We start from the raw sequence: 111,520 nt of genomic DNA, 5'->3' as shown, positions 1-111,520 counted from the left end.
ACGCCGTGACCCTGGGGCCCCGCATCCTGCGCGCCGAAACCGCCCCGGTGGCGCTGCTGGGCGCCATTGCGGCGCTGGGGCAGTAGGGGCCAGCAAAGGGCACTGGGCCTTTCCTGAACCCCGGCTGCCCTACGCGCTCAGGGCAGTCGGCACCAGCTGGCGCCAGGAATGCACGCTGCCCACCTGGGCGGTCACAAAGCGTTCCAGGGCGCGCCAGAGGGCCGGGCGCTGCTCGGCGCTCAGGGGGTGGGCCATACTCTCGCGCACGGTGCGCCGGACCACGCCCTGCAGGAAATCCAGGGCCTCGGGGGGGTAGGCGGGAAGGGCGGCGCAGCGTGCACACAGCAGCTGCCCGCCCAGGGGGTCGGGGTGGGCCGGTTCGGGGGCGCCGCAGCGGGCACAGCGGCCGGTCTGCGGCACAAAACCTGCCAGGGCCAGCAATTTGTAGCTCATGACCAGCGCCACCCACTCGGGGTCAGGCTGGTGGGCCACGCCGCGCAGGGCGCCGGCAAACAGCTCAAAGGCCTGCTCGCTGAATTCGCCTTCCTGAAACAGGGCGTCGGCAAATTCGGCCATCAGGTGGGCAAAGGCGTAGCGCCCCGGCTGGGCCAGGGTGGGCAGCGCGCCTTCCAGCACCGCCTGCTGCACCGTGGCCAGATCGTTGCCGGGCGTCTGGTAAATCTGCACGCCCACATGGTGAAAAAGGTTCAGGCGGCTGGACAGCGGCCCGCGCACCCCGCCGCGCGCAATGGCCTTGAGTTTGCCCTGCGGGGTCAGCAGGGTCACGATGATGTCGCCCGCCGGGGTCACCCGGCGCCGAATCACGATTCCACTGCGGTTGGCGCTGCGCGACCTCACGCCGGGCAGTCTAGCGCCGCGCCTGGGGCTGGGGCTGTGCCTCTGTCCACCTTCGGCCCGGGGAGCGGCCCCTACACTGCGGGGCAATGAGCGACTCCCCGCGCCGGAAATCCGAAGACCACAGCGTGCAGGACTTGCTGCGCGAACTGTTTCCAGACACCCACCGCGAACTGTTTGGCGCGGCCCCGGGCCAGCACCAGCCCCCCACCCTGGGCCTGTACGAGGTGGCCGACGGCCGCCTGGCCCTGGTGCACGGCGATCAGCTGGCGGAATTCACGCCGCTGGACCCCAAGGGCGCGCGGGCGCTGCACTGCGACCTGTGCCACTACACCCGCAGCCGCAGCGAGGCCGCCCTGTACCGCGTGCATGTGGCGGCGCGGCGCACGCGCTACGTCACGCTGTGCCTGGGGTCGGCCGCCTGCGTGACGCGGGCCGGCGAGCGCGGCCTGCTGAAACTGGCCGAGCGGATTTTTCCCATCGAGCCCATTGGCCCAGACGAGCGGTAAAGCTCCTGGGGGCGCAGTCGCCTGCCCCAACCAAAGTCAGAGGCACCCCCACGCGGGAGGTGCCTCTGCAGAAGACTGGGGCTTACCAGCGGTCGTTGCGGCGGTTGCCGCCGCCGGCGCCACCGTACTCGCTCACGGGGGCAGCCTTGGTCACGACAATGTTCTTGGCCTGGGGGCCCTTGCCGCGCTGACCTTCTTCGATTTCAAACTCGACTTCGTCGCCTTCGTTCAGCTTCTTGAAGCCGCTGGCCTGGATGGCGCTGAAGTGCGCGAAGACGTCGGGGCTGCCTTCAGTCTGAATGAAGCCGTAACCCTTTTCCGCGTTGAACCACTTTACTTTGCCTACTGCCATAATGCACTCCTTAGCTTTCAAGGGCGATCCGGGACGCTCAGAATCTGCCTGCGCGCCCCTTCTCTATGTGCGTACCCAGGAAAACTATGAGAGCAGTTTAGGGGGGGACCGCCCAGGCCAAACGTGCCCCGAATTACTTTTGACCGCCTGCGGGGAAACGTTAAGGCCACTCACCTTGTCCTGGGACGCGCCTGCCCCTAGCGTCAGGACATGGACGCCCTCTGGCGCGAGAGTCTGGAACAACTCGGATTACTGACCGGGTTGCTGGTGGCGGCGGTGCTGAGCGGCCTGATCGGCTGGGAACGGGAGGCCCACCGCGCAGGGGCGGGGCTGCGCACCCACATGCTGGTAGGCGTCAGCGCGGCGCTGTTCGTGGTGCTGGCCGAGGCCCTGATCCGGCAGTTCGGCAACGACAATACGGCGGTGCGCTTTGACCTGGTGGGCGTGCTGGCCGCCGTGGTCAGCGGCGTGAGCTTTCTGGGCGCGGGCACCATTTTTTCATCCGGCAAGGGCGAGCGCACCCGGGGCCTGACCACCGCCGCCAGCCTACTGGCGACCGCCGGGGTGGGTGTGGCCTGCGGCCTGCATCTGTACGTGTTTGCCCTGGGCGCCACGCTGCTGTTCCTGTTCATCCTGCGCCCACTGCATCGCCTGGCCGAAGGAGCGAACCGCTGAGCAGAGGTGTCTGTTTCATCTTGAGGACCAGAGGCAGCGGCCCAACTCTGCGTGCGCCACCGTTCTCCTCACTTCTAACCGAGCCCACGAACGTTTTTCCGTCCCCAACCCCAGAGCCACCCATGAAGGGCAGGTGCGCCACTCCCCATCTTTTGCTCCTGAATATTGTATACAATATCCACAATGACCTCGTTTGAACGACCCACCCTGGTGCGCGACGGTGTGTATGACCACCTGCGCCGCGCCGTGCTGGACGGCGATATCGCCCCCGGCGAGCGGCTGGGCGAGGTGGAACTGGGCCAGCAACTGGGCGTGTCCCGCACCCCCATCCGCGAGGCCCTGATGCGGCTGACCCAGGACGGCCTGCTGGTGGCCGAGGCCAACAAGGGCGTGCGGGTGCGCCTGCTCAGCGCCGCCGAGGCCCGCGATACCTATGTGGTGCGCGAGGAACTCGACGGCCTTGCGGCGGCCCTGGCGGCCGGGCACCATACCCCCGCCGACGCCGTGGCCCTGCGCGCCGCCCTGGCCGAACTGCACGCCGCCCCCGCCGACGACTACCGCGCCCAGACCCGGCTGGACCTCGCCTTTCACCGGGCCATCACGCACGCCGCGCACAACGCGGCCCTGACCCCTCTGGCCCGCGATCTGGAACAGCGCGTGGCCCTGATCAAGCACCAGACCCGCACCTACAACGCCCACCCGCAGACCGATGCCCAGCACGCCGCGCTGCTGGACGCCATTCTGGCGCGCGACGGCCACGCGGCGCGGGCAGCGGCCCGGCTGCATGTGCGCACCTTCGCCGCCCTCGTCCTGAGTGACCTAGGAGAGAACCCATGATTGACCAGATTTACCGCAAGGCCGTCCTGACAGTGGCCGGCCAGAAGACCGTTGAAGACCTTGTGCGCGCCCGGGGCTGGGGCATGGCGCAGCGCTTCGTGGCGGGCGAAACGCCCCAGACCGCCATCTCGGCCGTGCAGGAACTGCACAAGGACGGCATTTTGGCCAACCTTGACCTGCTGGGCGAGTTCATCGAATCGCCCGAGCAGTGCACCGCCTTTGCCGACAACGTGCTCACCATGATCGAGGCGGCGTATGCGGCCGGCATCACGCCGTACGTGAGCATCAAGCTGTCCAGCGTGGGCCAGGGCAAAACCGTGGGCGGCGAGGACCTGGGCCTGAGCAACGCGCGGCGCATCATCGGGCGGGCGGGGGGCTACGGCGGCTTCGTGTGCCTGGACATGGAAGACCACCCCCGCGTGGACCAGACGCTGGCCCAGTTCCGGCAGCTGGTGGGCGAATTTGGGCACGGGCATGTGGGCACCGTGCTGCAGAGCTACCTCTACCGCAGCGAACAGGACCGTGACGGCCTGGACGACCTGCGCCCCAACCTGCGCATCGTGAAGGGCGCCTATCTGGAACCCGAGACGGTGGCCTACCCCGACAAGGCCGATGTGGACGCCGCCTACCGCCGCCTGGTGTACGCGCACATGAAGGCCGGCAACTACGTGAACGTGGCCACCCACGACGAACAGCTGATTGATGACGTCAAGATGTTCGCGCTGGCGCACGGCATTGCGAGGGACGCCTTTGAGTTCCAGATGCTGTACGGCATCCGCCGCGACCTGCAAAAAGCCCTGGTGCAGGAGGGCTACCGCGTGCGCGCCTACATCCCCTATGGCCGCGACTGGTACCCCTACTTCAGCCGCCGCATTGCCGAGACGCCGCGCAACGCGATGTTCGTCATTCGCGGCATGCTCAAGGGCTAGGGCGCGCTTGAATACGGCCATGTCCCTGCCCGCTGTTCATCCCCGCGCCATCAGTGGCCTGCGCAACTTCTTTCACGACTACTTTCAGGCCGTTCGGGAACTGGAGCTGGACCAGACGCCCGAACAGCGCCGGCACCTGCCTGAATTCTTCCTGACCTTCAGCGGGCACAGCATGCCGCCGCTGACGCTGCATGTCTACCCGGACGGCGCGCTGACCAAGCCCGGCGAGGAAGAGGCCGGCGCCGCCCTGGACGACCTGGAGGACAAGATCCGGCCGCTGTTCTCCTACCGGCTGGACCCCCATGTGCGCGGCACCATGCACGAGATCAGCGAGCGCGAGGGCATGTATCAGGCGTTTCAGCGGGGTGGGCAGACGGTGTACCTGCACCCGGCGGCGCTGCGGCAGCTGGCGCAGTTGCCGGTGGCGCGGGACGCTTACGGCGTCCTTCATCTGACGCTGCTGTGGCTGCACCTTGGGGGGTTTGCCTTGCTGGCGCTGGGCCTCCTGACCCTTGCTGAAGGCGGATTCCTTGAAAACCTGCTGATTACTGGCTTTTACGGGATGTTCTTCCTGATTTCGTATGTTGTGCTCACGCTGCCACTGCGGCTGCCCGCCGTGCAGAAAGCCCTGACCGGCGGACGCCAGCGCGCCTTCGCGGCCATTGTGGCCGATTGCCAGCCGGTGGGACGGCGCGCCCTGGACGAGCACCTGGCCGCCGAGGTGCCCGCCGGGGTGCTGACCCGCCTCAATGCCCTGCCCGAACGCCGCCCCGAGCCGCTGGACGTGCTGATCCGCGACGAGTGGCGTCTGGGCGAACTGTGGGACCTGGCCCACCAGGCCGCGCACGACCTCGCCAAAGTGCCCGAAAGCAGCCCCGAGTTCCCCCGCCTGACCGCCCAGACCGAGGCCCTGCTGGACGACGTGGTGCAGGCCTTTGCCGCAGCCCAGCTGCCCGAGCCCGAACAGGCCACGCGCCTGAACGCCCTGCGCGAGCAGATCACCCGCCATGCCCAGGCGCTGGGGGTGGGCCGCCAGCCCCGCCTGGCTGAGCCTGCCCCGGCCAGCCCCAGGCGCTGAGCCCTGACCCAAGGAGAGCCCATGACGGACCCCCGACCCACCCCCCATCCCCCACCGGACCTGATCGGCGTGACCGGCGCGCCCGGCAACGTGGGCACGCCGCTGGTGCGGGAACTCTTGCGCCGGGGCGCGCGGGTGCGGGTGCTGGCCCGCCGCCCGGAGGTGGCGCGGCAGGCCCTGGCCGATGTGGCGGCCCAGGTGGAGTTTGCCCCGCTGACCTTCGGGGAGCGCCCCACCTATGCCCGCGCCCTGCAGGGCCTGGACCGGCTGTTTGTGCTGCGCCCGCCGCAGCTGAGCCGCGTGACGCGCGATCTGGTGCCCGCGCTGGACGTGGCCCTGGGAGCCGGGGTGAGGCACTTTGCCCTGCTGTCGCTGCAGGGCGCCGACCGCCTGACCGTCACGCCACACGCGCAGCTCGAAGCGTACCTGCGCGGCACCGGCGCCGACTGGACCTTTCTGCGGCCCGGCTTCTTTCTGCAGAACCTGAGCACCACCCACCTGCCCGAACTGCGCCGGGGCGAGCTGGCCGTGCCCGCCGGCCAGGGCCGCACCTCGTTTGTGGACGTGCGCGATGTGGCGGAAGCGGCGGCCGTGGTCCTCACCGAGGCCGGGCATGCGGGCCGGGCCTATGAACTGACGGGCCCCCAGGCGCTGACCTACGGCGAATTAGCTGAGGTCTTCTCGGGGGCGCTGGGCCGCCCTGTGCGCTACACCAACCCCTCGCCCCTGGCCTTTTTCCGGCTGCTGCGGGCGCGCGGCGTGCCGCCTGCACAGATTCTGGTGATGGAAGCCATCTACGCCACCGCCCGCTTTGGCCTCGCTGCCCACGTCTCGCAGGACCTGCCCCAGCTGCTGGGCCGCCCGGCACGCACGGCGCAGGACTTCGCCCACGACCTTCCCGCCCTGCTTCAAGGAGACACCCCATGATCAAAGTTCAGGACTACCGCCCGCAGAGCTTCATTGACTTTACCCAGCCCGAAAACGTGGCCGCGTATCAGACCGCGCTGAAGAAGGTGCGCGCCGAACTGGTGGGCAAGCACTACCCCCTGGTCATTGACGGCGAGCGGGTGGACACCGCCGAGAAGCTGCAAAGCCTCAACCCCTGCGACACCAGCGAGGTGGTGGGCACCACCGCCAAGGCCACCATCGAGGACGCCGAGCGGGCCCTGCAGGGCGCCTGGAAGGCCTTTGAGGGCTGGAAGAAGTGGGATATGGACGCGCGGGCCCGCATTCTGCTGAAAGCCGCCGCCATCCTCAAGCGCCGCCGCCTGGAAGCCTGCGCCCTGATGAGCATTGAGGTGGGCAAGAACTACGCCGAGGCCGATGTCGAAGTGGCCGAGGCCATTGACTTTCTGGAGTATTACGCCCGCTCGGCCATGAAGTACGCGGGCTTTGGCAGCAGCGAAACCACATGGTTTGAAGGCGAGGAAAACGGCCTGATGTCCATTCCGCTGGGCGTGGGGGTCAGCATCAGCCCCTGGAACTTCCCCTGCGCGATCTTTATTGGCATGGCGGCGGCGCCCATCGTGGCGGGCAACTGCGTGCTGGTCAAGCCCGCCGAGGACGCCGGGCTGATTGCCGGCTTCATGGTGGACATCATGCTCGAAGCCGGGCTGCCCGCCGGGGTGCTGCAGTTCCTGCCCGGTGTGGGCAAGGAAATCGGCGAGTACCTCACCACCCACGCGGGGACCCGCTTCATCACGTTTACCGGCAGCCGCGCGGTGGGCCTGCACATCAACGAGGTGGCGGCCAAGGTGCAGCCTGGGCAGAAGTGGATCAAGCGCGTGGTCATGGAACTGGGCGGCAAAGACGCCATGATCGTGGATGAAACCGCCGATCTGGACGTGGCGGTCACGGCCGCCGTGCAGGGCGCCTTTGGCTTCAACGGCCAGAAGTGCAGCGCCATGAGCCGCCTGATCGTGGTGGACGAGGTGTACGACGCGGTGGTGAATGCCTTCGTGGAGCGCGCCCGCGCCCTGAAGGTGGGCACCGGCGAGGAGAACGCCAACGTCACGGCCGTGGTGAACCAGATGAGCTTTGACAAGATCAGCAGCTATCTAGAGTTGGCCCCCAGTGAGGGCACGGTGCTGCTGGGCGGGCAGGCCCCAGGCGAGTGCGGCGGCAAGAAGGGGTACTACATCCAGCCGACCATTGTGGGCGACGTGGAGCGCGGCGCCCGACTGGCGCAGGAAGAAATCTTCGGGCCAGTGGTGTCGGTGCTGCGCGCCAAGGACTGGCAGGACGCGCTGGCTATTGCGAACTCGACCGAGTACGGCCTGACCGGCGGGGTGTGCAGCAACTCGCGCGAGCGGCTGGAACAGGCCCGTGCCGAGTTCGAGGTGGGCAACCTGTACTTCAACCGCAAGATCACGGGCGCCATCGTGGGGGTGCAGCCGTTTGGCGGCTACAACATGAGCGGCACGGATTCCAAGGCGGGCGGCCCGGATTACCTGGCGAACTTCATGCAGCTCAAGACCGTCACCGAGCGCTGGTAAACTACCCTTCCTGCCGATGCTGGGCGGCCTTCCGGGCCCCCAGCGTTTTTTTGGTGACAGCATAGCCACCTCTCCCGGCCGACGGAAAAGCCAGCCACAAGGGGCTAGAGCATCACGTTCTGCTCCCAAATGATCGGGGCCGACGTATCTCTTCACAGGAGTAACCTGAGCCCCCAGCCCACCTTTTTCCTCGAAAGATTCATCGTACGCCGCCGGACGCGGGGGCGTTGCCACAATTCAACGCCCAGTCAGCCTGTGATCAGGTTCGGAAGCGCACCCATACCTCTGTTTTGGCTTGTTTTACACCCAGGCCAGAGCAGACTAGACATGCTGCTGGCGGGGCGTGAACAGCACTCTAGTATCCGCTCCAACATTTCCGTTCTGCTTTGAGTTGGTGTCTGCCCCGCTGCCGCTTCCCAGGCCGCGCGGCGCGGTTCATGTCCCTGACCTGTGCCGCGCCGCGTTCGCCCGGGAGCACCGCCCTATTTTTTCCCTATTTTCTGGAGCCTTCATGACCCACGCACGTTTCCTGCTGGCCGCCACCCTCGCCCTGACCCTCGCCGCCTGCGGGCAGCAGACCACGCCTGTGGCCGCCGCCCCGGGGGCAGGCGCACCCGCCGCCGAGGCGATTGCCGGGGCCTACCTCGTGGGGTTCAAGCAGGAGGCCGTGAGCGCCCAGGGTCTGAGTGCCCAGGCCCTGGAAGCCCAGGCGGCGCTGCAGGCGCAGGCCATTGCGGCGGCGGGCGGCACCCTGACCAGCCAGTGGGCCGAAATCAGCGCGGCGGCCGTGAAGCTGGACAGCGCCGCCCTGGCCCGCCTGAAGGCCAACCCCCTGGTGGAGTACGTGGAGCCCGATCTGGTGCGCCGCGCCATGGGCTTTAAAAGCGGCGTGACGGACAGCAAGGTCTCGGCGGGCCTGAGCGCCCAGGCCGTGACCGGGCAGGCCCTGAACGCCCAGGCCCTGTACAGCGCCAGCGGCGAGTACACCTGGGGCGACAACGCCCTGCGCGTGCAGAACCTGCGCGCCAGCAACTACACCGGGGCCGGCGTGGCGGTGTGCGTGGGCGACACCGGCATTGACGGCAACCACCCCGAGTTTGCCCGCAAGCTCAAGGGCTTCAAGAACTTCGTGACCACCGAAACGGGCCGCAACGACCCCTACCAGCTGAACGACGTGTCGCACCACGGCACCCACGTCTCTGGCACGGTCTTTGCGCAGCTGGGCGCGGGCACCGGCGCTGCTGGCCTGCAGAGCGGCATGGACAGCAACGGCGTGGTGGGCGTGGCGACGGGCGTGAACCTGTACATGGCCCGCGTGCTGGGCAACGACGGCTCGGGGTCGTCAAGCGGCATCATCAACGGCGTGAACTGGTGCGCGGGCCTGCTGAAAAGCCAGGGCGGCACCGAGAACAAGGTGGTCATCAGCCTGTCGCTGGGCGGTGGCCGCGCCAGCCAGACCGAGCAGCGCGCCTACACCAGCGTGTACAACAAGGGCGCCCTGACCATCGCCGCCACCGGCAACGACGGCGCGGCCGTGTCCTACCCCGCTGCCTACACCAACGTGGTGGGCGTGGGCGCCGTGGACAGCAACCTGCTCAAGGCCGACTTCAGCAACTTCGGCACCCAGGTGGATCTGGTGGGCCCCGGCGTGGACGTGATCAGCTCGGTGCCGCTGGGCCAGGGCACTCGCGCCAGCGCCTCGGGCGGCGGCGTGACCTTTAGCGACGTGAAGTCGGCGGACCTGAGCGCCAAGGCCACCTTCAGCGGCAACGTGGTGGCGGCGGGCGGCACCAACAACGAATTCTGCGGCGTGGGCGTGCGCAACGCGGCCCTGAGCGGCAACATCGCCCTGATTTCGCGCGGCACCTGCTCCTTTGAAGAGAAGGTCGCCAACGCGGCGGGCAGCGGCGCCAAGGCCGTCATGATCTACAACAACGCGGCGGGCGCGCTGGGCCTGAGCCTGACCAACAGCTACACCATTCCGGTCGTGGGCATCCTGCAGGCCGACGGACAGGCGCTGCTGGGTAAGCTGCCCACCACGGGCACGGTCGCCGTGACGGGCGCCGATTACGAGTCGTACAACGGCACCAGCATGGCCACGCCCCATGTGTCGGCCGCCGCCGCCGTGGTCTGGGCCGCCAAGCCCACGCTGACCAACGCGGGCCTGCTGAACCTGCTGACCAGCACCGCCAGGGACCTGGGCACCGCTGGCAAGGACAACAACTTCGGCTTCGGTCTGGTGGACCCCCTGAAGGCCATAACCGGCCAGTAAAGCGCCCACAACCCTCCCCGCCGCTGGCCCCTGACCGGGCCGGGGCGGGGTTCTGGTTGTTGGGGAGGCAGACAGAGGGCGCAGCCCCCGACCCCCCGTCCTGGCTCGTGAGATTGACAGAAAAGGGCGGTGGCGCCTTGAAGGATTCAGCGATGTGTGGGCGGCGTCAAAGCTCGTCGTGAGGAACGGAGAATGGCTAAACGCCCTGCCTCCGAGTGAAGCCCCCTGAGTCAGTTCCTCTCCTTCTGCTGGGCAAGCGGCCCAAGTCGCCTCTCGCCGTTGCCCCTGCCCCTCCCGACCTCTGCTTAGGGCTCTCCCCTGTTGCCCGCTGGCACTCGCGGCACCACGCCCTGCGCAATGGTCCACCAGTCCAGGCGGTTGCCGTCCTGCACCAACAGGCGGCCATCCGGGTCAAAGGTGGTCTGGGGCAGGGGCACGCCAAAGCCGCAGCCGCCCCGGCGGGCATACCCACTGGCCAGCCCCGGGGGCGTGGGCAGGCGCTGGGCCGTGAACAGGTCGGCCAAGGCGAAGCCGTACAGGCCCCAGCCGCAGCCGTCACCCGTGCTTTCTTGCAGCAGCGCGCGGCGGCCGTCGCCCCGCAGGGCCGCCAGGGTCCAGCCGCTGTTGGGGTCGCGGGTGGTGGGCGCCATGTTCAAAGTGGGCCCCGCCTGCCCGCTATGCAGCGCCACCCGCCAGAACTGTGTGATGACTGGGTCGCTCTGGCTATTTGGGTGCTGGCTCCAGAGCGCCGCCGAGCGGCCGTCAGCCGCCGGCCACGCTGAGAGGCTGCCCCGGCGCCAGGGGGTTTGCCACAGCACCGGGCCGCCGGGCTGCTGGGCACTCAGGCGTTCGCGGTGGGTGGCCTGGGGGCCGCCCTGGTCCGCTGTGCGGGTAAGAAGGACGCTAGACAGCGGAAACACGGTGCCAGCCGGCAGAGGCAGCGGCGTGCCGTTCAGGCGCCACGCCCGCACCTCGCCGCGCGCCTCACTCTGGGTCCAGGCGCTCAGGGCCTGGCCATCCGGCGTGAAGGCGAGGGCCACCACAGGCGCTGAGGCCTTCCAGCGCCGCAGCACCTCGCCCCGGGGGCCGTGCAGGCGCACGTCCGGGCCCTGGGCAGCGGCAAATCGCCCCCCATCCGGGTGGGCGGCCAGGGCCGTTGCTCCCAGAGGGCTAAGGGTGCGCAGGCTTCCCTGCTGCAGCCGCGCCACCCGGCCGGCGCCGCCGCCCCCCTGCAGCGCCAGCAGCGCGCGCTGCCCAGCCAAGGGCACAGCCGCCGCCACCGCCTCACCCAGCCCAAGCACCAGGGTGCCGTCCACCGTGCGCCGCACCTCGGGCACGCTGCCGCCCCGGATGGTCACAAAGCGCTGCCCATCCGGCGAGGGCCAGAGGCCGCGCAGGCCCAGGTCCGGGGACAGCTGCCAGCGGCGTTCGCCGTCCGGGCGGTGCAGGCTCAGCCACTCGCCGGGCTGCACGCCGCCGGTCTGGTCGTCATGCAGCGGGGCGGCCAGCAGCCAGCCGGCCGGGGTCCAGTTCAGGCGCGCGGGGGTGCCCGACAGCACGGGGCCCAGGCTCAGGCGCCGCAGGCTATCCCCTGCCCACAGCAGCAGGGCGGCGCGGCCGTGGAGGCCCCAATCAGTCTGGGGTTCCACGACCAGCACGGCCGCCTGCGTGCCCCCAGCGTTCAGGGCCAGCGCGAGGACCCGCCCGGGTGCCGGCAGGGTGCGCGTCCGGGTGACGCCGCCGGCCGTCCAGGTGAGGGTGCGGCCCTCGGCGCGCAATGTTGCGGCCCCGGCGCACACCTGGAGCACCCGGCGGCTGGAGGGACAGGGCGGTGGCGGTGCACTGGCCCCACCCTGCAGCTTCAGGGTGTAGGACAGCGCGGCGGGCTGGCCCTGGCGAAAGCTCCGCGCTTCCAGTTGCAGCGCCCCACCCTGGGTCCCGTTCAGGCGCAGCGCGGTGGTCGGCCACGGGCCCGCGTCCGGCAAGGCGGCGGGGGGCGCGAGGCGGCGGGTGCCCAGCAGGGCGCCGTCCCCCACGCGCCAGTGGTTCAGGACCCGGGTGGTGTCCAGGGTGTACACCTGCGCGCCGTCAGCGGACCACGCGGCCCCGCCGCCCAGCTCTTCGGTGGCCGATTCAGGCTGCCCGAAGCTGCCCAGGGCATGCCCCGGCACGGTAAAAGAGGAGGACAGGGACGCGGCAGCGGCGGGCGCGGACAGCAGGAGGACGGTGAGCAGCGTGCGCATGCGGGGAGGCTACCCGCTTCAGGCTGATCCTGCCTGAAGCCTTGCGCGCAGCAGCGTGTCCACGATCAGCACGCCGCCCAGCACGGCCGGGAGTCCGCCACCCGGATGCACCCCGGTACCCACCTGCCACAGCCCCGGCGCGGCGCGGTACGGCTGCGGGTGCAGCGGCCCCCCGCGCCAGGGCGGCAGCGCGGCGCCGTACAGCGCCCCCCCTGGGTGCCCGCCCGCCGCGTAGTGGGCCGGGGGCAGCGCGGCCACCGCGCGGGCCGAGCGCCACAGGCCCGGCACCCCCAGCGCCGCCTCCACCTGCCGCAGCTGCGCCTGCACCCAGGGGTGCTCGGTCCCCAGGGCCGCCCCGGTGGCCGGCGCGGCCAGCAGCACGCTCAGGCGCGGGCCCTCGGCGTGGACCAGGGCCAGGGTGCTGGGCGGCAGGGCACCGGCACGCGTGAAGCGCCGGAACACCGCAAAGTCGTGGGGCGGCAGCACGCTGGTGGCGGGCAGGGGCGCCGGCTGGGGCAGTTCGGCGTAGAGGGCCACGCCGCTCACGGTGCGCCGGGCGGGCGGTGAGCGCACCAGCTGCCCCCGCAGCGCCGCCAGCCGCGCCGGGTCCAGAGCGCTGATCAGCAGGTCGTGGCGGGCCTCCTCGCCCCCAGCCAGGGTCAGCACCGCGCCGCGCACGGCCCTCACCTCTGCCCCTTCCCGCAGAAGGGCGCCGCGCGCCGCCGCAAAGCGGCACAGGGTATCCAACAGGGTGCCCATACCCTGTGCCGGGCGGTACACCTCGGTAACCACCAGGGCGGGAATCAGGGCGTACAGGGCCGGGGCGTCCTGGGGCGAGAGCCCGGCGTTCAGGGCGTGGGTGGCCACCGCGTGCGTCAGGGCCGGCGGCAACCCCTGGGCCCGCAGCCAGCCCTGCGCGGTGAGGTGGCCCCGGGTGGTCCGCAGCAGCGCCGCGCTGGCCTGCACGAACGCGGGATCAGTCAGGCGCGGCGGGGTGGTGAGCAGTGTGGACAGGTGGGGTACCAGCGGCGCCGCTGCCCCCACGTACCGCTGCCAGTGCGGCCACAGCGGGTGGCTGGGCGGCACCGGCAGCGGCACCGGGCCATGCGGGGTGTGGTGCACCCCCAGCCCGCCGGGCAGCGGGCGCAGGTCCAGGGGGTCCACCTCGCCCAGCCGCGTCAGATATGCGCGCCACACCGCCGGAAACGTGAACAGGCTGGGCCCGGTGTCGAAGGTGGCTCCGCCCACCGGCAGGCGGCGCAGCTTGCCGCCCAGCTCGTCGCGCTCGTACACGGTGACGCGGTGACCCTGCCCCCCCAGCAGCGCGGCCAGGGCGAGGCCTGCCACCCCGCCGCCCAGAAGGCCCACCGAGCGGCCCGCAGGCCCCCCGCTCATGGCCACAGCCCCCGCGCCAGCAGATACACCAGTTGCACCCCCGCCACCGCGCCCACGATCCAGGGGGTCACGATGCTCAGGGGATACAGCCGCGCCGCCTGCGCCGGGCCAGGCCGTAGGGCCAGCGCCAGGCTCATCCCGCCGCAGGTGAGCAGCAGCGCCCCGGCCGTCAGCCGGGACACCGGCCACAGCAGCGCGGCGGCCAGCACAAACCACGCCAGGGCGTAGCGCGCGGTGCCGCCCGCGCCCAGCCGGGTGGCCACAGTGTGGGTGCCCGCCTGCTGGTCGGCAGGAATGTCCTGGGCGGCGTCAAAGGCGTGCTTGCCCACCGAATACGCCATCAGGGCCAGCAGGGGCAGCGTGGGCACCGCCTCGCCCAGCACCAGCGCGGGCAGCGCCAGCGGCAGGGCGTAGGCCACGTTGCTCAGGCCGTCCAGAAAGGGGCGGGCCTTCAGGCGCAGGGGCGGCAGGCTGTAGGCCACGAACAGCGCCGCCGACAGCAGCAGCACCCCTGTGGCGGCCGGGGGCAGCAGCAGCGCCAGCGCCGCCAGGGCCGGCAGATTGAGCCACGCGGTTACGCGCAGCAGGGGCGCGGCCTCGTGCGGGGCCAGCCGGGCGCCCTGCCAGCCTCCCTTGCGGCTGCTGCGGGCGTCTTCCTCGCGGTCAGAAAGGTCGTTCAGGCCGTAGATCAGCAGGTTAAAGGGCAGCGTGAGGTACGCCAGCAGCGCCAGCAGCCCCGGGTGCAGGCTGTACAGGTGCCCGCTGAGCCATGTGCCAGTAATCAGGGTGCCCACGGTGTTCACCCACAGCGCCGGGCGCGACACGACCAGCACCCGCCGCAGGGGCAGCGTGGGGGGTTGGGCAGGCCGGGCAGGCACGGCTGCTTATGGTACGCGCCCCGGGCAGGCAGATGCCCCGCGCGCCTCCCCCAGCCGCCGCCGCTTGCGGGCCCGCTTACGGTCTGCACGCCCAGCACCACGCACAATGAGCACGATGAGCACACCGGCCGGGTGGTCACAGACCGCCATGTTCACCGCCTCGGAGGTCGAGGCGCAAACCGGCGTGCCGGCCACCACGCTGCGGCAGTGGGAACGGCGCTACGGCTTTCCCCACCCTGAACGCAACGCCAGCGGCTACCGGCTGTATTCGCCGCAAGACGTGGCGGCCATTCAGCGCATGCAGGCGCACCTGAATGCGGGTGTGCCCGCCAGCCGCGCCGCCGAGCTGACCTGCGCCGAACTGACCCCCGAGCCCGCTCCGCCCCCCGACGGGCGCCTGGGCCGCACCCCTGCAGAGTGGAGCGCGCTGCTCACCCAGGCGCTGCTGGCCTCGGACATGGACGAGGCGGCGGCCCTGCTGGGGCAGATTCACGCGCAACTGCCGGTGGAAGACGTGCTGACCGGCGTGATCTCGCCCACCCTGGTGGAAATCGGGCAGCGCTGGGAGCGCGGCGAGATCACCGTGGCCCACGAGCATCAGGCCAGCGCCTTTGTGCGCGCCCGGTTGTCGCACCTGATGGACCTTGCCGGGGTGCAGGAGGGCTTTGGGCCGCTGGCGGTGGCGGCCTGCGCGCCGGGCGAATCCCACGAACTGGGCCTGATGATGCTGACCCTGGCCCTGCGGCGCCGGGGCGTGCGCGTGGCGTACCTGGGCGCCAACGTGCCGCTGGGCGATCTGGCGGTGTTTGCCCGCCAGCGCCGGGCCAGGGCGGTGCTGCTGGCCCTGAACGGCCCCTGGGCGCTGGAGGCCACCCGCGCGCACCTGCACGACCTCGACGGCCTGGGGGCGCCGCTGTTTCTGGGCGGGGCGCTGCTCAATGCCCGCCCCGAACTGGCGGCCGAACTGGGCGGCCTGTACGCCGGCCCGGACGCCCCGCACGCCGCCCAGGCCATCGCGGCGCACCTGCACCGAACGGCGCTGGGCAGCGGCGCCCCGCAAGGAGAGACATGAACATACTCGTCACAGGGGCCAGCGGCTTTGTGGGTCAGGCGGTGGTGCGCGAACTCGTCGCGCGTGGGCATACGGTCTGGGCGGGTTCACGCCGGGGCGAAGCGGTGGCCGGCGCCCAGGGCCTGACGCTGGACGTGACCGACCCGGGCAGTGTGGAGCGGGCGGTGGGCGCCAGCGACCCGGCGGCGGTGGTGCATCTGGTGGGCATCATTGCCGAAACGGGCACGCAGACCTTTGAGCGGGTGCATGTGGCGGGCACGCGGCATGTGCTGGCGGCCACGCCACGCCACGCGCGCTACGTGCACATGAGCGCCCTGGGCGCCCGCGAAGACAGCGCCAGCGGCTATTCCAGTTCCAAGGGCCGCGCCGAGGCCCTGGTGCGCGCCAGCGGCCTGCGCTGGACCATCTTTCAGCCCAGCCTGATCTTTGGGCCGGGCGACGACTTTTTTGGGCGGGTGCTGCGCGAACTGGTGAGCACGGCGCCCGTGGTGCCGCAGATTGGCGACGGCTCGTTTCCTTTCCGGCCCGTGGGCGTGGCCGATGTGGCGCGCGCCTTTGCCACCGCCGCCGAGAGCGAGGTGGGCCTGGGCGACACCTTTGCGCTCACCGGCCCCGAGGAATTCACCTTCCGGCAACTGCTGGAACTGGAACTGCAGGCGCTGGGCAAGCGCAAGCCCCTCGTGCCGGTGCCGCTGCCCCTGATGAATCTGGCTGTGCCGCTGATGCAGGTGCTGCCCAGGCCCCCCATCACCCGCGACCAGTACGCGATGCTGAAAGAAGGCAACACGGCGCCCAACGAGCCGGCGAAAAGCGTGTTTGGTCTGTCCATGCAGCGGCTGCAGGACGTGCTGCCGCAGATCGTGGCGCCGGAGGCCAGTCGCCGTCCGGCGGCCAGCGCGCGCTAAGCACAGGGGCCGTCTGGCCCCTTTTACAGAAACTGAACACGCCCCTTCTAGCCTGGGGCCATGAACCACAGGCTCCTGGCCCTGACCACCCTGGCCCTGCTGCTCTCGCCCCTGCCCGCCCTGGCCCAGACCGACCACCGCATGCACGGCGGCGCGGCCATGACGGGCAGCATGCCCAGCCCCGCCGCGCTGTCTTCCCTGAGCGGGCGCGCCTTTGACCGCGCTTACCTGTCCATGATGATCGCCCACCACCAGGGCGCCGTGGACATGGCCCGCGCGGTGCAGGGCCGGGTGAAAGACGCGCAGGTGAAAGCCTGGGTGGCCGCCGTGATTCGCGACCAGAGCAAGGAAATCGCTGCCATGACCGGTTGGCTTGGCCCACTGGGCGGCCTGGACACCGCGCGGCGCGACCAGATGGCCGGGCACATGAAGAGCATGGTCACGCCCCTGAAAACGGCCGCCAACCCGGACCCCGCCTTCGTGCAGGGCATGCGTCCCCACCACGCCTCGGCGCTGGAGATGGCCAGCCTCGCCCTGCAAAAAAGCGGGGACAGCCGCATCCTGAAACTCTCGCGCGACATCGTCACGGCGCAGGCCGCCGAGCTGTACGCCTTTCAGGTGTGGCTGCTGCGCCAGAAGTAAAACGAGCTCCGGCCAGACGCCCGCTGCGGCGGCCAGGATGGTGGGCACGTGGCCCCCACCTGCGCCGCCTTTTCGCCTGGGGGAGCACCCCCGGTCTTACTCTGGGGACACACGCATGGCCCGCATCCTGATTGTTGACGACGACCCCGCGATTCTGGACATCCTGGGGGCCTACCTGCGCGCCGACGGCCACACGGTGCTCGAAGCCCGCGACGGTCTGCACGCCCAGCGCGAACTGCCGGGCGCGGATCTGGCGATTGTGGACTGGATGCTGCCGGGCCAGAGCGGGCTGGAACTGGCGCGGCAGCAGCGGCGCGCGCAGCCGGACTTTCCGCTGCTGCTGCTGACCGCCCGGGGCGAGGAAGAAGACCGCCTGCGCGGCCTGGACGCCGGCGCCGACGACTACGTGACCAAGCCCTTTTCGCCGCGCGAGGTGGTGGCCCGGGTGCGCGCCCTGCTGCGCCGCGCCCGCCTGGGCCCCAGCGTGGCGGTGGCCGGGCTTTCGCTGGACGAGGGGCGGCGCGGCGCCCAGCTGGACGGCCAGGACCTGCCCCTGTCCCGGCTGGAATTCGACCTGCTGCTGACCCTGGCGCGCCACCCCGGCTTCGTGTGGTCGCGCGCCCGCCTGCTGGAACGGGTGTGGGGCCCGGATTTTCCGGGCGTGGAGCGCGTGGTGGACGTGCAGATGGCCGCCCTGCGCCGCAAACTGGGCGAGCAGCCCGACCAGCCGCGCTTTATCGAGACCGTGCGCGGGGTGGGCTACCGCTTCCGGGAGGACGGATGAGCGCGGCGGGGAGGGCGCCGGTGGGGCCGCTCACCCGGCGGACGCCCGCATGAACCTCTTTGCCCGCCTGTTTCTGGGGCACCTGCTGGTGACGGTGGTGGCGCTGGGTGCCCTGCTGGCCCTGGCCGAACTGACCGCGCCGGCCTTTTACCGCCACCATGTCGAGCAGATGGTGGCGTTGCTGGGCCCGGAAGGGCGGGCGCTGCAACCGGATCTGGAACGCGGGATGCGCGGCACCCTCACCAGCGCCCTGCTGGCGGCCCTGCCGTTTGCCGCGCTGGTGGCGGCCATCACGGCCCTGCTGACCTCGCAGCGCATTGTGCGCTCGGTGCGGCTGCTCTCGGCGGGCAGTCAGGCGCTGGCGGCCGGCCACTATGCCCGGCGCCTGCCGGAAGGGGGCCGCGACGAACTGGCGCAACTGGCCCACCACTTCAACGTGCTGGCCGGTTCGCTGGACCGGGTGGAGCAGGACCGGGTGGCCCTGATTGGCAATGTAGGCCACGAACTGCGCGCGCCACTGGCGGCCCTGCGCGGCTACGCCGAGGCCCTGAGCGACGGCGTGCTGCCCTCCGAACAGGCCGCGCCCGCCATGACCCGCGAACTGCGCGCCCTGGAACGCCTCGCCGCCGACCTGAGTCTGGTGTCGCGGGTGGAGGCAGGGCAGGTGACCCTGCAGCCCGGCACCTTCAGCGCCGCCGAGCTGTTGCAGGCGGCGGCCGAGCGCTTTGCCGACGCCTACGAGGCCCGGGGCGTGGCCCTGGAGGTGGCACCCCTGCCACCCAGCCCACTGCCCCTGCACGCCGATTTCGAGCGCACCCTGCAGATTCTGTCCAACCTGCTGGCCAATGCCCTGCGCGCCACGCCGGGCGGATGCCGCGTGACCCTCAGCGCGCACGCCCACCCCGCCCAGGTGGCCCTGCAAGTGACGGATACCGGCAGCGGCATTCCCCCCGAGCACCTGGAGCGCATTTTCGAGCGCTTTTACCGCGTGGACCCCGCCCGCACCCGGGGCGACGGCAGCGGCGTGGGCCTCACGATTGCCCGGGGGCTGGCCCATCAGATGGGCGGGGACCTGCAGGTGACCTCTGGCCCAGGCGGCAGCACCTTTACCCTGACCCTGCCAGCGGCCGAGGGGGCCTGACAGGCAGGGCCCTGGGAACAGCCGTCTGTTCCACCCTGGTGCCAGGAAGCCGCCGCTCAACGCCACTCCAGCCCCTCTCTATTCCTGCCAGAGCCGCCCTGGCTTCTCTGCAAGGCGACTCTGGGCTGAACTCTGACCGTGACTGGCCGTTCTACTCTGGGGCTCAAAGCGGCCTCTCAACGCCGCACATGCCGCTGTTGTTCGCAGACGCTCTCGTGGCTCTCCCCGGAGCCGCCCTGGGTTCAGCCCTGAGGCGCCAGGACGTCCCACAGGCGCCGCAGCAGTTCCTCGGCGCGCTCGTAGCCGGGGCGCACAAACACCGCGCCCATGTTGCTCCAGTCCTGCACGGCCGCCACCTCCTGCCCGGCGTCGTGCAGTTTCAGGTGGGGGTAGGCGCCGTATTCCACGAAGCAGTCAAACTCGGCCGCCACGCTTTCCAGGGCCAGGGTGTTCTCTTCGTCCCAGCGAATCAGGTACGGCAGCAAAAAAGCGGGCTTGCCACACGAGCCGCCCAGGCCCACCAGCGGCTGGCCCCCGCCACGCTGGGCACCTCGTCGCGCAGCTGGGCGCGCGCCAGGAAGGCGTGACGGTCGCGCACCTGCGCCGGACCTGTTCTGAGCGAAGCGATAGAGGGACCAACGGTGAGTTTGAACCTGCAGGGGGTCTCCAGGAAAAAGAGGCGTGAAGGGGGACGGAGTGGACTGTCTGACTGAACGGGCCAAACTGCGACGGGGTGAGGGCCCACTCGCCCCCACCCGCGTCGCTGGCCAGCTTACGCCGGGCTGGGCGTGCCTGTGGGCACCGGGACCGGGGGCGGAGGCCCAGGACGCACCGGGGGCCGGAACCCCCGCAGGCGCAGGGCGTTACTCAGAACGAACACGCTGGAAAAGCCCATCGCCGCCGCCGCCAGCACCGGGCTGAGCAGCCAGCCCAGCGCCGGGTACAGCGCGCCCGCCGCCACCGGAATCAGCACGATGTTGTACGCAAAGGCCCAGAACAGGTTCAGGCGGATGTTGCGCAGGGTCGCGCGGCTCAGGGCAAGGGCGCCCGGCACGCCGCGCAGGTCCCCGCTCATCAGGATCACGTCGGCGGTTTCCACCGCCACGTCGGTGCCAGTGCCGATAGCCAGCCCCACATCGGCCTGGGCCAGGGCAGGCGCGTCGTTGATGCCGTCGCCCACAAAGGCCACCCGCTGCCCCTGCGCCTGCAGTGCCTTGACAGCGTCACTTTTGCCGCTGGGCAGCACCTCGGCCAGCACGGTGTCAATGCCCAGTTGCCGGGCAATGGCCTGCGCGGTGCGCGCGTTGTCCCCGGTGATCATGGCGACCTTCAGGCCCAGGCGGTGCAGGGCCTGCACCGCTTCGGGGCTGCCTTCCTTGATGGGGTCGGCCACCGCCAGCACCGCCGCCAACTGGCCGTCCAGCGCCGCGTACAGCGGGCTCTTGCCGGCGTCGCCCAGGGCCTGGGCCTGCGCCGCAAAGGGGGTGACGTCCAGCCCCAGCCTCGCCATGTAGCGGTCGGCGCCCACCTGCACGCGGCGGCCCTCTATCACGGCGCTCAGGCCGAAGCCGGGTACGGCCTCGACCGTTTCGGGGCGAGGCACGCCCAGGCCTTCGCGGGCGGCGGCCTCCACCAACGCGCGGGCAATGGGGTGCTCACTCTGGCTCTCGGCGGCGGCCACAAGGCGCAGCACGGTTCCCCGCTCCATGCCGGGGGCGGGCAACAGGTCGGTCAGTTCGGGGCGGCCCCGGGTGAGGGTGCCGGTCTTGTCCAGGGCCACCACGTCCACGGCCTGCAGCCCTTCCAGCGCGCCGCCACTCTTGAACAGCACGCCCAGTTCGGCGGCCTTGCCGGTGCCCACCATGACACTGGTGGGGGTCGCCAGCCCCATGGCGCAGGGGCAGGCGATGATCAGCACCGCCACCGTGGTCACCAGCGCGAAGCTCAGGGCAGACGGCCCCCCCAGCAGCAGCCACAGCCCAAAGGTCAGCGCGGCAATGCCCAGCACCACCGGCACGAACACAGCCACCACCCGGTCGGCCAGGCCCTGAATGGGCGGCTTGCTGCCCTGGGCGGTTTCCACCAGCCGGATGATCTGGGCCAGCGCCGTATCGGCGCCCACGCGAGTGGCGCGGAAGGTCAGGGCGCCGTGGCCGTTGATGGTGCCGCCCACCACGCCCGCGCCGGGCTGCTTGCTCACGGGCACCGGCTCGCCCGTGATCATGCTTTCGTCCACGTAACTGGCGCCCTGCACCACCTCGCCGTCCACGGGAATCTTCTCGCCGGGGCGCACCACGATCAGGTCGCCCACGCGCACCTCGTCGGTGGGCACGTCCTGTTCCTGGTCGCCGCGCCGCACCCGGGCGGTGCGGGCCTGCAGGCCCAGCAGGGTCTTCATGGCCTCGCTGGAGCGGCCCTTGGCCAGCGCCTCAAAGTATTTGCCCAGCAGCACCAGCGTGATGACCACGCCCGCCGCCTCGTAGTACACATGGGCGGTGCCTTTGGGGAACAGGCCCGGGGCCACGGTGGCCACCACGCTGTAGGCAAAGGCCGCCGTGGTGCCGATCATGACCAGGGCGTTCATGTCCGGCGAGCGGCCCCGCAGGCTTTTCCAGCCCAGGCGATAAAACCGCCGCCCAGGCCCGAACTGAATGGGCAGCGCCAGCGCCTGCATCACCCAGTTCAGGGTGGTCATCACGCCGTGCCCAAAGGTGCCCATCAGCCAGTCGTTCAGCGCGGGAATCAGCATGGGACCCATCGCCAGCAGCAGCAGCGGCACGGCGAACACGGCGCTGAAGGTCACCTGCCGGCGCAGCTCGGCCACCTCGCGCTCGCGGGCAGCGCGTTCCTGGTCCTCGCGGGCCTGCCCGGCCTGGGCGTCGAGCACCTCATACCCCGCCCCTCGGATGGCCGCCTTCAGCTCGCCCGGGGCCACGCTCTGGGGCAGGTAGGTGACGGTCGCGCGCTCGGTGGCCAGATTTACGCTGGCGGCCAGCACCCCATCCACCTTCTTCAGCGCCCGTTCCACGCGGCCCACGCAGTTGGCGCAGGTCATGCCCTGAACTCCAAACTCGGCCTGGGCCGTGACCGGCTCGTAGCCCACGGCCTGCACGCGGTCCAGCAGCGCCTGCGGGCTGGTGAGGGCAGGGTCGTAGGTGACGGTGGCGCGCTCGGTGGCCAGATTCACCGTGGCCTCCTGCACCCCCTCCACCTTTTTCAATCCGCGCTCCACCCGCCCCACACAACTGGCACAGGTCATGCCCTGCACACCCAGTTCGATGGTTTTCTGCATCGCGTCTCTCCTTCCGGGCCTTTGCCTAATCCCCCCTAGGGGGATACTAAGTCGCCTCAGCATAGGCGGTTGGGCAGGGATTCGCAAGACCAGAAAGGCCAAACACGCACACTGACGCAAAAGGCGATTCCGACCGTTGACACCCCCAGGGGGAGGGTATACGCTGGACAGGAGGAAACCCTATGACCAAGATTGAACTGGATGTGACGGGTATGACCTGCGGCCACTGCCAGACCGCCGTGACCAACACCCTGAAGAGTGTGCCCGGCGTGGACGACGTGCAGGTGAATCTGCAGACCGGAAAAGCCGTGGTACAGGGCGCCGCCCAGCCCGAGCAGCTGATCGCCGCCGTGCAGGAAGAGGGCTACGGCGCCCGCCTGTCCACCCCCTGATGACCGACCATCCGGCCGCCCACTGCCCGCCCCCGACCCCCGAGGAGGGGGTGGAGGTCCACACCCACGCGGGTCACCTGTGCATGCCGGAAGAGAGCCGCAAACGCGCCGCGCGGCGGCTGGCGATTGCCCGCGGCCACCTGGAAAGTATTCGCCGCTCACTGGACGACCCCCACGTGTACTGCGTGGACGTGCTGCGCCAGATCAAGGCGGTGCAGGGCGCCCTGGACGGCGCCGCCAGCGTGGTGCTGCGCGGGCACCTGGAAGCGCATGTGGCCACCGCCGCCACCCGGGGCGACGAGCAGGAACTGGTGGACGAACTGATGGACGTGCTGAAGTACCTGTAAGACGGAACTCAGGTGAGCTGAAGGGGTGAGCGGACTCGCAGCGCGCACACGAGAACACACGGGACAACGGCGATAAAAGAGCAGAGCGGTGTTCTTCCCACTCTGCTTTGGAATCAGAGTCGTGCCGTATGACGTTCAGAGGGACTCAGCGCCGCCTGCACAGCTGATACGGATTCCGGATAATCCGTTACAGCCCCTCCGCGTCGCTTCGGTGCTTCCACTCCTATCCGTCACCGTTTTTCCCTCTCCCTCCGGTCGGGTTGATCAGTTATGGACTAACTGATCAACCGGAATCCTTATGAGAAGCGCACAACAAAGGGCAAGCCCGATCAAGGCTTGCCCTTCGTCGTCTGAATCCAGCCCTTACGCGCCGAAGAAGCGCAGCAGGGGGCGCCACCAGGGAATCGCCAGCAGCACGGTCAGCAGGGACAGGCCACTCCACAGCGCCGCCGCACCAAACTTCGCCTGATCGGTGGTCGCCTTGCGGGCGCGGACGCTGGCCAGGGTGGCAAACACCGCCGCCAGCGCGCCCAGGCCCAGGTGCTCCCACTGAAAGCTCTGGCGCGGGGCCCCGGCGAACACGGGAATGTTCTGCATGCCCATGAACGCGAACAGCAGCAGGCCCAGCACCACCTGCAGGTGCAGGCTGCCCATAAAGGCCACCACCGGACGGCGGTCGGCCGCCGTGTACGCCCGCCCCGCCGAGCGGCCCAGCACACTGGCGGCCAGCGCCCAGATGCCCGTGAGCAGAATCACCCAGCGGTTGAGGTTGTGAAGGGTCAGCAGCACCAGATACAGGCTTTCCATGCCCCCAGCCTATCCCTTACCGAGCGGTCAGCTCAAGGACAGAGCGGCATGGACAGGGGGCTTGGGTTTCTGCTCGTTGGCACCCAAGACTTCGCTCTAAAGTGTTGAGATGAAGGAAGCAACGCGCCAGATGTTGCTGCGCGCTGATCATGCGACCGAGTGGGAATGCCCTCCAGACTTTGACTCTCACACGGCACTCCGAGAGGTCCGGGCCTTCGCGCAGAACGCGGCGCAGACGCTTGACCTGAACTTCGCCGTTGATGATCAGGTACAAGACTCGTCTTTTTTCGCTGACCTTTTCGACGTTGAGTTCGCTCTCGGGGTCCGGTTCTCCGCCTTTGGGCGACTGGCGTTGGCGTTCACTGTCAACGTTCGAGACTGGACGAGTGAGGCGTTGCCGGTTGAGGTGGTCCACCTTTTGCAACATCGCGGGTACACCGTGGTTCGACCTGAGGACGTCAGCGGCACGTATGACGGGTTGAAGAAGGAGCTGCGTGGAAAAGCCACATGGTTTGGGCGCTTCTTCGACTACCTCTGAGGGCCAATCCGCGATGACTTCTGGTGCTGCTAACGGCCAAAGATTTGGCCTCTAGACCCCAGAGCCATTCATGCTCCTGCCTGTCCTGAGCCCCCCAGCTCAGAACACCACAGTCTTGTTGCCGTGCACCAGCACGCGGTCTTCCACATGGGCCTTGACCGCGCGGGCCAGCACCTGCCGCTCCACATCGCGGCCCAGGCGCATCAGGGTCTCCGGGGTTTCGCGGTGGGTCACCGGCACCACGTCCTGGGCGATGATCGGCCCGGCGTCCAGTTCTTCGGTGACGTAGTGGCTGGTGGCGCCAATCAGTTTCACGCCGCGCTGAAAGGCCGCGCGGTACGGGTTGGCGCCCACAAAGGCGGGCAGGAACGAGTGGTGAATGTTGATGACCGGCTTGCCAAACGCATTCAGGAAATCACCGGAAAGAATCTGCATGTAGCGGGCCAGCACGGCGAACTCGGCGCCCGCTTCCTGCAGCAGCCGCACCTGCTGGGCCTCGGCTTCGGCCTTGTTGTCCTTGGTCACGGGGACCACATGAAAGGGAATGCCGAACATCTCGGCGTCGCGGCGCAGGTCCTCGTGGTTGCTGATCACCAGAGGGATCTCCACATTCAGTTCGCCCCGGCGTTTGCGCCACAGCAGGTCCAGAAAGCAGTGGTCGTACTTGCTGACCAGCACCGCCATGCGCCGGGGCTCGGTGGTGTAGGTCACGCGCCACGTCATGCCAAACGGGGCGGCCACCACGGTGGCAAAGGCCCGTTCAAAGGGCTCGCGGGCGAGGTCCAGGCCCGAGAGGTGAAACTCCATGCGCATGAAAAACGTGCCGCCCTGGGGGTCGGTGCTGTGCTGGTCGCTGTGCAGGATGTTGGCGCCGTGGTTGTGCAGAAACTGCGACACGGCGGCCACGATGCCGCCCCGGTCCGGGCAGGTGATGGTCAGAACAGCGGTGTTGTGGGGGTCAAGCGCGGGAGCAGCGGAAGCCGGAACCGTCATATCCGGCGAGCATATCCCAGGCCCGGCAGTGGTAGCCTCGCGGACGTGCAGACGAACCTCCTCCCCTACGACCCGGAGCTTCACGCGGCGCTGCTGGCCGACTACTGCCTGATGGCGAATGCCGGCGAGCGGCTGCTGGTGGCGGGCGGGCAGGAGGCCACGCCCCTGGTCCGCGCCCTGACCCGCGCCCTGCTGACCCGGGGCGCGCGCCCGGTGCCCCGCGTGGACTACCCCGGCCAGGACGACGACTTTGCCGAGCTGGCCACGGACGCCGTGCTGGACGCCGCACATCCCGCCGATCTGGCCGACGTACAGGCCCTGGACGGCAGCCTGCGGGTGCTCACCCCGACCCCGGGGCAGCCGGTGGACGCCGCCCGGCGCGCCCGCCTGCTGGCCGCCCGCGCCCCCATTGCCGCCGAGCGCGCCCGCAAGAAGTGGAGCCTGACCCTGTACCCCACCGCGCACGCCGCCGCGCAGGCCAGCATGACGCCGGAACAGTTCGGGGATTTCGTGATGCGCGCCATGTTCCTGGACCGCCCCGATCCGGTGGGCGCCTGGGGCGAGGTGCGCGCCATGCAGGCCCGGATCATCGAGCGGCTGACCCGCGCGGACGTGGTGCGGATTGAGGCGCCCGGCACTGACCTGACCCTGCGCGTGGGCGGGAGGGCGTGGGCGAACAGCGACGGGCGGCGCAACATGCCCAGCGGCGAGGTCTTTACCGGACCCCTGGAGGACAGCGCCGAGGGCGTGGTGACCTTTACCGTGCCCGCCGAGTACCAGGGGCAGGTGGTGCGCGGGGCGCGGCTGGAATTCCGGGGCGGCTTGGTGGTGAACGCGACCGCCGAGGAAGGCGAGGCCGTGCTGCACGCTGCGCTGGACACCGACCCTGGGGCCCGGCGCCTGGGCGAACTGGGCATTGGCACCAACAGCGGCATTCAGGTGCCCACCGGCAACATCCTGTTCGACGAGAAGATTGGCGGCACCGTGCATCTGGCCATTGGCAAGAGCTACCCGGAAACGGGCGGCGTGAATGCCAGCGCCGTGCACTGGGACCTGATCACCGACCTGCGCGCGGGCGGGCGCCTGAGCCTGGACGGCGAGGTGGTGCAGGAGAACGGCCAGTTCTTGATTTAATGCCGAGATACCGGCCCCGCCTCCGAAAGCCCCACCCGGGCAGCCTGTCGGTGCATGTCTGGGTGGACGACCTGCCCGCTGGGTACCGGCTGCCGCCTGGAACAGAAGTGCGTGTCGCTGGGGGCCGCCCGGAGCTGTGGCCGGAGCGCCGCGCGGCGGTCAGTCTGGACTTCGTCTCTGGCTTTCCACGTTTTGGGCTGCTGGGCGGGAGCTTCACGCCCATCTCTGAGGGAGACTTCGTGGTGGTGCTGCCGGCGCCGGTACCGCTGAACGTGGTGCCTTACGGCGACGCACCAGATCGCCGCGCTGGGCTCCCGGGCGAATTTCACGCCGCCGTGCTGCGAGGGCTGACCGAACCCGCAGCATCAGAGCCGTTTGCCCTCTCCGCTGGCACCCTGAGGCTGGAGGTGCCCACCACATCGTGCCCGGCCACCTCCAGCCTCAGGGTGCTGCGGGTGGCCCAGGCCCTGCGCCGCCTGCTGGCCCAGCCCAGCGTTACGGAAGCCCTGCTGACCGATCCCGCCCTGTACGAGCTGTCCCCGGCAGCTGAGCCCCCGCCTCCCCCGTCCAATCGTTAGCATGGCCGGCATGACAGGGACCATCTGGGTGTTCAGCGGCAGTCCGGGCGCGGGCAAAACGAGCGTTTCGCGCGCGCTGCTGTCGCGTTTTCCGCTGGGGCTGCACCTGCCCATTGACGACCTGCGTGAACTGGTGGTCTCGGGCCTTGCCCACCCCAGCCTGGACCACCCACCCGAGGCCGTACGGCAGTTTGCCCTGGCCCGCACGGCCGCCGCCCACCACGCCCGCCTGTACGCCGAAGCGGGCTTTGCCGTGGCGATTGACGACGTGCTGTGGCCCGCCGACGTGGCGCCTATGGCGGCGCAGTGGACGGGGCTGGACGTGCGCCCGGTGCGCCTGTTCACCACCCTGGAGGTGGCCCACCACCGCAACCGGACCCGCACGAACAAGACCTACGACACGCAGAGTCTGGTGCCCCTCATTGACGGCCTCTATGGGCAGATGCCGCCCGAGGCCTACCGGGCCGCCGGCTGGGCCGTGGTGGACAGCAGTCAGCTGACCCTGGACGAAACAGTGGAAGCAGTCCTGGGGCTGACGTGGCCCCTGTGAGTGACCGGGCTGTACTCTCTGGCACGTGGTTCGTGGTGCGCACGAGTTTGCCGCTGTGGCGCACGCGCGACAATCCCAGCGTGACCTACGCCCCGCTGCCGGACGGCCGGGTGGTGGACACGGTGCGCTTCACGCGGCGCGGTCGGCTCGGCCTGATCGTGGGGCTGGACCGGCCCCTGCCGGGCGGCGGCTGGGAATGGCGCGGCCTGAGCCTCCTGACCCGCTGGACCCCCAGCCGCTGGCAGGTGCTGCACGCCGAGGAGGACTGGGCGGTGACGGTCTTTGCCCGCACCCCGTTTACCCCAGCTGGCCTGGATGTCTACGCCCGCACCCGGACCCTGAGCCCCGGGCAGGAGATCCGGGTGCACGAAATGCTGCGGGGCCTCTCCGGGGCGCGGCCGTTTCTGGCTGGCCTGTTCTCCCCGGTTCACGATGAGGACTAGACCGCCGACGGGCCGGGCCGCCCTTGCTCGCCGGCCCGGCCCGTCGCGCCGCCCGGTTACACGTCCCGTTCGCCAGGGATCGGCGCCTTCACGCCTGTAATCGCCTGCGCGGCCTGGATGCCGGCCATCACGGCGGCTTCCACGCAGCCGGCGTTCAGGCCCGTTTTCAGCCAGTCGCCGGTCAGCACGAGGTTGCGGTAGCCGGATTCATCGGCGCGCAGGCGGTACTGGCTGCTGCCCACCACGCTCATCACGTAGCGTTCTGAAGGGTCCATGTTCGCGCGCCAGTACTGGGCGTCAAAGCGGGCCTCGCCCTGGGTGTCGTCGGGGGCGCTCAGCAGGTTCCAGTTGAAGTCGCCAGCCGGGCCCACGGCGGGCAGCAGGGCGGTCAGTTGCTGGCGCACCTGATGCAGCGCGCCGGCCTTGGCCTGCTCGGCGCAGTGGACAGGAAAGGCGGTGTCGCTGGGCGGCGGCAGGCCCTCGTCGGGAAACACCGAGCAGAAGTACGAGACGTTTTTGGGTGCCCCGGGCGTGTCCGGCCAGTCCTCGCGGCACAGCAGCTGGTCCATGGGGGCCCAGGTGTCGTAGGGCTCGGTAAAGCCGCTCAGCACCGGCTGCTGGCCGTCTGGCTGGCTGGTCCAGCCCAGCTCGGAGAGGGTCTGGTTAAACCACAGCTGGTAGGCCTGGGTGGGAATGGTCTTCACCTGCTCGGTGGTGGCTTTCAGCGCCTCGCTGCCCGCCACTAGCTCCGGGGCCACCAGCGGCACCGAGGCCACCGACACGCCCAGAATCACCCGGTCAAAGTCCACGCCTTTGCGCAACGTGACTTCGGGCAGCGGTTTGCCGAACGTCTGCTCGTACACCTGCGGCCACGTGCTCCAGTGCGATTCCAGGTTGGCGCCGCTGCCCCGCAGCGCCTGGGCTTCGGCGGGCAGCAACTGGTCCAGATTCGGGGCGCTGGGCCAGCAGGCCAGGCCTTTCACGTACACGAAGGGATCGTAGTGGGCGTCGCCGCTGGCCACGGTGGCCTGCCGGGTCAGGCGGATGGTGCCCACCTCGTCGCCGTCGCGGGTGAGTTCCTCGACCTTGTGGAAGAACTTGAACTTCACCCCGCGCGCCCTGAGCGCCTGATACGCCGGCGAGAAGATGGTGTCGCCCATGCCAGCCTGCATCTTGTACATGATGCTGCCCTTGTAGCTCAGGCCAATTTTCATCATGGCACGCAGCAGGGTGCCGGCCTCGGCGTTGGGGCGGTCGTAGTCGCCGCCGTCGTAGGCGAAGACCAGATCGTAGAAGCCGCGAATCACCGCGCTGTTCACGCTGTAGCGCTCGTTGGCGCCGTGCTTGATCAGCCAGTCGCGCAGATCAATGTCGTTGATGACGTCAAAGCCGCCCTTCAGTACGCCGTCGCGCAGGAAGCCCAGCAGGGTGGTCACGCCCAGGTCCAGGCAGATGTAGGCGCGGCGGATCTCGTCGTCGCGGTCTAATAGCGCGCACAGCAGATGGTCAATCCAGCCCTTGATGCCCTGCAGGGTGTGGGCCAGCACGCCGTGGGCGTCCTCGGCACCGTGCAGGCGCTTAGGCAGCGCCGCCGCCAGCTGACAGGCCCCCTCCACCGAATGCACCACGCTCATGGCCAAGTGCTCCACATCGGCCTGCAGCGCCTTGGCGAGGTGGTGCAGCCAGGAATCGTGCTCGCCTGCTTTCTGCTGCGGGGCGGCCACGGGTTCAGGGAGGTGCAGGTGGCAGATGTCCGCCAGCCACTTCTTGATGTGGGCCAGCAGCGCCTGGGCGGCCTCCCACAGCATGGGGTGCTCATCGCCGTCGCCGGGGGTGCCGGGGCGGTGGGGGAACATCAGCGGCCAGGGGCGCCATGTGTCCTCAATGTGCTCGCTGAGCACGATGTAATCGTGCGGCTTGAAGGCGTCCTGCCATGTCGCCAGCGGCGCGCCGTCTGGGCGCCCCAGTTCGCCGTAGATGCCCTGAATCATGCGAAAGGCGTTTTCGTAAAAGCCGAACCAGATGTGCAGGCCGTGCTCCTCAATGCGCTGACCCGAAGCCGCGTTGCGCCCACTGGCCCCCTTGCCGCCCAGGCGCCAGCCCATCTGGTACAGGGTGATGTCGTACTTCTCCTGCCAGTCCTTTTCCTGCGTCAGGTGGTACGCCGCGCTGATGGCGCCCACGCCGCCGCCCAGAATGGCGATCTTCTCGGGCGCGGTGCGGGCCGGGGGCGTGACCTCCGTGGCCTCGGTGACGGTGAAGTCAAAGCGCACCTCAAAGGGCAGGTGGGCGGGCTGCTCGCCCAGGGCGATGCCCAGCGTCTCCTGCAGGGGAAACGAGGCGACCTCGTGCAGCGTGCAGCTGTACTCCTGCCCGAAGAGCTGCCCCCCATGCACCGCGTTGACCACGGCGGGCGCGGCCACCACGGCTTGATACACCGCCTTGCCCCCCGTGCCGTCCGGGAACTGCTTCAGGAACAGCTGATCGGTGCGCGGTTCGGCCAGCAGCGACAGCAGGTCTTCCCACCCCGCCAGATCGGGAATCAGGAAGTCGGGCAGGTGCATCAACCCTTCAAAGGCCCCCTTGACCAGATCGGCAAAGGAGCGGATGGGGTGGGCGCGGTCCTTCAGGCCGCCCAGCAGGCCGCCGCGCGCGTGGGGCGTGAGCTCCAGCAGCGGGTGCCACGCAATCTTGGTGTCGGGCGAGAACGGCTCGAAGCCCTTCACGCGCAGCCGGAAATCCCCGGCCTCGCCGGCATCGGGCATGTCGTACTGGCAGTCGTACTTGGGGTAGCCGTACAGTTCGCGCCCGTTGATCAGGGCCATGGTGTCGTCCACCCAGATATGCGCCGGGTAGAAATACAGGTGCTGCAGTCGGCCCCGGTCGTCTATCTGGCCCACCGGAATCCAGGTGATGATGTCGGTTTCGGTGATCCAGCCCTTGGCGGCGTCGCTGGGGTGCGCCGAGTGCGCGTGGCCCACCCGGGTAAAGGTGAGCATGACGTATGACGAGAGCACCTTGAAGGTGGCGTGGCCCTGCGCGGCGCGGTTCAGGCCCGCGTCCACGGTGGCCTGCAGTTTCTCGGGGTCCCCTTTCAGGAAAAAGCCGCGCATGTCGGCCCCTTGCAGGGCCAGCGGCGCGTGCATCAGAACAGAGCCCGGGAGGAAAAGGTAATCAGGTCTGGGCATGGGTTCACGTAGTCTTCATGAAAAAGCATGAGGACACAATGGGGGGGCTGACCCACCCACTGCACAAAGCCTGCGCGGCTGGGTTCGGGTCATGATGGGGCCAGTCCATCTGCTGCCCATAGGCCCCCTATGCCCCGGCCCCGTTTTCGTCCTTACCATGTGCGTTTTTCTTGACCAGCGCTGCCCACCACGCCTTCATGTTCTGGCTGGTTCTGAGCCAAATTGACCCACACTGTTTTCCACCTGACAGACCCTGGCGTGAGGTTCCTCACTTTATACTGAGGTCACTCTCTGGGAGGAACGTGTTCGTGAATGTAGATCGCTGGCCCCGCCTTGTTCTGACGGTTCTTGCCCTGCTGCTGGCGTTGCTGGCCGGGCAAGGGCGCGCCGCGCCGGGCACTTCGCTGGTCGTGAAGTCCACCCTGTACCAGGGGACAGCGGCGGGCGCCTTTCCAGGCAGCGGGGCCGCTGTGCCGGCCTGGACGGGCACCCTTAGCCCCGTTCCGCGCGTACGCCTAACCGGCGATGATTCCTGGCTGGTCATGGAACTGCGTAACCCCACCCAGAACACCGAGTGGGTGTTTGCGCCGCAGGGCTCGCTAATTGAGCGGGTGAGTGCCCGGCTGTACCGCGAGGGCCGCCCGGCCCAGAAGATCGAAACTGGCTACCGCAGCGAGCACGCCTACATGCTGCACTACGGGGTGGATATCACCCTGGCCCCCGGCGAACGGGCGTGGCTGGTGGCGCGCTTTAGTAGCCCCTTTTACGCCTCGCAACCCGAATTCGTGGTGGCCAACCGCGCCGACTACCGCCGCACGGTCTCGCGCGAGAATTTCCTGATTCTGGCGGCGCTGGGCGCGCTGATTACCCTATCGGTGTACAACCTGTTCGTGTACGCGGGCACGCGCAACCGCTCGTTTCTGTACTACGCTGCCTACATGCTCACCTACTGCGCCGGGTGGGCCTTTACCTTCCACATTCCGGCCGACGTGTTCGGCCTGCGCGACCTGCGGCTGCACTACGTCTGGTTTTTCCTGCTGCCGGTGTGGAACACGCTGTTTTACCTGCATTTCCTGCAGCTGGACAGCCGCCTGCCGCGCCTGGCCCGCCTGAGCCGGGGCGTGATTGGGCTGTCGCTGGCGCTGCTGCCCACCTCGTTCCTGCTGCTGCCCTACGCCCATGTGCTGGCCACGGGCGTGATCGCGCTGTGGCTGGTGCTGGCGCTGATCTGCGGGGTGCTCAGCTGGCGCCAGGGCTTCGAGCCGGCGCGCTTTTTCGTGCTGGGGCTGCTGGCGCTGTTTGTGCCGGCGGTGATTATCCTGCCCGGGAACGTGGGCCTCACGCCGGACGTGCCCTTTAATTCCGAACTGTTTACCCTGCTGGGCGGCACCCTGGACGGCCTGCTGCTGGCCTTCGCGCTGGCCGACCTGATCCGGCTGCTCAGCCGCCAGAATCAGGCGTCGATTGTGCAGCTGCAGCGCGCCCTGACGCTGGCCCGCACCGACACCCTGACCGGGCTGCACAACCGCTACGCCTTCGAGCAGGCCTTTAACGAACCCGGCGACCGCCTGCTGATCGTGATGGACCTCGACGGCCTGAAGGGGATCAACGACAAGCAGGGCCACCTGAAGGGCGACGAACTGCTGCGCACCTTTGCCCGCCACCTGCAGAGCCTGGAAGACGAGGAAGGCGTGACCACCTACCGCCTGGGCGGCGACGAATACGCCGTGCTGGCCCCGCCCCACCTGGAAAAGCCGCTGGTGATGCGCCTGCGCGAGATTGAGCAGGACATGCAGGCCGAGTACCCCACCTCCGGCGTGAGCTTTGGCGTGGCCCACACCGGGAACGCCCCCAAGATCAGCACCTTCGAGGAGGCGGACCAGCGCATGTACCGGCAGAAGATGTCAAAAAAGGGATCAGCGCGTCCGTCCTTGCTGACCTGAGACGGACGCGCTTCTAGAAACAAGCGCTGGAATGAACATGAACCCGCCACATGCTTCTGCCAGGGTCACAGCCGTTTTTCAGGTGACGGGGCGTGGCGTGGCGCTTGAGCTGGCTGACCTCCAGGGAACCGTCAGGACCGGTGACTGGCTTTCGGGATTTCCGGCACCGCACCGCCACCGCCACAGAGAGGTCGTAGCCGTGGAGTGGGTGGACCGGAACCTGAGCTCAGGAACACCGGAGGCTGCTGTGGCCGTGGTGGTCGCCCACCTCAAAGCCGACCTGCTCGACCGCCTCTGCGGCGTTGAAGTGTTCTTCTCAGCCGACCCCGGCGCTGGGCCCGGCTTGTAATACCCAGAGATCAGGGCGGGCGAGAACTTCCCTCTGCCATCCGATGACCGGCTGTCCTTGGTCTTCCCTACCCCACCACTTTCCGGACGGTGGCCGAGAGCTTCGGTGGGTACATCAGAGCGAACTGGCCGCGCTGGTCGGCCCACACCCGCGCCATATCGCTGTAGCGCATGGCCACGTAGCCCAGCAGCGGATCCATGATGTACACCTGCCCGGAGGCGTCGTTGTAGCCCACCAGCACGCGCCAGTGCGGAATCACCTGCCCGGCCGCCGTGATATGCGACTGCAGCGCAATCACCGGAATACCGCTGCGAATCGCCGCTTTCACGGTGTTCAGGCTGCCACCTGTGTACAGCCGCGCTTCCAGGCCCACCGTGGGCGCAAACTTCACGATGGCCTGCGCGCTCATGTACGAGCGCTCTGAAGGGCGGGTCTGGCGGCTCACCTCGGCCATGTCCATCTTCAGGCCGTAGTAGGCCAGCACCTGGGTCAGGCTGGCCGGGCCGCAGGCGTTGTAGGTCTGGCGCACCAGCGGCATGCCCTGCAACACGTAGCCGGGCGGCGGGGCCGCCTGCGCCGAAGCCAGAACCATTCCACCGAACACCACTGCAAAAGCCGCGCGCATCCGGGCAAAGATCGCACGCGGCCCATCACGGGAACCTTTCAGGGGGGTGTGGGGGGTGGGTTGCAGGGGGTAGAAACAGCTGTTCCCACACCCGGCAGCCCACACCCCTCTTTACACCCTCGTCAGGTCCTTCGGCAGGGGCAGGAACTCGATCTCTGGGTGCTGCTCGGCGGTGTATTCCAGGTCGTAGCGGCTGCGGAACAGCATCACCGGGCGGCCCTGGTCGTCTTCCACATGGCGGGCAAAGCGGGCCACGTTGCTGGGGTCGCCAGCCAGCCAGCGCACCAGCTGGTAACCGGTCACATTCAGTTCCACGTCCACGCTGTATTCCTCCTGCAGACGGGCCTGAAAGACCTCGAACTGCAGCGGGCCCACGGCGCCCAGGTAGGGGTCACGCGCGCCGTCGGTGGGGTAAAAGACCTGCACCACGCCTTCTTCGGCCAGCTGGGTCAGGCCCTTCATAAAGGCCTTGCGCTTGCCCACATCGCGCAGGCTGATCGTGGCAAAGGTTTCGGGGGTAAAGCGGGGAAAGCCGGGCAGGGTCACTTTGCCGTCCACGCTCACCACGTCGCCAATCTGGAACACGCCCGGGTTCACGAGGCCCACGATGTCGCCGGGGTACGCCTCTTCCACCTTCTCGCGGTCCTGGGCGAACAGGGTGTGGGCCTGCGAGAGCCGCAGCTTGCGCCCGGTGCGGGTGTGGGTCACGTCCATACCGCGCTCGAAATGGCCGCTCATGACGCGCATGTAGGCCGTGCGGTCGCGGTGCTGCTTGCTCATGTTGGCCTGCAGCTTGAAGATGAAGCCCGCGAAACCAGCGTCGGGCTGGCGCTCGCCCAGATTGGTTTCCACAGGGCCAGGGGGCGGGGCAAGGTCCACAAAGTTCTGCAGGAAGTGCTCCACGCCGAAGTTGTTCATGGCGCTGCCAAAGAACACCGGGGTCAGCTCGCCGTTCAGGAAGCCGGCCGGGTCGAATTCTGGCATGGCGCCCTGAATGAGTTCCACGTCCTCGCGCAGCTTGGCGGCGAGGTCGGCGCCCACCAGCTCGTCCAGCTGGGGGTCATGCAGACCGGCTGTCTGCACGGGCGCGCGGTGCTTGCCGCCCGAGGTACGCTCGAAGGCCAGCACCTGCGCGGTCTGCAGGTCGTACACGCCCTTGAAGTCCGGGCCGTCGCCAATGGGCCACGTCAGGGGCACGGCGGTGATTTTCAGGGTGCCTTCCACCTGGGCAATCAGCTCAAAGGGGTCCTGGGCGGGGCGGTCCATCTTGTTCACGAAGGTCAGGATGGGAATGCCCCGGTTGCGGCACACGGCGAACAGCTTCTCGGTCTGCGCCTGCACGCCACGCGCGGCGTCCAGCACCATCAGCGCGGAGTCGGCGGCGGTCAGGGTGCGGTAGGTGTCCTCGCTGAAATCCTGGTGGCCCGGGGTGTCCAGCAGGTTGATGTGCCGGCCCCCGTATTCAAAGGTCAGCGCCGAGCTGGAAATCGAGATACCGCGCTGCTGCTCAATGCTCATCCAGTCGGATTTGGTGTGGCTGCGGCCTTCCTTGGCGGTCACGCTGCCCGCTTCCTGAATGGCGCCGCCGTACAGCAGCAGTTTTTCGGTGATGGTGGTTTTCCCGGCGTCCGGGTGCGAGATGATGGCAAAGGTGCGGCGGCGGGCGATTTCGCTGGCAAGCGCCGCCGTGGGCTGTTCGGGCATGGTCATGGGTGCTCCTGCGGGGGCCTGAAGAGGCGCGGCCCGGCTGCGGGTGGGGTGAAAAAAGCGCGGCCTCGACTCGCGCTAGGGGGGCGTGAGGAGTGCCGTCATGCCGCCCATGATAGCGGCCCGGGGCCTGGGGCGCCACGCGGGCGCGGGCCGCAGGGCTGACCGGCCGCACAGTTCCCTTCCCCAATCCCGTACGCTGAAGGGCATGACCCCTGCTTCCCGCGCTGGCCTGAGCGCCGTGCTGGCCACAGCCATTGCCTCCGCTGCCTTTCTGGCCACCGGTTTCGTGGTGGTGCGCGGGCTGGCGGACCTGAAAAACGCCAGCGACGTGATCAACGTGACTGGCAGCGCGCGGCGCTCCATTACCTCGGATCTGGCGGTGTGGACCTTTACCGTGCGCAGTGCCAGCGACAGCAGCCTGCAGAGCGCCTACGCCCAGTTCCGGGCCGCACAGCCCGCGCTGGACGCTTACGTGAAGGCACAGGGCTTTGCCCCCGGCGAACTGCGGCGCGAACCCGTGAGTGCCGGGCCCGAAACCTACAGCGTGATTGAAACCATCGGCGGCGAGAACGAGGAAGTGCAGCGCACGCGCTACGTGGTCAGTCAAGCCTACCGGGTGCAGTCCGGCGAGATTGAGCGGGTGCAGTCGGCGGTGGGTGCGGCGACCTCGGCCTTTGTAGAGGCCAGCACGGGCGGCGTGACGGTGGCCAGCGGCGAGGTCAATTACCTGTACACCAAACTGGCCGACGTGCGCCTCGCCCTGCTGAAAGAAGCCAGCCAGGACGCCCAGCGCCGCGCCCAGGCCATTGCCCAGAGTGCCGGCAACGAGGTGGGCGCCGTGAAAACGGCCCGCATGGGCGTCTTTCAGATCACGCCGCGCTTTGAAACCAGCGTGGAGGACAGTGGCAGCTACGACACCAGCAGCCTGGAAAAGGACGTGACGGCCGTGGTGGAGATTGATTTCGTGGTGCAGTAAGGGTGAGGGGGACCACCTCTTGAGGCCGGAACGCTGAGCCAGAAGGGGCCCGGTGGCCGCCAGCGGCGGTGCTGGGCCTGACACGGTTTCCGAACCATTCCGATAACCACTTAGCACGACAGCCCGCCGCGTGCTAAGTGGTGACCTGTATTATACGGTGAAGTATACAAATACTGTGGTTACTAGAGGTGGAAAGTGACTTTTCTAAATATGGAAGTTAGATCATCAGTTTTTTTGAAAAACGTAAAAGTATTTTACATTTTACTGTGCATATCGATTGGAGTTACTAGCTGCGGCAACAGCAGCAAATACCAAAGTCAGATACGGCCTCTGTTTGCGACCGATCTCTCGAATATTACTTGCAAGAATATGTATAGGGGAGCATTATGCAAAATTACTGGCAGAGGCGAGATTGTATTGGACAGAGAATTCATGAAATCCAAGGGACTTGTAACTATTGTCTACACCTATACTGAAAAGAGTTATTCCCTCTTAAATTTCTGTGAAGTCGAGAGTGATTCTGAAAATATTAAGGTATATGAAATTGATTCTCTTAGGAGAAGGCCCTCAGCTATAAAAATTTTCGTGCATGCCGATCGCGGCTGCTTTTTCGCCAATTCATTTGAAGGCATCTTGTATTAGTCTCATGCTATATGTCCGCATTCAAGTGAGCCTTTATGTTGTGGAATCACCTTCCTTCTCTGGCATAAAAGATTATTGAGTTAGCACCGATAACACAGTTTTAGATAAGACATAAACACTAGATGGCGTTTTGCCATATTTAAATTATGTAATAGATTAAGTTTGGCACCCTGACTACAACTCAACTTCATTCACATCAGAACACCTATGTTTCTGTGTGTGTTGAGTTTCTGCATAAGGAAATGGATCCATGACCACATGAATTATCTACTGACCCACAGGTTATTCAAGCATAACTGCTCAGCACGGGAGCGACCTGCCGTGCTGAGCAATTACCAATTCCGTAACGTGTTCCGGGAGAGTTCCGGCTGGAGGGACTCGCAGAGCGGCGCGGCAGCGAGGGAAAACAGACAGATGTCCGGGCATTGAACGCGGGCGGCTTTCCAGGAGAGGGCCATCGAGCTCTTCGCTGGCTGTGACGGAGATGGACGCCAGCCCGTATGAGGGGCTCCGGCCACAAGGCGGAACAGGACGCCGCTGTGCATGCGCCGCTGAACCTGCGCTGACAGCCCGTGCCTGCCTCAGCCCGGCAGCTGACATGCGGCTGAAAGCCGGCTGCTGTGATGGTGGCGGGACGAAGCCCCCCCGCCCCACAGGAGACCTGACGATGATCCGACAGACCCTTGCCCTGTTGCTGCTTTGTTCCCCGGCCCTGGCCGCCACCCCCGCCTATCTGGATGTGGCGACCAGCCCCAAGGGCAGCACCGCTGCCGACATGTTCCGCGATCTGGGGCAGGTGTGCACGGGCACGTCGTTCCTGCGCCAGCGCCAGACCTCGGGCAGTGTGGAAAACCTGGAACTGCTGCTGAACAATCAGGTGTCGCTGGCCTTTGTGCAGCTGGACGTGCTCAAGGCGCGCGACCAGATTGACCAGGACCCACGCGTGCGCGCCCTGAAAACGCTGCTGCCCCTGAACTTCGACGAGGTGCACCTCATTGCGCGCCCGGCCGTCACCACCACCAACCTGCTGGGCCGGACCAGCGTGCGCGGCATTCAGGCCTTCAGCGACCTGCAGGGGCGCAAACTGGGTGCCTGGGGCGGCAGCGTGATTACCGCCCGGGTGCTGAGTGCCAAGGCCGGCGTGCCCATGACCATTCAGGAGTACCGGGGCCGTGACGAGGCGATGGCCGCCCTGAACGCGGGCCAGGTGGACGCCGTGCTGGCCGTGGCCGGGCAGCCGGCGGACTGGATTAAGGCCCTGAACCCCGCCGCCTACCGCTTGGTGCCGCTGAACATTGCCCCGGCGCGCGTGAACGGCTTTTACCGCCCCGCCACCCTGCGCTACCCCGGCCTGGGCGAGGGCGTGACCACCTACGCCGTGCAGCGCCTGCTGGTCACGCGTGATTTCAAGACGCCAGAGCGGCGCGCCGCTCTGCTGAACTACCAGAAGTGCGCCCTGTCCAAACTGACGCAACTGCAGGAAACGCAGGGCTTTCACCCCAAATGGAGCGACGTCACCTTCAAGGAACAGAACTGGCCCTGGTTTAAGTGAGGCCAGGGGATGGGCCGTGGCGCCGCTGGGCGGTCAGCTGCCCAGCGCCCTACCTGACTGAGGCGGCTTGCCGTTCATTCCCGGAGATTTGTCGTTTTCCCTCTCTGCTGCGCCGCTCTGCAGGTCGCTCCGGTCGGAAGCCGTGTGATACGGGACTCAAGTGATGCCACACACGTCCGAGCCACGCGGTGGCCCCCTCACCCTTCCGTCGCTCCGCTCCTCCTTCCCTCTCCCACCAGGGGAGAGGGCAACACGGCAAGCGATCAGAGGGGAAGCCAGTCCTGTTCAGGCCGTATGAACCTGGCAGAGGCCGCGAACCTCGGTGGCCTGCAGGACACGGGGGCGGCCTGAGGCTGCGCCCCTTTTCGCTTCAGGAAGAGGGGGCCGCAAACGACGCCAGCCCCTCATCCAGGGTGTTCAGCCGCGCCTGAATTAAGGTGGCGGGGTCGCGGTGGTAGCCGCCTGCCATCACCGTGACCAGGGGGGTCTGCGTGCGGGCGGCCCAGCGAAAGACGCGGCGGTCCCGCGCCCGCACCCCCGCGAGGCTCAGGGCAAGGCGGCCCAGCTGATCGCCAGCCAGCACGTCGGCCCCGGCCAGATAGAAGGCAAAATCCGGGTCAAAGGCAGCCACCACGGGCGCCACCTGCTGGTCCAGGGCGGCCAGATACTCGGCGTCCCCGGTGCCGTCGGGCAGGGCCACATCCAGCCCACTGCGCTCCTTGCGAAAAGGGTAATTGTGCTCGGCGTGCACGCTGACCGTCAGTACGCGCGGTTCATTGGCAAAGAGGGCGGCGGTGCCGTTGCCCTGGTGCACGTCCAGGTCCAGCACCAGCACCCGCGCGGCCTGGGCAGTGTCCAGCAGCCAGCGGGCGCTGATCGCCACGTCGTTCAAAAAGGAAAAGCCCTCGGCGTGGTCGGCGTAGGCGTGATGGGTGCCGCCGCCCAGGTTCAGCCCCCACCCCAGGGCCAGGGCGTCGCGCGTGGCGGCCAGGGTGGCGCCGCTGCTGCCCAGGCCACGCGCGGTCACGGCCGGCGTCCAGGGAAAACCCAGGGCGCGCTCCTCGGCGCGGGTCACCTGCCCCTCGCGCCAGCGGCGCAGGTAGGCCGGGTCGTGCACCCGCTCGGCCAGGGCCCAGTCGAGGTCCGGGGCGTCGTGCAGGGGCAGGCGGGCGGCGGCCTGTTCCAGCAGGGTCACCAGAAACTCGCGCGGCAGAAACTGGCGGCGCGGCGCGCTCTGCCCCGCGTAGGCCGCGCGCCGGAACGCGGTGTGGGCCCGGAAGGGGTGCGGCGGGTTCACGCCCCGCAGGGTACAGGGCGGCCGGCTTCTGTCGGCGGGCCCAGCCCCCGGACCCGCAGTGGCTGGCCCACGCCTTGACTGAGGACCCGCTTTTTTCCCGCTGTCCTGGGGCGTCAAAGGGCACGCAGAGTCGTGTCGGCCTGCGCGCGGCCGGTCCCAGAGGGCGTGGGGTCAGCAGCTGGATGACCCCTCTGCAGAGCCTCCGCCTCCCGAGCCAACCCGTGACTGGCCCAGGCGATTCAAGCCAACTGGAGGAGAGAAAGGGCCTTCAACCTGGAGCTGGCAGGCCGCGTCTCTTCCTGCCTGTGGGCGTCACCCAGATCACCCCGGGCGCACTTCGTGACCAGCGGCGCGCAGGGCGGCCTCGGCGCGGGGCAGGTCCGCCGCTGCGACCAGCACGTAATCGGTGTTGTAGGTAGAGAGGGCGAAAATCCCCACGTCCGCGTCGCGCAGGGGGTTCAGCACACTGGCCAGAATGCCGGTCAGGGTGAACTCGAAGGGGCCCACCAGTTTCAGCACCCGCCAGCCGCGCTGGGTGCGGACGCCGTCCGGCACCTGGGCAGCGGCGCACACCACCGACAGTTCATCGGGGGCCGACATCACGCACCAGACCTCGCCCGTGGTGGCCCAGGTGGGCACCGCCGCGCCAGGGAGCAGTTGCGAAACGGCGTATTCGCCGGGCAGGGTCAGCAGGGTCTGAGACACACGGGCAGCATAGGGGGAGCACAGTGCAGGGGGCCCGTGCCCCCCTCCATTCGGCCCCCCCATTCGGCCAGGGGACCGGGCTGGCCGCTCGGAGGGCGCTTTCTCGCGGCGCGCGGCGCACCATAGCAACATGACCTTACTGACTGATCTTTCCAGTGCCCTGGCCGACGCTGTTCAGGCCGCCGCCCCCAGTCTGGTGACCGTGCTGGCCGCCCGCCCCGTCAGTGGAACCGTGGTGGCCTCCGGGCAGGTGCTGACCGTGGCCCACCTGCTGCACACCGACGACGTGACCATACTTGGCGCCGACGGCCAGAGCCGGAGCGCGGTGGTGGCGGGCCGCGACCCCTCCACCGACCTCGCGCTGCTGCGGGTGGAGGGCCTGGACGCCCCGGCCCTGGCCCCAGGCGCCGAGGTGCGGGTGGGCGAATTGTTGCTGGCCGTGGGCCGCCCCAGCAGCGGCCTGCAGGCCACCCTGGGCTTCATGGAACGCCTGCCCCAGCCCGGGGGAGGCTGGCTGCCCACGGGCGCCGCGCCCTTCCGGGGCGTTAGTGGTGGGGCGCTGTTGGGGGCGGGCGGGGGGCTGGCAGGCGTGCTGAACGCGGGCGTCTCGCGCGGCGAACTGCTGGCGGTGCCGGCCCAGCGCGCGCTGGAGGTGGCCGCGCTGCTGGCCAGCACCGGCCGCGTGCCGCGCGGTTACCTGGGGCTGGCCACCCAGCCGGTGCATTTTCCGGGGCCCGAGGAGGCGCCGCGTGAGGGTGCCCCCCCCGCCAGCGGCCCGCAGCGGGGCGGGCGTGGGGGGCCCCGGGGACCCTGGGGCCGGGGCCCGTGGGAGCGCGGCCCGTGGGAACGCGGTTGGGCGCGCCGCGCCGGGCGCCTGGGCCTGACGGTGGTGCAGGTGGAAGCGGGCAGCCCCGGTGAGGCGGCGGGCCTGCGGGTGGGCGACGTGCTGCTGGCCCTGGACGGCGAGGCCATGCGCCACCCGCGCGAACTGCTGGGCCGGGTACGGGGCCGCGCGGGCCAGCCGGTCACCCTGAGGGTGCTGCGCGCCGGCGAGGAACAGGACGTGACCGTGACGGTGGGAGAACGCTGATCAAAGCGCCGCGTGACCTGAGGGGGGCCGCCCCTGTCCCCCCCAGGTCGCCCCAGCCACCTGCGCGCCAGGCGGGCGGGCTACCATCGGGCATGACACCGCTCGGGGTGCTCGGCCTGCCCACCGTGGGGGTGGCCCTGGAATCGGCCGTGCTGGCGGCGGGCGTGCAGGCCATTCTGGCGGGCGCCGGCCTGCACCCGCCGGCTGGCGACGAAGGCCCCGACGTGCTGATCGTGGATGACCGCTGGCTGCCCGACGCCGCTGCGCTGGCCGGGCAGGCGGTGGTGGCGCTGGGCTCGCGCGCGTGGGCGGGCACGCTGCACGAGGTGCTGAGCGGCGGCTGGGCGGCCCTGCCCCTGGACGCCACGCCGGGCGAACTGGTGGCGGGCGTGCTGGGCGCGGCGGCGGGGCTGGTGGTGGCGCCGCCCGGCACCCTGCACCCGGAAGCGGCAGACGACGACCCCCTGCCCGCCGACGTCACCCTGACCCCGCGCGAACACGACGTGCTGGCCCTGCTGGCCGAGGGCTACAGCAACAAGCGCGCCGCCCGCGAACTGGGGGTCAGCGAGAGCACCGTGAAGTTCCATGTGCAGGCAGTTTTTGGCAAGCTGGGCGTGCAAAGCCGCGCCGGGGCGGTGGCCCGGGGCGTGGCGCTGGGGCTGCTCAGCGTGTAGGGGGCGCCGGGTGAAACAAAGCGTGCAGGTCCAGGGCGTCCGGCGGCGTGGGGCGGGCGATCAGATACCCCTGGATCAGGTCACAGCCCCAGGCTTGCAGTTCGTGCAGCTGCTCGGCGGTTTCGACCCCCTCGGCCACCACTTTCAGGCCCGCTTCGTGGGCAAAGGTGATCAGCGCGCGCACGATGGGCCGTGAAGAGCGCCCCCCCGGTGTTTCACCCTGGTCCTGAATCAGCGAGCGGTCCATCTTGAGCCACTGCGCGGGCAGGCGGTGCAGCCGGCTGATGCTGGAATAGCCGGTGCCAAAATCGTCCAGCGCGAGGTTCAGCCCGGTGCCACTCATGGCCGCCTCGTGGGGGGTGCCGGCCTCGTCCATCACAGCGCCTTCCGTGACTTCCAGAATCAGGGCCTCCTGGCTCAGGCCATATTCGGCCAGCAGGGCGCACACGCCAGCGGCAAAGCCCGGCTGGGCAAACTGGCGCGGGGCCACGTTCACGCTCAGGCACAACTCCGGCCACGCCGCGCGCCACTCGCGCAGCTGGCGGCAGGCCTCGCGCAGCACCCACTCGCCTAGGCGCACGATCAGGTCGCTGGCCTCGGCCACCGGAATGAAGCGCCCCGGCGGCAGCAACCCCAGAGCCGGGTGCTGCCAGCGCACCAGGGCTTCGAGCGCCACCAGCCGCAGCGACCCCGCCTCCACGATGGGCTGGTAGTGCAGCCGCAGTTCATCCCGGTCAATGCCCACGCGCAGGGCCTGTTCCAGTTCCAGCCGCTCCAGAGCCGCCGCACCCAGATCCGCCTGAAAGCGGCGCACCGCGTGGCGCTCGCGCTTGGCGAGGTACATGGCGAGGTCGGCGTTTTTCTGCAGGGTGGTCACGTCGGTGCCGTCTTCGGGCGACAGGGCCACCCCAATGGACGCCGTGACCGTCAGTTCGCGCCCAGCCAGCACCATGGGCTGACTGAGGGCCGCCAGAATGCGCCCGGCGGCCGACTCGGCTTCCTCGTGGGCCCGCACCCGGCGCAGCAGCACGGTGAATTCGTCGCCGCCCTGCCGCGCCACCAGATCGCCCTCGCGCACGGAGCGCCGCAGCCGCTCGGCCACCTGAATGAGCAGCTGGTCGCCCACCGCGTGCCCCAGGGTGTCGTTCACCTGCTTGAAGTGGTCCAGGTCAATGAACAGCACGCCCAGCGGCTGACCGCCCTGCACCGCTTCCTGCAGGTGACTTTCAAAGGCCGCGCGGTTCAGCAGCCCGGTCAGCGCGTCGTGCTGGGCCTGGTAGGCCAGCCGCTCCTGGGCCTGCTGCAGCGCGGCATTGGCGCTGGACAGTTCCTGGTTGCGCAGTTGTTCCTGTGCGGCGCGGTGTTCCAGGCGCTCCACCTTCAGCTGCGTGGCCAGCACCTGGGTGCGGCGGCTGAGCACATCGGCCATCAGGGCCTGCTCGGCAGTGGCGGCGCGGCGGGCGTGGTGCAGGGCCTCGCGGTACAGGCCCTGGGCTTCAAGGACCCCAGACAGGTGCAGGTTGGCCTCGGCCTGCCGTAGGGTCAGCCGCAACTCGTCGGCCAGGGCCAGGGCCCGTTCCAGCACCGCCCGCGCGCTGTCCAGTTCGCCCCGGCGCGCCAGCACGCGGCCCTGGGTGACCAGCACGTCACACAGATTCTCGCGGTCCCCCAGTTCATCAGAGCCCCGCGTGGCGGCCTCGGCGTGGGTCATGGCCTCGTCCAGGCGGCCCAGGGCCAGCAGATTGGCGGCCATGTTGGCCAGCAGCAGAAACTCGTGCTGCCGGTACCCCGCCTCGCGGGCGCGGGCCAGGGTGGCTTCGTTGAGGGCCAGGGCCTCCTCAAAGCGCCCCAGTTCGTGGTAATCCAGCGCCGCGTTGATAGAGGCGCTAGAGATCAGGATGGGGTGGTCAATCTGCCGGGCCAAGTGCAGGGCCTCAAGGTGGTAGGGCAGCGCCGTGGCGTAATCGCGCAGGTCCAGGTACAGGTTGCCAATGTTGTTCAGCGTGCGCCCCTGCCCCACCCGGTCGCCAATGCCCTGCACCATCTGCAGGCAGCGCAGGTGGTATTCCAGGGCCTCGCCCAGTTGCCCGGTTTTCACCAGGGTGATCGCCAGCCCGTTGAGGTTGCGCGCCTCAATGGCGGTCAGGCCCAGCCGGGCCGCCAGCGCCGCACTCTCCTGAAAGGCCGCGCAGGCTTCGGCGTAGTTGGCGAGGTAAAAGTGGCCGTAGCCAATCAGCATGCGCGCGCGGGCCACGCCGGCTTCATAGCCGCTGCGCTCGGCCAGGGTCAGGGCCTGGGCCGCCAGGTCCTGGGCCCGCTGCATGGAGAGCATCAGCACAGCGTCGGCCTCATCGTTCAGGCGGTCCACCTCCAGGCACGCCGCAGGCCCAGGGCGGAAAGAAGACGTCTGCAGCGACATTGACCTTCACCTCCGGAGGAGACCCTTCTGCACACCGCGTATGGATGGGTCTGAGAGGCTGAAGATAGGGGGCACCCTCTCACAGAGTTCTGAATCTAAGGGGATGAATGGCCTGCGCGCGCCCGTTTAGAGCAGCGGCTCGGCGGCTGTGTCCAGCAGCAGCCTGGGCACGAATTTCAGGCCGTCGGCGGCCACCAGATGCGCGGGAATGCCGCCCACATGGCGCATGACCCGTTCGGGGGGCACGCCGTGCAGGTGGCCGTACACGATCAGTTCGGGCTGCGCCGCCTCAATCACCCGGGTCAGCGGGTTGGGCAGGTAGGGCGGCGTGGCGGGCGGGTAGTGCAGCATCAGCAGCAGGTGGTCGCCGGGCTGGCGCAGGGCCTGGGCGGCCTTCACACTCAGGGTCAGGCGCTCGGCCTCGCGCTCCAGCAGCCGCACGTCATCGGCGGGCAAGGGCTCGTGGCCGGGGGTCAGCCAGCCGCGCGTGCCGCACACCACCACGTTGCCCACGCGCACGGCGTCGTTCACCACGGCCAGCATGCCCGGGGGCAGGGCGGCGCGCAGCTTGCTGGCCGTGGGCCACCAGTAATCGTGGTTGCCGCGCAGCAGCACCTTGGTGCCCGGCAGCGCCGCCACGGGCGCGAGGTCCTGCATCGCTTCGGGCAGCCGCATGGCCCACGACAGGTCGCCCGGCAGCAGCACCAGATCCTGTGGGCGCACCACCTCGCGCCAGTGGTCAAAAATCGCCTGCGGATGCCCGGCCCACTGCGGCCCAAACACCGTCATGGGTTTGGGTGTCACAAAGGCCAGGTGCAGGTCGGCAATGGCGTATACGCGCATACAGGGGCTCCGGTACAGAAAAACCCTCCCGCGCTGGGGAGGGCCGTGGTCCTAAGCTGGTCGGGGCGAGAGGATTCGAACCTCCGACCCCTTCGTCCCGAACGAAGTGCGCTACCAGGCTGCGCTACGCCCCGAAAGTCCGACCAACACCCGCGCCGCAGGCGGCAGGGCAGGGGGTAGTCTACGCGCGCCCTGGGGGGGTGTCAAGCAAAGGGTGGAGGGCGGGGAGCAGATGGCAGATGGCTCAGAGGCAGGATGCAGGGGGCTTACCGCCGATGCAGGACGACGCTGATCTCAAAGCGGTTTGGGGAGAGCGCGCGGGTGCTTTTTCATCGCCGTCGCCCCACCTTTCCTCTTGTTCGCGCTGTGTTGCAGCTTCTGCGAGGCCGCTCACCCCTTGCCTTCGCTCACCTAGTGCATGACCACAGGCATGAGGGGCGTTAACATGAGGAATGGGACGCATCAAGCAGTGGGTCGTGCAGCTGAGCGAGGACGAGCGGCAACAGTTGACCGACATGACCCGAAAAGGCGTGCACAGTGCGCGGGTTATGACCCGCGCACGATTGCTCTTGCTGAGCGATCAGGGGTTCCTAGATCGTGAAGTCGCTCAGCGACAGGGCGTCAGGCCTGCCACCGTCGCGTCCATCCGCAAGAAATACGTTGAAGGCGGCCTCCAGGCCGCCCTGTACGAGAAAGCAAGACCCAAACAACCCCCGAAACTGGACGCCCAGCAGACGGCCATCCTGATCGCCGAGGTGTGCTCAAAACCGGAGGGACGCGAGACGTGGACCATGCAGCTTCTCGCCGACCGCCTCGTGACACTGGGCGTCGTAGACCGCATCAGTGACGAAACCGTGCGGCGCACGCTGAAAAAAACGCGCTCAAACCGTGGCAGGTTCAGAGTGGGTGTGTCGCCCAGGTAGGCGCCGACTTTGTCTGGCGCATGGAAGCTGTCCTGGATACTTATGCTCAGCCATATGACGCTGATCGGCCGGTGATCTGCTTCGACGAAAAGTCCTACCAGCTGCTCGACCATGTGCGCGATCCATTGCCACCCGTGCCGGGGACCCCGGCACGGGTTGATCATGAATACAAGCGCTGTGGCACGGTGAATTTCTTCGTGGCGTTCGAACCGCTGACAGGTCAACGTACGGTGACGGTCACTGACCGCAGGGGGAACGCCGACTTCGCGGCGCAGCTCCAGGCACTGGAGCTGCGCTATCCAAACGCTGCACAGATCCGTCTGGTGCTCGATCAACTCTCGACCCATACGCCGGCGGCGCTGTATCAGCACCTGCCAGCGGAAGAAGCGCGCCGCCTGACCCGACGATTCGAGTGGATCTACACGCCCAAACACGCCAGTTGGCTCAACATGGCCGAACTCGAGTGGTCGGCGCTGCAGCGACAGTGTCTGGGCCAACGCCTGCCCAGCAAAGAAGCCGTGGCGCGTGAACTGCACGCGTGGGAAACCGACCGCAACGCCCGGTCGATCAAGGTCGACTGGCAGTTCTCGACGACTTCAGCGCGACAAAAGCTCCGGCGGCATTACCCCACTCAAGAATAGCTATTCTCATGCTTGTGGTCATGCACTAGAGCGATTGACCAAAGAACCCCCTCACCCCTCGCTGCGCGAGGCCCTCTCTGCGGCGCAGCTCTGCGAGTCCCACGAGGGGCGAGGGTCGAGAACCAACATCATCTTCATGTCAACTGCTCTAAGTTCCGTACGACATTGGGAAAATCCTGTTTTGGCGGTCCTGTTGAGTGAAGGTCCGGGCACTTGAGGCGGCCGGCGGGAGACCATGCTCAGAGCGATGCCCTTTTTCTGGCAGGTCTGCGCCGCGACCGAAGAGGACTCAGGGAGCGACGCAGGAAAGACATGGGCAGCGCATTCCAGCAAGCTTTACTCTCCTGCCAATGCCCACCACCGCGCCGTGCCCGGACGGCTGGCCGACTTCCCTCTTCCAGATCTTCAGCCCTCGTCCTCTTCCCCGTTCCACTCGGGCTCCTCGCCCTGATTGGCCACGAAGGCGCGGATAGCGGGCCAGATCACGCTGCCGGGATACCCGCGCCGGGCCAGAAAGGCAAAGGCGCTGGCCTGGGGGTCGCGCTTCCGGGCAAACGAGGACCAGCGGCGCTCCAGCAGGGCCGCCACTTCCTCGGCTTCACGCGCAGAGTCGCGGGTCTGCAGGGTGTCCTGAATCAGGTCGTCGTCCAGGCCCCGGCGCTTGAGGGTCTGGCGCACCCGCATGGCGCCCACGCCCCGGCGGGTGTTCTCGGCGCGGGCCACCTGGGTGTCGTCCTGGTAGCCCAGTTCCTGCACCCGGGCCAGCACCAGGGCGACCAGTTCGGGGTCGTCGCTGCGTTTCTCCAGGCGGGCGCGCAGTTCCTGGGCGCTCAGGGCGCGCTGGCCCAGGGCGCGAAAGGCGTAGGCCAGCAGGGCGTCGCGCTGCTCTTCGGGGGTGGAGGGGCGGCGGGGGGCGCGCGGCGCGGCGTCGTCGCCCTCTGTGCCGGGTGCCGGCGCCCGGCGCCCCTGTGCCCTGCGGTATCGGCCCGTCATGTGCTGCAGTATGCCGCTTGCCCCTCCAGCCAAAGGCAGGTATAGTCACGAGGTTGCCCACTGCCTGCTTGGGGTGGGTGGCCCGGCCAGCAGCCCCGCTGCCCCGGCGCGCCGAAGCCGCCCCTGCTTTACGGGGCCCCTCGGACGCTCGCGTTCCCGCCTGCGGGCAGGAACCGCCCCGCACCGCCAGACCGGCGGCGGGAGAACAAGGAGAATCCACATGGCCCTGCGTCACAAGTCCGCCCAGAAACGTCACCGCCAGAGCCTCAAGCGCCGCCTGCTGAACCGCAGCCGCAAGAGCACCATCAAGACCTTCACCAAAAAGGCCGTGGCCGCCGCCCAGACCGGCGCCGAGGACCTGGCCACGCTGCAGAGCCGCGCCGAGAGCCTGATTGACAAGGCCGCCAAGGGCAGCACCCTGCACAAGAACGCCGCCGCCCGCAAGAAGAGCCGTCTGGCCAAGGCGATCAACCGCGCCAAGGCCGCGCAGCAGGGCTAAGGAAAGCAGGAAGGAGCGCGCGCTGGGGTCTAGGCCCCAGCGCGCGCTTTTAACAGCGGACAGGTGCAGCATTCTGCAGAGGACAGCCCGACAAACACGCTGTTTTCCCGCCCCTTGTGGGGAACTCGCAGAGCTGCGGGGCAGCGGTCGGAGCTTGAAAAGCGGCGCAGTAGATGGGCGTAAGCGTCCCAGACGACGTTTCTCCCGTGGGCTCCTCGATGGTTGAACACTGTCCGCACTGCTGGTTCAAGGGCGTGGCGAACCTTTCTCGCTGGCCGGCAAAGCCTGCCCACACCACCACTTCCAGAAAACAGCGCCCCCGCCGAACCCGGCTGGGGGCGCTTCACCACTGGGCTCGCGCTTACTTCACCACCGCGCGGATGGCGCAGCGGCCCTCGCTGCCAGCCTTCACCACGGGCAGCTGCCAGCGCACATTGGTGTACTCGCTGGGCTTGACCTCCACCTGACGCTGCACCTGCCGGCCGTTTTCGGTCACGGTCACGGTCTTTTTCAGCGGGGCCAGGCCGAAGGTCTTGCCGCCGTCGGCGCTGAACAGGGTGGTCACGCCGCTCACGGTGCACGCGGCGCTGCGGAAGGTGGTGGCGGGGTCCACCTTCATGTCCAGCTTCATGTTGCGCAGGTCGCTTTTGCTCACGCTCTGCCACGTGTGGGCCATGTCCAGCAGGGTGCCGGGGACCACGGCCACCTTGCTGGCATCGGTCAGGGTTTCCACCGTCTTGCCGTTTTGCGTGGTCTGCGTCACCACCGAGGTGGTCGAGGTGAGTTTCACGGGCGAGGGCACACCCTGGGCCACGGCCAGCGACAGGCCGCTGAGCAGCGCCACCGCAGAAAGGACGTTCTGTTTCATGATGCAACCTCCAAAGGCAGGAACTGGGCCCATTGCACACCCCACGCTTGACCCCAGTCTGATGGGGAGTGGGGAGCGCGCCGGGCGCACTGCCGCTGTTTTACCCCAGCGCGCCATGAGGGGCGTGGGAATGCCCCCAGCGGGGGACACTCAGGCCTGGGCGCCGCGCGACTGCACCACACCGGCCAGCACGCGCGCAATCTCGTGAATCTCGGTGGCGTCCTGGCCCTCGACCATCACGCGGATCAGGTTCTCGGTGCCGCTGGGGCGCAGGTTCACCCGGCCCTTGCCGCGCAGCTGTTCCTCGGCGCGGGCCACGGCCGCCATGACCTCGCCGTCGGCGGCAATGGCCTTCTTGTCGGCCACGCGCACGTTCACCAGGGTCTGCGGGTACATCACCAGATCGTCAAACAGGGCGTCCAGGGTGGTGCCCAGGGCCTTCATGCTTTTCAGGGTCAGCAGGGCGCTCAGCACGCCGTCGCCGGTGGGCGAGATATCCAGAAACAGGACGTGCCCGCTCTGTTCGCCGCCCAGGTTCAGGTGCCGCTCGTGCAGGCGCTCGTGCACGTAGCGGTCGCCCACCGCTGTGCGCTCCAGGGGAATGCCGGCTTCCTGCAGCTTCACCTCCAGGGCCATGTTCGCCATGATGGTGGTCACCACGCCCTGCTCGCCGCGCGCGCGGGCGTTGAGCAGCAGCATGTGGTCGCCGTGCACCACGTTGCCCCGGCTGTCCACGAACAGCGCGCGGTCGGCGTCGCCGTCAAAGGCCACGCCGAGGTCGTAGTTGCCCTCGCGCACAATGCGCTGCAGGTGGTCAAGGTGGGTGCTGCCGCAGTCGCGGTTGATGTTGCGGCCGTCCGGGGTGGTGTACACCGCAAACACGTCGGCGCCCGCCGCCTGAAAGACCTTGGGCCCCACGCGGTAGGCGGCCCCGTTGGCACAGTCCATGGCGATGCGCAGCCCGCTCAGGTCCGGGGCGTGGCCGCGCAGGTAGCCCACGTACAGCCGCTCGGCCTCGGAGTAGTTGGTTACGCCGCCCAGGTTGACCCCGGTGACGGGCGGCAGGTCCGCCAGGGCGTCCAGCGCCGCCTCGATCTGGTGCTCGGTGGCGTCGCTGAGCTTCTGGCCATCGGCGCCGAAGAACTTGATGCCGTTGTCCTGGTAGGGGTTGTGCGAGGCGCTGATGACCACGCCGGCATCGGCGCCCAGGTAGCGGGTGAGGTAGCTGACGCCCGGGGTGGGCAGCACCCCCACATGAATGACATTCACGCCCCGGCTGGTCAGGCCCGCCGCCAGCGCCGCTTCCAGCATGTCGCCGCTCTGGCGGGTGTCCTTGCCGATAACCACGCTGGCGTGGTCGCGCCCCGCCTTGAGAATCTCCCCGGCCGCCGCGCCCAGGTCCATGACCCAAGCAGCCGTGAGGGGATGGGCGCCCGCGACCGCGCGCACGCCGTCCGTTCCGAAATACTTCCGTTCGCTCATGATCTGCCGCATGATACGCCTGCGAGTGCGTCACTCCTGATGCCCAACATTGAACCGGGTTAAAGAAGCGCAACCCTGGGGCGCGCGATTGCGTACCGTAGGGCATGAGCGGATTTTCGGCAGGGTCCTTTTCGTTCAGTCGCAGCGGCCACAAGGGCGGCTTTCTGGGGCACGGCAGCCACAGCAGCCACAAGCGCCACGGCTACGGCCACAGCGGCCACTACCGCACGGTGAAGCGGTCCTCGGGGTGCCTGGGGGCCTTCGTGTTTGCGGCGCTGGCCGCCGGGGGGTCGGTGGCGGGCCTCGTCTCGCTGCTGACCTGAGCGGAGCGCCCGCCGCCCTGAGCCGCCCATTTGTGCCGCGCCGCCTGGGAGACTGGGCGGCCACTTTACGCGGCCACGCCCCCGCCAGTGGGCCCTGGGTGTGGCCCCCAGCGCTGCGCGCCGCCTTCCCGGGGGCGCGTGTGGTGGAAACCTGGACCGGCGAGGGGGCCGCCTTTGCGCGCTACCGCAGCCCCGCCGGCCCGCTGTTCCTGAAATACCTGCCCGCTGGCTGGCGTGACCCCCGCGCGGCCGAGCGCCTGCACCGCGAAAGCACCTACCTGCGCGACCTGGCGCCGCACGCCCCGGTGCCCCACGCCCGCTATCTGCACAGCGCCGCGCAGCAAGGCCCGCCCCTGGCCCACCTGCTAACCGTGGACCGGACCGAGGCCACCTGGGGCTGGGGCGCCTTTGCCACCGACCCCCAGCGCGAGGCGGCCCTGCTGGACGTGGTGCGCCTGCTGGCCGGGCTGCACGCTTTCTGGGCGGGGCCGGGCCAGCCCCTGTTGCGGGGGCGCTGGCGCTGGCAGCCCGGCGAGGTGCTGGCCCGTGCGGCGGCGGTGGCCCCTGCCGCGCCGCCGGATGTGCCGAGCGCGGCCGAAGCCCTGTTGGCTGCCGCACAGGCGTTGCCGGCCCTGCTGGCCCACGCGCCCGTGTGGACGCTGGTGCACGGTGACATTCACGCCGGGCAGGTGCTGTGGCCCAGAGACGGCGGGCCCCCCGAACTCATTGACTACGGGCAGGTGCATCCCAGTGTGCCCGGCGAGGACCTGGCGCACCTGCTGGCGCTGCGGCTGAACGCTGCCGAGCGGGCCCGCCTGGGGCCTGCCCTGCGCGCGGCCTATCAGGCGGCCCTGGCCGAGCAGGGCCTGTCCCTGTCAGCGGCGGAACTGGCCGCCCAGGAGCGCGCGGGGCTGGCCCTGAACCTGCTGTCCACGGCCCGGCAGGCGCAGCGCCGCGAAAGCAGCGGGGTTCAGCAGGCCCTGGCCGCTGCTGTGGAGGCGTGGTGGGAGTGAAGCCCCCGGCCTAGGGTTCAGCCACCTGCACCTCAGCCGGGCCCAGAAAGGCTCGGTAGCGGTCCAGTTCTACGTTCAGGCTGCGGTTAAAGGCGGCAGTGCGGCGGACGCCCGGCACCAGCCCCACCCGGGCCTCCAGCACAGAGCCCTGCAGCTGCAGGTTGGCCCAGCCCACCGCCCGCTCGGCCTGAAAGACGGGCAGCGCGTAATAGCCCAACTGGCGTTTGGCGGCCGGGGTGTAGGCCTCGAAACGGTAGGTCCAGCCGTGCAGGTGGGCGAAGCGGCGCCGGTCCCACACCAGCGGATCAAAGGGGCCCACCACCCGCACGCCACGGGGCGCGTCGGCCTCTGGGGAGCAGCCAGCGGGCCACACGTAGCGCACGCCGTCCACCACCGCGCCTGCCAGTTCTTCCCGCACGGCCGTGCGAAAAGCGGCGCGCAGCGCCCCGTGCAGGTGCGGAAAGCCGTAGTGAGACAGCCCCACCAGATACCCCAGGCTGGCTTCGGGCAGAGGGCCATACAGCCCGGCCAGCAGGTGAACCGCGCCGCGCAGCCGTTCGGCTTCGGGCAAAGGCGCGGCGCGCAGCGCGGCCAGATGGGGCGCCGGGCCGTACACGCGCACGCCCCGCTCCCGGCGCACCACCCGCGCCTCGCCCCGGCGGTGCAGGGCGTCCAGCACGCGGGTGGTGGCGCTGGATTGTCCGCCCCAGGCGTTGACCACTCCGCCGCGCCCCAGCTGGCCCGCCGCCTGCCGGGGGTGCAGCTCACCGGCCTCGTGCAGCAGGGCGCGCACCGCGCTGACCAGCTCCGGGTGGGTCTGCAACACCCCCGGCTCGACCTCGCGGGGGTGCAGCAGGGCCTGCACGCGCCGGGGCACGAACCCGTAGTTGGGCAGCATGTCTTCCTCGGCGTCCAGGGTGGGGTAGGCCGCTTCCAGATCGCCGGCGCGGTAGCCCGCAAGACGGGCCATCAGGGTGAGGTCCTGGGCGCGGGCGGGCGCGCGGATGGGATCGGCCTGCACGAAGCCCAGCGTGTCCAGCGCGGCCTGAAGGCTGGACTGCGGCGCCAGCGTGCGAAACGCGGCGGCCCGCACCGCCGAGGGCGTGATGGTCATGGGGCGCAGGCTAGCAGAGGGCGGAGGCGCGGCCGGGCGCGGGCTCAGCATGAAGGCGTGGCCAGCAACCCGGGGCAGGCCGGGTCTCCCCCACCCGCCCCGGACCGTGCGGAACAGAGATGGAACGGTTGCCTCCCTCCGCTGCGCTCTTTCACGGATGCCATCTGTTTCGCTGACCAACCCGGACAGAGCCGGTTGGTCGGTTCCACGCCTGAAAGCCCGCTTGTTCTCTTTGGATTGAGTAGCTTCTGCAAGCGCCCCAGAGCGGTCACCACATGAGCTGAAGGTAAACCCCACAGGTCATGTGGGGCGAGCAGATCAAGTGACCGCGACAGACAGCGGTTGGCGTGGCGTTGAGGGGGGCCTTTCCTACCCTCAACGGAACGGCATACCGCTGTTCATCGGCGTCGGTGTTACTTGATCGTGCCGTTCAGGCCGTTGGGGTAGAAGCCGCCCTTCGCCGCACCGGGGGCCAGATACACGATATTCAGCACCTCGCGCGTGGTGCGCGGGTAGGCCACGCCGTTGCTGTCGGCGGGGGCAAAAACCGCCATGCCCCGGCTGTCGGTGAGGCCCATGTCTTTCATGCCGCCCACCTTGCCGCGCAGGGTGCTGATGGCCTGCACCACCTGTCCCACGTACAGCCCGGCCGCCGCCGTGACCTGCCGCTGCTGGTAGAGCATGGTGCGGATGGCGCCGCCGTGATAGGCCTCCACGGCCAGAATGCCCGCCGCCGCCTGCAGGTAGGCCGGATTGGTGATCAGGGTGGCGGCCCCGTTGTAGGCGGTCACGCCCACGTCCTCGAAAATAAAGGCGCCGTGCAGGAAAAACAGATCATTCAGGTACGGGTTGAAGCCGGTGATCTTGCCGCCAGATGCCGCCTGCCCCGCCGCGCGAAACGCGCCGTTCAGGTCCAGCACGGGCCGGGGAGCCGCCGCCTTGCCCAGCGCGCCGTACAGGAACTTCACATGCTGCAGTTCATCCTCAGCGATGTCGCGGGCCAGGGCCTGCACGGCGCTGTCCTTGAAGGTCATGCCCCGGCTCTGGTCCAGGCCAGCGGGCAGGCGGATCTCGGCGCCACCGCCAATGCGGCGCAATTCGTCCACGCGGCCCACCGCTGCGAGGTAGAAGGCCGCTTCCAGGTATTCGAGATTCAGGGCGAAATTCAGCACGTCGGCGTCAATGTTCTTGGCGGGCGCGGCACGGGCGACGCCGCTGAGGCCAAAGGCGGCGGCGCCCAGGCCCACCTTGCCCAGCAACCCCAGGGCAGCGCGGCGGTTCAGGGCAGGGTCGGACGTGACAACGGCAGGCAAATTGGAATCGGACATGAGGGGGCCTCCTTGGGCCAGAGGGCACCGCTGAACGCCGCACGCAGGCGGGTTCAAACTGGTGACAGAAAGAAGGGGGATGCGCGGCCAGGCCGAAGCAGGCACGCGCGCTGGACATCTGGCTGTATGCCAGAGTCCGGCAAGTGGATGACTGCCCCGCGCAAGTTCAAGATTGGCTTAAGGCGGGCCCTCCTCCGGCCGCCGCGCCCGCTACAGTGGGCGCATGGCCGAACGCACCCTGTTTGAGCGCATCATTGCGCGCGAGCTGCCCAGCGAGATCGTGTACGAGGACGAGCGATTTATTGCCATCCGCGACATTGCCCCGAAAGCGCCCATTCACCTGCTGGTCATTCCCAAAAAGGTGACGGCGCGCGTGGACGAGATTACGGGCGCCGCCGAGATGGGCGAGCTGTGGCTGACGGCCGTGAAGGTGGCCCGCCAGCACGCCCAGGATTACCGGCTGGTGGTGAACTGCGGCGCCGGGGGCGGGCAGGTGGTGTTCCACACCCACATTCATGTGCTGGCCGGCTGGGAGAACGGGCCAGACAGCGACACCTGATGCCCACGTCCTTTGCCGCCGTGCTGTTCGACCTTGACGGCGTGCTGGTGGACACCGAGGCCCTGATCACCGGGCTGTGGGCCGAGATTTTCCGGGGCCAGGGCCTGGACCTCAGCGCGGCCGAGATCACCCGCCTGACGGCCGGGCAGCGCTTTGAAGGCGTGGTGCGCGCCCTGGAAGAGGGCCGGGGCTGGCGGGCCCCCGAAGACTTTCTGCCACTGCTGAACACCCGCTTTAACGCGGCTTTTGACCATGTGCCCCCTGTAACTGGGGCCGCCGACACCCTGCGCGCGCTGGACGCGGCGGGCGTTCCCTTTGCGGTGGCGAGCAACAGTGAGCGCCACCGCCTGGGCCTGAAACTGCGTGGGGCCGGGCTGGACACCCTGCTGGCCGGGCGGGCTTTTGACCCGGCCTGCGTGGGCGGCGTGGGCAAGCCGGACCCGGCGCTGTACCGCTACGCCGCCGCCGCACTGGGCGCCGAGCCGGGGCGCTGCCTGGTCGTGGAAGACAGTGCGCCGGGGGCCCAGGCCGGGCTGGCAGCGGGCATGACCGTGTGGGCGCTGCTGGCGGGCAGTCACATCCTGCCCGACGACGAGGCGCGGCTGCGCGAACTGGGCGTGGCCCGGGTGCTGCACGCACATGCCGAGTTACAGGCGGCTCTGGGGCTGCTGGTTCCCTCGCCGTAGCACGGCGCTGGCACTGCGAGGGGGGCTGCTTTGGCCCCTCTTCTTTCTGCTCTCCCCTCTCCCCGACAAACCGCTTGACTTCAAAGTCTACATATGTTGTTAATGGGACATGCCTCCATTGCCCAACAGCAGTCCTCCCACCCGCGCCGTGCTGGCGGCCCTGCAGAGCGCGTACCCGGCGCACACCTACGGCTACGACCTGAGTAAGGGCACCTGCCTGAAAAGTGGCACGCTGTACCCCATCCTGCAGCGCCTGCACGACCAGGGGTATCTGGACGCGCAGTGGGAAGACTCACCACATCCCGGCAAGCCCCCCCGGCACATCTACCGCCTGACGCAGACAGGGCTGGAACTGGCCCGGCAGCGTCAGGCCGAAGACCCAGCCCCCCGCACCCGCACCAAAGGCGCCCTGACATGAGCCCCGACGAATGGAAGGCCGGCATCGAGAATGAAGCACACACCGCCCCAGACGCCGCGTGGGCCAGGGAGACGCGCGCCCACCTGCGCCGCGCGGCTCTGGGCCGTCAGGCGTTGCAGGGCGGCGTGGGCCTGAGCCTCGGTGTGGCGACCAGTGCCGCTGTCACCCTGGGGACCCAGTGGCCGGTGATGGTGCGCGAAGCGGCCCGCAACGGTGTGGATACCCTGACCTTTCTGAAGTGGAACATCCTGGGCAACCCGCAGTCGGTGCAGACGATCACCAGCAGCGGCGACTCTCAACTGCCCGTGGCGGGGTTGCTGCTGGCCCTGCTGGTGCTGGCCAATGTGGCCGCCCGTCTGCGGGTGCCGCACTGGGTTATCCTGCTGGGCACGGGGGCTGCGGTGCTGACCACCACGACCCTGGGCAATCTGGTCCTGCCTGACTTCATGGGCTTTCCGGCCTATCCCCTGGCGGTGGCCCTGGGCGTCGCGGCGCTGGGGATTGTGCTGGGGCTGCCCTTTTCGGGGCGCCGGGCCCGCGCATGACCCCCGAAGAGTGGCGACAGGGGATGGAGAATGAGGCGAGCAGCGTGCAGGACGCAGCGTGGAGCCGGGCAACGCGCAGGGCTGCCTTGCAACCGGTGGCCTGGAGCCTGCAGGTGGGAATCTATGGCCTGCTGCTGGCCGGACTGGGCTATGCCCTGACCATTCTGACCGACCATGCCATCCGCTTCTCGGTATTGCGCGACTTCAACCCTGTGGGCGAATGGGTCATGACCCACCTGGGCTATACCCGGTTGTTTGAACTGGGCCAACTGTTTATTCCTGCCCTGCTGGCCGGGATGATGGCGCTGTTGCGTTTTACGCCTGGCCTCCTGGCTGTACTGGGCGGTTTAGCCTTTCTCCCTATGGGCGTCGGTGCGTGGCTTTACACGTCTACACACGAGGTTCTCTCTTACCCCACGTTGAGCGGCACCCAAACGGTGAATCTGGCGGGCTATGCCGGCGGCTTTTCCCCAGAGCGGCTAGTCATGGGCACCCTGCTCATCGGATTTTGTGCCCTCGTTGGGCACCGCCTCCGCCGCGCACTGCATCGGAGCCGCGCATGACCCCCGAAGAGTGGAGGCAAGGCATGGAAAACGAAGCGGCATCGGTTCAAGATTCGCGCTGGGCAATAGAAACGAGGCTGGCAGCCAACCGCTTTGGCTGGCGACAGGCCCTCAGCGCCGCCGTGGTGTTTGCCCTGCTGGGGGCCGCCCAGGAACTCCTTCTTTCCCTGGTGTTTCGCGCCCAAGGCGACAGCCTGCCGGATCAGCTGTGGCCCGGCGTGCTGGGGGTGGCCTTTGCGCTGGGCTTCGGCCTGGGCCGCTGGCGCTTTGGCCCCCTGGAGGCCGGGGCCGGCGCGCTGGCTTTTCTGCCGGGCGCTTGGCTGTTCGTGGTGGGCTTGCAGGCCTTCTCCAATGGACCACTGGGCGCGCCCAACTCGCCCGCCTTTGACAACAACGACGTCTTTGCCCTGGCGGTGCTGGCGGCCCTGGGGGCGGGGCTGACGCAGACGTGGGCCCAGCGCCGGCAGGCTGCGGCCCGGTAAGCCCCCCGCGAGAGGAGCGCCCGGACCTGCTTCGTCCGGGCGCCGCTTTTTGCCTGCCACTTACGCCAGCGGCAGTTCGATCATGCCGCCGGGGCCCTCTTTGTCTCGGCCCTCCATGCGGGCCGTCACCGCCAGACCGGTAGGCGTCTGGGCCAGGCCACCGTCGGCCGTTTCGCGCAGGGCGGCCGGCATCATCCGGCCCACCGAGGCCATCGCGCCCAGCACCTCGTCGGGGGGAATAAAGGATTCCAGCTGAGCCAGCGCCAGTTGTGCGGCGCTCACGGCGTGCACAGCGTAGAAGGCGTTGCGGCTCACGCAGGGCACCTCCACATAGCCGCCCACCGGGTCGCACACCAGCCCAATGGTGTTCATCAGGGCGAGACTGGCCGCGTGGACCGCCGCGCGGGAGGTGCCGCCCAGCAGTTCCACCACCGCCGCCGCCGCCATTGCTGCGCTGGAGCCGATTTCCGCCTGACAGCCCCCCGCCGCCCCGGAAATAAACATGCGCTTGCTGATCGCCTTGCCAATGCCGGCCGCCAGAATCATGGGGGCCACCAGCCGCTCGTCTTCCAGGCCCAGGTGGTCGGCCACGCCGATCAGGGCGCCGGGAATGGTGCCCGCGCTGCCCGCCGTGGGCGCCGCGACAATGCGGCCCATGCGGGCGTTTTCCTCGTTCACCGCCATGGCGTAGGCCTGCACCCGCCTCAGCAGCGGCGCGCCCAGCACGTCCGGGGCGTCCCACAGGCCCTTGGCATTCCAGCCCACCATGCCGGTAATACTTTTGGCATCGCTCTGCAGCCCACGCTCAATGCTGGCGCGCATTTCGCGGATGCGGCGCAGCATCTCGGCACGGATGTCGTCGGGGTTCAGGCCGGTTTCCTGGCAGTCCTGGGCCAGAATCCAGGCCGAAGCCGGGGCGGGGGCATTCAGAATGTCGTCAAGCGTCGTCATGGCGTCCTTGTGGGCAAAACAGGGCGGGCGGGGAAACAGAGCGGGAAAATGGGCTCTTATGGTACGCCGCGCCCTGTCTAGCTGAATTCGGGTTGGGTGAAGACGTCCAGAGCGTGTGGACGGCCAGGCAGGGGGCGCAGTCATATGCGGCGGGCCGACTGGGGCAGGCCGCGCTAGGTTGACCCATGAGGCTGCTGCTCATCCGCCACGGCCAGTCCGAGAACAACCTCGCTGAACACGGGTCCGGCTACGCCCAGCGGCGCCTGCCCGACCCACCGCTGACCCCGCTGGGGCTACAGCAGGCACGGCACACAGCGGCGCACCTGGCGGCCCAGGCCCACGGCGTCACCCACCTGTACACCAGTCTGATGACCCGCGCGGTGCAGACGGCTGCCCCCTTCGCGCAGATCCTGGGCTTGCCGGCCCACGGGCTGGCCGCCGCCTACGAATACGGAGGGCTGACCACTGGCCCAGCAGGCCACTTCGCGCCCGTCCTGGGGCGCGACCACGCCGCGCTGCAGGGCGACTGTCCGGCACTGGTGTGGCCGCAGGAGCTGACCGGCCAGCCCTGGGACGGCGGCGCGGAGGCCTGGGAGGAGGCGGTGTTTGAACGCCGGGCCCAGGGGGTGCTGACCGGACTGCGCGCGGCGCATGGGGACAGCGACAGCCTGGCGCTGATCACCCACCACGACTTCGCGGGGGCGCTGATTCGCGCGGCCCTGGGGTGGGCTGGCACCGGAACGCCGCCCATCTTCCGGCTGGCGCACCTCTCCACCACCCTGCTGGAGGTTCCAGAGGGTGGCCGACCCAGCGCCCTGCACTGGCTCAACCGGGTGGACCACCTGCCCGCCGAATGGGTACGGCACTGAACGGTGCCCGCCGGCCCAGGCCGGCCTTTACGCCTCCCGCGCCACGCGCAGCAGTTCGCCGCTGCGGACCATCGCCACGATCTTCAACAAGTCGGGGCGGTAGTAGCGGTCGCTGGTCATGTTGGGAATCTGCGCGCGGATGTGTTCCCAGGCGGCCTGGGCCCCGCGCCCGGCGCGCAGCTGCTGGAAATCCAGCGCCTGGGCCGCGCACATCAGTTCAATGGCGACGACGTTCTGCACGTTTTCCAGGATGGCCCGCAGCTGCCGCGCGCCGTGGGCACCCATGCTCACGTGGTCTTCCTGGTTGGCGCTGGTGGGAATGGTGTCCACGCTGGCGGGGTGGGCCAGCACCTTGTTCTCGCTGACCAGGGCGGCCGCCGTGTACTGCGCGATCATGAAGCCGCTGTTCAGCCCACCCTGCGGCGTGAGAAAACCGGGGAGGCCCGAGAGCGAGGGATTGAGCAACTGCTCGCAGCGCCGTTCACTGATGCTGCCCAGTTCCGCCACCGCCACTTTCAGCGCGTCGATGGTGACGGCCAGCGGCTGCCCATGAAAGTTCCCGCCAGACACCACCTCGCCGGTCTCCGGGAAAATCAGCGGGTTGTCAGTGACCGAGGCGAATTCCACGGCCAGCACCCGCGCGGCGTGGTCCAGGGCGTCCAGGCTGGCGCCGTGCACCTGGGGAACGGCGCGCAGCGAGTAGGCGTCCTGCACCTTGCCGTCGCCCACCAAGTGCGACGGCGCAATCTCGGACTCGCGCAGGAAGGTGCGCACCTCCCCGGCCACCGCCACGGCGCCGGGGTGCGGGCGCAGGCCCACCACGTCGGCCTGAAAGGGGCGGTGCGAGCCGTACATGGCCTCCACCGTCAGGGCCGCCGCCAGATTCGCCGTGCCCAGCAGCGTGCGGGTGTCCGCCACCGCCAGCGCCAGCAGGCTGCCCATCAGCTGCGTGCCGTTGATCAGGGCCAGACCTTCTTTGGCCTGCAACTGCACGGGGCGCAGGTTCAGTTCGGCCAGCACGTCCGCGCTGGGCCGCACGGCGCCGCCGTACTCCACCTCGCCCAGGCCAATCAGCGCCAGCGCCAGGTGCGCCAGTGGGGCCAGATCGCCCGAGGCGCCCACGCTGCCCTGCGCGGGGATCACCGGGTGCACGCCCATGTTCAGGAAGGCCAGCAGCAGCTCCACGACCTCCACCCGCACGCCGGAATGGCCCAGTGCCAGCGACTGTGCCCGCAGCAGCAGCATGCCCCGCACGACTTCGGTGGGCAGGGCCTCGCCCACCCCAATGGCGTGCGAGATGATGAGGTTGTGCTGAAGCTGTTCCAGGCCGCTGCGGGCCACCTGCACATTGGCAAACTTGCCGAAGCCGGTGTTCACGCCGTACACGGGGGCGTCGCCATCCACAATGCGCTCAATGACCGCGCGGGCGCGGGCAATGCGCTCACGGGCGGCCGGGGCGAGTTCTACCTGTTCGCCGCCCCGAACTACAGAGAGAAACTGATCAAGATTGAGGTGCTGGTCAAGAATCATGGCTGCTCCTAATTCCCACACTCACGCGACATTCGATCAATGAGTGCTTCAAAAGACTGTTGCGGCGTGTCGCCCAACCAATGCATGTCTTTGCCAACAAATTCCAACAGGCGACCACTTTCCGAAATAAAAAGTGGGGACCAACCGTTGTATTCGCCTACAGGAAAAATTCTTTCGCTCACATCTGGCCGAACAAACTGATAGAACTCAGAAAATGGCCAGTTTGTCCCTGCATCTTCAAGATCAAAAATGTACCCTGCCCAAGTCCCAAGACCATCAAACACACTGACGAAGGCCTCGGCCACCGGGAAAAGGTGCCAACCCACTGCCTGAACTTTCTTTACAACATGGTCTAGGTCAACTCTGCGATCATCAGACCAGCCAAGAGCCAACAGCTTCAAACGTAGGTCATCTGTCAACTCATACGGCAACTCAGGCACACACACCTCCCACCCACACGTCGCGCACGGGGCTGGTGCCCAGGGTGTAGGGCAGATCGCGCCAGTCCCTGCTGTGCAAAGCCAGGAAATCGGCACGTTGCCCCACGGCCAGCGCACCCCGGTCAGGCAGGCCGAGGGCGGCGGCGGCGTTCACAGTGGCGGCGGTCAGGGCTTCGGCGGGGGTCAGGCGGCACAGGCGCACGGCCAGGGCCAGGGCCAGCCCCGTGCTGAACACGGGGGATGAGCCTGGATTCAGATCGGTGCCCACCGCCACCGCCGCGCCCGCGTCAATCAGGGCGCGGCCCGGCGCAGCCGGCAGGCCCAGGTGCAGGGTCACGCCCGGGAGAATCGTCGCCACCGTTTCAGAGCCCGCCAGCGCGGCAATCTGCGCCGGGCCACTGGCTTCCAGATGGTCCACGCTGAGCGCCCCCAGCCCGCACGCCAGTTCGGTGCCGCCGATGGCATGGAACTGGTCGGCGTGCAGTTTCAGTTGAAGGCCATAGGCCCGGGCCGCCTGCAAGATCGCGCGGGTTTCCTCGACCGTGAACGCTTCCTTCTCGCAGAACACGTCCACGGCGGCAGCGAGCCCCGCCTGGGCCACCTCGGGAATCAAATCCTCGCAGACGGCTTGCACGTACTCGGCGCGGCCCTCGGTGGGCGGGACATGGATGAGCAGCGTGGGCACCAGGGGAAATTCAGCCTGCAGAATCCGAATGGCTTCCAACATGCGCCGCTCGGCGGCGAAGTCCAGGCCGTAGCCGCTCTTGACCTCGATGGTCGTCGCGCCGGAAGCCTGCAGGGCCTGCAGGCGGGGCCGGGCCAGGCGCACCAGTTCCTCGACGCTGACCGCGCCGGTGGCCCGCATGGAACTGCGAATACCGCCGCCCCGCGCCAGGATGTCCTCGTACGGCACGCCCTGCACCCGCGCTTCAAAGTCGGCCAGGCGGTCCCCGGCCCAGACCGCGTGGGTGTGGGGGTCCACCAGGCCCGGCACCACTGCGGCGCCGCCCAGATCGTGTTCGCGTGCCGCCGACGGCGCCTGGGCCCTCTCCCCCACCCAGCGGATCACGCCGCCGGACACCAGCAGGGCCGCGTCGGGAATCACGGTCAGCTCGCGCATGGCCGCGCCGCGCTGCAGACCAGCCCCTGGGGTGACGAGCTGGGCCATGTTGGTAAACAGCACCTCGCTCACGAGAACACCTCGCACAGCGTTTCCATGATTAGGCGGGCCATCAGGAGTTCGCTGCGGCCTGTGGGGTCCAGGTTCGGGGCCAGTTCTACGAGGTCCAGGCCCACCACCGTGTTGTGCCGTGCGGCAGCGGCCAGCACGGCCATCCCCTGCGCGTAGGTGAAGCCGTCGGGCTCCGGGCTGCTGGTCCCGGGCACCACGCTGGGGTCAAAGCCGTCCACATCCACGCTCAAGTACACGTTCTGGCCGTGCGGCAGCCGTTCCAGCACCGCATTCAGGTCGACCTGCACGTCGGTCATGGGCACCAGAGCGTGGCCCCGGGCCCGGGCCGCCGCCACCGCTTCAGGGTCGAAGCGCAGGCCGCGCAGGCCCACGGTGGTGATATGCACGAGGTTGGGGAGCGCTTCGGCGGCCCGGCGAAAAGGGCTGGAGTTGCTGTAGCGCGTGTCATTGCGGGTGTCGGTGAAGTCCAGGTGGGCGTCCAGCTGCACCACATGGAGGGCCGGCACATCATCAAACGCGCTCAGCAGCGGGAAGCTTACGCTGTGGTCGCCGCCCAGGAAGACGGGCACGCGGCAGCGCCCCCGAAGGAGCCGCGCCGCCTGCGTGATGCGCTCGCGGGCCAGTTCGGGTTCCAGACTGGGCAACACCACGTCGCCCGCGTCGGCAAAGGTGACCCCGGCCAGCCGGGTCACGCCGTCCAGGCCGGTAAAGGGCGGCACGCTGCGCAGGCTGGCTTCCCGCAGCGCGCGCGGGGCAAAGCGGGCGCCGGGCCGGAAGCCCAGGGCAATATCAAAGGGAATACCTAGGGCCGCCACATCGGCGTGCCAGTCGCCGCCGGGTTCCACCAAGGGCGCGCGCGCAAAGGTGGCAATGCCGCCGTAGGGCAGGTGGGTGGGGGCACTCATGCGGCCCGCCCCCAGGCGCGTACCATAAACCCATGACCGACCCCGCGTTTCAATCCATGAGCGTGGAGGAGTACCTGCGCTCGGAAGAACTCAGTCCTTACAAGAGGGAATACGTGGCTGGCTTCGTCTACCCCTTGCACGCCCAGGCAGGGGTCAGTCAGCGGCACTCGCTGATTGCGGGCAACATTTTCGGCACCCTCTTTCCCCACGCGCGGCGTCAGGGCTGCCGGCTGCACATGGCCGACATGCGCCTGCAGGTGGGCGCGGCCCTGTTCTACCCCGACGTGATGCTGGTCTGCGGCGCCGACGCCCCCCACGCCCTGTACGAAACCGCGCCCTGCCTGCTGGTGGAAGTCCTGTCGCCCAGCACCGCCGCCAACGACCGCGTGGGCAAATATGCCATGTACACCGGCATTCCCACCCTGCAGACCTACCTGATCGTGGAACAGAGTGAGCGCCGGGTTTACGCCTACGGGCGTCAGGGCGAGGAGTGGACCCTCAGCGAGTTCACCGGCCCGCAGCCCATCCCCGTGCCGTGCCTGGGCCTGGCGTTGACCCTGGACGACCTCTACGCCGGCGTGATCGAGCCCTGAGCTTTGAGCTATGGGCCATGAGCCATGAGCCATGAGCCATAAGCCTGTGGCCATCCGCCATCTGCCATCCGCCATCCGCTTACTTCCTGTCCTCAATGCCCAGGCTGGGCAGATCCAGCCCCCGCTCGCGCGCCACGTCCAGCGCGAGGTCATAGCCCGCGTCGGCGTGGCGGATAACGCCCATGCCGGGGTCGTTGGTCAGGCAGCGCGAGAGGCGCTGGGCGGCGTCCTCGGTGCCGTCGGCCAGGGCCACCAGCCCGCTGTGCTGCGAGAAGCCCAGGCCCACGCCGCCGCCGTGGTGAAAGCTCATCCAGGCCGCGCCGGAGGCGATCCCCACACCAAAGTTCAGCAGCGGCCAGTCGGAAATGGCGTCGCTGCCGTCTTTCATCGCTTCAGTTTCGCGGTAGGGGCTGGCCACGCTGCCCGCGTCCAGGTGGTCGCGGCCAATGATGATCGGGGCCTTCAGGCGGCCGTCGGCCACCATCTGGTTAAACAGCAGCGCGGCCTGGTCACGTTCCTTGTACCCCAGCCAGCAGATGCGCGCGGGCAGGCCCTGGAAGGCGATCTGGTCGGCGGCGTAGGTCAGCCAGGATTGCAGGCGCTCGTCGTCCGGGAACAGCTCCAGCAGCGCGCGGTCGGTGGCGTAAATGTCCTCGGGGTCGCCGGACAGGGCCACCCAGCGGAAGGGCCCCCGGCCCTCGCAGAAGGAATCGCGGATGAACGCGGGCACGAAGCCGGGGTAATCGAAGGCGTTGTCCACCCCGGCCTCAAAGGCGCGCTGGCGCAGGTTGTTGCCGTAGTCAAAGGCAATGGCGCCGCGCCGCTGAAGCTCCAGAATGGCGCGGACATGCGCGGCCATCGCGGCGTAAGCGCGCTGGCGGTATTCCTCAGGCTGTTCGCTGCGCAGTTTGCCCGCGTCCTCGTCGGCGCTCACGGGAGGAATGTAGCCCCACATGGGGTCGTGGGCGCTGGTCTGGTCGGTGATCAGGTCCGGGGTCCAGTTCATCGCCACCAGTTGCGGCACCAGTTCGGCAGCGTTGCCGCGCACGCCGATGGAGCGGGCCACCCCCTGCGCCTTGTACCCTTCGGCGCGGCGAATGGCGTCGTCCAGGTTGTCGGCCACCTCGTCCAGGTAACGGGTGTCCAGGCGTTTCTGCATGCGGGTGGGGTCAATCTCGATGTTGATGCTCACGCCGCCCGCCAGCTTCACCGCCAGCGGCTGCGCGCCGCCCATGCCGCCCAGGCCGGCGGTCACGGTGATGGTGCCCTTCAGGCTGCCGCCAAAGTGCTTGCGGGCCGCCGCCGCAAAGGTTTCGTAGGTGCCCTGCAGGATGCCCTGGGTGCCAATGTAAATCCAGCTGCCCGCCGTCATCTGGCCGTACATGGTCAGGCCAGCCTGATCCAGCTGGTCGAACGTTTCCCAGTTCGCCCAGTGCGGCACAAGGTTGGAGTTCGCCAGCAGCACGCGCGGCGCCCACTCGTGGGTTTTCAGCACCGCCACGGGTTTGCCGGACTGAATCAGCAGCGTTTCGTCGTTCTCCAGGCGGTCCAGCGTCTCCACGATCTTGTGAAAGGCCGGCCAGTTGCGCGCCGCCTTGCCGCGCCCGCCGTAGACCACCAGCGTGTCGGGGTGCTCGGCCACTTCGGGGTCCAGGTTGTTCATCAGCATGCGCTTGGCGGCTTCCTGAATCCAGCCTTTGGCGGTTTTCTGGGGCCCACGGGGCGCGCGAATGACGGGGGCAGGCTCGGCGGTCTGGGTCATGGCTTCTCCTAAGAACAGCAGTTGAGGTCTGCGCGTATCGTCCCCCCCAATGGCACGGCCGGCAAGAGTGCTTTCCGCATAACGCGGAAAAGGCTCGGCTTGACGCTTCATGTTTCGACCTCCACAATGAATGAATGAGCACTCACTCAGAAGAGGAGAGGAGGGAGCGCCGACCCACCCGCGCGGCGCCCCGGCCCCCGGCCGACCCCGAGCGGCGCGCGGCGATTCTGGCAGCGGCCCGGGAAGCCTTCGCCCAGAAGGGGTTTCACCGCACCACCATGCGCGATGTGGCGCGGGCGGCCGGGCTGGCCGAAGGCACCCTCTACAACCATTTTCAGAGCAAGGACGCGCTGCTGCTGGGCCTCTTTGACGCGCTGGGCGAGCAGACCCGCGCGGCACTGGACCCCCAGGCCCTGGCCGGCGCCGACCTGCGCACCTTCCTGCGCACGCTGCTGGCCGCGCCGTTGGGGGCCCTGGCGAGCGAGAACTTTGCGCTGTTCCGCGTCATCGTCTCCGAAGCCCTGGTGCGGCCGGAGCTGGGGCGGCAATTTGCGGCGGGGCTGGCCCAGACCGCGCAGCTGGGCGCCCAGGCCCTCGCAGCGCGCACGGGGGCGGACACCCCGCTGCTGCACACCGGCCTGACCCTGGTCCTGGGCCGCGTGCTGGAACAGGCCCTGAGCCACGAGCCCCCCGGCGACGCCTGGGCCCACCTGCCCGACGAGCTGACCGACACCCTGCTGCGCACCCTGGGACCTGACCATGCGTAACTCCGCGCGCCGCACCGGGGCGCTGGCCGCTGGCACCGCCGCCCTGACGCTGCTGGGCGTGGTGCTGGCCGTGACCCGCCCCCCCTGGCTGACCGGCCCACTTCAGGCCGCCGTGACCGACAGCGGCGCCCTGGCCCCGGCGCTGTACCTGCTGCTGTGCGTGGTGGGGGCGCCGCTGCACCTGAACGGCCTGCTGGGCGCGCTGTCCACGGTGTCGTTCCCGTTGCCTCTGGCCTGGGCGCTCACCTGGGCCGGCACCACGCTGGGCAGCGTGCTGACGGGGGCCGCCCTGTTTCGCCTGGGCCACGCCAGCCGCCAGGACGGACCGGCGTGGCTGCAGCGGCTGGCGGCCGGGGTCGCGCGCCGCCCGGTGCTGAGCGGCCTGCTGGCCCGGCTGGCCCTGGGCAGCGGCGCGGCGCTGGAAGCCTTTTTCGTGCTGGGCGGCTACCGCTGGGGCCAGTACCTCCTGATCACGGTGGTGGGCAGCGCCCTGTGGAGCGCCCAGACCCTGTTTGGCGTGACGCTGCTGCGGCAACTGGCCCAGGGCTCTCCCCTGCTGGCCGGGGTGCTGGCACTCTTTCCCCTGGTGCTGGTGGGTGCTGTGGCCCGCTGGCGGCGCACCCCGCGCGCCGGGGGGACCGCATGAAGATCACTCTGTTTGCCCTGGGCTCGCAGGGGGACGTGCAGCCGTATCTGGCGCTGGGGGCCGGCCTGAAGCAGGCGGGGCACACGGTGGCCATTGCCAGCCACGAGAATTTCGAGGCGGCGGCGCGCGGCGCGGGGCTGGCGTTCTGGCCCATGCACGGCAACACGCAGGCCCTGATGGCGGGGACCGAGATGCAGGCCCTGCTGCGCCGGGGCAACTTTCTGGCCCTGCAGCGCTACACTGCCGCCGCTGCGCAGGAGGCGGCCGGCCACTGGGCGGCGCAGGGCCTTGCCGCAGCCCAGGGCGCCGACCTGATCGTGACTGGCCTGGGGGGTCAGAGCGCCGCGCAGGCCGCCGCCGAGAAGCTGCGCCTGCCGCTGGTGGAGGCGCCCGTGGTCCCGCTGACCCCCACCCGCGCCTTTCCCGCGCCCCTGCTGCCCGCTGGCGTGGCCCGCCTGGGCGGCGCGGCGAATCTGGCCTCTTATGCGCTGGCCCGGCAGGCGCTGGCCCTGGGGATGCGCGGGGGCACCCAGACGCTGCGCCGGGCCCTGGCCCTGCCCGATCAGCCTCGCCCCACCCCGGGCCTGCCCCCCGCGCCGCTGCTGTACGGCGTGAGCCCCTCGGTGGTGCCGCGCCCCAGCGACTGGCCCGCCCACGCGCACCTGACCGGCGCGTGGTTTCTGCCGCAGGGCCCCTGGACCCCACCGGCCGACCTGGAGGCCTTTCTGGCGGCGGGGCCTGCGCCCGTGTCCATCGGCTTCGGCAGCATGGGCCTGCGCGACCCGGCCGACACCACCGCGCTGGTGCTGGACGCCCTGGCCCAGACCGGGCAGCGCGCCGTGCTGCTGAGCGGCTGGGGTGGCCTGGCCGCTGGCGACCTGCCCGACCATGTGTTCGCCGCCTCACCCCTGCCGCACAGCTGGCTGTTTCCCCGGGTCTCGGCCGTGGTCCACCACGGCGGCGCGGGTACCACCGCCGCTGGCCTGCGCGCGGGGGTTCCCAGCGTGATCACACCCTTTTTTGGCGATCAACCCTTCTGGGGCGAGCGCGTGCGCGCCCTGGGCGCAGGCCCCGCCCCCATCCCCCAGCGCCGCCTGACCGCCCGCCGCCTGGCCGACGCCCTGCGCCAGACCCAGACCCCCGCCCTGCGCGAGCGCGCCGCCGACCTGGGCCGGCGTATCCGCACCGAAGACGGCGTGGCCGAAGCCATCCGCCTGATCGAAGGCTATGCCCAGACCCTGGGCCACCGCTGACGGCCAGGAAGCACAGAGAGATGGGGCAATCAAAGAGGCGAGGCAGCCATACATAGCGTCCTTGACTGCACACCTTGTACTACGGCCGCCATAGAGAAGGCCGGGCGAGCCAGAGCCTTGATGGGGTCTGCTTTCGAGTGTATGGGAGAGGTGGTGACGGAAAGATTGTGTGGGACGCTGGGCCCGTTTGCCCCCCTCCCGACCTCCCCCACAAGGGGGGAGGAGAAAAGCGCCGTGTTCATTGAAGTCTCTCTGGCTGAGCCGTTGAAACGGTCCGCCACCTACCCTCAGCGCGGTGGTTTTTAAAAGTAGAACCTTCTGGGCCGCACCAAGCCTTCCTGCCCCCATACCGCCCAGGTCCAGACGAAGCCGTCGTGCGCGAAGCGCGCGGGCGTCCGACGATGGGCGGAGCAAGGCGACGGCGTACAACGCGGGGCGAAGCCGGGCCACCCCACACCGTCAGTCAACGTTTGCCAGCGCAGCGCCGCTCCCCCCTGCCCCTCTGGGGTAGGGGGGCTGGGGGGGTGGGGCAAGCCGGCAGAAACCTCCACCAAACCTCGCTACCATACCCCCCGTGCCCCGAACCCTCTCCACCGTGGAAAGCGCCGTCCACCTCCTGGAACGGTTCGACGCCGACCACACGGAATGGACCCTCTCCGCCCTGGCCCGCCACCTGAACCAGCCCACCTCCACCGTCCACGAAGCCCTGTCCACCCTGGCGGCCGTGGGCCTGCTGCAGCGCGTGGGCCGGGGCCGCTACCGCCTGGGCTGGCGGCTGCTGAAGCTCTCCAGCGCCCTGTACGGCAGCCTGCCCTGGTACGCCCCGGCGCACGACGCGATGGAGCGCGTGGCGCGGCGCACCCACTGCCTGGCCTTTCTGTGCGTGCGCGAAGGCGAGCGGGTGCTGTGCGTGGCCCGCAGCGTGCAGGGCCGGGGCGGCCCCCCTGTAGCGGGAGAACTGGACTTTGAACTCCCTGCCCACGCCACCGCCAGCGGTAAATTGCTGCTGGCCCTGGCGGGGCGCCCCCTGCCGCCCCAGGCCGCCGCCTTTACCCCGCAGACCGTGACCGCCCCAGACGCCTGGACCCGGGAGGCCGCCGACATTCGCGCTGCCGCCTTTGCCCAGACGCAGGACGAGTGGGCGCCCGGCACCGGCAGCCTCGCCGTGCCCATCCGGGGCGAGGGGGGCGCGGTGCTGGCAGCACTGGGCGTCAGCCTGCCCAGCGCACGATTGCGCGAACGCGACACCCTGCTGCGCGCCCTGCGCGACGCCGCCGATGAGGTCAGTTGGGCGCTGGGGTTCCGGGGCCAGGCGCCGGGGCCTCGCCGGGCAGCAGGGCCTGGGCCTGTGCTTCCGGAAGGGGGCGCGCCAGCAGAAAGCCCTGCACATGGTCACACCCCAGACCCGTGAGCAGGCGGCGCTGCGTGTCGTCCTCCACGCCCTCAACCGTCACCGTCATGTCCAGGCTGTGGGCCAGCTGAATGATGGCGCTCAGCAGGGCCGTCACCCGCTGGCTGGCCGAGGTCGTGAGGTGGCTGGTAAAGGAGCGGTCAATTTTCAGCTGGTCAAAGGGCAGCGCCTGCAGCACGCTGAGGCTGGAGTAGCCGGTGCCAAAGTCGTCAATGGCCACCTGCACCCCCAGGGCGCGCAGCTCCTCAATGTGCCGCTGCGCCAGGGCGAGGTCGCGCATCACCAGGCTCTCGGTGAGTTCCAGCACCAGTTGCCGCGCCGGAAGCCCGGTGGCGCGCAGGGTGGACTGCACATCGGCCACAAAGGTGGGCTGCTCAAACTGCATGGGCGAGACATTCACCGACATACACAGGCCGCGCTCAGCAAAACGCCAGCGCACCGCCTGGGCGCAGGCCTCGCGCAGCACCCAGGCGCCAATGGTCAGAATGGCGCGCGATTCCTCGGCCATCGGGATAAAGACGGCCGGCGAGATCAGGCCGCGTGTGGGATGCTGCCAGCGGATCAGGGCCTCAAAGCCCACCAGCCGGGGGCCGCCCAGCGCAAAGCGGCCCTGGTAGTGCAGGCGCAGTTCGCCGCGTTCGTGGGCGCCGCGCAGGTCGCGTTCCAGGGCGCGGCGCTCGGCGGGTTCGCCCATATCAGCCTCAAAGTGCAGCACCTGATTGCCGCCCGCGTGCTTCACGCGGTACATGGCGGTGTCGGCGTGGCGCTGCAGGGCCTCGGCGTCCTGGCCGTCGGTGGGGGCCACCGCGCAGCCCACCGAGGCCGTGATCTGCACCGTCTGGCCCTCAATCCGGAAGGGCTCGGCCAGCACGCTCAGCAGCTTGGCCGCCACGGCGCGCGCGTCCTGCACCGCCGACACGCGGCGCAGCAGCACCGTGAACTCGTCGCCGCCAATGCGCCCCACGAGGTCAGAGGCGCGCACCACGCCCTTCAGGCGCCGGGCCACCTCCTGCAGCAACTGGTCGCCCGCGTGGTGGCCCAGGGTGTCATTCACCTGTTTGAACTTGTCCAGGTCAATAAAGATCAGGCCCAGGTACTCGCCGCCCTGCAGCGAATCGAGCGCCTGCTGGGTGCTGTGCCCAAAGTGGGCGCGGTTGGCCACGCCGGTGAGGGGGTCGTGGGTGGCGCGGTGCAGCAGCACCTGCTGGGTCTGCTGCAGCTTCGAGTTGGCCTGCGCCAGCTCCACGTTGCGCAGGCGCTCGATTTCGGCCTCGCGCTGCAGCAGTTCCAGGCGAATCTGGGCGGTCAGCAGCTGCGAGCGGCTTTCGACCTCGCTGGCATGAATCTGGCGTTCCAGCTCAAAGTGCGCGCGGGTGTAGCCCAGGGCGGCGTGGTGGTCGCCCTCCTGCTCGCAGAGGGTCGCCATCAGGGCCAGGGCTTCCGTTTCCAGGGGACGGCTGCCCATGTCGCGGCTCAGGACCAGGGCCTCGTCCAGCAGGGGGCGGGCCTCGCCCAGACGGCCCAGGGCCAGCAGGGCGCTCACCACACCCAGCGTCAGCTGCCCAATGTTTTCCTGGTCCTGGCGGCGGTGCGCTTCCTCCAGGCCCTCCTGGGCGGCGGCCAGCGATTCCTCGGGGCGGCCCTGGGCCAGCAGGGCGCGCGCCACGTCGCGCTGAATGGTGCCCAGCCAGCGCGGCGGGCAGTGCTCCAGAATCAGCGGCAGGTGCGCCTGGGCCAGCGCCAGGGTCTGCTCGTACTCGCCCAGGCGCGTATGAATGGCGATCAGGTGCGTCATGGCCGCGCCGCGAAAGGTGGGGCTGAGGGTCTGGGCGATGCTCAGGGCCTCGCGCACGGCGTCCAGGGCCTGCTGCAGGTTGCCGGTGTCGGTGTACAGGCTGGCCAGATTGTTCAGCGCCCGGAACCGCCCCGGATCGTCGCCCAGTTGCTGGGCAAGGCGCAGGGTCTGCAGAAAGCAGTCAAAGGCGCGGTCGTATTCGCCCAGGCGGTGGTGGGCCAAGGCCAGCCCGTTGATCAGGCGGCATTCCAGGTCCAGGGCGCCCACCCGGCGGGCCAGGGCCAGCCCTTCGTGGGCCAGCGCGATGGTCTCGCGCGGGTCGCCCAGGTAAAAGGCGCAGCCGCTGAGCAGCACCAGCGCAAAGCCCTGCGCCCAGGTGTCGCCGGTGGCCTGCGCTTCGGCCAGCAGGCCGCGCACCGCCACGCCCGAGTGCTCGGGGGTGCGGTACATGCCTTCTTCCAGGGCGCGCAGCCGCTCGCGCAGGTCAGCGCTGGGGGGCACACCGCGCGCCGCGGCGGGCGGGGGCAGGTCGCTTGGGGGGGGCAGGGCGGGGTTGGTCATGGCGGGGGCAGGCGCAGCCAGGGCCACGCTGCGGCCACCATAGGGCGCCGCCTACCACAGAATCCTCACACCCCGCGTTCTTTAACCGTCCATCAGCTTGGGCAGCAGCCGGACCCAGTGCATGTCCGGCCAGCGGCGCAGGAAGGCCAGGGCCTCGGGGCTCAGGGGCTGGTCCAGTTCAATGGCCAGCAGCGCCTGACCGCCGCGCGTCTGCCGGGTACAGGTCAGGGCGGCGATGTTCACCCCATCGGCCGCCACCGTGCTGGCCACGCGGGCGATCATGCCCACCGTGTCCGGGTAGCGCAGCAGCACGGTGGGACTGGCGCCGCTGAAATTCACGCCCAGGCCCTGCACCTGCGTGACCTGAATCACGCCGCCGCCCGTCGAGCTGCCCTGCACGCTGACGGCCTCGTGTTCCCCCTGCACCTCCAGCAGGGCGGTGTTGGGGTGCACGTCCCCCAGGTCGGCGTCGTGGAACTCGAAGGCCAGCCCGGCCGATCGCGCCTGCTCGAACGCCTGGGGCAGCCGCTCGTCGTCGGGGCGGTAGCCCAGCAGCCCGGCAATCAGCGCGAGGTGCGTGCCGTGCCCGCGCCCGGTCTTGGCAAACGAGGCGTGCAGCCCAATCCGGGCCTGCCGGGGGGTCTCTCCCAGCAGGTGGTGGGCCACCAGCCCCAGGCGGCACGCGCCCGCCGTGTGGCTGCTGCTGGGCCCGATCATGACGGGGCCAATCATGTCGAGAAGGGACATGCGGCGAGTATAGGCGGGGGAAGGTGGGCCGTTCGAGAGAGCAACAGCACGCGAGGCCCCTTGCCGGCAAAGCGGCCGAAGGGGCCTCACGAGGCGAACACGGCTGTCGAACTGGTGGTTTCCTGGTCCGGGCGCTGGGTTGACCCTCGCGCCCCAGCTGCCTTACTCCGCCGTGCCGCCCAGGTTTTCGCGCAGTTCTTCCAGCTTCTGGCCCAGGTCGGCGCTCTGGTCCAGGCCGTTGGCATCGGTGCTGCCGGTGGTGCCCTGCATGCCGTCCTCGATCACCTCGTGCTGGTCGGTGTCTTCGTGGCGGCGCACAGCGTTCTCGGCGTGGTCGGGGTTGGTCATGGGCCCAGGGTCGCGTCTCCAGCCGGCCTGCGGATGGGAAGGCCCAGAAGACCTCTTCAGAGACGCGGCCAGGGCCTGCACGCTGGTGCCCGGCTGGGCCAGCGCGGCGCGGGCCAGCGGCAGCCGCACCGGGGCCGGCAGGGCCGCGAAGAGGAGCAGCATGGTGCGCGCCAGTGGCCCGGCCGGGGTGGCGGGGTCCAGAAACGCGCGCCACTGCGCCGGGGGCAGGGCAAAGAATGCCTCGAAAAAGGCAGGGAGGGTGGTGGGCGGCAGGTTCAGCAGGGCCTGCACGCCCAGCAGGTGCACCGCCCGCGCCGCTCGACGTTCCGGAGACCACAGGGCCGCCCAGCCCGCCGCGTGGGGGTCGGTGCCGGCCTGCAGTGCCCCGGCCAGGGCCTGGGCCACCGCCGGGGCCATGTGCAGCGCCCCAGCCACCTGAAACCCGCTGATGGGATGCACCAGCCCGCCCGCCGCCCCGTACGCCAGCGCGCCCGTGGCCGGGGGGGCCGCCGCGTTCATGGGAAAGGCCACCCATTCCTCGGATTCGGTGTGGGTCAGCGGCGTGCCCTGCGCGTGCAGGCGGGCATGCAGGCGGGCGCGCAGCCACGCGCGGCTTGGGGCCGGGCGCGCGATCAGGCTGGTTTCTTCCACGAAATAGCGGTCGCCGCCCAGGTGCATGGCGTACAGAAAGGTGGCCTCTGGCGCCGGGCCGTGGGGGGCCCGGTAATCCATCCAGACCATGCTGCCGGGCGCGCAGGGCGGGCGCGCAAAGCGGCCCACCACGCCGAACGCGGTTTGCAGGGCCGCCCCACCGGGGTGCTGGGCCCGGCGCAGCGCGGGGGCGTGGCCGCTGGCGTCCACCACCACCCGCGCGTGCCAGTGCTCGCCGCCGCGCCCCTGTACCGTCCAGCCGTGGCCGTCTGGCCGCGCCCCCTGCACCTCGCCCACCGTCCAGGTCAGGGCGCCCTGCGCGCGTGCCAGCAGGGCCTGCAGCAGCCGCGCGTTGTCCAGCAGGGCATAGGGGCGCAGCAGCGGCGTGGGCTGCGGGCCGGTGTACACCCGCACGTCACTCCACACCTGCGCGGCGCAGGCCTGGGCCCAGGGGGGCAGGTCGTCCAGCCACGCGCCGTAGGTGGGCGCCGGGGGGCGGGGGGGGTGCGGAGCCACCACCCGCACCTGGACGCGGTGAGGGGCCAGCGCCGCCGCCAGCGCCAGGGCCGCCGGGCCGCCCCCAATCAGCAGCACATCGGTCTGGAACGGGGGCGCGCGGAACATCCCCGGCAGGGTACTGCCCAGCTGCCGCCCCCGAGTGTGCCCGCGCACGCCAGGGGCAAGCGTGGGCAAAGCCTAAAGACGGAGTGTGCCCCGCGTTCCTGCCGCCGCGCCGCCTGCCGCTTTAGGCTGCCGCCTATGACCCGACCCTCCCCCTCCCGGCGCACTGGCCTGCTGGCTGCCGGCCTCCTTGGCGCTGGGCTGCTGCTGAGCGCCTGTTCCACCCAGAACCTGCAGGGCACCCTGAACCGCTCGGTGCCGCTGTCGGGCCTGAACGTGACCCGTGATGTGCGCTACGGCCCGGACACCCGCAACCTGATGGACATTTACGCCCCGGAGAACGCCGCCAATGCCCCGGTGGTGCTGTTCATTCACGGCGGCTCCTGGGAGGGCGGCGATAAGGAAGGCCACACCTTCGTGGGCGAGTCGCTGGCGCGCGCCGGGTACGTGACGGCCGTGATGAACTACCGTCTGGCGCCGCAAAACCGCTACCCCTCCTACATTCAGGACGCCGCGCAGGCCCTGAAAGTGCTGCGCGAGCAGGCCAAGACCTTCGGCGGCAACGCCGACAACCTGTTTGTGATGGGCCATTCGGCCGGGGCCTTTAACGCGGTGGAGGTGGTGGACAACGAGCGCTGGCTGCGCGAGGCGGGCGTGCCCGTGAGCAGCATTCGCGGCGTGATCGGGGTGGCCGGGCCCTACTCCTACGATTTCCGGCAGTTTGCCAGTGCCCGTGCCTTCCCGGAAGGCGCCACCCCCGACGAGGTGATGCCCGACCGCCACGTTCGCCCGGACGCGCCGCCCCATCTGCTGCTGGTGGCCGAGAACGACACCACGGTGTATCCGCAAAACGCCCTGAACATGGAAGCGGCCCTGAAGCGTGCCGGGGTGCCGGTCACGCGCACGGTGCTGCCCCGGGTGAACCACATCACGGTGATCGCGGCGCTGGCCCGCCCGCTGACCTTCCTGGGCGGGACCCGAAAGGCCACGCTGGACTTTATCGAGGCCCGGCGCCTGCGCTGACGCTAGAGTTGCCCCCATGCGCGCCCTTGTTCTGTGTGTGCTGCTCGCGCCGGCCCTGAGCGCGTGCCGCTACAACTTCGTGCCCCTGATTCCGCCGCAGATCGAGCCGGAGCTGCCCGCTCGCGTGACCCAGGCCACGCTGACCCGCGACGGCGAGACCCTGCGGCTGCAGGCGCAGGTGGACGGCCGCTTTGAGCCCGGCTACCTCAGCGTGGCGTGGTTCAACGGCTCGGCGCCCATTGGTACCGACAGCGTGTATCTGGACGCGGCGCAGCGCCGGGCCGCCTTCTCGCTTCGCGCCCCCGAGAAAGGTGCCTACCGCGCGGTGCTCTCGTTCGGCGGCACCGTGCTGCGGCAGGTGGAACTGTACGAGGTCGAGCCTTGAGCGCGCCCCGGGCGTGGCGCGGGGTGGTGGAGTGGACAGCGGGCACCCGCGAGCGCTTTGTGTGGCGCGGGGGGGGCCTGGAGCGCCTGCGCACCGAGCCCCTGGCCGCCCCGGTCAACTACGGCTGCCTGCCCGGCACCCTGAACCCAGCCGACGGCGCCGAGGTGGACGCGGTGTGGCTGGGGGCGCCCCGCCCCGCTGGCGAGGAGGTTCTGGCCGTGCCCAGTGGCCTGCTGCACCTGCACGACGGCGACCACAAGGTGATTTTTGGCGCGGCCGACGAGGTGCCGCAGGGGCTTCACGCCCTGTTGGCCTGGTTTCCCCCCGAACGCGGGGCGCAGGTGCTGGACGCCGAGGCTGCGCAGGTCTGGCTGGCCCAGGTCGCGGGGGATTCGAGAAGCGACTGAATTGCCCGTCAAACCGACAGCCTTCGGAGCAGGAGACAGGGCTCAGACGGCCCTGGCGATAACGAACCCGCTTGTTTTCGATCTGGAAGCACGTCGGCCAGGCACCCACCCCTACGGCGCGGCGCGGCTCCAGTCTCCAGCCAGGGCCGCGAGCCGGGCGGTCACCCAGGCCAGGGCCTCGCTGCCGGGGCGGGTGACGGCGCTGTGGTCCTCGCGGGGCGAGACGTAGCGCTCAATACCGCTGCGGGTCCCGTCCAGACGCACGTTGGGCGCCAGTTCAAAGAGGTAGTTCACCGGGAAGCCCTGGGCCTCCAGGGTGGGTAGGCGCTGGCTCTGGACCTCCAGATTCACGCGCACGTTGGGCCAGACCACGTCCTTGCCGCTGACCTTCTGGCCCACCACCCGGAAGGTTTCGCAGGCTTCCAGCGGCGAGACGGTCCCCGGGGGAAGGTCACGGACCAGGCGGCCAAAATCCGTGTTCCAGGCCAGACAGATGCCGTCCAGATCAATCTGCACGTCAAAGGTGACCTGTGGGTTCACCCGCGCGAGGTGGTGCAGCCACGCCGAACCCTGTGAGTGCCCCAGCAGCACCAGCCGGGGCGGCTGGGGGCCACGCAGCCAGGTGGCGGCCAGCGTGTCCAGATCGGCCTGCAGCGCCGCAAAGCCCCGCTGGGGGGCCGGCACCAGCCCCGAGCTGTGGCGGGCCAGCGGATGGCTGGCGTACCCCGCCACCTGCACCCGCAGCCCCTGGGTGCTCAGCGCCTGCGCCACCCGGTCCACGGTGCCGCGCGAGGTCAGGTAGTCCCAGTTGTCGTGCGGCGCCTCGCAGGGCACGCCGCAGCGCCCGGACACACTGAACAGCACCACATCCGGCGCGGGGCCCGCCAAATTTAGAGCAGGGGTCTGCGCGGGGCGGACGGTCAGGCGCGGCGCACAGCTGCACATCAGCAGCGCCAGAAGCGAGAAGGCGAGAGCACGGGGAGCACGCATGGCCCGCCCAGTGTAGGCAAAACGTCAGCCACCAACTGGGCGAGGCATCAGGGTGGGGTGGGTCCGCCTGCGCCCAATGGAGACAGATTCGCTCGACTGTAATGGACAACGGCGCAAACCCTTGTCCAGATGGAACGAGCAGGAGACAAAACAACTTTGTTTGGGACGACCATGGCGCTCTCCCCTCCCAGCCTGCGCCGAGCAGCTCTATCCGTTCCCCACAAAGAGGACAAGAACCTCGGGTTTAGCGATTCGTTCCAGCTGGAATGTTGAAACTGTTCGCGCCCTGAAAAAACGTCATGGTTCTTGAATTTTCCGACAATGGGATTTGAAACTGTCCAGCCCATTGCCGGGTTCAACGAAGTGGGTGTCTGTCGGAGGCAGCAACGCAACGAAAGGGCAGTTGGTTAGACCAGCCGGAGCACCGCCCCCCTCTCAGTCGCCATTCCCCTGCTCTACAGCCGCGCGGTAGAGCTTCACCGGGCGCCCGGCCTGCCCGTACTGGTGGTCCAACACCGCCTGACCGCTGCGCACCAGATGTTCCAGATAGCGCCACGCCGTGACCCGGCTGAGGCCCACCAGTTCGCCCACTTCCTCGGCGGTCACGGCGCGGGGGCTGGTGCCCAGGGCCTGGGCCACGCGGTCCAGGGTGTGGGGGTCAATGCCGCGCGGCAGCGGTCCGGGGGCCGCCTGGTTCAGGCCCAGCAGCCGGTCCAGGCGGCCCTGGTCCAGCCGCGCGGCCCCGGCCGAACCGGGCAGGCGGCGGGCGCGGTGCCGGGCGATCAGTTCGGCCAGCCGGGCGCCCGTAAAGGGCTTGATCAGGTAATCGAACGCCCCGTGGGCCAGCGCCAGGCGCACGCTGGCTTCGTCGTCGGCCGCCGTGATCAGGGCCACGTCGGTGGTGCGGCCCTGTGTGCGCCAGTGGCGCAGCAACCCCAGACCACTGCCGTCGGGCAGGTGCACGTCCAGCAGAATCAGGTCCGGGTGCAGGGCCTGGGCCAGCGCGTCGCCCTGGGCGCAGGTGGCCGCGCTGCCCACCACATGTACCTCGGGGTCGCGCTCCAGCAGGTCGCGGTTCACGCGGGCCACCCGCAGGTCGTCCTCGACCAGCAGCACCCGCACCTGCCCGGCCGCCGGGGGCGTCACGGTGGCCCCCCGTGGACCACCGGGCGCGGCGCGGGCAGATGCGGCGCGGGCAGGCTCAGCTGAAACACGGTGCGGGCGCCGCGCCGGGTGTGGCGCAGCTGGCCGCCCAGCGCCGCCACCCGCGTCAGCACGCCGTGCAGGCCGTAGCCCCGGCCCTCGCCCTTGCTGCTGGTGCCCTGGGTGTACAGCGCCTCGCTCAGGGCCGCCGGCACTCCGGGGCCGGTGTCTTCCACCTCAATCTGCATGCCGTCCGGGTCTTCCCCGATCAGCACCGTGACCTGCCCCGGCGCGCCGGCCAGGGCCTCAAAGGCGTTCTCGGTAAGGTTGCCCACCGCGCTCACCAGCGTATCGGCGTGGCGCTCCCAGACGGGGCTCAGGGCGCTGCCCTCGGCCACCCGGAACTCAATGCCCAATTCCTGGGCCCGCTCGCGCTTGCCCGCCAGCAGGGCCACCAGCCGGGGCACCTGCACGTCGCGCAGCAGTTGCCGGAACTGGGCGTCGGCGTGAATCTCGGCGTTCAGCACCCGCAGCGCCTCTTCACTGCGCCCCAGTTGCAGCAGGCCCGAGAGCACATGCAGGCGGTTCTGGTATTCGTGCGTCTGGGCGCGCAGCACGTCCACAAACCCCCGGGCGTGGGTGAGTTCCTCGGCCAGGGCCAGGGCCTCGGCACGGTCACGGAAGCCCGCCACAAAACCGCCGCCCTCCAGCGGTTCCAGGTTCACCAGCACGGGCTGGCCGCGCAGGGGCACCTCCAGGTTCTGCACGCGCGCCGGGGGGTGAGGGGCGGTCAGGGCCGCCAGTTCCGGCCACAGGGTCGCCAGGGGCGCCGGGGCCGCGCCGCCCTCCAGCAGGGCCACGGCGCGGGCGCTGCTCAGGGTCACCTCTCCGGCCGCGTTCACGGCCAGCACGCCTTCACGCAGGGCGGCCAGCACCGCGCGCTGCTGCTGGGCCAGCGCGGCAATCTGTTCGGGTTCCAGGTTCAGAATCTCGGCGCGCAGGCGCCGCGCGGCCCACACCGCCCCCGCACTGCCCAGCGCCAGCGCCAGCACGAACCAGGGCAGCAGGCTCACCAGGGCGCCCTGCACCAGGTGCCACACCTGCGGCATCAGGTAGCCGGTGCTCACCACGCCCACCACCTGACTTCCCGGCACGCCGCCGCGCCACACCGGCACCTTGCCGCGCACACTGAGGCCCAGACTGCCGCGCGCCACGCTCACCACCTCCTGCCCGGACAGCGGCGCGGCGTTGTCGCCCCCCTCCATGGGGCGGCCCAGGCGCTCTGGCAGCGGGTGCGCCAGCCGAATCCCCGCGCGGTTGCCCACCACGATGAAATCGGCCTCGGCCTGTTCGCGCAGGCGGTTGACCTGCACGTTCAGGGCCGGGTTCTGGGTGCCGGCCTGGGCGCCCTGCACCACCAGCGGCAGCTGCGCCACCAGCCGGCTGGCGGTCAGGGCGCGCTCGCCCAGGCGCTCGCGGGCCTCGCGGTACAGCTGCGCGGTCTGCACCAGCACCAGCAGCACCGTCATGCCGCACAGCACCAGCAGGTGCAGGCGCACCAGGCGGCCCTGCAGGTTCGGGCGGCGGGAAGAGCGGGGCATGATCGTTGGCTGAAGTGTACGGGCTGGGAGGCACTGCGCCGGGGTTTTGTTCACTGCGTTCACCGCCGTGCATTGCGTGCAGCGAACTGTGCGTGCAGCACGCAAAAAACATCTTGTTCCGGCGGGGGCGCGGGCGTAGCGTGGTAGGGCAACCACAACCCAGCGCCCCCTGTGCCCAGCTGCGGGCCCGACACCGCTTTCTGTTCTGCCTATTTCCGGAGGCACCCCTATGACCTTCAAGCCTGCACCATTCAAACCTGCTGCCCTTGTGCTGTCGGCCCTGCTGCTGACCACTTCTGTTTCCGCCCAGGGCCTCAGCGGCCTGCGCATCATGGCGCCCGCCAGCCCGGGGGGCGGCTGGGACCAGACCAGCCGCGCCATTCAGAGCGTGCTGCAGGGCGAGGGCATTGCCCGGGGCGTGCAGGTGTTCAACGTGCCCGGCGCGGGCGGCACCATTGGGCTGGCGCAGCTGTACAACAGCAAGGGCGACGGCAACCTCCTGATGACCATGGGGCTCGTGATGGTGGGCGCCATTCAGACCAACAGCTCCAAGGTGGACCTCAGCCGCGTGACCCCCATTGCCCGCCTGACCGGCGAGTACGAGGTGATCGTGGTGCCCGCCAGCAGCCCCCACAAGACGCTGGACGACCTGGCCGCCGCCTGGAAGGCCAACCCCAGCCTCGCCTTTGCGGGCGGCAGCGCGGGCGGCACCGACCACATGCTGGTGGGCCTGTTTGCCAAGGCGGCGGGCGTGGACCCCAGAAAGATGAACTACGTGCCCTTCAGCGGCGGTGGCGAAACGCTGGCGGCCCTGCTGGGCAATCAGGTGGCCGCGGGCGTGGCGGGCTACGGCGAATTCGAGGCGCAGATCAAGGCCGGCAAGCTGCGCGCCCTGGGTCTCAGTGCGCCCAAGGCCCAGGCCGGGATTCCGGTGCCCACCATGAAGTCCCAGGGCTACAACGTGGAACTGGCCAACTGGCGCGGCATCGTGGCGCCCCCGGGCCTCAGCGGCAGCGAAAAGGCGACGCTGGTGGCGGCCATGGACAAACTGCACGCCAGCAAGGCGTGGAAAGACACCCTGAAAGCCCGCAACTGGACGGACCTGTACATGAGCGGCAGCAAGTTCGACGTGTTCCTGAAACTGGAAGCCAACCGCACCCGCGAGATTCTGAAGGACATTGGGCTGGTGAAATAAGCGCGGCGGCGCCTCGCCCTCTCCCCTGCTCTGAGCCCACACCCCCAGCCGGGCAGAGGCGCCCAATGGCGCGCCTCGGGCCCGGCGCTGCCGTGGGCGCCCTGTGCCTGCCGAGGTTCCTATGACTGATCCTTCCGTTGCCCCCGCCCACCGCCCACGCCCCAGTGTTCCCGACCTGCTGGTGGCGCTGGGCGTGCTGCTGCTGGGCGGCCTGCTCCTGGCGGGCACCCTGCAGATTCCGTTTGGCATCAGCGCCGTGGTGGGCCCGCGCGCCTTTCCCCTGATCGTGTCGGCCGGCACGCTGCTGCTGGGGCTGGCGCTGCTGGTCTCGGCCCTGCAGGGCCACCGCGCCGAACCGGCCGTTGAAGAAGACACCGACCCCACCCAACCCGCCGACCTGCGCCCCGCCGCCCTGATTCTGGGGGGTTTTTTGCTGGGCGCGGCGCTGCTGCAGCCCCTGGGCTTTGTGCTGGGCACGGCCCTGATGTACACCAGCGTGGGCTACGCCTACGGTGAGCGCCGCCTCTTCCTGTTAACCGGCGTGGCGCTGGCCGTGGCCCTGATCACCTACCTCGCCTTTACCCGTGGCCTGGGCCTGAGCCTGCCTGCTGGCCTGCTGAACGGGGTGCTGTGATGGAGGCCCTGTCGTCGCTGCTGACCGGCTTTGAAACGGCCCTGACGCCCCTGAACCTGCTGTGGGCCCTGGTGGGCGTCACGCTGGGCACCCTGGTGGGCGTGCTGCCCGGGATTGGGCCGGCCCTGACGGTGGCGCTGCTGCTGCCCGTGACCGCCAAGCTGCCGCCCGTCAGCGCGTTCATCATGTTTGCCGGGATTTACTACGGCGGGATGTTCGGGGGCAGCACCACCAGCATTCTGCTGAACACCCCGGGCGAAAGCAGTTCCATCATCACCGCGCTGGAAGGCAACAAGATGGCCCGGAAGGGCCGCGCCGCCGCCGCGCTGGCCACCGCCGCCATCGGGTCCTTTGTGGCCGGCACCATCGGCACGGTGCTGCTCACCTTCGCGGCCCCCGCCATTGCCGAGGTGGCGGTGCAGATTCCCCCCAGCGCCAAATTTGCGCTGATGCTGCTGGCCTTTGTCACCATCAGCGCCACCTTTGGGGGCTCGCCCCTGCGCGGGCTGGTCAGCCTGTTTTTCGGGCTGGCAATTGGCCTCGTGGGCACCGACCTGCAAAGTGGACAGGCCCGCTTCACCCTGGGCGTCCCGGAGCTGCTGGACGGCATTGATTTCGTGACGGTGGTGATCGGCCTGTTTGCCGTGGGCGAGACGCTGTACGTGGCCAGCCGCCTGCGTCAGGGCGGGGCTAACGTGATCAAACTGGCCGGCAACGCCCGCATGAACCGTGAGGACTGGCGCCGGTCGTGGAAACCCTGGCTGCGCGGCACGGCCCTGGGCTTTCCCTTTGGGGCGGTGCCCGCTGGCGGCGCCGAGATTCCCACTTTTTTGTCCTACACCCTGGAACGCAAGCTCAGCAACCACCCCGAGGAATTTGGCAAGGGCGCCATTGAGGGGGTTGCCGGCCCCGAAGCCGCCAACAACGCCTCGGCGGCGGGCGTGCTGGTACCGCTGCTGACCCTGGGCCTGCCCACCAGCGCCACGGCCGCCATGCTGCTGGCCGCTTTTCAGGGCTACGGCCTGCAGCCGGGGCCGCTGCTGTTCGTCACCAACGGCGACCTCGTGTGGGGGCTGATTGCCAGCCTGTACATCGGCAACGTGATGCTGCTGGCCCTGAACCTGCCGCTGGCGCCGGTCTGGGCGCGGCTGCTGCTCATTCCCCGGCCCTTTCTGTACGCCGCGATTCTGGTGTTTTCCACGGTGGGCGTGTACTCGCTGAACAACTCGGTGTTTGACCTGTACCTGCTGGCCCTGTTTGGCCTGATCGGCTACGGCATGCGCCGCTTCGATTTTCCGGTCACGCCCGCCATCATCGGCGTGATTCTGGGGCCCGCCGCCGAAAGCCAGTTCCGCACGGCAGTGCAGGCCAGCAGCGGCGATTTCACCGTCTTCCTGCGCCAGCCGCTCTCGGCCTTCCTGCTGGTGGCGGTGCTGGCCGCGCTGGTGGTGCCGCAGGTGCTGAAATGGCGCGCCCGGCGCCGCAAAGCCTAAGCCCCCAACAGAGAGCGGCGCCGCTGGTCACCCCAGCCGCGCCGCTGCCCTTTCCCTCATGGCCCAGAGCCCACGGCTCATGGCCCTGTGTCTTTACTTCGCCGCGGCGTACCGGCGCGCCACTTCGTCCCAGTTCACCACGTTCCAGAAGGCCTTCAGGTAGTCCGGGCGCTTGTTCTGGTAGTTCAGGTAGTAGGCGTGTTCCCACACGTCCACGCCCAGAATGGGGGTGCCGCTCACGCCGGCCACGGCCTCGCCCATCAGGGGGTTGTCCTGGTTGGCGGTGCTCACCACGGCCAGCTGCCCGTTCTGCACGACCAGCCACGCCCAGCCGGAGCCAAAGCGGGTCTTGGCGGCGTCTTCAAACTTTTCCTTGAAGGCGTCGTAGGACCCGAAAGCAGCCGTGATGGCGTCCATCAGTTCGCCGCTCGGCTGCCCGGCACCCTGGGGGCCCATGACCTGCCAGAACAGGCTGTGGTTGGCGTGGCCGCCCGCGTTGTTGCGCAGGGCGTTCTTTTTGTCGCTGGGCACCTGATCAAGCTTCTGGATCAGGTCTTCGACGGGCAGGCTGGCCAGCTCAGAGCCTTCCAGCGCCTTGTTCGCGTTGTCCACGTAGGTCTGGTGGTGCTTGGTGTGGTGAATCTCCATGGTGCGGGCGTCAATGTGGGGTTCCAGGGCGTCGTAGGCGTAGGGCAGCTTGGGCAGTTCGTAGGCCATGATGGTGCTCCTTTTCAATCCCGGCCGGGGGGCAAGGCGCGGCACGGCGCTCGCGCTTGCAGCCGGACAACCGGCCAGTATCTTACGCGCCGCGTGCAGATGAGGTGAGGCCCCGCGCGGTTAAGCTGAGCTTCATGTTGCGGCCCTGCGCCCCGTGCCACCGCGCGCCGCGCCAAATGCCTTAGCATGGGCGCCGATGCGTTCTCCGTTGCCCCGCGCTGTGCTCAACCGCCTCGAAACCGGGCGGCTGGTGGTGCTCAGCGTGCTGCTGGGCGCCCTGGTGGGGGGCCTGAGCATCGTCTTGCGCCTGACGCTGGACCTGCTGCTGGGGCTGGGCCGCCGCCTCACCGATTTCTCGCCGCCCGGCACCACCGGCGAGGGCGGCCTGATGATGGCCTTTGGCACCGCCCAGCCCTGGGGACTGCTGGCCCTGCCCCTGATCGGCGCGGCGTGCGCGTGGCTGATTCCGTCCAGCCACGGCGATCCCCTCACGCAACTGGTGGGGGGCTACCACGCCCGGGGCCAGTGGCCGCCCCTGATCGCGCAGCTGCGTACACTGGGCGGCACCCTGCTGGGCTACGGATCGGGGCTGATGGTGGGCCGCGACTCGGCCTTTACCATGACCGGGCAACTGGGCGCCCGCCTGATGCAGCGCGTGACCCGACTGGACGGCGTGGAACTGCGCACCCTGACCCTGGCCGGCGGGGCCGCCGCGCTGGGCGCCGTGCTGCACGCGCCCCTGGCGGCGGCAGTGCTGGTGGCCGAGGTGCTCTACCGCCGCTTTGAATTCGAGTTCGAGGTGGTCATGCCCTGCGTGCTGGCGGCGGTGGCGGGCACGGCGGTCTACGGACTGGCCTTTGGCTTTACGCCGCTGCTGAGCATGCCCGACGTACAGGTGCCGGCCGCGCCGCAGCTCCCCGCCTTTTTACTGGTGGCGCTGGTGGCCACCGCGATGGGCTGGCTGTCGCTGCTGGCCTGTCAGGTGCTGCCGGAACGCTGGACCGCTGACGGCCCGCTGCGGCTGGTGGTGGGCGCGGTGTTCGGGGGCTTGACCGCCGCCATTGCCGCTTTCAGCACCCCCGCCGTGCTGGGCGACGGCAGCGGCTGGCTGCAGCTGGGCGCCGCCGGTTTCCTGGGCCCGGAGGCCGCTGGACAGGGCGCGTGGCGCTGGCTGCTGCTCGCCATTGGCGCGCGCATTGCGCTGGGCGGGGGTGTGCTGCCCTCGGTGGCGGTCGGCGGTCTGATCGGCACCGGCATGGGCAGCCTGCTGGGCATTGACACCGCCGTGGCCTGCATGGTGGGCGCGGTGGCCTTTTTGACCGTCACGCTGAACGTGCCGCTGGCGGCGGGCCTGCTGGCCGTGACCTGGGGCGGCGAAACGCTGCTGCCCCTGGCGCTGGTGGCCAGTGGGCTGGCCCACACCCTCAGCGGCACCAGTGGGCTGGTGCCCACGCAGCTGGGCGCCCGGCGCGACAGCCCGGTCCATGCCGGGGGCCCGGCGTGGCTGCCCGATACCGTGCGCCTGCGCCCCCGCCGCGTGCCAGTGGCGGCCCCCAGCGCGCCCGTTCCCTACGACGCCCCCGAAAGCACCCTGCAGGAAGCCGACCTGCTGCCCCCGCCGTCCAGCGAACGCGAACTGTACCGCCGCGCGGTGCCCCCCAGCTGGCACGGCGCCCGCATGCAGGTGGTCAGCCTGCCCCCCGGGGTGGAAATTGTGGGCGTGGTGCGCGACGGCACCGTGCGCCTGCCGCGCCCCCAGCTGCGCCTGACCCCCAACGACGAGCTGGTGTTCCTGGCCCGCCCCGATGCCTACGCCGCGCTGGAAGGCATCCTGCGTTTGCCTGGGTCGTGAGGAGAGGAGTGAGGCCAGGGTCCATGACCGGCCGCCCTACTTGAAAGCAAAGGTGCCTGGACGGTGAGATGCGGCGACCTGTGCCGTCCTCCAGCCAAACTGAGGAGCGACGCCAGGAGCGCAAAGAGGCACCTGGAGCAAGTGTCCATATCTCGCTTATCGCTGGCGCAGGTCCCGCAGCAGGGCAAAGCCCAGCACGTTCAGCACCGTCAGCATCACGGCCGTTCCGGCGGCGGCCAGCCACTCGCCGCGCCCCACCTGCAACACCAGACTGGCCAGCCCGCCCAGGTTCACGCTGAGCAGCACCAGAATCAGCAGGCCCACGATCATGGGCCGCCCGCACGGGGCCAAAAGAGCAACCTGGGCACCCTCATGCCCCGCACTGTAGCGGCATAGTGGAGGCACCGTGAAGCCTCTGTCCCGCCCTGCCCTGCTGGTTCCGATGCTCACCGCTGGCCTGCTGAGCAGCTGCCTGCCGGCCACCACCGGGCCGCGCATGGACAACCTGCGCACCGTGCCCGACGCGGCGTGGCAACCCTTAGACCTGCTGACCCAGTCGGCGCTGCCGGCCAGCCGGGTGCTGCCGCTAGAGGACGCCGCCCGCCGGGCCCCCGTGGGCAGCCTGATCGTGGGCTGCCAGCGCGTGCGGGCCGTGTACGGCGAATGCACCCACATCACCCGCAAGGTCAGCGAGGCGGCGCTGAGCGAGGAAACCGGGCCCATCGGCATCGGGGCACAGCTGCGGCCCCTGGAGAGCCTGAACTCGCGCGACCTGATCTTGGTGATTGACAGCGGCGTGCGGCCCCAGCACTGGGCGGCCATGAATGCGGAAATCGCGCGGCTGCAGGGGGCGCCGTACCTGCTGGGGGGGCAAGAGAACGCCTTTGACTGCGCCACTTACCAGAACGCGCTGCAGCGGGCGATGGGGCTACCCGAGGCCGTGCCCTACGACCCGATCTGGCGCGCCTATCTGCCGCTGGGGGCCCTGAACGCCCCTGGCAACACCCTCCTGTGGGCGGGCATAGGCGCCGGCGTGCTGCCCCAGGGCCCAGGGATGCCTTGAAGGCAGAGCAGCATTTAGATCACGGTGACCTCAGTTAAGAGCATTGGTCAACGCGCCGTGTTTCCCCAATGCTCCTTTGCCCGAGGTCGGAAGCGGCCGGGCAGAGCTCTTGATCTTCGACAACATACCTTGCCGGCTTTAAGGCAAAGCCGAGGACTTAAAGTCCCTCACTTTCACCACAGCAACAGCGCCACCCCTTTCGGAGTGGCGCTGGCCTGCTGGGCGGCTTAGGACTTGCCTTTGCCCTTGCCTGGGTTGGTATCGGGCTTGCCCTTGTCGGACTTGTTCTTGTCGTCGTCCTTGCTCTTGCTGTCATCGGGCGTGGTAGCGGGCGGCGCCGGGGGCTCGGCGCGCAGGGTGCGGTTCACCACGGCTGGCAGGGGCAGGGACTGCATCTTGCCGCCCTGGCCCATCCACTCGATCTTGATGGTGCCAGGACGGGTGAGGTCACGGGTCACGTTCACCGTGGTCGCCGTGCCCGTCTTGGGCTGCAGGCGCACGGCCTTCACATCGGCCAGCGTCTTGCCCGCGTTCAGGGTGACCGTGCCGTCGGCGTTCACGGTGCCCATCACGGCGCCGCTGCTGTCCAGCAGGCTGGCGGTGCCGCCCGAAGCCAGGAAGCTGGCCCAGGCGTCTTTCAGCTGGGCAGGCACCTGACCGGGCAGGGTCACGGTGCTGGTGGTGGGGGCGGGCGCTGGGGTGGTCTGGGCCAGCGCAGGCGTCAAGGTCAGCGCGGCAGTCACGAGCAGAGCAATGCGTTTAGACATGGCAATACCTCCTGAAGATGAACCGATCTCGCCCGGCCTTGAGCTGATGGTGTGGGCGATGTCGTGAGGCCCGTACAGTGCCACGGGCGGCTGACGGCTTTCTGTCTCCACATGAAGTCGCCTGCACAGACGGCCCACCACTGGCCCAGGGCCATGCGCCAGCGCGTGTTAGCCTCGGGCACGTGATTGACCGTTACCTGACCCCGGAAATGAAGGCGCTGTGGAGCGAGGCCAGCAAGTACCGCGCGTGGCTGCGCGTGGAACTGGCGGCCATGGAGGCGCAGGCCCGGCACGGCGAGGTGCCCAAAGAAGCGTTCGAGGCCCTCACCGAACGCAGCAAGGCCGACCCCCTGGACGACGCCTTTGCCCAGAAGGTGGCCGAGATTGAAGCGGTCACCCGCCACGACATCGTGGCCTTTACCCGCGCGCTGACCGACCGGTACGGCGAAGAGGCGCGCTTTATCCACCACGGCCTGACCAGCACCGATGTGGTGGATACCGCCCAGAACCTGCTGCTGGACGAGGCCCTGGGCCTGATCATCACCGATGTCGAGGCGCTGCGCGAGGTCTGCCGCACCCAGGCGGTGGCCCACAAGCACACGCCCACGGTGGGCCGCACCCACGGCATTCATGCCGAGCCCATGACCTTTGGCCTGAAGTTCCTGAACTGGATGGCCACCCTGGACCGCGACCTGGAACGGCTGCACGCCGCCCGCAAGCGCGTGCAGGTGGTGATGCTCTCGGGCTCGGTGGGCACCTACGCGCACGTCTCGCCGCGCGTGGAGGAGGAAGTGGCCCACGGCTGGGGCTGGCAGCCCGCCCCCGTGACCAACCAGACCCTGGCCCGCGACCGCCACGCCGAGGTGCTCTCCGCCCTGGCGATTCTGGGCACCACCCTGGAGCGCATTGCCGTGGAAATCCGCCACCTGCAGCGCAGCGAGGTGCGCGAGGCCATGGAGCCGTTCGGCAAGGGGCAGACCGGCAGTTCGTCCATGCCGCACAAGAAAAACCCCATCCTGACCGAGAACGTGACCGGCTTTGCGCGGCTGCTGCGCGGCTTTCTGGCCACCGGGCTGGAAAACGTGGCGCTGTGGCACGAGCGCGACATCAGCCATTCCAGCGCCGAGCGCGTGATTCTGCCCGACGCCACGGCCAGCGCCAGCTACGCCACCCGCCGCCTGACGGGCGTGCTGCGTGACCTCGTGGTGTTCCCCGAACGCATGCTGCGCAACCTGAACGACCTGGGCGGGCTGGTATACAGCCAGCGGGTGCTGCACGCCCTGATTGACGAGAAGGGCATGTCGCGCGAAGCCGCCTACGGGCTGGTGCAGCGCAACGCCCTGCGTTCCTGGGAAACCGGCGAGGGCCTGCGCGACCTGCTGAAAGCCGACCCCGAAAACACCCTCACCGACGCCGAACTGAACGCCGCGTTTGACCTGAACTGGTACCTGCGCCACGTGAACGACATCTACGCCCGCTTCGGGTTGTAAGAGAAAGCAGCGGCTCCACATAGGACTCCGGGGAGAGGCCCTGGGGTCCTGCACTGTTGGGGGAAGTTGGGGGCAGGCAAGCGGCGCCTTGATCGTGGACCAGCCATTTTGCGCCAGCGACCCTCGAAGGGTGAGGCCGCAAGGATGACCCACACGCAGCAATGGAAACAGCCCCAGAGAAGATGTGCGGTTGATGACCACTCTTCTCTCCTAAAGCAGCACACGGAACGCGCGAACGTGAACATGTGCCGCGCCGACGGCCAGGGAACCGTCTCTTACCCGTCTCGGCCTTAACGGATCGCTAACGCCCGGCGGGGTACGGTGGCGCCACCCCGGAGGTTGCCCATGTTTGAGCGCCCGTCCCGCTTCCGTTCACCCCGCGCCGACCTTCGCCTGCTGCCCCATGTTGCCCCCACCTCTGCGCTGCCGGGCCCAGAGGACGCCGAGTGGGACAGCGCGCCCCAGCCTGCCACCGAACCCGCGCGCCGGGCGACCTCGGCCGCCGTGCAGCGGGCGCTGGTGGCCCCCACCTTGCAGGCGGCTTCGCTGCTGCGCGCGGATCAGGCAGCCCAGCGTGGGCTGGCCGCCGCCATCCAGCGGGCCCAGGGCGAGGTGGCCCAGAGTGGCGCCGCCCTGGCCGAAGCCGGGGTCACGCCCCTCAGCCTGAGCGCGTGGCAGCGCCAGCCTGCCCCCCTGATGCCGCCCCCGCCCGCACAACTGGCGCCGGTGCAGCGCGCGGCCCTCACCGGGCAGGCGCTGGGCGAGGTGGGCGCGGCGTACGGGCAGTTTGCGCCGTACGTGCCCGCCACCGAACGCGCCGCGCACGCGCTGGGCGTGGTGCAGCGCCATGTGCAGGCGGGGGCGGACGAGGGCACCTTGCTGGCGGCGTTGCAGCGGCAGGCCGCTCAGGAGCCTTTCGGCGCGCAGGCTTACGCTGCGGCCGTGCAGCGCGTGCAGGCCCAGGACGCCGCCCTGCAGCGGGCCGTCACAGCCCACGCCCTGCAGGGCCAGCACGCGGCGCGCACGCACGAACTGGCCGAATTGCAGGGCCAGCAGGCCGCGCAGCATCTGCAGACCGTGACCCAGCGGGTCCAGGCGCGGCAGGGCGGGGGCGAACCGCTGCCTGCAGCGGTGCAGCGCCACCTGGAAGCGGGCCTGAACGCCGACCTCTCGCGCGTGCGGGTGCATACGGACAGCGAAGCGGCGAAGCTGGCCAGCAGCCTTCAGGCCACCGCCTTCACCACCGGGACAGACATCTACTTCGCCGCGAACCAGTACAACCCGCACAGCACCTCTGGCCTGGAGCTTCTGGCCCACGAGGCCACCCATGTGGTGCAGCAGACTCAGGGCCGGGTTCAGCCCGGCCTGGACCCCGACGCTGGGAAGGAGCAGGAAGCGCAGCAGATGGGCAAGCGGCTGGCTGTTATGGACGGGCCGGGCGGCGCGGGTGCGGGTCCTGCACCCCACCCAGCAGCCCAGGCGGCGACGGGTACGGTGCAGCGGCAAATCAAGAAGAGGGGCAAGGGCTCAGAGCTGTATCTGAAATTTCCAGAGGTGGCGCTGCTCGCCGAGTTCAATAAGCGCCTGGGCATCTCGGCGCGCAAAGTGGGCGCACCGGCCAACTTTTACGACAGCCAGTACCAGACCCTGCTCAAAGACATTTACAAGGAAGGGGGAAAACCCTACACCCTGGTCGCCGCGCTCAAGGAGGCCGATGACCGCTACGTTCAGAAATTCGGCGCCCTGGACATCAAGCCGGCCAATCCAGGCACCGTGCTGTCCGACTGCGACGAGGTCATTGACCTGCTGAAAACCAAGAAGCGCAAGGTGGACACGATGGAGGACAAGCTGATCACCAAAAAGCACCATGTGGCCGTGGACGCCGTGCTGAACGTGGTCCCACTGACCGATCAGGACGTCCTGAACCTGATGCCCGCCAAGGGCGACCAGTACCCGCACTTTACCCAGGCCCTGTTCAAAAACCATATCCCCGACATGGTGCAGACCCGCGAGGCCATGGAAGAGGTCTGCGAAACCCTGGTCAGCAACGACCACTCCAACGGCGGCATGTTCAGTGTGTCAGGCAAGGGCTCCATGTTCGAATCGTTCGTGGACAAGACCGTGCTGGGGAGCGGGGGCCGGGTGACGGTCAGCCAGCAGGGCCAGATGAACCAGACCCGCTCCTCGGACAGTTATGACAGCGCGACGCAAACGCTCTATGACGCCAAGTTCTATTACACCAAGGTGCCGCTCGGGACCAACAACAACCAGCACGACGACTACGTGCGGATTTTGCAAAAAGGCTACACCGGCGACGGCGGCGAGAAGATCAGCAAGGTCTGCTATGTGTTCCCAGGCAAGCGGCAGGCCGAACTGAACACCCACCTCAAGACGAAGGTGGGCGGCGGCAAGGAAGTGCAGGTGGCCTATGTCAGCAAGGGCACCAATCCTCAGCTGAAGTACGTCTAATACGGACTGCCGTCCATTTCCGTAACATCCAGAAAAGAACTGGATGTTCCCCGCCTTCGGCGCTGTGCCAGCCCAATTCCCGGAAATCCGTATTTTTTCCTCCTCCTTCCGGTCGGAAAAATTCCGTAACGTATTACGGAATTTTTCGGAAGCCGTCTAAGGCTCTCGTTCGGGCGCAGTATCCTGCCCGCATGGGCTTTCTCGTTCGGCTGCTGGTCAGCGCGCTGGCGCTGTATCTGCTCACGCGGGTGTACAGCGGGGTCAGTTTCGTGCCCGGCGCGGATGCGGTCAGCATTCTGATTGCCGCTGTGGTCATGGGCGTGGTGAACGCCCTGGTGCGCCCGGTGCTGCTGCTGCTGTCGCTGCCGGTGAACGTGCTGACCCTGGGCCTGTTTACCCTGGTCGTGAACGGCATTGTGCTGTGGCTGGTGGCGGCGGCCACGGCCCTGAACGTGTCGGGGTTTGGGGCCGCCGTGGTGGGCGCGCTGATTCTGGGCGTGATTTCTTGGGTGCTGGACGGCGTGGTGGGCGCGCTGGGTCTGGACGGGCGCCGTGAGTAACCCCCCCCACCTGCTGACCACCCCCGCCGAGCTGCGTGCCGCCCGCAGCGGCGGCCCGGTGGCGCTGGTGCCCACCATGGGCTACCTGCACGAGGGCCACGCGACCCTGATCCGGGGGGCCCGGAGGCTGGTGCCCGGCGGGCAGGTGGTGGTGAGCGTGTTCGTGAATCCCCTGCAGTTTGGCCCGCAGGAAGACCTGGGCCGCTACCCCCGCGACCTGCCGCGCGACCTGCAGATCGCCGGAGACGCGGGGGCGGATGTGCTGTTTCACCCTGCGCCCGAGACCATGTACCCAGCGGGCTTTGCCACCCAGGTGACGGTGGGCGGCGTCAGCGAGGGGCTGGACGGCGCCGCGCGGCCGGGGCATTTTACCGGCGTCGCCACGGTGGTCCTGAAACTCTTCAACCTGGTGCAGCCGCAGTACGCGCTGTTTGGCGAAAAAGACTGGCAGCAGCTGGCGGTGATTCGCCGCATGGTCACCGACCTGAACGTGCCCGTGGAGGTGCGCGGCGTGCCCACCGTGCGCGAAAGTTCCGGGCTGGCCCTGAGCAGCCGCAACAGTTACCTCACGGCCGAGCAGCGCGCCGAGGCCACCGTGCTGTCGCGTGCCCTGAAGGCTGTGCAGGCCGCTTACGCTGGGGGCGAGCGGCGCACCCAGGCACTGGAGGCAGCCGGCCTCGCGGTTCTGGCGGCCCACCCAGAAGTCACCCTGGACTACCTGAAGGTGGTGGACGGTGATATGCAGGCGGGCGAAATGGTGGACAATAGTCCCATGAACCGCGTGCTTGTGGCGGCCCGGATGTTCGGGGTGCGCCTGATTGACAACATGCCCCTACATGCTGGGGAGGGCGGCGCATGACCCTGGACGAACTGCTGCGCGAAATGGTCTCCCGCCGCGCCTCGGACGTGCACCTGCAGGCGGGCAGCCCGCCCATGGGCCGCATTGACGGGCAGCTCGTGCCCTTCGGCACCCAGCCCCTGATGCCCCCCGACACCCAGCTGCTGGCCCAGGCCCTGATGAGCCCCGACCAGTGGGACGACTTTACCTACCGCAACGAGCTGGACCTTGCCTACAGCGTTTCAGGCCTGGGGCGCTTCCGCTGCAACGTGTTCCGGCAGCGCGGCGCGGTGGGTATGGTTATGCGCATTGTCTCGGACGCCATCCCCGGCTTCGAGGCGCTGGGCCTGCCCGCCGACGTGCTGCGCAAGCTGGCCGAAAATCCGCGCGGCTTGATTCTGGTCACGGGGCCCACCGGCAGCGGCAAGACCACCACGCTCTCCAGCCTGATTGACCACATCAACCGCACCTACGCCTACAACATCATCACGGTGGAAGACCCCATCGAGATTCTGCACAAGAACAAGAAAAGCATCGTGGTGCAGCGCGAGGTCGGCAGTGACACCCGCGATTTCCGCACCGCCCTGAAGTACGCCATGCGCCAGGACCCCGACGTGATCATGATTGGGGAAATGCGCGACAAGGAAACGGTGGAAGCGGCCCTCTCGGCGGCGCAGACTGGCCACCTCGTGCTGAGCACGCTGCACACGCAGGACGCCGTGCGCTCGGTCAACCGCATCATTGACTTCTTCCCGCCCTACGAGCGCGATCAGGTGCGGCTGCAACTGGCCGAGTCCCTGGTGGGGATCATCAGCCAGCGCCTGCTGCGCCGCGCCGACGGCGTGGGCCGCGTGCTGGGCCTGGAAGTCATGCTGAATACACCGCTGATTCAGGACTACATCAAGGACGAGGACAAGACCCCGCTGATCAAGGACGCCCTGATCGAGGACAACATTCGCGGCATGCACACCTTCGACCAGCATCTGGTGCAGCTGTACCGCAACACGCTGATCACCATGGACGAGGCGCTGGCGGCGGCCACCAGCCCGCACGAAGTGAAGCTGATGGTCACGCGGGCGGGGGCGGCGTACTGAAGGGCGGGTTGTGGGAAGTGGGAAAAGCCCTTGGGCGTGCCATCCCGCTGGTGAACTCCTTATTTGACAACCGTTTCGGAGTGCTATCTGGTGGTGCTTGACGAACACGCTGTTTTTACCCCTCTCCCTTGCATGGGACGTGCAGAGCGGCGCGGCCGAGGGTGTTGACGGGGCTGACCTCTCAGGCAACGTGTTCACAACGGCTGCCCTGCACCGCTCGAAAACTGTCTGCGCCATTCCCTTCTTGCCGGCTCCAGGTGCTCCGTTCAGGGCCTGGGGCTGGCGCTCTTTGTACCTCTGGCCTGTCTGTTCCTGCCCGTATGGCCGGGCTTTGGGGGCGTGGTAAGCTGCGCGTGTCAGCGCGGCGTCAGTGGAAACAAGGGGCATTCTCGTTCACGTACCCCGGTTATCCGAACCAGTCCTCTCCCCTCTCCTGGGGGCAGGGCGCCACTCCCGGATAAGAGCAGGGGCGAAGGTAGGCACACATGGCAGACGTTGTTCTGGAGCACATCAACAAGCGCTACGGCACCAAGCACCACGCGGTGAAGGACTTTAACCTGCACATTCAGGACCGCGAGTTCATGGTGTTCGTGGGGCCGTCCGGCTGCGGGAAGTCTACCACCCTGCGCATGATCGCAGGCCTGGAAGACATCAGCGAGGGCATTCTGAAGATTGGCGACCGCGTCGTGAACGACGTACCGCCCAAGGACCGCGATATTGCGATGGTCTTTCAGAACTACGCGCTGTACCCCCACATGAACGTCTACGAGAACATGGCCTTTGGCCTGAAGCTGCGCAAGACCCCCAAGGCAGAAATTGACAAGCGCGTGCGCGAGGCCGCCAAGATTCTGCAGATTGAGCACCTGCTGGGCCGCAAGCCCAAGGAACTCTCGGGCGGTCAGCGCCAGCGCGTGGCGATGGGCCGCGCCATCGTGCGTGAGCCCAAAGTGTTCCTGATGGACGAGCCGCTCTCCAACCTGGACGCCAAGCTGCGTGTGGAGATGCGCTCGCAGATTTCCCAGCTGCACCGCCGCCTGGGCGCCACGATTGTCTACGTGACCCACGACCAGGTGGAAGCCATGACGCTGGGCAACCGCATTGTGGTGATGCGCGACGGCGTGATCATGCAGGTGGACACGCCCATGAATCTCTATGACTTCCCCCAGAACAAGTTCGTGGCGGGCTTTATCGGCAGCCCCTCCATGAACTTCCTGTCGGGCAAGGTCGTGAACGGCGAGTTCGTGATTGGCGAGAGCCGCGTCTCGGCCATGGGGCGCCTCGCCCAGAGCCTCAAGCCCTATGAGGGCAAGGACGTGCTGATGGGCATTCGCCCCGAGCACCTGGGCATGGTGGGCATGACCGATATCCCGCGCGGCGCCAACGTGCTGCGCGGGCAGGTGGTGGTCGTTGAGCCCCTGGGCGCCCAGACCGACCTGATCATTGAGGTGGCGGGCCAGAACATCACCGCCAAGGTGGAAGGCCAGGCCCACGTGATGCCCGGCGACAGCATTGAGCTGGTGGTGGACCAGACCCGCCTGCACGCCTTTGACCCCACCACCGAAGTCGCCATTGACCGGGGCACCCCCGCTGGCACCCGGGGGCAGGCCGACACGCCGGGCCTGGGCTACGAATACGCGCCCACCCCGGTCAGCGCCACCGCCTTCTAAGCGCCACAACGCCGCAGGCAGGCGCCGCCCCAGAGAGCTCTCTGGGCGGCGCCTGCCTCTGCTGGGCTGTGACTTCAGGCGGGGGAACACGCACACGCTAAGCAATGCTTTAGAATCGGCGCACCCATGACCAGATGCCCCTGTGCCGCGCGCGCAGGCCAGACGGTTTTTCCCCACCAAGGAGTGCCCATGAAAAAGACCCTGCTGTCCCTCGCGGCCCTGACCCTTCTCGCTTCCGGTGCGCAGGCCCGCACCTGGGAAGCCATCAAGCAGTCCGGCACCATCAAGATTGCCACCGAAGGCGCGTTCCCGCCCTTCAACATCCTGAAGGGCAAGCAGCTGACCGGCTTTGAAGTGGAACTGGCCGAGGCCCTGGCCAAGCAGCTGGGCCTGAAGGTGCAGTGGGTGACGCAGCCCTTCGACAACCTGCTCATTGGGCTGCAGCAGGACCGCTACGACTTTGTGATTGCCAGCCACGGCATCACCCCGGAGCGTGCCAAGGCGGTGGACTTTGCCAACCCCCACTACTGCACCGGCGGCGCCATTGTTTCCAAGGTGGGCGGCCCCAAGACAGCCGCTGACCTGAAGGGCAAGACGGTGGCCGTGCAGGTGGGCACCACCTACCTGGAGAACGTGCGCAAGGTGGCCGGCGTCAAGGACGTCAAGACGTTTCCCAAAGACACCGACGCCCAGGCCGCGCTGATGGCCGGCCGTGTGGACGCCTGGGTGGGCGACAAGTTCACAGGGCTGGACCTCGTCAAAGCCCAGAAGGGCAAACTGGTGGCGGGCGATCTGCTGTTCAGCGAGCGCATCGGGATGGCCGTGAAAAAGGGCAACGCCGGCCTGCTGAAAGAACTGAACGCCGCGCTGGCCAAGGCCATGAGCAACGGCACCTACGCCAAACTGTCCACGAAGTACTTCGGCACCGACGTGCGCTGCAAGAACTAATAAGGATTCCGAAAAATTCCGTCAGGGGTGACGGAATTTTTCCGACCAGAGGGAGAGGGAAAAGGTACGGATTTCCGGGAATTGGACCTGGAAGGCTCCGCAGGAGAGGAACATCCAGAAAAGAGCTGGATGTTCCGGAAATGGACGGAATCCGTGTGCTAAGGACTCCGGTTCATCCGGCCGGAGGGACGCGCAGAGCGGCGCCGCAGAGAAGGAAAAGCGGTGACGGAGAGGGCGGGAACGGATCATTCGGAATCCGTCTGAGCGTCCAGCACCGCAGAGGGGATGAGGGAACAAACCCCTCATCCCCTCTGCGGTCAACCGTGGCATCAGCGTGCTCCCGGGAGACTCTCTGGCGTCCAGCCTCCGAACGACCTGTCTTTATCGCTGCTCTCGGAGGGTCGGTTACAGGGGCGGGCCGTTCCTGGGCGTTTTGCCCTGTATCATCCTGCAAATGCAAGATCAAGCACTGTGCTGGCGGCCCACGCCCCAGAAGAAGGCCCTATGACCACCGCCCGTCCAAAGCCGCTGGGCGGCGCGGCGTTGCTGGGCTGGGCCGCCCTGGCGGCGGCTTCTTTCCTGGCGTTGTTTTTCCTGATCACCCTGATCCTGCGCCAGATGCCCGAGCCCATTGGTCCCCGCGCCGATTTGTTCGTGGAAGGCGCGCGCATGACGCTGCAGCTCACGCTGGTCAGCGGCGCCATTGGGCTGGTCATTGGCATCATTGCCGGGATACAGAAAACCAGCAGTCTGTGGTGGGTGCGTGCGCCGGCCACTCTGTTTATCTGGCTGGTGCGCGGTACACCCCTGCTGATTCAGATTCTCTTCGTGTACAACGCCCTGCCACCCCTGCTGGCGGCCATCGGCCTTAAAGTGGAACTGAACGAATTCTGGTCTGCCGTGATTGCCCTGGCCTTGAATGTGGGCGCTTACAACGCCGAGGTGATCCGCGCCGGCATTCTGGCTATTCCGCGTGGTCAGGGCGAAGCGGCGCGCAGCCTGGGGCTGAGTGGCGCACAGACCATGCGCGCGGTGATCTTGCCCCAAGCCATGCGCATTGTGGTGCCGCCGCTGGTCAACAACCTTGTGGCGCTGCTCAAGGACTCTTCACTGGCTTCGGTCATCGCCCTGTTGGAACTGTCCCTGGCAGGCTCGCGGGTCAGCAGTGAGACCTTCAAGCCGGAGGTGGTGCTGCCGGTGGTGGCGGCCGTGTATCTGGCCCTGACCACAGTCATGACCCTCTTTACGGATCAGCTGGAGCGCCGGGTCAAGATCGCCTCCCGCTAAACGGACGCTGGTTCAAGCAGGCGCCCCCAGGGACTCTTGGGGGCGCCTGCACCTCTTTCTCTATGCCTCTTCTTCCGGGGCTGGCGACCCTTTGATGCCCCGGTAGAGGTTGCTGCGCAGCCAGTAGCGTTCGGTCCAGCGCTTGGCCAGGATAGACAGCGGAATCGCCAGAATGGCGCCCACCACCCCCGCCAGCGCCAGGCCCACCAGCAGGGCAATCAGCACCGCCGCCGGGCTCAGCTGGGCGCTGCGGCCCATGATGATGGGTCCAATCACGTTGCCCAGCAGCTGGTTCAGCAGAAAGTACAGCACCGCCACCGCGCCAACCTTGCCTGAACCCTGGGGAATGGCCTCCAGCATGGGCAGCGCCGCCGCCGCCACAATGCCCAGGTACGGCACCAGATTCAGCAGGGCGCTGAGCAGCCCCAGCGCCAGCGCGTTGGGAATGCCCAGCGCCAGCAGGCCCCCCGTGGCCAGCACCGCGCAGCTGAGCGTGGTGAGCAGCGAGCCGCGCAAAAATAATCCAAAGCTCTCGCTGATGTCTTCGGACAGGGTGTACAGCGTCGGTTGCCAGCGCCGGGGAAACAGGTTCATCACCGCGTGCCCAAAACGCTGGTACTCGAACATGAAATACAGCGCCAGCGTGATGATAAAGGCCACCTGCCCCAGCCAGCCCACAACGCTGCTCAGCGTGCCCAGCACGTCGGGCCCGGAGTTGACCAGCCGTTCCAGCAGCGGCCCCGTGTCGGTGGTCAGGCGGGCGGTCTGCTCGTCAATGGTGCGGGTCAGGCTTTCGCGCAGGCCCGCCGTGCCCGGCACCCGTGACAGCCAGTCCAGGGCGGTGTTCAGCAGGTTTTTGAGGTTCAGGCTCAGGTACGGCAGGCTTTCCACAAGGCCGCGCAGCTGAGCCGTCAGGGTGGCGACCAGCAGGGTCAGGAGGCCCACCAGCAGGGTGAGGAGGAGCAGCACCCCCACGCCCCGGCTGACGCGGCGCCGTTCCAGCCACGCCAGCATAGGATTCACCAAAAAGGCCAGGGCGTAGGCCACCACGACGGTCACGATCACGCCAGCCAGCGTGTGGGTGGTCCAGGTGACCACGCGCAGGGCCAGCCACGCCAGCGCCACGTAAGCCAGCAGGCGCGTGACCGGCCACGCCCAGAGGCGGCGCAGCAGTTCGGGGACAGATGGGGCGTCGCGCAGGGCGCGCAGCGGGGTGCGGGAGCCCGGATCAGGAAGGGTCACGTGTCTATGGTGACAGCTTGGCACAGAAGATGCGCTGTTCGGGGTGGGCGTGGGGGCCCTCCCTCTCCCATAACGAAAACGCCCTGACCCAACCCGGGGCCAGGGCGCGCGCCGCACAAGGAATCAGGCGGCCAGGGGGGCCTGCGTGGGCGGCTCGCGGCGGGCGCCTGCCTTCTGCCACAGGTACACCAGCCCGATCAGACCCAGCGCCGCGAGGTTCCACAGCACATGGGTCGGGATGATCAGAATGAATGAGGCGATCAGCAGCAGCAGGGTCTGCAGCACATTGGTGCGGCGGTGCAGGAAGCGCAGCGTGGCGGCACTGAACGCCACGAGGCCGATAAAGGCGAACAGCACCATGGGCACCGCTTCGGCCCAGCCCACGCCGTTCAGGCGGCCCCCTGCAATCAGCAGCAGCTGGGGATTAAAGAACATCATGTAGGCCAGCAGGGCGGTGCGCAGTTCGTACTGAAAGGCCTGCACGCCAGTGGCGACCGGGTTGCCGCCGCTGATGGCCGCCGCCGCGAATGCCGCCAGCGCCACCGGCGGCGTGGAATCGGCCATGATGCCGAAGTAGAACACGAACATGTGCACCGGCAGCATCTGGGCGGGGTTGGTGGTGTCCAATCCCGCGATCTTGGCCACAATGGGCACGATCAGGGCGCTCATCAGGATGTAGTTGGCGGTGGTGGGCAGGCCCATGCCCAGCACCAGGGCAATCAGCTGCGCCATCACCAGCACGATCAGAATGGCCCCGAAGGTGGCCACCTGAGCGCCGAACAGACCCCCCAGCAGCGTGCGGAAGCCGTCACTGACCAGTTGCACGATATCGGCCAGCCCGAAACCCAGCCCGGTGATGGTCACGATGCCCACGATGATGCCGGCGGCGGCGGTGGCAATCGCAATGCCGATCATGGAGCGCGCGCCCGCCTCAAAGGCCTCCAGAATCTTGCGCCCACCGTCCAGCAGGCCGCGCCCCACCCCGCGCCCATCACGGGCGGCCAGCGCCGCTTCTTGCACGAACATCATCACCAGCATGACGAAAATGGTGTTCAGGGCCACGCGCTCGGGGGTGGCTTCCGGGTTCACGGTCAGGGTGCCAATCAGGTAGCCCAGGGGCAGCAGGTAGTACCAGCCCGACGCCAGGGCCGCGCGCACCCGGGGCAGTTCGTGGCGCGGAATGCCTTTCAGGCCCAGCTTCAGCGCCTCGATGTGCGAGACCACCAGCAGCGCGCTGTAGCACAGGAACGCCGGCACCGCCGCCGCCAGAATCAGCGAGCGGTATTCGATGTTGAGGTTCTGGGCCATGATGAACGCCGCCGCGCCCATGACGGGCGGCATCAGCTGACCGTTACTGGAACTGGCCACCTCAATGGCCCCCGCTTTTTCCCGGCTGTAGCCGGTGCGGATCATGGTGCCGATGGTGATGTTGCCGCCCGTGACCACGTTCGACACCGAACTGCCGGAGATGATGCCGTTGAGCGCGCTGCTGACGATGCTGGCCTTGGCCGCGCCGCCCCGGAAACCCCCCAGCAGCCCCTGGGCCACGCGCATAAACCAGTCGCCTGCGCCCAGCTTGTCGAAAACAGAGCCAAACAGCACGAACAGAAACACGATCTGGGCGCTGACGCCAATGGCCGTGCCGAAAATGCCCTCGGTGTTGGCAAACAGCTGGCCCACCACCTGCGGCCATGTCTGCCCGGCATGCAGTTGCAACTGCGGACCCAGGTCGCCCCGGATGAGGCCGCGCGGACCCGTCAGGGCATACAGGATAAACACGCTGGCCACGATGGGCATGGCGATGCCAATGGTGCGCCACGCCGCCAGCAGCAGCAGCAGCACCATACCGCTCCCCACCCAGACATCGGTGCTGTTCAGCAGCCCGCCCTGTTCATTGGCAATGTGTGGGTACTGCGCAATCAGGTACACGGCCGTGGCTGTGGCGCCCAGGCCCAGAATCCAGTCGTACCAGGGCACGCGCGTCTGCGGGCGACCCACTGTTTTGCGAAACGGAAACACAAGGTAGGCCAGCGCAAAAGCGAAGGCGAGGTGGGTGGCGCGCAGGGTCAGGGTGTCAATGTTGCCCACCTGCGCGGCGTACATCTGGTACAGGCACCACGCCACCGCCAGCAGGGTCACGAGGCCCTTTTGCCAGCCCTCGACTTTTCGGCCGCCTGTTTCAGCCGCTTCCACGATTTCCAGGGCGCGGCGCTCGCCCTCGGACAGCTCGGTGCCTGGGGGGCTGAAGGAGGGATCAGTGCTTAGGGGTCGGGTGGGGTCACTCATGCAGTCCTCACTGTTCAAAAAAGAAGGCAGGGCCAGTCCGAAACAGCTTCGGCTGGCCCTGGATTCAGGCCGGGGGCGGCCTTACTTGACGTTCAGGCCCTTCTCGCGGAAGAACTTCACGGCGCCGGGGTGCAGCGGGGCGGGCAGGCCCTTGACCGCCTTCTCGTAGGAGAAGTTGGCCGCGAGGCTGGGGTGCAGGCCGCGCACAGCGCCCTCGTTGCCAAAGACGGCCTTCATGGTGCGGTACACGGCGTCCTCGCTGACAGCGGTGCTGGAGACCAGGGTGGCCTGCACGGCGACGCTGGGAATGGTGGCGCCCACGCCCTTGTAGCTCTTGGCGGGGATGTTGTAGCGCACGTAGAAGGGGTACTTCTTGAGCAGGCTGGCGGCCTGGTTGCCGCTGACGGGCACCATCGCCACGTCCACAGTCTGGGCAATCTGCGAAATGGCGCTGGCGCCCACGCCCACGGTGTAGAACAGCGCGTCGGCGCGCTTGTCCTGCATCAGCGAGATGCCCTGGGCGGGCGAGACACGCAGCGCCTGACCCAGATCGTCAAAGCCCAGGCCGTAGGCTTCGAGCACCTGCCGCGCGGTCAGTTCGGTGCCGGAGCCCAGGTCGCCAATGACCACGCGCTTGCCCTTCAGGTCGGCAATGGAGCGGATGCCGCTGTCCTTGCGGGCCACCACATGCAGCACTTCGGGGTACAGCACGGCCAGGGTGCGCAGCTTGGTGTTGGCCTTGCCCTGGAACGCCTGCAAGCCGGTGCCCTTGTAGGCGTAGTACACGACGTCGTTCTGAGCGATGGCGGCGTCGAGTTCGCCGCTGGCAATGGCGTTGACGTTAAACACGCTGCCGCCCGTGGAGCGGGCGTTGGCGCGCACGCCGTCACCCGCGTCGTTGATCAGCTTGGCCATGCCGGTGGCCACCGGGAAATACACGCCCGTGGTGCTGCCCGAACCGATGGTCAGGAAGGTGGTGCCCTGGGCCAGGGCGACGGCGGTGGTGCCCAGGAGCAGGGCCGCGGCAATCTTGGTCTGCGTCTTCATGAAATCGGTCCTCCATATCGGCGCCCAGGGCAGGCGCCCTGAACCCTGAATGATGAATGCGGGGATGGTACCACAGCCGCTCTGGCCCGCCCACAGCGCCCGTTTGGGCCTGCGCCCGCCCCACGTACTACAGTGGGGCCATGACGCAAGGCCCGCTCTCCCCTGCCGCTGCCGACCCTGCTCCCCGTGGGCCGACCGCCGGGGCGCCCATGATTGACGTCCGGGACATACACAAGCACTTTGGCAGCTTTCACGCCCTGCGCGGGGTCAGCGTGACGGTGCAGCCCGGCGAGGTGGTGGTGGTCATTGGGCCGTCGGGCAGTGGCAAGAGCACGTTTATCCGCACCATCAATGCGCTGGATCCCCACGACCAGGGGCAGATCATGGTGGGCGGCATTCCCCTGAACGGCCGCCAGAATCTGGACGCCATTCGCCGCGAAGTGGGCATGGTGTTTCAGAGCTTCAACCTGTTTCCGCACCTGACTGTGCTGGAGAACATCACCCTGGCCCCGGTGCGGGTGCGCCGCCAGCGCCGCCCCGACGCCGAGGCGCGCGGCCTGGAGTTGCTGCGCCGCGTGGGGATTGAGGAGCAGGCCCACAAGTACCCGGCCCAGCTGTCCGGCGGCCAGCAGCAGCGCGTGGCCATTGCCCGCGCCCTGGCCATGGACCCCAAGGTGATGCTGTTCGACGAACCCACCAGCGCCCTGGACCCCGAGATGATCAAGGAGGTGCTGGACGTGATGAAGGAACTGGCCCGCAGCGGCATGACCATGCTGGTGGTGACCCACGAGATGGGCTTTGCCCGCGAAGTGGCCGACCGCATCCTGTTTTTTGATCAGGGCACGATTGTGGAAGACACCACCCCTGAAGCCTTTTACCAGAATCCCCAACATGAGCGTGCGAAGGCGTTTTTGGGGAAGATTTTGGGGCACTAAGAGCGAGTCAGCCTATAGAACCTAATCAAGAAAGGCGAGGGGCCGCCCCCGAGCCTGGGGCCATCCAACATGGGCGGGCCTCAGGCCTACCCAGCAACGTCATAGGTCCAGGCGTCGAGCAGTCTAGAAGTCGAGTTGAACCGCCCCCGAGCCTGAAGCCACCCAACATGAGCGGGCGTCATGGCTGCCTAGCGATGTCATGTGTCGAGAAGTCGAGAAGTCGAGTTAAACCGCTGCTGAGCCTCGGGCAAGCAAGGACGCAGTCTTCTCAAGCCAGATAGCTTGGATCTCTTCGAGCCTGGGCCCACCCAACATAGGCGGCCCTCACACCTGTCCAGCAACGTCACGGGTCAAGGCGTCGAGAAGTCCAGAGGTCAAGCTGAACCGCCCCCGAGCCTGGAGCCACTTGACGGAAGAAGCAGGGAGAAACCCGAGGTAGCGCCAGCCCACAACTTCTCGGCGCACCCCAAGCCGTGCTGCCGTAACCAGGAGAGCCTCCCCCGCGCACCGCTCCCTGCCCCCCGCCTCCCCCTCCCCCCTCACGCATCCCGCCGCAGCCAACCGCACCGCCACCACGCCGCCGCGCACAGCAGGGCGCTGAGCACAAAGACCGGGGCGTAGCCCAGCCCGTCGGCCAGCAGCCCCCCTGCCACCGGGGTAAAGAGCGCCGCGCCCACCAGCGTGTTCAGCGTGCCGATGTACCGGCTGCGGGCGTGCTCCGGGGCAATGTTGAGCAGGTGGTTGGTGTGGCCCAGGTTGAACCCCTGGTTCGCCACGCTGGACAGCAGAAACACGCCCAGATAAGCCCAGGCACTCAGGTTCAGCAGACCTACCGTGAGCGCCCACAGCGGCGCAAGGCCCGCGAACACCGTGGCGTAGCGGATCAGGCGGCGGGAGCCCTTGCGCTCGGCCACGCGGCGCCAGACCACGTTGGACAGGGGCGCGGCGCCCGTCAAGGCCATCACGAAGACCCCCAGGGCCGCCGGGGCGTAATGCAGTTCGCGCAGGGCGTACACCGCAAAAAAAGGCTCGGCCATGCTGCCGGCGGCCAGCAGCAACCGCACGTTCAGGAAGGCGCGGAAATGCCCGTCGCGCAGGGTCTCAGGAATGGCGCGCAGTTCCGCCCGGGTGCCGTGGGGCGCCTGGGGAGGATCAGGCGGCTCGTCCACCCGCCCGAAAATCCAGTACCCGAAGGTAAAGGCGGCGGTGCCCAGCGCAAAAATCAGGGCGTAGTTCAGTGGGAAGGCAAGGTCCGAGCCCAGAATGGCGCGCACCAGCAGCCCCGCGCCAAAGGCCAGCAGGCCGCCGTACAGGTTGCGGGTGGCAAAAAAGCGCGGGCGCCGCCCCGGGGTGACCGTTTTGCTGACCACCTCCAGAAACGGCAGCCCCGATACCCCCGAGGCCAGGGCGTTCAGGCTCATGGCCAGGATGAACAGGGTCAGGCACAGCGCGGGCTGGTGGCTCAGCAGGGCCGCTGTGAGCACCATCGCCACATAAGTGGCCGTGCGCACCAGCGCCGCCGAGCGGTACACCGGCAGCTTGTGGGGCAGCGCGCGCACCCGGGCGGCCACCAAGAGTTGTGGCAGCATCCAGCCCCCGGCCGCAATGGCGGGCAGCAGGCCAATGACCCAGTTGGGCGCCCCCAGCTTGGCCGCAAAGGCGGTCACCACCACCGACACGCTCAGAAAGCCGTCGCCCAGGAACACCGCCCAGCCGTTGGCAATGCCCAGGCGCTCGTTGCGGTTCCAGGGGGCACGGGCCGACATGCGGCGCATTATCCGCCCAGCGGTTCAACGTTGATCGGATACGAGGGACGGCAGGGGGGAGAGGGGGGATGGTTGATGGTTCATGGTGGATGGAGGAAGGGCCGGTCAGCTAGCCCAGGACATCCAGGGCGTCAAGCACCACGCTGGCGTGGGCCTCGACGGTGAGGGCGTGGTCCTTGTTATAGCCGCCGGCCATCATGGTGACCACGGGAATGTCGGCCGCTTTGGCCCAGCGCAGCACCATGCGGTTGCGTTCGCGCACGCCGGCCAGGGTCAGGGCAAAGCGGCCAAAGCGGTCACCGGCCAGCACGTCCACCCCGGCGAGGTACAGCAGCAGGTCCGGGTGAAAGGCCTCCAGGGCCGGCAGCACCTGGGCGCGCAGCACGTTCAGGTATTCCGCATCGGTCACGCCGTCGCCCAGGCCCAGGTCCAGCGAGGACCGTTCCTTGCGAAAGGGATAGTTGCGCTCGCCATGCACCGAGAGCGTGAAGGCGCGCGCCTCTCCCGCCAGCAGCGCCGCCGTGCCGTTGCCCTGGTGCACGTCCAGATCCAGCACCGCCACCCGGCCCGCCAGTCCGCTGTCCAGCGCGTGGCGGGTGAGCAGCGCGGCGTCGTTCAGCAGGCAGAAGCCCTCGGCGCGGTCGGCAAAGGCGTGGTGGGTGCCGCCGGCCAGATTCGCACCCCAGCCCACCTTCAGGGCGTCGTGCAGGGCTGCCAGCGAGCCCCCCGCCGCACGGCGCGCCCGTTCCACCACGCCCGTGCTCCAGGGCAGGCCAAACGCCCGTTCCTCGGCCGCGCTGATCTCGCCACGGCGCCAGCGGCGCAGCCAGTGGGGGTCATGAAGGCGCGCCGCTTCGGCCCAGCCCAGAGCCGGCGTGTCCAGCACGGGCAGGTGGGACAGCAGGAGCTGGCGCACGCCCTCGTATTTGTAGGCCGGGAAGCGGTGGCCCTCGGGCAGCGGAAACGTGAACGAGGCGGGGCTCCAGGCCCGGTAGGGGTGGGCGGTCACGCGCCCCAGTGTGGCGTCTGCAGGCGCATACGAACCTGAAGGCAGATTGCAGTCTGGGTCAGGTGCCGGCGCTGGGCGGGCTTCAGATTGAGGGAAGTCAATGGTGGTGCCCCAGTTTCCTCAACTCGGCCTTGAGCGAACTCTAAAAGAACAGCCAAGGGTGGGCGGGGCCCAGGGCTGACCAATGACGAAAGGTGGAATGTCAAACTGCCTTGAAGCTTCCGCTTCACGAACAGGTTTAGTTGACTTTTTAAATTGTGTTCCGGGAACGTTTCAACCTTGTACAAGGGTTGTACAGTGCGCTCAATTCGCCGCCCCCTCTGCCGCCCGCCCACCCTTCAGGAGCGCCTATGACCTACGTTGCCACCGCCACCCAGACCATTCCCGCCGACCTGCACCGCACTGTGCGGCGCGGGCAGACGCTGTACTACGCGGGCGACAGTGCGCCCAGCCTCTACCGCCTGGACAGCGGCCTGATGCGCGCGGTGCGCCTGACCCCCCAGGGCCGGAATCTGACGGTGCGCCACATCCGTCCCGGCGACATTTTTGGCGAGGAGTGCCTGCAGGGGCAGGTGCGCGGGCACCAGGTGGTGGCACTGACCGACGCGGTGCTGACCCCCATTCACCCCGAGCACCTCAGCACCGGCGAACTATGGGACCTGACCCGCAGCCTGGGCGCGCAGCTGCAGCGCATGATGACCGACGGCGTGCACATCCAGGACGGCGACCTGCGCGAGCGCATTGCCCGCTACCTGCTGAACCTCGCCGACAGCACCCTGGGCGGCCAGCACGCCGACGGCACGCGCTTTGTGCGCGCCACCCACGAACTGATTGCCGAGGGCACCGGCGCCACCCGCGAGAGCGTAAGCAAACTGATCGGTGAGATGCGCGACGACGGTCTGCTGAGCCCCGCCTACCGTTGCCTGACCCTGACCGACGAGGAGGGCCTGCGCCTGCTCAGCGGGTACCACGGCTAAACCCAGACCTTGCCTCGCGCCGCCCCCAGACCAGGGCGGCGCTTTCTTGTGCCCGGGGCACCTTGCGGCCCACCCATTCTGCCCGGCGCGTAGAATGCGCCCCATGCGGATTCGTCTGGACCCCTGGCCGGTGGACATAGAAAGTGGGCAACTGGGGCTGGCGACCTTTGGCGGCGACCTGATTGATATCGAGACTCCTCGCTGGGCGGCCATTGGCGCGCGCCCCCTGCCAGCGGGGCTGCGCACGGTGTACGTGGTGGACGGCAAACGGCGCATGGAGTCGCGCGTGTTTGTGGAAGACGGCCAGGGCGGCGCGGGCGTGGGGGGCTTTGGGGCCTACGTGGTGGGGGCCGTGAGCCTGTGCCCGCACGGCACCCGGCAGGCCGAACTGCTCTCGGTGCGGGCCGGGCGGCTGCTGGCCCACGCGCCAGACCTGCGGCTGGACCCCTGCACCCTCTCGCCGCGCCACCCGCACACGGGGCAGCTGGAATACCGCCCCATCCCCACCGATGGCCCCGAGCCCCTGGCGCCGCTGCACAAGCTGCAGAGCGTGATGCTGCAGGAAGAGCAGGAACTTTCGCACGGGCTGGCCTCGGCGGTGCCCTTTGACGAGCAGGATGACCGCGAGGCCCTGAGCGCCCTGACCCTGCAGGACGGCACCCTGCGCCGGGCCACCAACTTTGGCGGCGCAGTGGTGGGCTATGTGAAAACCATGCAAACCCAGTACCTGCCCCCCGACCGCGTGGGCCTGCTGGGCGAGCTGAGGCCGGGCGAGCGCACGCCTATCATGCACCTGACCTCCGAGACCGGGAAAACCACGCGCTTTACGTGGTACGTGCGCCTGTGCGAGGCCGAGTTCTACCAGCACCCCATGAGCGGCGTGATGCGCCTGGAGATGTACGCCCCGGAAGAACCCGACTTCCTGCCGCCCATCGTGAAAGAGGTGGCGAACCTGTCGGGCACGCTGCTGTGCCGCCTGGGCAGCAAGGCGCACAAGGACGCCCGCGCGCCGCAGAACCTGATTCCCACCGCCGCCCTGGAACAGGCCATGAACCGCGCGATGGGCAGCCCCGACCTCGTGGCCCGGCGCATCCGCGCGCACATTGCCACGCAACTGGGGCGCGAGGTGCTGGCGTGAGCATTCCAGAGGGCGATGGCCGCATTGGCATGGTGCTAGGCACTGAAGACGCCACGCCAGTCTCGTTCTGGTTCTCGGTGCTGCCGGGCGCCAGCGTGCAGATGGACGATCTGGTGGCCGTGCAGACCCGCAAGCCCAACGGCGCCTCTGTCCACTTTTACGGCATCGTGGACCATGTGCGCACCCGGCACGAGGGGGTGAGTTTCGACAGCGACGTGCAAGACGTGGTGGCGGGCCTGCTGCCGGCCAGTGTCAGCTATGCGGCGCGGGTGCTGGTCACGCGCGTGGACCCTGAAGATTTCATTCCGCCCCAGCCCGGCGATGAAGTGCGCCATGCCACGGGCGAGAGCCTCCGCCTGGCCCTCAGCGCCGACAAGATGGACCACGCCTTTGCCGGGGGCCTGCTGGCCGACGGGCAGGTGTTGCCGGTCAACTACCAGTTCGTGAACGGCGAGTCCGGCGGGCACATCAACATCAGCGGGATTTCCGGGGTGGCCACCAAGACCAGTTACGCGCTGTTCCTGCTGCATTCCATCTTCCGGGGCGGCGTGCTGAACACGCGCGGCGAGGGCCACAACACCCGCGCGCTGATCTTTAACGTGAAGGGCGAGGACCTGCTGTTTCTGGACCAGCCCAACCGCCGCGTAGCCGAAAAGGAAGGCGGCGTGCAGGCCCGCAAGGGCTGGGGACAGGGCCGTTACGCCCGGCTGGGCCTGCCGGTGGAACCCTTCCGCGACGTGCAGTTTCTGGCCCCGCCCAAGCCCGGGGGCGGCGCCATCGTGCCGGACGTGGAACAGCGCGCCGGGGGCGTGGTGCCCTTCGTGTTCACCCTGCGCGAATTCGCGGCCGGGCGCATGCTGCCCTATGTCTTTAGCGACGCTGCTGCCAGCCTGAACCTGGGCTTTGTGATTGGAAATATCGAGGAGAAACTGGCCCGGCTGGCCGGCACCGACACCGCCCCCTACCTGACCGTGGAGGACTGGGACCCCGATCAGGACGTGCTGCTGGACGAGGCCGTGCGGTTCGATGAGCTGGGCAAGACGCGCCTCGAGACCTTTTCGCAGCTGATTGCCTACCTGGAATACAAGCTGCTGGAGCAGAACGACGGCGAGGGCGACCCCAAATGGGTGCTGAAGCAGAACCAGGGGACCCTGCGGGCCTTCATTCGCCGGCTGCGGGGCGTGCAGAAGCACCTCTCGCCGCTGGTGCGCGGGGACCTGAGCGCCCAGCAGGCCGCGCAGTACCGCCCGGACCTGCTGCGCAAGGGCATCCAGACCAGCGTGGTGGATATTCACAAGCTGGGGGCGCACGCCCAGGGCTTTGTGGTGGGCGTGCTGCTGCGCGCCCTGTTCGAGCACAAGGAGAAATACGGCCGACAGGACACCGTGTTCGTGGTCCTCGACGAGCTGAACAAGTACGCCCCGCGCGAGGGCCACAGCCCCATTAAGGACGTGCTGCTGGACATTGCCGAACGTGGCCGCTCGCTGGGCATCATCCTGATCGGCGCGCAGCAGACCGCCAGCGAGGTGGAGCGGCGCATCGTGTCCAACGCCGCCATCCGCGTGGTGGGCCGCCTGGACCTCGCCGAAGCCGAGCGCCCCGAGTACCGCTTCCTGCCCCAGAGCTTCCGCAGCCGCGCGGGCATTCTGCAGCCCGGCACGATGCTGGTGAGCCAGCCAGACGTGCCCAACCCGGTGCTGGTGAATTACCCCTTCCCGGCGTGGGCCACCCGCAAGGACGAGGTGGACGACCTGGGAGGCCGCGCCGCGCAGGATGTGGCTGAAGACTGGTTGAGGTGAGGCGAAGTGGGGGCCACGCTGTGTGGACCCGCCCGCGCGGCGCCCGAACCCACACGCAAGGACAGCCGTT

At 68.7% G+C, this 111,520-nt stretch carries 103 protein-coding genes, 1 tRNA gene and 1 pseudogene (1 of these 105 cut by a window edge); 63 read left to right on the top strand and 42 right to left on the bottom strand.

Annotated elements, in window-relative coordinates:
* Positions 1-86 carry the final stretch of a 16S rRNA (uracil(1498)-N(3))-methyltransferase gene (locus K7W41_RS00535; RefSeq protein WP_224603655.1) on the top strand. It extends 649 nt beyond the left edge of the window, so only the last 86 of its 735 coding nucleotides appear in the window; its start codon lies beyond the left edge, outside the window; its stop codon occupies positions 84-86.
* Between the two features lie 43 nt (positions 87-129).
* Here K7W41_RS00535 and recO read toward each other — a convergent pair whose 3' ends face one another.
* The gene (gene recO / locus K7W41_RS00530; protein ID WP_224603653.1) at positions 130-858 is read right to left on the bottom strand and encodes a DNA repair protein RecO; all 729 of its coding nucleotides are present in this window, start codon (positions 856-858) and stop codon (positions 130-132) included.
* Positions 859-944: 86 nt separating this feature from the next.
* Between recO and K7W41_RS00525 the strand changes: the two genes are divergently transcribed.
* A complete protein-coding gene (locus K7W41_RS00525) occupies positions 945-1,364 on the top strand; it encodes a hypothetical protein (protein ID WP_224603651.1) in 420 nt (139 codons plus the stop codon).
* Between the two features lie 82 nt (positions 1,365-1,446).
* On the opposite strand, the gene K7W41_RS00520 is transcribed toward K7W41_RS00525, so the two are convergent.
* A complete protein-coding gene (locus K7W41_RS00520; RefSeq protein WP_221088658.1) occupies positions 1,447-1,716 on the bottom strand; it encodes a cold-shock protein in 270 nt (89 codons plus the stop codon).
* 210 nt (positions 1,717-1,926) lie between these two features.
* Here K7W41_RS00520 and K7W41_RS00515 point away from each other — a divergent pair, with 210 nt between their 5' ends.
* The 7 genes from K7W41_RS00515 to K7W41_RS00485 all read left to right on the top strand — a co-directional run bounded on the left by K7W41_RS00515 (position 1,927) and on the right by K7W41_RS00485 (position 10,002).
* Positions 1,927-2,391: an MgtC/SapB family protein gene (locus K7W41_RS00515; protein ID WP_224603649.1), complete on the top strand. Its 465-nt coding sequence runs from the start codon at positions 1,927-1,929 to the stop codon at positions 2,389-2,391.
* Positions 2,392-2,574: 183 nt separating this feature from the next.
* Entirely contained in the window at positions 2,575-3,228 is a 654-nt protein-coding gene (locus K7W41_RS00510) for a GntR family transcriptional regulator (RefSeq protein WP_224603646.1), read from the top strand.
* A complete protein-coding gene (locus tag K7W41_RS00505) occupies positions 3,225-4,157 on the top strand; it encodes a proline dehydrogenase family protein (protein ID WP_224603645.1) in 933 nt (310 codons plus the stop codon). Before K7W41_RS00510 ends, K7W41_RS00505 begins: the two co-directional genes overlap by 4 nt.
* 19 nt (positions 4,158-4,176) lie before the next feature.
* On the top strand, positions 4,177-5,235 hold the full coding sequence (locus K7W41_RS00500; protein WP_224603643.1) for a hypothetical protein: 1,059 nt from the start codon (positions 4,177-4,179) through the stop codon (positions 5,233-5,235).
* Between the two features lie 21 nt (positions 5,236-5,256).
* Entirely contained in the window at positions 5,257-6,162 is a 906-nt protein-coding gene (locus tag K7W41_RS00495) for an SDR family oxidoreductase (RefSeq protein WP_224603640.1), read from the top strand.
* The gene (pruA, locus tag K7W41_RS00490) at positions 6,159-7,730 is read left to right on the top strand and encodes an L-glutamate gamma-semialdehyde dehydrogenase (protein WP_224603638.1); all 1,572 of its coding nucleotides are present in this window, start codon (positions 6,159-6,161) and stop codon (positions 7,728-7,730) included. Before K7W41_RS00495 ends, pruA begins: the two co-directional genes overlap by 4 nt.
* 511 nt (positions 7,731-8,241) lie before the next feature.
* The gene (locus K7W41_RS00485; RefSeq protein ID WP_224603635.1) at positions 8,242-10,002 is read left to right on the top strand and encodes a S8 family serine peptidase; all 1,761 of its coding nucleotides are present in this window, start codon (positions 8,242-8,244) and stop codon (positions 10,000-10,002) included.
* Between the two features lie 305 nt (positions 10,003-10,307).
* Here K7W41_RS00485 and K7W41_RS00480 read toward each other — a convergent pair whose 3' ends face one another.
* From K7W41_RS00480 to K7W41_RS00470, 3 genes are read right to left on the bottom strand one after another with little or no spacing between them, the layout of a single operon-like run.
* On the bottom strand, positions 10,308-12,245 hold the full coding sequence (locus tag K7W41_RS00480; RefSeq protein WP_224603632.1) for a hypothetical protein: 1,938 nt from the start codon (positions 12,243-12,245) through the stop codon (positions 10,308-10,310).
* 18 nt (positions 12,246-12,263) lie between these two features.
* Positions 12,264-13,640, bottom strand: a complete 1,377-nt coding sequence (locus tag K7W41_RS00475; protein WP_224603630.1) for a phytoene desaturase family protein — start codon at positions 13,638-13,640, stop codon at positions 12,264-12,266.
* Entirely contained in the window at positions 13,637-14,518 is an 882-nt protein-coding gene (locus K7W41_RS00470; protein WP_224603629.1) for a UbiA family prenyltransferase, read from the bottom strand. Before K7W41_RS00470 ends, K7W41_RS00475 begins: the two co-directional genes overlap by 4 nt.
* 115 nt (positions 14,519-14,633) lie before the next feature.
* Here K7W41_RS00470 and K7W41_RS00465 point away from each other — a divergent pair, with 115 nt between their 5' ends.
* From K7W41_RS00465 to K7W41_RS00445, 5 genes are all read left to right on the top strand, one after another.
* Positions 14,634-15,590 carry a MerR family transcriptional regulator gene (locus K7W41_RS00465; protein WP_224603628.1) on the top strand — a complete coding sequence of 319 codons (957 nt, stop codon included), beginning with the start codon at positions 14,634-14,636 and terminating at the stop codon, positions 15,588-15,590.
* Positions 15,587-16,495, top strand: coding sequence for a complex I NDUFA9 subunit family protein (locus K7W41_RS00460; RefSeq protein ID WP_224603627.1), 909 nt, complete (start codon positions 15,587-15,589; stop codon positions 16,493-16,495). The genes K7W41_RS00465 and K7W41_RS00460 overlap by 4 nt, the downstream gene beginning before the upstream one ends.
* Positions 16,496-16,555: 60 nt before the next feature.
* A complete protein-coding gene (locus K7W41_RS00455) occupies positions 16,556-17,137 on the top strand; it encodes a DUF305 domain-containing protein (protein WP_224603626.1) in 582 nt (193 codons plus the stop codon).
* A 115-nt stretch (positions 17,138-17,252) separates the two neighbouring features.
* Positions 17,253-17,921: a winged helix-turn-helix domain-containing protein gene (locus tag K7W41_RS00450; protein ID WP_224603625.1), complete on the top strand. Its 669-nt coding sequence runs from the start codon at positions 17,253-17,255 to the stop codon at positions 17,919-17,921.
* A 49-nt stretch (positions 17,922-17,970) separates the two neighbouring features.
* Positions 17,971-19,062, top strand: coding sequence for a sensor histidine kinase (locus K7W41_RS00445; protein WP_224603623.1), 1,092 nt, complete (start codon positions 17,971-17,973; stop codon positions 19,060-19,062).
* A 242-nt stretch (positions 19,063-19,304) separates the two neighbouring features.
* On the opposite strand, the gene K7W41_RS00440 is transcribed toward K7W41_RS00445, so the two are convergent.
* Positions 19,305-19,583 (bottom strand): hypothetical protein, encoded by a 279-nt coding sequence (locus K7W41_RS00440; RefSeq protein ID WP_318010880.1) that lies wholly within the window; start codon positions 19,581-19,583, stop codon positions 19,305-19,307.
* Between the two features lie 251 nt (positions 19,584-19,834).
* The gene (locus K7W41_RS00435) at positions 19,835-22,354 is read right to left on the bottom strand and encodes a heavy metal translocating P-type ATPase (protein WP_224603621.1); all 2,520 of its coding nucleotides are present in this window, start codon (positions 22,352-22,354) and stop codon (positions 19,835-19,837) included.
* Positions 22,355-22,536: 182 nt separating this feature from the next.
* Here K7W41_RS00435 and K7W41_RS00430 point away from each other — a divergent pair, with 182 nt between their 5' ends.
* Positions 22,537-22,746 (top strand): CopZ family metallochaperone, encoded by a 210-nt coding sequence (locus tag K7W41_RS00430; RefSeq protein ID WP_224603620.1) that lies wholly within the window; start codon positions 22,537-22,539, stop codon positions 22,744-22,746.
* Positions 22,746-23,093: a metal-sensitive transcriptional regulator gene (locus K7W41_RS00425; RefSeq protein WP_396114772.1), complete on the top strand. Its 348-nt coding sequence runs from the start codon at positions 22,746-22,748 to the stop codon at positions 23,091-23,093. Before K7W41_RS00430 ends, K7W41_RS00425 begins: the two co-directional genes overlap by 1 nt.
* 363 nt (positions 23,094-23,456) lie before the next feature.
* On the opposite strand, the gene K7W41_RS00420 is transcribed toward K7W41_RS00425, so the two are convergent.
* Positions 23,457-23,900, bottom strand: coding sequence for a hypothetical protein (locus tag K7W41_RS00420; RefSeq protein WP_224603617.1), 444 nt, complete (start codon positions 23,898-23,900; stop codon positions 23,457-23,459).
* A gap of 109 nt (positions 23,901-24,009) precedes the next feature.
* Between K7W41_RS00420 and K7W41_RS00415 the strand changes: the two genes are divergently transcribed.
* Positions 24,010-24,438, top strand: coding sequence for a hypothetical protein (locus K7W41_RS00415; RefSeq protein ID WP_224603614.1), 429 nt, complete (start codon positions 24,010-24,012; stop codon positions 24,436-24,438).
* 99 nt (positions 24,439-24,537) lie between these two features.
* Here the strand turns inward: K7W41_RS00415 and purU are convergent, their stop codons facing one another.
* The gene (gene purU, locus K7W41_RS00410; RefSeq protein WP_224603611.1) at positions 24,538-25,431 is read right to left on the bottom strand and encodes a formyltetrahydrofolate deformylase; all 894 of its coding nucleotides are present in this window, start codon (positions 25,429-25,431) and stop codon (positions 24,538-24,540) included.
* A gap of 45 nt (positions 25,432-25,476) precedes the next feature.
* On the opposite strand from purU, the gene K7W41_RS00405 reads away from it, so the two are divergent.
* The 4 genes from K7W41_RS00405 to K7W41_RS00390 are packed head-to-tail and all read left to right on the top strand — an operon-like array spanning position 25,477 to position 28,136.
* Positions 25,477-26,565 (top strand): aminopeptidase, encoded by a 1,089-nt coding sequence (locus K7W41_RS00405; RefSeq protein ID WP_224603609.1) that lies wholly within the window; start codon positions 25,477-25,479, stop codon positions 26,563-26,565.
* Positions 26,565-27,143, top strand: a complete 579-nt coding sequence (locus tag K7W41_RS00400; protein WP_224603606.1) for a hypothetical protein — start codon at positions 26,565-26,567, stop codon at positions 27,141-27,143. Before K7W41_RS00405 ends, K7W41_RS00400 begins: the two co-directional genes overlap by 1 nt.
* Positions 27,144-27,153: 10 nt before the next feature.
* On the top strand, positions 27,154-27,693 hold the full coding sequence (locus tag K7W41_RS00395; protein WP_224603603.1) for an AAA family ATPase: 540 nt from the start codon (positions 27,154-27,156) through the stop codon (positions 27,691-27,693).
* Complete coding sequence (locus K7W41_RS00390; protein WP_224603600.1) at positions 27,681-28,136, top strand: hypothetical protein; 456 nt, start codon at positions 27,681-27,683, stop codon at positions 28,134-28,136. The genes K7W41_RS00395 and K7W41_RS00390 overlap by 13 nt, the downstream gene beginning before the upstream one ends.
* A 56-nt stretch (positions 28,137-28,192) precedes the next feature.
* Here K7W41_RS00390 and K7W41_RS00385 read toward each other — a convergent pair whose 3' ends face one another.
* Positions 28,193-31,282 carry an NAD(P)-binding protein gene (locus tag K7W41_RS00385; RefSeq protein WP_224603596.1) on the bottom strand — a complete coding sequence of 1,030 codons (3,090 nt, stop codon included), beginning with the start codon at positions 31,280-31,282 and terminating at the stop codon, positions 28,193-28,195.
* Between the two features lie 350 nt (positions 31,283-31,632).
* Here K7W41_RS00385 and K7W41_RS00380 point away from each other — a divergent pair, with 350 nt between their 5' ends.
* Together K7W41_RS00380 and K7W41_RS00375 are read left to right on the top strand one after the other, a co-directional pair.
* Positions 31,633-33,267 (top strand): GGDEF domain-containing protein, encoded by a 1,635-nt coding sequence (locus K7W41_RS00380; protein ID WP_224603593.1) that lies wholly within the window; start codon positions 31,633-31,635, stop codon positions 33,265-33,267.
* Positions 33,268-33,364: 97 nt separating this feature from the next.
* Entirely contained in the window at positions 33,365-33,616 is a 252-nt protein-coding gene (locus K7W41_RS00375) for a hypothetical protein (protein ID WP_224603592.1), read from the top strand.
* Positions 33,617-33,683: 67 nt separating this feature from the next.
* Here K7W41_RS00375 and K7W41_RS00370 read toward each other — a convergent pair whose 3' ends face one another.
* A complete protein-coding gene (locus K7W41_RS00370) occupies positions 33,684-34,208 on the bottom strand; it encodes a C39 family peptidase (protein ID WP_224603589.1) in 525 nt (174 codons plus the stop codon).
* A gap of 144 nt (positions 34,209-34,352) precedes the next feature.
* Positions 34,353-35,945: a peptide chain release factor 3 gene (locus K7W41_RS00365; protein WP_221088904.1), complete on the bottom strand. Its 1,593-nt coding sequence runs from the start codon at positions 35,943-35,945 to the stop codon at positions 34,353-34,355.
* Between the two features lie 211 nt (positions 35,946-36,156).
* On the opposite strand from K7W41_RS00365, the gene K7W41_RS00360 reads away from it, so the two are divergent.
* Positions 36,157-36,927 carry an SIMPL domain-containing protein gene (locus K7W41_RS00360; protein ID WP_224603587.1) on the top strand — a complete coding sequence of 257 codons (771 nt, stop codon included), beginning with the start codon at positions 36,157-36,159 and terminating at the stop codon, positions 36,925-36,927.
* Between the two features lie 1,309 nt (positions 36,928-38,236).
* Positions 38,237-39,121 carry a TAXI family TRAP transporter solute-binding subunit gene (locus K7W41_RS00355; protein ID WP_224603585.1) on the top strand — a complete coding sequence of 295 codons (885 nt, stop codon included), beginning with the start codon at positions 38,237-38,239 and terminating at the stop codon, positions 39,119-39,121.
* Between the two features lie 370 nt (positions 39,122-39,491).
* Here K7W41_RS00355 and K7W41_RS00350 read toward each other — a convergent pair whose 3' ends face one another.
* Together K7W41_RS00350 and K7W41_RS00345 are read right to left on the bottom strand one after the other, a co-directional pair.
* Positions 39,492-40,418 (bottom strand): histone deacetylase family protein, encoded by a 927-nt coding sequence (locus K7W41_RS00350; protein WP_224603583.1) that lies wholly within the window; start codon positions 40,416-40,418, stop codon positions 39,492-39,494.
* Between the two features lie 321 nt (positions 40,419-40,739).
* Complete coding sequence (locus K7W41_RS00345; protein WP_224603581.1) at positions 40,740-41,123, bottom strand: ACT domain-containing protein; 384 nt, start codon at positions 41,121-41,123, stop codon at positions 40,740-40,742.
* Between the two features lie 130 nt (positions 41,124-41,253).
* Here K7W41_RS00345 and K7W41_RS23430 point away from each other — a divergent pair, with 130 nt between their 5' ends.
* Together K7W41_RS23430 and K7W41_RS23425 are read left to right on the top strand one after the other, a co-directional pair.
* Entirely contained in the window at positions 41,254-42,213 is a 960-nt protein-coding gene (locus K7W41_RS23430; protein WP_263489431.1) for a S1C family serine protease, read from the top strand.
* Positions 42,214-42,305: 92 nt separating this feature from the next.
* A complete protein-coding gene (locus K7W41_RS23425; RefSeq protein ID WP_263489430.1) occupies positions 42,306-42,887 on the top strand; it encodes a helix-turn-helix transcriptional regulator in 582 nt (193 codons plus the stop codon).
* Here K7W41_RS23425 and K7W41_RS00320 read toward each other — a convergent pair.
* The 3 genes from K7W41_RS00320 to K7W41_RS00310 form a co-directional block, all read right to left on the bottom strand.
* Entirely contained in the window at positions 42,877-45,306 is a 2,430-nt protein-coding gene (locus K7W41_RS00320) for an EAL domain-containing protein (protein ID WP_224603579.1), read from the bottom strand. The genes K7W41_RS23425 and K7W41_RS00320 overlap by 11 nt on opposite strands.
* A 126-nt stretch (positions 45,307-45,432) precedes the next feature.
* Positions 45,433-46,149: a metallophosphoesterase gene (locus K7W41_RS00315; RefSeq protein WP_224603576.1), complete on the bottom strand. Its 717-nt coding sequence runs from the start codon at positions 46,147-46,149 to the stop codon at positions 45,433-45,435.
* A gap of 57 nt (positions 46,150-46,206) precedes the next feature.
* Positions 46,207-46,283, bottom strand: a tRNA-Pro gene (locus K7W41_RS00310).
* Between the two features lie 318 nt (positions 46,284-46,601).
* On the opposite strand from K7W41_RS00310, the gene K7W41_RS00305 reads away from it, so the two are divergent.
* Positions 46,602-47,713 (top strand): IS630 family transposase gene (locus K7W41_RS00305; RefSeq protein WP_224603574.1). Its coding sequence is split into 2 segments (ribosomal slippage): positions 46,602-47,016 and positions 47,016-47,713, totalling 1,113 coding nucleotides; the frame shifts between segments, so codons are not numbered across the junction.
* Between the two features lie 405 nt (positions 47,714-48,118).
* On the opposite strand, the gene K7W41_RS00300 is transcribed toward K7W41_RS00305, so the two are convergent.
* Positions 48,119-48,706, bottom strand: a complete 588-nt coding sequence (locus K7W41_RS00300) for a regulatory protein RecX (RefSeq protein WP_224603571.1) — start codon at positions 48,704-48,706, stop codon at positions 48,119-48,121.
* A gap of 220 nt (positions 48,707-48,926) precedes the next feature.
* Here K7W41_RS00300 and rpsT point away from each other — a divergent pair, with 220 nt between their 5' ends.
* The gene (gene rpsT, locus K7W41_RS00295) at positions 48,927-49,205 is read left to right on the top strand and encodes a 30S ribosomal protein S20 (protein WP_224603569.1); all 279 of its coding nucleotides are present in this window, start codon (positions 48,927-48,929) and stop codon (positions 49,203-49,205) included.
* A gap of 361 nt (positions 49,206-49,566) precedes the next feature.
* Here the strand turns inward: rpsT and K7W41_RS00290 are convergent, their stop codons facing one another.
* Positions 49,567-50,073: a hypothetical protein gene (locus tag K7W41_RS00290; RefSeq protein WP_224603567.1), complete on the bottom strand. Its 507-nt coding sequence runs from the start codon at positions 50,071-50,073 to the stop codon at positions 49,567-49,569.
* Between the two features lie 150 nt (positions 50,074-50,223).
* A complete protein-coding gene (glmM, locus tag K7W41_RS00285) occupies positions 50,224-51,555 on the bottom strand; it encodes a phosphoglucosamine mutase (protein WP_224603566.1) in 1,332 nt (443 codons plus the stop codon).
* A gap of 104 nt (positions 51,556-51,659) precedes the next feature.
* Between glmM and K7W41_RS00280 the strand changes: the two genes are divergently transcribed.
* The gene (locus K7W41_RS00280; protein ID WP_221088618.1) at positions 51,660-51,878 is read left to right on the top strand and encodes a hypothetical protein; all 219 of its coding nucleotides are present in this window, start codon (positions 51,660-51,662) and stop codon (positions 51,876-51,878) included.
* Positions 51,879-51,910: 32 nt separating this feature from the next.
* A complete protein-coding gene (locus K7W41_RS00275; RefSeq protein ID WP_224603565.1) occupies positions 51,911-52,891 on the top strand; it encodes a phosphotransferase family protein in 981 nt (326 codons plus the stop codon).
* 10 nt (positions 52,892-52,901) lie between these two features.
* Here the strand turns inward: K7W41_RS00275 and K7W41_RS00270 are convergent, their stop codons facing one another.
* Together K7W41_RS00270 and K7W41_RS00265 are read right to left on the bottom strand one after the other, a co-directional pair.
* Complete coding sequence (locus K7W41_RS00270; RefSeq protein ID WP_224603564.1) at positions 52,902-54,005, bottom strand: DNA glycosylase AlkZ-like family protein; 1,104 nt, start codon at positions 54,003-54,005, stop codon at positions 52,902-52,904.
* Positions 54,006-54,418: 413 nt separating this feature from the next.
* A complete protein-coding gene (locus K7W41_RS00265; RefSeq protein WP_224603563.1) occupies positions 54,419-55,333 on the bottom strand; it encodes a ferritin-like domain-containing protein in 915 nt (304 codons plus the stop codon).
* A 223-nt stretch (positions 55,334-55,556) separates the two neighbouring features.
* Here K7W41_RS00265 and K7W41_RS00260 point away from each other — a divergent pair, with 223 nt between their 5' ends.
* The 6 genes from K7W41_RS00260 (at position 55,557) to K7W41_RS00235 (ending at position 58,586) form a co-directional block, all read left to right on the top strand.
* Complete coding sequence (locus tag K7W41_RS00260) at positions 55,557-55,892, top strand: histidine triad nucleotide-binding protein (RefSeq protein ID WP_224603562.1); 336 nt, start codon at positions 55,557-55,559, stop codon at positions 55,890-55,892.
* Positions 55,892-56,578 carry an HAD family hydrolase gene (locus K7W41_RS00255; protein ID WP_224603560.1) on the top strand — a complete coding sequence of 229 codons (687 nt, stop codon included), beginning with the start codon at positions 55,892-55,894 and terminating at the stop codon, positions 56,576-56,578. The genes K7W41_RS00260 and K7W41_RS00255 overlap by 1 nt, the downstream gene beginning before the upstream one ends.
* A gap of 109 nt (positions 56,579-56,687) precedes the next feature.
* Positions 56,688-56,996, top strand: a complete 309-nt coding sequence (locus K7W41_RS00250; RefSeq protein WP_224603559.1) for a PadR family transcriptional regulator — start codon at positions 56,688-56,690, stop codon at positions 56,994-56,996.
* Entirely contained in the window at positions 56,993-57,541 is a 549-nt protein-coding gene (locus K7W41_RS00245) for a hypothetical protein (RefSeq protein WP_224603558.1), read from the top strand. Before K7W41_RS00250 ends, K7W41_RS00245 begins: the two co-directional genes overlap by 4 nt.
* Positions 57,538-58,104, top strand: a complete 567-nt coding sequence (locus K7W41_RS00240) for a hypothetical protein (RefSeq protein ID WP_224603556.1) — start codon at positions 57,538-57,540, stop codon at positions 58,102-58,104. Before K7W41_RS00245 ends, K7W41_RS00240 begins: the two co-directional genes overlap by 4 nt.
* Positions 58,101-58,586: a hypothetical protein gene (locus K7W41_RS00235; protein WP_224603555.1), complete on the top strand. Its 486-nt coding sequence runs from the start codon at positions 58,101-58,103 to the stop codon at positions 58,584-58,586. Before K7W41_RS00240 ends, K7W41_RS00235 begins: the two co-directional genes overlap by 4 nt.
* 60 nt (positions 58,587-58,646) lie before the next feature.
* Here the strand turns inward: K7W41_RS00235 and sdaAA are convergent, their stop codons facing one another.
* Positions 58,647-59,537: an L-serine ammonia-lyase, iron-sulfur-dependent, subunit alpha gene (gene sdaAA, locus K7W41_RS00230; RefSeq protein ID WP_224603554.1), complete on the bottom strand. Its 891-nt coding sequence runs from the start codon at positions 59,535-59,537 to the stop codon at positions 58,647-58,649.
* A 185-nt stretch (positions 59,538-59,722) separates the two neighbouring features.
* On the opposite strand from sdaAA, the gene K7W41_RS00225 reads away from it, so the two are divergent.
* Positions 59,723-60,406, top strand: a complete 684-nt coding sequence (locus K7W41_RS00225) for a histidine phosphatase family protein (protein ID WP_224603553.1) — start codon at positions 59,723-59,725, stop codon at positions 60,404-60,406.
* 27 nt (positions 60,407-60,433) lie between these two features.
* Here K7W41_RS00225 and hutH read toward each other — a convergent pair whose 3' ends face one another.
* From hutH to K7W41_RS00205, 4 genes are read right to left on the bottom strand one after another with little or no spacing between them, the layout of a single operon-like run.
* Positions 60,434-61,936, bottom strand: coding sequence for a histidine ammonia-lyase (gene hutH / locus K7W41_RS00220; protein ID WP_224603552.1), 1,503 nt, complete (start codon positions 61,934-61,936; stop codon positions 60,434-60,436).
* An 8-nt stretch (positions 61,937-61,944) separates the two neighbouring features.
* Positions 61,945-62,376, bottom strand: a complete 432-nt coding sequence (locus tag K7W41_RS00215; RefSeq protein ID WP_224603550.1) for an SUKH-3 domain-containing protein — start codon at positions 62,374-62,376, stop codon at positions 61,945-61,947.
* Positions 62,369-63,568 (bottom strand): imidazolonepropionase, encoded by a 1,200-nt coding sequence (gene hutI / locus K7W41_RS00210; protein WP_224603548.1) that lies wholly within the window; start codon positions 63,566-63,568, stop codon positions 62,369-62,371. Before hutI ends, K7W41_RS00215 begins: the two co-directional genes overlap by 8 nt.
* Positions 63,565-64,473 (bottom strand): arginase family protein, encoded by a 909-nt coding sequence (locus K7W41_RS00205; RefSeq protein ID WP_224603547.1) that lies wholly within the window; start codon positions 64,471-64,473, stop codon positions 63,565-63,567. The genes hutI and K7W41_RS00205 overlap by 4 nt, the downstream gene beginning before the upstream one ends.
* Positions 64,474-64,505: 32 nt before the next feature.
* Here K7W41_RS00205 and K7W41_RS00200 point away from each other — a divergent pair, with 32 nt between their 5' ends.
* Positions 64,506-65,066 (top strand): Uma2 family endonuclease, encoded by a 561-nt coding sequence (locus K7W41_RS00200; protein ID WP_224603544.1) that lies wholly within the window; start codon positions 64,506-64,508, stop codon positions 65,064-65,066.
* Positions 65,067-65,145: 79 nt separating this feature from the next.
* Here the strand turns inward: K7W41_RS00200 and hutU are convergent, their stop codons facing one another.
* A complete protein-coding gene (gene hutU, locus K7W41_RS00195) occupies positions 65,146-66,828 on the bottom strand; it encodes a urocanate hydratase (protein ID WP_224603542.1) in 1,683 nt (560 codons plus the stop codon).
* A 134-nt stretch (positions 66,829-66,962) separates the two neighbouring features.
* On the opposite strand from hutU, the gene K7W41_RS00190 reads away from it, so the two are divergent.
* The 4 genes from K7W41_RS00190 (at position 66,963) to K7W41_RS00175 (ending at position 70,905) form a co-directional block, all read left to right on the top strand.
* Positions 66,963-67,595, top strand: a complete 633-nt coding sequence (locus tag K7W41_RS00190; protein ID WP_224603540.1) for a TetR/AcrR family transcriptional regulator — start codon at positions 66,963-66,965, stop codon at positions 67,593-67,595.
* Positions 67,588-68,241, top strand: a complete 654-nt coding sequence (locus K7W41_RS00185) for a TVP38/TMEM64 family protein (RefSeq protein ID WP_224603539.1) — start codon at positions 67,588-67,590, stop codon at positions 68,239-68,241. The genes K7W41_RS00190 and K7W41_RS00185 overlap by 8 nt, the downstream gene beginning before the upstream one ends.
* Entirely contained in the window at positions 68,238-69,494 is a 1,257-nt protein-coding gene (locus K7W41_RS00180) for a glycosyltransferase (protein WP_224603538.1), read from the top strand. The genes K7W41_RS00185 and K7W41_RS00180 overlap by 4 nt, the downstream gene beginning before the upstream one ends.
* A 574-nt stretch (positions 69,495-70,068) precedes the next feature.
* Positions 70,069-70,905 (top strand): IclR family transcriptional regulator, encoded by an 837-nt coding sequence (locus K7W41_RS00175; RefSeq protein ID WP_224603537.1) that lies wholly within the window; start codon positions 70,069-70,071, stop codon positions 70,903-70,905.
* A 10-nt stretch (positions 70,906-70,915) separates the two neighbouring features.
* On the opposite strand, the pseudogene K7W41_RS00170 reads toward K7W41_RS00175, so the two are convergent.
* The 3 genes and pseudogenes from K7W41_RS00170 to K7W41_RS00160 all read right to left on the bottom strand — a co-directional run.
* Positions 70,916-73,150 (bottom strand): annotated as a pseudogene (locus K7W41_RS00170) (EAL domain-containing protein); the annotation flags it as partial.
* A gap of 192 nt (positions 73,151-73,342) precedes the next feature.
* The gene (gene sdaAB, locus K7W41_RS00165; RefSeq protein ID WP_224603536.1) at positions 73,343-74,008 is read right to left on the bottom strand and encodes an L-serine ammonia-lyase, iron-sulfur-dependent subunit beta; all 666 of its coding nucleotides are present in this window, start codon (positions 74,006-74,008) and stop codon (positions 73,343-73,345) included.
* Positions 74,009-74,170: 162 nt separating this feature from the next.
* On the bottom strand, positions 74,171-75,631 hold the full coding sequence (locus K7W41_RS00160; protein ID WP_224603534.1) for a lycopene cyclase family protein: 1,461 nt from the start codon (positions 75,629-75,631) through the stop codon (positions 74,171-74,173).
* Between the two features lie 135 nt (positions 75,632-75,766).
* Between K7W41_RS00160 and K7W41_RS00155 the strand changes: the two genes are divergently transcribed.
* Genes K7W41_RS00155 through K7W41_RS00145 form a run of 3 tightly spaced genes read left to right on the top strand, consistent with a single transcriptional unit; the run spans position 75,767 to position 77,443 of the window.
* Positions 75,767-76,651 carry an alpha/beta hydrolase gene (locus K7W41_RS00155; RefSeq protein WP_224603532.1) on the top strand — a complete coding sequence of 295 codons (885 nt, stop codon included), beginning with the start codon at positions 75,767-75,769 and terminating at the stop codon, positions 76,649-76,651.
* Between the two features lie 16 nt (positions 76,652-76,667).
* Complete coding sequence (locus tag K7W41_RS00150) at positions 76,668-77,036, top strand: hypothetical protein (RefSeq protein WP_224603530.1); 369 nt, start codon at positions 76,668-76,670, stop codon at positions 77,034-77,036.
* Positions 77,033-77,443: an inorganic pyrophosphatase gene (locus K7W41_RS00145; protein ID WP_224603527.1), complete on the top strand. Its 411-nt coding sequence runs from the start codon at positions 77,033-77,035 to the stop codon at positions 77,441-77,443. Before K7W41_RS00150 ends, K7W41_RS00145 begins: the two co-directional genes overlap by 4 nt.
* Positions 77,444-77,554: 111 nt before the next feature.
* Here the strand turns inward: K7W41_RS00145 and K7W41_RS00140 are convergent, their stop codons facing one another.
* From K7W41_RS00140 to K7W41_RS00130, 3 genes are all read right to left on the bottom strand, one after another.
* Entirely contained in the window at positions 77,555-78,433 is an 879-nt protein-coding gene (locus K7W41_RS00140) for an alpha/beta fold hydrolase (protein ID WP_224603524.1), read from the bottom strand.
* Between the two features lie 435 nt (positions 78,434-78,868).
* Positions 78,869-79,579 (bottom strand): response regulator, encoded by a 711-nt coding sequence (locus tag K7W41_RS00135; protein WP_224603521.1) that lies wholly within the window; start codon positions 79,577-79,579, stop codon positions 78,869-78,871.
* Positions 79,576-81,177, bottom strand: a complete 1,602-nt coding sequence (locus tag K7W41_RS00130; protein WP_224603518.1) for an ATP-binding protein — start codon at positions 81,175-81,177, stop codon at positions 79,576-79,578. Before K7W41_RS00130 ends, K7W41_RS00135 begins: the two co-directional genes overlap by 4 nt.
* Before the next feature lie 229 nt (positions 81,178-81,406).
* On the opposite strand from K7W41_RS00130, the gene K7W41_RS00125 reads away from it, so the two are divergent.
* The 3 genes from K7W41_RS00125 to K7W41_RS00115 all read left to right on the top strand — a co-directional run bounded on the left by K7W41_RS00125 (position 81,407) and on the right by K7W41_RS00115 (position 84,499).
* Complete coding sequence (locus tag K7W41_RS00125) at positions 81,407-82,372, top strand: Bug family tripartite tricarboxylate transporter substrate binding protein (RefSeq protein WP_224603515.1); 966 nt, start codon at positions 81,407-81,409, stop codon at positions 82,370-82,372.
* Between the two features lie 121 nt (positions 82,373-82,493).
* On the top strand, positions 82,494-83,006 hold the full coding sequence (locus K7W41_RS00120; RefSeq protein WP_224603512.1) for a tripartite tricarboxylate transporter TctB family protein: 513 nt from the start codon (positions 82,494-82,496) through the stop codon (positions 83,004-83,006).
* Positions 83,006-84,499, top strand: a complete 1,494-nt coding sequence (locus tag K7W41_RS00115) for a tripartite tricarboxylate transporter permease (protein WP_224603510.1) — start codon at positions 83,006-83,008, stop codon at positions 84,497-84,499. Before K7W41_RS00120 ends, K7W41_RS00115 begins: the two co-directional genes overlap by 1 nt.
* A gap of 93 nt (positions 84,500-84,592) precedes the next feature.
* Here the strand turns inward: K7W41_RS00115 and sodA are convergent, their stop codons facing one another.
* The gene (sodA, locus tag K7W41_RS00110) at positions 84,593-85,216 is read right to left on the bottom strand and encodes a superoxide dismutase (RefSeq protein WP_224603508.1); all 624 of its coding nucleotides are present in this window, start codon (positions 85,214-85,216) and stop codon (positions 84,593-84,595) included.
* A gap of 196 nt (positions 85,217-85,412) precedes the next feature.
* Here sodA and K7W41_RS00105 point away from each other — a divergent pair, with 196 nt between their 5' ends.
* Positions 85,413-87,068, top strand: coding sequence for a chloride channel protein (locus tag K7W41_RS00105; protein WP_224603506.1), 1,656 nt, complete (start codon positions 85,413-85,415; stop codon positions 87,066-87,068).
* Between the two features lie 156 nt (positions 87,069-87,224).
* Here K7W41_RS00105 and K7W41_RS00100 read toward each other — a convergent pair whose 3' ends face one another.
* On the bottom strand, positions 87,225-87,398 hold the full coding sequence (locus K7W41_RS00100) for a hypothetical protein (RefSeq protein ID WP_221088583.1): 174 nt from the start codon (positions 87,396-87,398) through the stop codon (positions 87,225-87,227).
* A 76-nt stretch (positions 87,399-87,474) separates the two neighbouring features.
* Here K7W41_RS00100 and K7W41_RS00095 point away from each other — a divergent pair, with 76 nt between their 5' ends.
* A complete protein-coding gene (locus K7W41_RS00095) occupies positions 87,475-88,131 on the top strand; it encodes a hypothetical protein (protein WP_224603504.1) in 657 nt (218 codons plus the stop codon).
* 227 nt (positions 88,132-88,358) lie between these two features.
* Here the strand turns inward: K7W41_RS00095 and K7W41_RS00090 are convergent, their stop codons facing one another.
* A complete protein-coding gene (locus K7W41_RS00090) occupies positions 88,359-88,898 on the bottom strand; it encodes a hypothetical protein (RefSeq protein WP_224603502.1) in 540 nt (179 codons plus the stop codon).
* Between the two features lie 182 nt (positions 88,899-89,080).
* Between K7W41_RS00090 and purB the strand changes: the two genes are divergently transcribed.
* From purB to K7W41_RS00050, 8 genes are all read left to right on the top strand, one after another.
* On the top strand, positions 89,081-90,388 hold the full coding sequence (gene purB, locus K7W41_RS00085; RefSeq protein WP_224603500.1) for an adenylosuccinate lyase: 1,308 nt from the start codon (positions 89,081-89,083) through the stop codon (positions 90,386-90,388).
* A gap of 345 nt (positions 90,389-90,733) precedes the next feature.
* Positions 90,734-92,857, top strand: coding sequence for an eCIS core domain-containing protein (locus K7W41_RS00080; protein WP_224603498.1), 2,124 nt, complete (start codon positions 90,734-90,736; stop codon positions 92,855-92,857).
* Between the two features lie 191 nt (positions 92,858-93,048).
* Entirely contained in the window at positions 93,049-93,417 is a 369-nt protein-coding gene (locus K7W41_RS00075; protein WP_221088578.1) for a phage holin family protein, read from the top strand.
* Positions 93,410-94,276, top strand: a complete 867-nt coding sequence (gene panC / locus K7W41_RS00070) for a pantoate--beta-alanine ligase (protein WP_224603495.1) — start codon at positions 93,410-93,412, stop codon at positions 94,274-94,276. Before K7W41_RS00075 ends, panC begins: the two co-directional genes overlap by 8 nt.
* Complete coding sequence (locus K7W41_RS00065; RefSeq protein ID WP_221088576.1) at positions 94,273-95,349, top strand: type IV pilus twitching motility protein PilT; 1,077 nt, start codon at positions 94,273-94,275, stop codon at positions 95,347-95,349. The genes panC and K7W41_RS00065 overlap by 4 nt, the downstream gene beginning before the upstream one ends.
* A 485-nt stretch (positions 95,350-95,834) precedes the next feature.
* Positions 95,835-97,016 carry an ABC transporter ATP-binding protein gene (locus K7W41_RS00060; RefSeq protein ID WP_224603492.1) on the top strand — a complete coding sequence of 394 codons (1,182 nt, stop codon included), beginning with the start codon at positions 95,835-95,837 and terminating at the stop codon, positions 97,014-97,016.
* A 189-nt stretch (positions 97,017-97,205) separates the two neighbouring features.
* The gene (locus K7W41_RS00055; RefSeq protein ID WP_224603490.1) at positions 97,206-97,964 is read left to right on the top strand and encodes an ABC transporter substrate-binding protein; all 759 of its coding nucleotides are present in this window, start codon (positions 97,206-97,208) and stop codon (positions 97,962-97,964) included.
* 504 nt (positions 97,965-98,468) lie between these two features.
* Positions 98,469-99,251, top strand: coding sequence for an amino acid ABC transporter permease (locus tag K7W41_RS00050; protein ID WP_224603486.1), 783 nt, complete (start codon positions 98,469-98,471; stop codon positions 99,249-99,251).
* A 60-nt stretch (positions 99,252-99,311) separates the two neighbouring features.
* Here the strand turns inward: K7W41_RS00050 and K7W41_RS00045 are convergent, their stop codons facing one another.
* The 3 genes from K7W41_RS00045 to K7W41_RS00035 form a co-directional block, all read right to left on the bottom strand.
* Positions 99,312-100,493, bottom strand: a complete 1,182-nt coding sequence (locus K7W41_RS00045; RefSeq protein ID WP_224603482.1) for an AI-2E family transporter — start codon at positions 100,491-100,493, stop codon at positions 99,312-99,314.
* A 123-nt stretch (positions 100,494-100,616) separates the two neighbouring features.
* Entirely contained in the window at positions 100,617-102,779 is a 2,163-nt protein-coding gene (locus K7W41_RS00040; RefSeq protein ID WP_224603480.1) for a TRAP transporter permease, read from the bottom strand.
* Positions 102,780-102,860: 81 nt separating this feature from the next.
* The gene (locus K7W41_RS00035) at positions 102,861-103,826 is read right to left on the bottom strand and encodes a TAXI family TRAP transporter solute-binding subunit (protein WP_224603477.1); all 966 of its coding nucleotides are present in this window, start codon (positions 103,824-103,826) and stop codon (positions 102,861-102,863) included.
* A gap of 209 nt (positions 103,827-104,035) precedes the next feature.
* Between K7W41_RS00035 and K7W41_RS00030 the strand changes: the two genes are divergently transcribed.
* Positions 104,036-104,761, top strand: a complete 726-nt coding sequence (locus K7W41_RS00030) for an amino acid ABC transporter ATP-binding protein (RefSeq protein ID WP_224604539.1) — start codon at positions 104,036-104,038, stop codon at positions 104,759-104,761.
* A gap of 539 nt (positions 104,762-105,300) precedes the next feature.
* On the opposite strand, the gene K7W41_RS00025 is transcribed toward K7W41_RS00030, so the two are convergent.
* Positions 105,301-106,527 carry an MFS transporter gene (locus K7W41_RS00025; RefSeq protein ID WP_224603475.1) on the bottom strand — a complete coding sequence of 409 codons (1,227 nt, stop codon included), beginning with the start codon at positions 106,525-106,527 and terminating at the stop codon, positions 105,301-105,303.
* A 109-nt stretch (positions 106,528-106,636) separates the two neighbouring features.
* A complete protein-coding gene (locus tag K7W41_RS00020; RefSeq protein WP_224603472.1) occupies positions 106,637-107,536 on the bottom strand; it encodes a histone deacetylase family protein in 900 nt (299 codons plus the stop codon).
* A gap of 350 nt (positions 107,537-107,886) precedes the next feature.
* Here K7W41_RS00020 and K7W41_RS00015 point away from each other — a divergent pair, with 350 nt between their 5' ends.
* The 3 genes from K7W41_RS00015 to K7W41_RS00005 all read left to right on the top strand — a co-directional run bounded on the left by K7W41_RS00015 (position 107,887) and on the right by K7W41_RS00005 (position 111,450).
* Positions 107,887-108,513, top strand: coding sequence for a Crp/Fnr family transcriptional regulator (locus K7W41_RS00015; protein WP_224603469.1), 627 nt, complete (start codon positions 107,887-107,889; stop codon positions 108,511-108,513).
* Between the two features lie 94 nt (positions 108,514-108,607).
* The gene (locus K7W41_RS00010; RefSeq protein WP_224603458.1) at positions 108,608-109,651 is read left to right on the top strand and encodes a DNA double-strand break repair nuclease NurA; all 1,044 of its coding nucleotides are present in this window, start codon (positions 108,608-108,610) and stop codon (positions 109,649-109,651) included.
* A gap of 29 nt (positions 109,652-109,680) precedes the next feature.
* Entirely contained in the window at positions 109,681-111,450 is a 1,770-nt protein-coding gene (locus K7W41_RS00005; protein ID WP_224604538.1) for an ATP-binding protein, read from the top strand.
* Positions 111,451-111,520: the final 70 nt, after the last annotated feature.

Source organism: Deinococcus multiflagellatus, assembly GCF_020166415.1.
In the GTDB taxonomy this organism is placed as follows: domain Bacteria; phylum Deinococcota; class Deinococci; order Deinococcales; family Deinococcaceae; genus Deinococcus; species Deinococcus multiflagellatus.
The sequence above is the reverse complement of the archived record's forward strand: the minus strand, read 5'-3'. Positions and strand labels throughout refer to the sequence as shown.

Bases quoted from the DNA above. Each gene is read 5' to 3' on its own strand.
- K7W41_RS00525 (WP_224603651.1), top strand. From the start codon at position 945: ATGAGCGACTCCCCGCGCCGGAAATCCGAAGACCACAGCGTGCAGGAC.
- K7W41_RS00520 (WP_221088658.1), bottom strand. From the start codon at position 1,716: ATGGCAGTAGGCAAAGTAAAGTGGTTCAACGCGGAAAAGGGTTACGGC.
- K7W41_RS00515 (WP_224603649.1), top strand. From the start codon at position 1,927: ATGGACGCCCTCTGGCGCGAGAGTCTGGAACAACTCGGATTACTGACC.
- K7W41_RS00510 (WP_224603646.1), top strand. From the start codon at position 2,575: ATGACCTCGTTTGAACGACCCACCCTGGTGCGCGACGGTGTGTATGAC.
- K7W41_RS00505 (WP_224603645.1), top strand. From the start codon at position 3,225: ATGATTGACCAGATTTACCGCAAGGCCGTCCTGACAGTGGCCGGCCAG.
- K7W41_RS00500 (WP_224603643.1), top strand. From the start codon at position 4,177: ATGTCCCTGCCCGCTGTTCATCCCCGCGCCATCAGTGGCCTGCGCAAC.
- K7W41_RS00495 (WP_224603640.1), top strand. From the start codon at position 5,257: ATGACGGACCCCCGACCCACCCCCCATCCCCCACCGGACCTGATCGGC.
- pruA (WP_224603638.1), top strand. From the start codon at position 6,159: ATGATCAAAGTTCAGGACTACCGCCCGCAGAGCTTCATTGACTTTACC.
- K7W41_RS00485 (WP_224603635.1), top strand. From the start codon at position 8,242: ATGACCCACGCACGTTTCCTGCTGGCCGCCACCCTCGCCCTGACCCTC.
- K7W41_RS00480 (WP_224603632.1), bottom strand. From the start codon at position 12,245: ATGCGCACGCTGCTCACCGTCCTCCTGCTGTCCGCGCCCGCCGCTGCC.
- K7W41_RS00475 (WP_224603630.1), bottom strand. From the start codon at position 13,640: ATGAGCGGGGGGCCTGCGGGCCGCTCGGTGGGCCTTCTGGGCGGCGGG.
- K7W41_RS00465 (WP_224603628.1), top strand. From the start codon at position 14,634: ATGAGCACACCGGCCGGGTGGTCACAGACCGCCATGTTCACCGCCTCG.
- K7W41_RS00460 (WP_224603627.1), top strand. From the start codon at position 15,587: ATGAACATACTCGTCACAGGGGCCAGCGGCTTTGTGGGTCAGGCGGTG.
- K7W41_RS00455 (WP_224603626.1), top strand. From the start codon at position 16,556: ATGAACCACAGGCTCCTGGCCCTGACCACCCTGGCCCTGCTGCTCTCG.
- K7W41_RS00450 (WP_224603625.1), top strand. From the start codon at position 17,253: ATGGCCCGCATCCTGATTGTTGACGACGACCCCGCGATTCTGGACATC.
- K7W41_RS00445 (WP_224603623.1), top strand. From the start codon at position 17,971: ATGAACCTCTTTGCCCGCCTGTTTCTGGGGCACCTGCTGGTGACGGTG.
- K7W41_RS00435 (WP_224603621.1), bottom strand. From the start codon at position 22,354: ATGCAGAAAACCATCGAACTGGGTGTGCAGGGCATGACCTGTGCCAGT.
- K7W41_RS00430 (WP_224603620.1), top strand. From the start codon at position 22,537: ATGACCAAGATTGAACTGGATGTGACGGGTATGACCTGCGGCCACTGC.
- K7W41_RS00425 (WP_396114772.1), top strand. From the start codon at position 22,746: ATGACCGACCATCCGGCCGCCCACTGCCCGCCCCCGACCCCCGAGGAG.
- K7W41_RS00420 (WP_224603617.1), bottom strand. From the start codon at position 23,900: ATGGAAAGCCTGTATCTGGTGCTGCTGACCCTTCACAACCTCAACCGC.
- K7W41_RS00415 (WP_224603614.1), top strand. From the start codon at position 24,010: ATGAAGGAAGCAACGCGCCAGATGTTGCTGCGCGCTGATCATGCGACC.
- purU (WP_224603611.1), bottom strand. From the start codon at position 25,431: ATGACGGTTCCGGCTTCCGCTGCTCCCGCGCTTGACCCCCACAACACC.
- K7W41_RS00400 (WP_224603606.1), top strand. From the start codon at position 26,565: ATGCCGAGATACCGGCCCCGCCTCCGAAAGCCCCACCCGGGCAGCCTG.
- K7W41_RS00395 (WP_224603603.1), top strand. From the start codon at position 27,154: ATGACAGGGACCATCTGGGTGTTCAGCGGCAGTCCGGGCGCGGGCAAA.
- K7W41_RS00385 (WP_224603596.1), bottom strand. From the start codon at position 31,282: ATGCACGCGCCGCTGGCCCTGCAAGGGGCCGACATGCGCGGCTTTTTC.
- K7W41_RS00370 (WP_224603589.1), bottom strand. From the start codon at position 34,208: ATGGTTCTGGCTTCGGCGCAGGCGGCCCCGCCGCCCGGCTACGTGTTG.
- K7W41_RS00365 (WP_221088904.1), bottom strand. From the start codon at position 35,945: ATGCCCGAACAGCCCACGGCGGCGCTTGCCAGCGAAATCGCCCGCCGC.
- K7W41_RS00360 (WP_224603587.1), top strand. From the start codon at position 36,157: ATGACCCCTGCTTCCCGCGCTGGCCTGAGCGCCGTGCTGGCCACAGCC.
- K7W41_RS00355 (WP_224603585.1), top strand. From the start codon at position 38,237: ATGATCCGACAGACCCTTGCCCTGTTGCTGCTTTGTTCCCCGGCCCTG.
- K7W41_RS23430 (WP_263489431.1), top strand. From the start codon at position 41,254: ATGACCTTACTGACTGATCTTTCCAGTGCCCTGGCCGACGCTGTTCAG.
- K7W41_RS23425 (WP_263489430.1), top strand. From the start codon at position 42,306: ATGACACCGCTCGGGGTGCTCGGCCTGCCCACCGTGGGGGTGGCCCTG.
- K7W41_RS00320 (WP_224603579.1), bottom strand. From the start codon at position 45,306: ATGTCGCTGCAGACGTCTTCTTTCCGCCCTGGGCCTGCGGCGTGCCTG.
- K7W41_RS00315 (WP_224603576.1), bottom strand. From the start codon at position 46,149: ATGCGCGTATACGCCATTGCCGACCTGCACCTGGCCTTTGTGACACCC.
- K7W41_RS00300 (WP_224603571.1), bottom strand. From the start codon at position 48,706: ATGACGGGCCGATACCGCAGGGCACAGGGGCGCCGGGCGCCGGCACCC.
- rpsT (WP_224603569.1), top strand. From the start codon at position 48,927: ATGGCCCTGCGTCACAAGTCCGCCCAGAAACGTCACCGCCAGAGCCTC.
- K7W41_RS00290 (WP_224603567.1), bottom strand. From the start codon at position 50,073: ATGAAACAGAACGTCCTTTCTGCGGTGGCGCTGCTCAGCGGCCTGTCG.
- glmM (WP_224603566.1), bottom strand. From the start codon at position 51,555: ATGAGCGAACGGAAGTATTTCGGAACGGACGGCGTGCGCGCGGTCGCG.
- K7W41_RS00280 (WP_221088618.1), top strand. From the start codon at position 51,660: ATGAGCGGATTTTCGGCAGGGTCCTTTTCGTTCAGTCGCAGCGGCCAC.
- K7W41_RS00270 (WP_224603564.1), bottom strand. From the start codon at position 54,005: ATGACCATCACGCCCTCGGCGGTGCGGGCCGCCGCGTTTCGCACGCTG.
- K7W41_RS00265 (WP_224603563.1), bottom strand. From the start codon at position 55,333: ATGTCCGATTCCAATTTGCCTGCCGTTGTCACGTCCGACCCTGCCCTG.
- K7W41_RS00260 (WP_224603562.1), top strand. From the start codon at position 55,557: ATGGCCGAACGCACCCTGTTTGAGCGCATCATTGCGCGCGAGCTGCCC.
- K7W41_RS00255 (WP_224603560.1), top strand. From the start codon at position 55,892: ATGCCCACGTCCTTTGCCGCCGTGCTGTTCGACCTTGACGGCGTGCTG.
- K7W41_RS00250 (WP_224603559.1), top strand. From the start codon at position 56,688: ATGCCTCCATTGCCCAACAGCAGTCCTCCCACCCGCGCCGTGCTGGCG.
- K7W41_RS00245 (WP_224603558.1), top strand. From the start codon at position 56,993: ATGAGCCCCGACGAATGGAAGGCCGGCATCGAGAATGAAGCACACACC.
- K7W41_RS00240 (WP_224603556.1), top strand. From the start codon at position 57,538: ATGACCCCCGAAGAGTGGCGACAGGGGATGGAGAATGAGGCGAGCAGC.
- K7W41_RS00235 (WP_224603555.1), top strand. From the start codon at position 58,101: ATGACCCCCGAAGAGTGGAGGCAAGGCATGGAAAACGAAGCGGCATCG.
- sdaAA (WP_224603554.1), bottom strand. From the start codon at position 59,537: ATGACGACGCTTGACGACATTCTGAATGCCCCCGCCCCGGCTTCGGCC.
- K7W41_RS00225 (WP_224603553.1), top strand. From the start codon at position 59,723: ATGAGGCTGCTGCTCATCCGCCACGGCCAGTCCGAGAACAACCTCGCT.
- hutH (WP_224603552.1), bottom strand. From the start codon at position 61,936: ATGATTCTTGACCAGCACCTCAATCTTGATCAGTTTCTCTCTGTAGTT.
- K7W41_RS00205 (WP_224603547.1), bottom strand. From the start codon at position 64,473: ATGAGTGCCCCCACCCACCTGCCCTACGGCGGCATTGCCACCTTTGCG.
- K7W41_RS00200 (WP_224603544.1), top strand. From the start codon at position 64,506: ATGACCGACCCCGCGTTTCAATCCATGAGCGTGGAGGAGTACCTGCGC.
- hutU (WP_224603542.1), bottom strand. From the start codon at position 66,828: ATGACCCAGACCGCCGAGCCTGCCCCCGTCATTCGCGCGCCCCGTGGG.
- K7W41_RS00190 (WP_224603540.1), top strand. From the start codon at position 66,963: ATGAGCACTCACTCAGAAGAGGAGAGGAGGGAGCGCCGACCCACCCGC.
- K7W41_RS00185 (WP_224603539.1), top strand. From the start codon at position 67,588: ATGCGTAACTCCGCGCGCCGCACCGGGGCGCTGGCCGCTGGCACCGCC.
- K7W41_RS00180 (WP_224603538.1), top strand. From the start codon at position 68,238: ATGAAGATCACTCTGTTTGCCCTGGGCTCGCAGGGGGACGTGCAGCCG.
- sdaAB (WP_224603536.1), bottom strand. From the start codon at position 74,008: ATGTCCCTTCTCGACATGATTGGCCCCGTCATGATCGGGCCCAGCAGC.
- K7W41_RS00160 (WP_224603534.1), bottom strand. From the start codon at position 75,631: ATGTTCCGCGCGCCCCCGTTCCAGACCGATGTGCTGCTGATTGGGGGC.
- K7W41_RS00155 (WP_224603532.1), top strand. From the start codon at position 75,767: ATGACCCGACCCTCCCCCTCCCGGCGCACTGGCCTGCTGGCTGCCGGC.
- K7W41_RS00150 (WP_224603530.1), top strand. From the start codon at position 76,668: ATGCGCGCCCTTGTTCTGTGTGTGCTGCTCGCGCCGGCCCTGAGCGCG.
- K7W41_RS00140 (WP_224603524.1), bottom strand. From the start codon at position 78,433: ATGCGTGCTCCCCGTGCTCTCGCCTTCTCGCTTCTGGCGCTGCTGATG.
- K7W41_RS00130 (WP_224603518.1), bottom strand. From the start codon at position 81,177: ATGCCCCGCTCTTCCCGCCGCCCGAACCTGCAGGGCCGCCTGGTGCGC.
- K7W41_RS00125 (WP_224603515.1), top strand. From the start codon at position 81,407: ATGACCTTCAAGCCTGCACCATTCAAACCTGCTGCCCTTGTGCTGTCG.
- K7W41_RS00120 (WP_224603512.1), top strand. From the start codon at position 82,494: ATGACTGATCCTTCCGTTGCCCCCGCCCACCGCCCACGCCCCAGTGTT.
- K7W41_RS00115 (WP_224603510.1), top strand. From the start codon at position 83,006: ATGGAGGCCCTGTCGTCGCTGCTGACCGGCTTTGAAACGGCCCTGACG.
- sodA (WP_224603508.1), bottom strand. From the start codon at position 85,216: ATGGCCTACGAACTGCCCAAGCTGCCCTACGCCTACGACGCCCTGGAA.
- K7W41_RS00105 (WP_224603506.1), top strand. From the start codon at position 85,413: ATGCGTTCTCCGTTGCCCCGCGCTGTGCTCAACCGCCTCGAAACCGGG.
- K7W41_RS00100 (WP_221088583.1), bottom strand. From the start codon at position 87,398: ATGATCGTGGGCCTGCTGATTCTGGTGCTGCTCAGCGTGAACCTGGGC.
- K7W41_RS00090 (WP_224603502.1), bottom strand. From the start codon at position 88,898: ATGTCTAAACGCATTGCTCTGCTCGTGACTGCCGCGCTGACCTTGACG.
- K7W41_RS00080 (WP_224603498.1), top strand. From the start codon at position 90,734: ATGTTTGAGCGCCCGTCCCGCTTCCGTTCACCCCGCGCCGACCTTCGC.
- K7W41_RS00075 (WP_221088578.1), top strand. From the start codon at position 93,049: ATGGGCTTTCTCGTTCGGCTGCTGGTCAGCGCGCTGGCGCTGTATCTG.
- K7W41_RS00065 (WP_221088576.1), top strand. From the start codon at position 94,273: ATGACCCTGGACGAACTGCTGCGCGAAATGGTCTCCCGCCGCGCCTCG.
- K7W41_RS00060 (WP_224603492.1), top strand. From the start codon at position 95,835: ATGGCAGACGTTGTTCTGGAGCACATCAACAAGCGCTACGGCACCAAG.
- K7W41_RS00055 (WP_224603490.1), top strand. From the start codon at position 97,206: ATGAAAAAGACCCTGCTGTCCCTCGCGGCCCTGACCCTTCTCGCTTCC.
- K7W41_RS00050 (WP_224603486.1), top strand. From the start codon at position 98,469: ATGACCACCGCCCGTCCAAAGCCGCTGGGCGGCGCGGCGTTGCTGGGC.
- K7W41_RS00040 (WP_224603480.1), bottom strand. From the start codon at position 102,779: ATGAGTGACCCCACCCGACCCCTAAGCACTGATCCCTCCTTCAGCCCC.
- K7W41_RS00035 (WP_224603477.1), bottom strand. From the start codon at position 103,826: ATGAAGACGCAGACCAAGATTGCCGCGGCCCTGCTCCTGGGCACCACC.
- K7W41_RS00030 (WP_224604539.1), top strand. From the start codon at position 104,036: ATGATTGACGTCCGGGACATACACAAGCACTTTGGCAGCTTTCACGCC.
- K7W41_RS00025 (WP_224603475.1), bottom strand. From the start codon at position 106,527: ATGTCGGCCCGTGCCCCCTGGAACCGCAACGAGCGCCTGGGCATTGCC.
- K7W41_RS00015 (WP_224603469.1), top strand. From the start codon at position 107,887: ATGACCTACGTTGCCACCGCCACCCAGACCATTCCCGCCGACCTGCAC.
- K7W41_RS00010 (WP_224603458.1), top strand. From the start codon at position 108,608: ATGCGCCCCATGCGGATTCGTCTGGACCCCTGGCCGGTGGACATAGAA.
- K7W41_RS00005 (WP_224604538.1), top strand. From the start codon at position 109,681: ATGGTGCTAGGCACTGAAGACGCCACGCCAGTCTCGTTCTGGTTCTCG.